This is a genomic window from Mesorhizobium sp. M0870, assembly GCF_040319775.1.
Taxonomy (GTDB): Bacteria; Pseudomonadota; Alphaproteobacteria; order Rhizobiales; family Rhizobiaceae; genus Mesorhizobium.
In genome coordinates, this window is sequence record NZ_JAMYOI010000009.1 from 1 (window position 1) to 112,261 (window position 112,261).

111 protein-coding genes and 1 tRNA gene (1 of these 112 cut by a window edge) are annotated in these 112,261 nt (G+C 63.6%); 57 read left to right on the plus strand and 55 right to left on the minus strand.

Annotated features, from left to right (window positions below; translation table 11 throughout):
• A partial coding sequence (locus NKH97_RS12890; RefSeq protein ID WP_352797126.1) for an arginase family protein occupies positions 1-756 on the minus strand: 756 nt, incomplete at its 3' end.
• A gap of 206 nt (positions 757-962) precedes the next feature.
• Here NKH97_RS12890 and gcvA point away from each other — a divergent pair.
• The 8 genes from gcvA to NKH97_RS12930 all read left to right on the plus strand — a co-directional run bounded on the left by gcvA (position 963) and on the right by NKH97_RS12930 (position 9,994).
• On the plus strand, positions 963-1,937 hold the full coding sequence (gene gcvA / locus NKH97_RS12895; RefSeq protein ID WP_352797129.1) for a transcriptional regulator GcvA: 975 nt from the start codon (positions 963-965) through the stop codon (positions 1,935-1,937).
• Between the two features lie 136 nt (positions 1,938-2,073).
• A complete protein-coding gene (pncB, locus tag NKH97_RS12900) occupies positions 2,074-3,378 on the plus strand; it encodes a nicotinate phosphoribosyltransferase (RefSeq protein ID WP_352797132.1) in 1,305 nt (434 codons plus the stop codon).
• 197 nt (positions 3,379-3,575) lie between these two features.
• Positions 3,576-5,024 (plus strand): hypothetical protein, encoded by a 1,449-nt coding sequence (locus NKH97_RS12905; RefSeq protein ID WP_352797135.1) that lies wholly within the window; start codon positions 3,576-3,578, stop codon positions 5,022-5,024.
• A gap of 153 nt (positions 5,025-5,177) precedes the next feature.
• Positions 5,178-6,482 (plus strand): ABC transporter substrate-binding protein, encoded by a 1,305-nt coding sequence (locus NKH97_RS12910; protein ID WP_352797137.1) that lies wholly within the window; start codon positions 5,178-5,180, stop codon positions 6,480-6,482.
• 215 nt (positions 6,483-6,697) lie between these two features.
• Positions 6,698-7,579 carry a branched-chain amino acid ABC transporter permease gene (locus NKH97_RS12915; protein WP_352720833.1) on the plus strand — a complete coding sequence of 294 codons (882 nt, stop codon included), beginning with the start codon at positions 6,698-6,700 and terminating at the stop codon, positions 7,577-7,579.
• Positions 7,576-8,538 (plus strand): branched-chain amino acid ABC transporter permease, encoded by a 963-nt coding sequence (locus tag NKH97_RS12920; protein WP_352797141.1) that lies wholly within the window; start codon positions 7,576-7,578, stop codon positions 8,536-8,538. Before NKH97_RS12915 ends, NKH97_RS12920 begins: the two co-directional genes overlap by 4 nt.
• The gene (locus NKH97_RS12925; RefSeq protein WP_352797144.1) at positions 8,535-9,263 is read left to right on the plus strand and encodes an ABC transporter ATP-binding protein; all 729 of its coding nucleotides are present in this window, start codon (positions 8,535-8,537) and stop codon (positions 9,261-9,263) included. The genes NKH97_RS12920 and NKH97_RS12925 overlap by 4 nt, the downstream gene beginning before the upstream one ends.
• Positions 9,260-9,994, plus strand: a complete 735-nt coding sequence (locus tag NKH97_RS12930) for an ABC transporter ATP-binding protein (RefSeq protein ID WP_352797147.1) — start codon at positions 9,260-9,262, stop codon at positions 9,992-9,994. Before NKH97_RS12925 ends, NKH97_RS12930 begins: the two co-directional genes overlap by 4 nt.
• Here NKH97_RS12930 and NKH97_RS12935 read toward each other — a convergent pair whose 3' ends face one another.
• Positions 9,995-11,428: a sodium:proton antiporter gene (locus NKH97_RS12935; RefSeq protein WP_352797149.1), complete on the minus strand. Its 1,434-nt coding sequence runs from the start codon at positions 11,426-11,428 to the stop codon at positions 9,995-9,997. It abuts the gene before it with no gap.
• A gap of 157 nt (positions 11,429-11,585) precedes the next feature.
• Entirely contained in the window at positions 11,586-12,200 is a 615-nt protein-coding gene (gene pncA, locus NKH97_RS12940) for a bifunctional nicotinamidase/pyrazinamidase (RefSeq protein WP_352775423.1), read from the minus strand.
• Positions 12,201-12,446: 246 nt separating this feature from the next.
• Between pncA and NKH97_RS12945 the strand changes: the two genes are divergently transcribed.
• Genes NKH97_RS12945 through NKH97_RS12970 form a run of 6 tightly spaced genes read left to right on the plus strand, consistent with a single transcriptional unit; the run spans position 12,447 to position 19,595 of the window.
• Positions 12,447-13,307, plus strand: coding sequence for an FAD binding domain-containing protein (locus tag NKH97_RS12945; protein WP_128304201.1), 861 nt, complete (start codon positions 12,447-12,449; stop codon positions 13,305-13,307).
• Entirely contained in the window at positions 13,304-16,138 is a 2,835-nt protein-coding gene (locus NKH97_RS12950; protein ID WP_352797152.1) for a molybdopterin-dependent oxidoreductase, read from the plus strand. The genes NKH97_RS12945 and NKH97_RS12950 overlap by 4 nt, the downstream gene beginning before the upstream one ends.
• Entirely contained in the window at positions 16,135-17,676 is a 1,542-nt protein-coding gene (locus tag NKH97_RS12955; RefSeq protein WP_352440582.1) for a 6-hydroxynicotinate reductase, read from the plus strand. Before NKH97_RS12950 ends, NKH97_RS12955 begins: the two co-directional genes overlap by 4 nt.
• Positions 17,676-18,560, plus strand: a complete 885-nt coding sequence (locus NKH97_RS12960; RefSeq protein ID WP_352797156.1) for a UPF0280 family protein — start codon at positions 17,676-17,678, stop codon at positions 18,558-18,560. The genes NKH97_RS12955 and NKH97_RS12960 overlap by 1 nt, the downstream gene beginning before the upstream one ends.
• Positions 18,553-19,137, plus strand: a complete 585-nt coding sequence (locus NKH97_RS12965; RefSeq protein ID WP_352775432.1) for an amino acid synthesis family protein — start codon at positions 18,553-18,555, stop codon at positions 19,135-19,137. The genes NKH97_RS12960 and NKH97_RS12965 overlap by 8 nt, the downstream gene beginning before the upstream one ends.
• A complete protein-coding gene (locus tag NKH97_RS12970; protein WP_352775435.1) occupies positions 19,134-19,595 on the plus strand; it encodes a MarR family winged helix-turn-helix transcriptional regulator in 462 nt (153 codons plus the stop codon). Before NKH97_RS12965 ends, NKH97_RS12970 begins: the two co-directional genes overlap by 4 nt.
• 40 nt (positions 19,596-19,635) lie before the next feature.
• Here NKH97_RS12970 and NKH97_RS12975 read toward each other — a convergent pair whose 3' ends face one another.
• From NKH97_RS12975 to NKH97_RS12985, 3 genes are read right to left on the minus strand one after another with little or no spacing between them, the layout of a single operon-like run.
• Positions 19,636-20,604: a substrate-binding domain-containing protein gene (locus NKH97_RS12975; RefSeq protein WP_352730413.1), complete on the minus strand. Its 969-nt coding sequence runs from the start codon at positions 20,602-20,604 to the stop codon at positions 19,636-19,638.
• Entirely contained in the window at positions 20,601-21,917 is a 1,317-nt protein-coding gene (locus NKH97_RS12980; protein WP_352797161.1) for an ABC transporter permease, read from the minus strand. The genes NKH97_RS12975 and NKH97_RS12980 overlap by 4 nt, the downstream gene beginning before the upstream one ends.
• Positions 21,914-23,497, minus strand: coding sequence for a sugar ABC transporter ATP-binding protein (locus NKH97_RS12985; RefSeq protein ID WP_352797164.1), 1,584 nt, complete (start codon positions 23,495-23,497; stop codon positions 21,914-21,916). The genes NKH97_RS12980 and NKH97_RS12985 overlap by 4 nt, the downstream gene beginning before the upstream one ends.
• Positions 23,498-23,719: 222 nt before the next feature.
• On the opposite strand from NKH97_RS12985, the gene NKH97_RS12990 reads away from it, so the two are divergent.
• Entirely contained in the window at positions 23,720-24,739 is a 1,020-nt protein-coding gene (locus tag NKH97_RS12990) for a LacI family DNA-binding transcriptional regulator (protein WP_352673003.1), read from the plus strand.
• A gap of 33 nt (positions 24,740-24,772) precedes the next feature.
• Here the strand turns inward: NKH97_RS12990 and NKH97_RS12995 are convergent, their stop codons facing one another.
• The 3 genes from NKH97_RS12995 to NKH97_RS13005 all read right to left on the minus strand — a co-directional run bounded on the left by NKH97_RS12995 (position 24,773) and on the right by NKH97_RS13005 (position 28,191).
• Positions 24,773-25,774: an LLM class flavin-dependent oxidoreductase gene (locus tag NKH97_RS12995; RefSeq protein WP_023810748.1), complete on the minus strand. Its 1,002-nt coding sequence runs from the start codon at positions 25,772-25,774 to the stop codon at positions 24,773-24,775.
• Positions 25,775-25,842: 68 nt separating this feature from the next.
• Positions 25,843-27,012, minus strand: a complete 1,170-nt coding sequence (locus NKH97_RS13000; RefSeq protein WP_023810749.1) for an AI-2E family transporter — start codon at positions 27,010-27,012, stop codon at positions 25,843-25,845.
• Positions 27,013-27,129: 117 nt separating this feature from the next.
• Positions 27,130-28,191, minus strand: coding sequence for an LLM class flavin-dependent oxidoreductase (locus NKH97_RS13005; protein WP_352797169.1), 1,062 nt, complete (start codon positions 28,189-28,191; stop codon positions 27,130-27,132).
• A gap of 301 nt (positions 28,192-28,492) precedes the next feature.
• On the opposite strand from NKH97_RS13005, the gene NKH97_RS13010 reads away from it, so the two are divergent.
• On the plus strand, positions 28,493-28,921 hold the full coding sequence (locus NKH97_RS13010) for a DUF6481 family protein (protein ID WP_023761392.1): 429 nt from the start codon (positions 28,493-28,495) through the stop codon (positions 28,919-28,921).
• 139 nt (positions 28,922-29,060) lie between these two features.
• Here the strand turns inward: NKH97_RS13010 and sugE are convergent, their stop codons facing one another.
• Together sugE and NKH97_RS13020 are read right to left on the minus strand one after the other, a co-directional pair.
• The gene (gene sugE / locus NKH97_RS13015) at positions 29,061-29,375 is read right to left on the minus strand and encodes a quaternary ammonium compound efflux SMR transporter SugE (protein ID WP_013528463.1); all 315 of its coding nucleotides are present in this window, start codon (positions 29,373-29,375) and stop codon (positions 29,061-29,063) included.
• 207 nt (positions 29,376-29,582) lie between these two features.
• Complete coding sequence (locus NKH97_RS13020) at positions 29,583-29,708, minus strand: hypothetical protein (RefSeq protein WP_013528464.1); 126 nt, start codon at positions 29,706-29,708, stop codon at positions 29,583-29,585.
• A gap of 211 nt (positions 29,709-29,919) precedes the next feature.
• On the opposite strand from NKH97_RS13020, the gene NKH97_RS13025 reads away from it, so the two are divergent.
• The 3 genes from NKH97_RS13025 (at position 29,920) to NKH97_RS13035 (ending at position 32,305) form a co-directional block, all read left to right on the plus strand.
• Positions 29,920-30,729, plus strand: coding sequence for a transglutaminase-like domain-containing protein (locus NKH97_RS13025; RefSeq protein WP_023810752.1), 810 nt, complete (start codon positions 29,920-29,922; stop codon positions 30,727-30,729).
• A 143-nt stretch (positions 30,730-30,872) separates the two neighbouring features.
• Complete coding sequence (locus NKH97_RS13030) at positions 30,873-31,838, plus strand: cation diffusion facilitator family transporter (protein WP_352793370.1); 966 nt, start codon at positions 30,873-30,875, stop codon at positions 31,836-31,838.
• A gap of 62 nt (positions 31,839-31,900) precedes the next feature.
• Positions 31,901-32,305, plus strand: a complete 405-nt coding sequence (locus NKH97_RS13035; protein ID WP_023810754.1) for a GFA family protein — start codon at positions 31,901-31,903, stop codon at positions 32,303-32,305.
• A 20-nt stretch (positions 32,306-32,325) separates the two neighbouring features.
• Here NKH97_RS13035 and NKH97_RS13040 read toward each other — a convergent pair whose 3' ends face one another.
• The gene (locus NKH97_RS13040; RefSeq protein ID WP_128304190.1) at positions 32,326-33,597 is read right to left on the minus strand and encodes a DNA recombination protein RmuC; all 1,272 of its coding nucleotides are present in this window, start codon (positions 33,595-33,597) and stop codon (positions 32,326-32,328) included.
• A gap of 103 nt (positions 33,598-33,700) precedes the next feature.
• Between NKH97_RS13040 and def the strand changes: the two genes are divergently transcribed.
• The 6 genes from def (at position 33,701) to truA (ending at position 37,422) form a co-directional block, all read left to right on the plus strand.
• Positions 33,701-34,231 carry a peptide deformylase gene (gene def, locus NKH97_RS13045; protein WP_023810756.1) on the plus strand — a complete coding sequence of 177 codons (531 nt, stop codon included), beginning with the start codon at positions 33,701-33,703 and terminating at the stop codon, positions 34,229-34,231.
• A gap of 116 nt (positions 34,232-34,347) precedes the next feature.
• Positions 34,348-34,608: a hypothetical protein gene (locus NKH97_RS13050; protein WP_023810757.1), complete on the plus strand. Its 261-nt coding sequence runs from the start codon at positions 34,348-34,350 to the stop codon at positions 34,606-34,608.
• 5 nt (positions 34,609-34,613) lie between these two features.
• Complete coding sequence (locus NKH97_RS13055) at positions 34,614-35,030, plus strand: type II toxin-antitoxin system VapC family toxin (RefSeq protein WP_023810758.1); 417 nt, start codon at positions 34,614-34,616, stop codon at positions 35,028-35,030.
• Between the two features lie 43 nt (positions 35,031-35,073).
• Positions 35,074-36,027, plus strand: coding sequence for a methionyl-tRNA formyltransferase (gene fmt, locus NKH97_RS13060; protein ID WP_023810759.1), 954 nt, complete (start codon positions 35,074-35,076; stop codon positions 36,025-36,027).
• On the plus strand, positions 36,024-36,530 hold the full coding sequence (locus NKH97_RS13065) for a GNAT family N-acetyltransferase (protein WP_023810760.1): 507 nt from the start codon (positions 36,024-36,026) through the stop codon (positions 36,528-36,530). The genes fmt and NKH97_RS13065 overlap by 4 nt, the downstream gene beginning before the upstream one ends.
• A 121-nt stretch (positions 36,531-36,651) precedes the next feature.
• The gene (gene truA, locus NKH97_RS13070) at positions 36,652-37,422 is read left to right on the plus strand and encodes a tRNA pseudouridine(38-40) synthase TruA (protein WP_023810761.1); all 771 of its coding nucleotides are present in this window, start codon (positions 36,652-36,654) and stop codon (positions 37,420-37,422) included.
• Here the strand turns inward: truA and NKH97_RS13075 are convergent.
• Positions 37,389-38,024 carry a transporter gene (locus NKH97_RS13075; RefSeq protein WP_352440611.1) on the minus strand — a complete coding sequence of 212 codons (636 nt, stop codon included), beginning with the start codon at positions 38,022-38,024 and terminating at the stop codon, positions 37,389-37,391. The genes truA and NKH97_RS13075 overlap by 34 nt on opposite strands.
• Before the next feature lie 5 nt (positions 38,025-38,029).
• On the minus strand, positions 38,030-39,223 hold the full coding sequence (dapE, locus tag NKH97_RS13080) for a succinyl-diaminopimelate desuccinylase (RefSeq protein WP_352797178.1): 1,194 nt from the start codon (positions 39,221-39,223) through the stop codon (positions 38,030-38,032).
• Between the two features lie 127 nt (positions 39,224-39,350).
• Here dapE and NKH97_RS13085 point away from each other — a divergent pair, with 127 nt between their 5' ends.
• The gene (locus NKH97_RS13085) at positions 39,351-40,391 is read left to right on the plus strand and encodes a 2-dehydropantoate 2-reductase (protein WP_352797180.1); all 1,041 of its coding nucleotides are present in this window, start codon (positions 39,351-39,353) and stop codon (positions 40,389-40,391) included.
• On the opposite strand, the gene NKH97_RS13090 is transcribed toward NKH97_RS13085, so the two are convergent.
• The 4 genes from NKH97_RS13090 to dapD form a co-directional block, all read right to left on the minus strand.
• Positions 40,294-41,067: a hypothetical protein gene (locus NKH97_RS13090; protein WP_023810765.1), complete on the minus strand. Its 774-nt coding sequence runs from the start codon at positions 41,065-41,067 to the stop codon at positions 40,294-40,296. The two genes, NKH97_RS13085 and NKH97_RS13090, sit on opposite strands and share 98 nt — an antisense overlap.
• Positions 41,068-41,080: 13 nt before the next feature.
• A complete protein-coding gene (locus NKH97_RS13095; RefSeq protein ID WP_023810766.1) occupies positions 41,081-41,458 on the minus strand; it encodes a DUF805 domain-containing protein in 378 nt (125 codons plus the stop codon).
• On the minus strand, positions 41,451-41,813 hold the full coding sequence (locus NKH97_RS13100) for a DUF805 domain-containing protein (RefSeq protein WP_128304182.1): 363 nt from the start codon (positions 41,811-41,813) through the stop codon (positions 41,451-41,453). The genes NKH97_RS13095 and NKH97_RS13100 overlap by 8 nt, the downstream gene beginning before the upstream one ends.
• A 72-nt stretch (positions 41,814-41,885) precedes the next feature.
• Positions 41,886-42,740 carry a 2,3,4,5-tetrahydropyridine-2,6-dicarboxylate N-succinyltransferase gene (dapD, locus tag NKH97_RS13105; protein WP_023810768.1) on the minus strand — a complete coding sequence of 285 codons (855 nt, stop codon included), beginning with the start codon at positions 42,738-42,740 and terminating at the stop codon, positions 41,886-41,888.
• Between the two features lie 226 nt (positions 42,741-42,966).
• Between dapD and NKH97_RS13110 the strand changes: the two genes are divergently transcribed.
• Positions 42,967-43,812 carry an LOG family protein gene (locus tag NKH97_RS13110; RefSeq protein ID WP_023810769.1) on the plus strand — a complete coding sequence of 282 codons (846 nt, stop codon included), beginning with the start codon at positions 42,967-42,969 and terminating at the stop codon, positions 43,810-43,812.
• An 81-nt stretch (positions 43,813-43,893) separates the two neighbouring features.
• Here NKH97_RS13110 and NKH97_RS13115 read toward each other — a convergent pair whose 3' ends face one another.
• Positions 43,894-44,619 carry a pyrimidine 5'-nucleotidase gene (locus NKH97_RS13115; protein WP_023810770.1) on the minus strand — a complete coding sequence of 242 codons (726 nt, stop codon included), beginning with the start codon at positions 44,617-44,619 and terminating at the stop codon, positions 43,894-43,896.
• A gap of 160 nt (positions 44,620-44,779) precedes the next feature.
• Here NKH97_RS13115 and NKH97_RS13120 point away from each other — a divergent pair, with 160 nt between their 5' ends.
• The 3 genes from NKH97_RS13120 to NKH97_RS13130 all read left to right on the plus strand — a co-directional run bounded on the left by NKH97_RS13120 (position 44,780) and on the right by NKH97_RS13130 (position 47,349).
• Entirely contained in the window at positions 44,780-45,541 is a 762-nt protein-coding gene (locus NKH97_RS13120) for a GGDEF domain-containing protein (RefSeq protein ID WP_023810771.1), read from the plus strand.
• 195 nt (positions 45,542-45,736) lie between these two features.
• Complete coding sequence (locus NKH97_RS13125) at positions 45,737-45,913, plus strand: hypothetical protein (RefSeq protein ID WP_023810772.1); 177 nt, start codon at positions 45,737-45,739, stop codon at positions 45,911-45,913.
• Positions 45,910-47,349: a GMC oxidoreductase gene (locus NKH97_RS13130; protein ID WP_352797187.1), complete on the plus strand. Its 1,440-nt coding sequence runs from the start codon at positions 45,910-45,912 to the stop codon at positions 47,347-47,349. The genes NKH97_RS13125 and NKH97_RS13130 overlap by 4 nt, the downstream gene beginning before the upstream one ends.
• Positions 47,350-47,371: 22 nt before the next feature.
• Here NKH97_RS13130 and phhA read toward each other — a convergent pair whose 3' ends face one another.
• Complete coding sequence (gene phhA / locus NKH97_RS13135; protein WP_128304180.1) at positions 47,372-48,208, minus strand: phenylalanine 4-monooxygenase; 837 nt, start codon at positions 48,206-48,208, stop codon at positions 47,372-47,374.
• A gap of 138 nt (positions 48,209-48,346) precedes the next feature.
• On the opposite strand from phhA, the gene NKH97_RS13140 reads away from it, so the two are divergent.
• Complete coding sequence (locus NKH97_RS13140) at positions 48,347-48,823, plus strand: Lrp/AsnC family transcriptional regulator (protein WP_128304179.1); 477 nt, start codon at positions 48,347-48,349, stop codon at positions 48,821-48,823.
• A 116-nt stretch (positions 48,824-48,939) separates the two neighbouring features.
• Entirely contained in the window at positions 48,940-50,508 is a 1,569-nt protein-coding gene (gene bchE / locus NKH97_RS13145; protein WP_352797192.1) for a magnesium-protoporphyrin IX monomethyl ester anaerobic oxidative cyclase, read from the plus strand.
• 8 nt (positions 50,509-50,516) lie between these two features.
• Here bchE and argB read toward each other — a convergent pair whose 3' ends face one another.
• Both argB and NKH97_RS13155 read right to left on the minus strand, forming a co-directional pair.
• A complete protein-coding gene (gene argB / locus NKH97_RS13150) occupies positions 50,517-51,410 on the minus strand; it encodes an acetylglutamate kinase (RefSeq protein ID WP_013528489.1) in 894 nt (297 codons plus the stop codon).
• A 159-nt stretch (positions 51,411-51,569) separates the two neighbouring features.
• Complete coding sequence (locus NKH97_RS13155) at positions 51,570-53,069, minus strand: amidase (protein WP_352673024.1); 1,500 nt, start codon at positions 53,067-53,069, stop codon at positions 51,570-51,572.
• A 151-nt stretch (positions 53,070-53,220) separates the two neighbouring features.
• Here NKH97_RS13155 and NKH97_RS13160 point away from each other — a divergent pair, with 151 nt between their 5' ends.
• The 4 genes from NKH97_RS13160 to msrB all read left to right on the plus strand — a co-directional run bounded on the left by NKH97_RS13160 (position 53,221) and on the right by msrB (position 55,980).
• Positions 53,221-53,760: a sigma-70 family RNA polymerase sigma factor gene (locus tag NKH97_RS13160; protein ID WP_352797196.1), complete on the plus strand. Its 540-nt coding sequence runs from the start codon at positions 53,221-53,223 to the stop codon at positions 53,758-53,760.
• Complete coding sequence (locus tag NKH97_RS13165; protein ID WP_352797199.1) at positions 53,757-54,485, plus strand: anti-sigma factor; 729 nt, start codon at positions 53,757-53,759, stop codon at positions 54,483-54,485. Before NKH97_RS13160 ends, NKH97_RS13165 begins: the two co-directional genes overlap by 4 nt.
• Positions 54,486-54,708: 223 nt before the next feature.
• Complete coding sequence (locus NKH97_RS13170) at positions 54,709-55,266, plus strand: fasciclin domain-containing protein (protein ID WP_352440603.1); 558 nt, start codon at positions 54,709-54,711, stop codon at positions 55,264-55,266.
• Positions 55,267-55,476: 210 nt separating this feature from the next.
• The gene (gene msrB, locus NKH97_RS13175; protein WP_352553164.1) at positions 55,477-55,980 is read left to right on the plus strand and encodes a peptide-methionine (R)-S-oxide reductase MsrB; all 504 of its coding nucleotides are present in this window, start codon (positions 55,477-55,479) and stop codon (positions 55,978-55,980) included.
• 113 nt (positions 55,981-56,093) lie between these two features.
• On the opposite strand, the gene NKH97_RS13180 is transcribed toward msrB, so the two are convergent.
• Positions 56,094-57,689, minus strand: coding sequence for a DHA2 family efflux MFS transporter permease subunit (locus NKH97_RS13180; RefSeq protein ID WP_023810781.1), 1,596 nt, complete (start codon positions 57,687-57,689; stop codon positions 56,094-56,096).
• A gap of 22 nt (positions 57,690-57,711) precedes the next feature.
• Positions 57,712-58,911: an HlyD family secretion protein gene (locus tag NKH97_RS13185; RefSeq protein ID WP_352797203.1), complete on the minus strand. Its 1,200-nt coding sequence runs from the start codon at positions 58,909-58,911 to the stop codon at positions 57,712-57,714.
• Between the two features lie 132 nt (positions 58,912-59,043).
• Here NKH97_RS13185 and NKH97_RS13190 point away from each other — a divergent pair, with 132 nt between their 5' ends.
• Complete coding sequence (locus NKH97_RS13190; RefSeq protein ID WP_352797205.1) at positions 59,044-59,778, plus strand: TetR/AcrR family transcriptional regulator; 735 nt, start codon at positions 59,044-59,046, stop codon at positions 59,776-59,778.
• 152 nt (positions 59,779-59,930) lie between these two features.
• Here NKH97_RS13190 and yihA read toward each other — a convergent pair whose 3' ends face one another.
• From yihA to NKH97_RS13205, 3 genes are all read right to left on the minus strand, one after another.
• Positions 59,931-60,590 carry a ribosome biogenesis GTP-binding protein YihA/YsxC gene (yihA, locus tag NKH97_RS13195; protein WP_024502094.1) on the minus strand — a complete coding sequence of 220 codons (660 nt, stop codon included), beginning with the start codon at positions 60,588-60,590 and terminating at the stop codon, positions 59,931-59,933.
• Positions 60,587-61,225 carry a CatB-related O-acetyltransferase gene (locus NKH97_RS13200; RefSeq protein WP_023810785.1) on the minus strand — a complete coding sequence of 213 codons (639 nt, stop codon included), beginning with the start codon at positions 61,223-61,225 and terminating at the stop codon, positions 60,587-60,589. The genes yihA and NKH97_RS13200 overlap by 4 nt, the downstream gene beginning before the upstream one ends.
• A gap of 124 nt (positions 61,226-61,349) precedes the next feature.
• Positions 61,350-61,664, minus strand: coding sequence for a hypothetical protein (locus NKH97_RS13205; protein ID WP_352797210.1), 315 nt, complete (start codon positions 61,662-61,664; stop codon positions 61,350-61,352).
• Positions 61,665-61,843: 179 nt separating this feature from the next.
• Between NKH97_RS13205 and NKH97_RS13210 the strand changes: the two genes are divergently transcribed.
• The 3 genes from NKH97_RS13210 to NKH97_RS13220 are packed head-to-tail and all read left to right on the plus strand — an operon-like array spanning position 61,844 to position 65,134.
• Entirely contained in the window at positions 61,844-62,308 is a 465-nt protein-coding gene (locus NKH97_RS13210) for a MarR family winged helix-turn-helix transcriptional regulator (RefSeq protein WP_352797213.1), read from the plus strand.
• On the plus strand, positions 62,301-63,593 hold the full coding sequence (locus NKH97_RS13215; RefSeq protein WP_352797214.1) for an HlyD family secretion protein: 1,293 nt from the start codon (positions 62,301-62,303) through the stop codon (positions 63,591-63,593). Before NKH97_RS13210 ends, NKH97_RS13215 begins: the two co-directional genes overlap by 8 nt.
• Entirely contained in the window at positions 63,590-65,134 is a 1,545-nt protein-coding gene (locus tag NKH97_RS13220) for a DHA2 family efflux MFS transporter permease subunit (protein WP_352797217.1), read from the plus strand. The genes NKH97_RS13215 and NKH97_RS13220 overlap by 4 nt, the downstream gene beginning before the upstream one ends.
• Before the next feature lie 183 nt (positions 65,135-65,317).
• Here the strand turns inward: NKH97_RS13220 and NKH97_RS13225 are convergent, their stop codons facing one another.
• From NKH97_RS13225 to rpmH, 4 genes are all read right to left on the minus strand, one after another.
• Positions 65,318-65,878: a fasciclin domain-containing protein gene (locus NKH97_RS13225; RefSeq protein ID WP_352440596.1), complete on the minus strand. Its 561-nt coding sequence runs from the start codon at positions 65,876-65,878 to the stop codon at positions 65,318-65,320.
• A gap of 179 nt (positions 65,879-66,057) precedes the next feature.
• Positions 66,058-67,869 carry a membrane protein insertase YidC gene (yidC, locus tag NKH97_RS13230; RefSeq protein WP_352440595.1) on the minus strand — a complete coding sequence of 604 codons (1,812 nt, stop codon included), beginning with the start codon at positions 67,867-67,869 and terminating at the stop codon, positions 66,058-66,060.
• A gap of 14 nt (positions 67,870-67,883) precedes the next feature.
• The gene (gene rnpA, locus NKH97_RS13235) at positions 67,884-68,237 is read right to left on the minus strand and encodes a ribonuclease P protein component (protein ID WP_013528505.1); all 354 of its coding nucleotides are present in this window, start codon (positions 68,235-68,237) and stop codon (positions 67,884-67,886) included.
• Positions 68,238-68,253: 16 nt separating this feature from the next.
• Positions 68,254-68,388 (minus strand): 50S ribosomal protein L34, encoded by a 135-nt coding sequence (gene rpmH / locus NKH97_RS13240; protein ID WP_008833937.1) that lies wholly within the window; start codon positions 68,386-68,388, stop codon positions 68,254-68,256.
• Between the two features lie 278 nt (positions 68,389-68,666).
• Between rpmH and NKH97_RS13245 the strand changes: the two genes are divergently transcribed.
• Positions 68,667-70,169, plus strand: coding sequence for an ATP-binding protein (locus tag NKH97_RS13245; RefSeq protein ID WP_352440594.1), 1,503 nt, complete (start codon positions 68,667-68,669; stop codon positions 70,167-70,169).
• A gap of 277 nt (positions 70,170-70,446) precedes the next feature.
• A tRNA-Arg gene (locus NKH97_RS13250) sits at positions 70,447-70,523 on the plus strand.
• Positions 70,524-70,670: 147 nt separating this feature from the next.
• Here the strand turns inward: NKH97_RS13250 and NKH97_RS13255 are convergent.
• Both NKH97_RS13255 and NKH97_RS13260 read right to left on the minus strand, forming a co-directional pair.
• Positions 70,671-71,351 carry a response regulator transcription factor gene (locus tag NKH97_RS13255; protein WP_352440593.1) on the minus strand — a complete coding sequence of 227 codons (681 nt, stop codon included), beginning with the start codon at positions 71,349-71,351 and terminating at the stop codon, positions 70,671-70,673.
• Complete coding sequence (locus tag NKH97_RS13260) at positions 71,329-72,933, minus strand: sensor histidine kinase (RefSeq protein WP_352797222.1); 1,605 nt, start codon at positions 72,931-72,933, stop codon at positions 71,329-71,331. The genes NKH97_RS13255 and NKH97_RS13260 overlap by 23 nt, the downstream gene beginning before the upstream one ends.
• A 113-nt stretch (positions 72,934-73,046) precedes the next feature.
• Here NKH97_RS13260 and NKH97_RS13265 point away from each other — a divergent pair, with 113 nt between their 5' ends.
• Both NKH97_RS13265 and NKH97_RS13270 read left to right on the plus strand, forming a co-directional pair.
• A complete protein-coding gene (locus NKH97_RS13265; RefSeq protein ID WP_352628986.1) occupies positions 73,047-74,573 on the plus strand; it encodes an SLC13 family permease in 1,527 nt (508 codons plus the stop codon).
• Between the two features lies 1 nt (position 74,574).
• Positions 74,575-75,765 carry a glycerate kinase family protein gene (locus tag NKH97_RS13270; protein WP_352440615.1) on the plus strand — a complete coding sequence of 397 codons (1,191 nt, stop codon included), beginning with the start codon at positions 74,575-74,577 and terminating at the stop codon, positions 75,763-75,765.
• A 171-nt stretch (positions 75,766-75,936) separates the two neighbouring features.
• Here the strand turns inward: NKH97_RS13270 and NKH97_RS13275 are convergent, their stop codons facing one another.
• Positions 75,937-76,758 (minus strand): alpha/beta fold hydrolase, encoded by an 822-nt coding sequence (locus NKH97_RS13275; protein WP_352774303.1) that lies wholly within the window; start codon positions 76,756-76,758, stop codon positions 75,937-75,939.
• 168 nt (positions 76,759-76,926) lie between these two features.
• Between NKH97_RS13275 and NKH97_RS13280 the strand changes: the two genes are divergently transcribed.
• Positions 76,927-77,691: an SDR family NAD(P)-dependent oxidoreductase gene (locus NKH97_RS13280; protein WP_352774305.1), complete on the plus strand. Its 765-nt coding sequence runs from the start codon at positions 76,927-76,929 to the stop codon at positions 77,689-77,691.
• Between the two features lie 62 nt (positions 77,692-77,753).
• Here NKH97_RS13280 and NKH97_RS13285 read toward each other — a convergent pair whose 3' ends face one another.
• A complete protein-coding gene (locus tag NKH97_RS13285; protein WP_352797227.1) occupies positions 77,754-78,455 on the minus strand; it encodes a GntR family transcriptional regulator in 702 nt (233 codons plus the stop codon).
• A gap of 239 nt (positions 78,456-78,694) precedes the next feature.
• Here NKH97_RS13285 and NKH97_RS13290 point away from each other — a divergent pair, with 239 nt between their 5' ends.
• The 10 genes from NKH97_RS13290 (at position 78,695) to NKH97_RS13335 (ending at position 88,818) form a co-directional block, all read left to right on the plus strand.
• A complete protein-coding gene (locus NKH97_RS13290) occupies positions 78,695-79,735 on the plus strand; it encodes an ABC transporter substrate-binding protein (protein ID WP_352797230.1) in 1,041 nt (346 codons plus the stop codon).
• Between the two features lie 78 nt (positions 79,736-79,813).
• The gene (locus NKH97_RS13295) at positions 79,814-80,896 is read left to right on the plus strand and encodes an ABC transporter ATP-binding protein (protein ID WP_352797390.1); all 1,083 of its coding nucleotides are present in this window, start codon (positions 79,814-79,816) and stop codon (positions 80,894-80,896) included.
• Positions 80,896-81,822, plus strand: a complete 927-nt coding sequence (locus tag NKH97_RS13300; protein ID WP_352440621.1) for an ABC transporter permease — start codon at positions 80,896-80,898, stop codon at positions 81,820-81,822. The genes NKH97_RS13295 and NKH97_RS13300 overlap by 1 nt, the downstream gene beginning before the upstream one ends.
• Positions 81,819-82,619 carry an ABC transporter permease gene (locus NKH97_RS13305; protein WP_352774309.1) on the plus strand — a complete coding sequence of 267 codons (801 nt, stop codon included), beginning with the start codon at positions 81,819-81,821 and terminating at the stop codon, positions 82,617-82,619. The genes NKH97_RS13300 and NKH97_RS13305 overlap by 4 nt, the downstream gene beginning before the upstream one ends.
• An 81-nt stretch (positions 82,620-82,700) precedes the next feature.
• Positions 82,701-84,287 carry a gamma-glutamyltransferase gene (gene ggt, locus NKH97_RS13310; protein WP_352440622.1) on the plus strand — a complete coding sequence of 529 codons (1,587 nt, stop codon included), beginning with the start codon at positions 82,701-82,703 and terminating at the stop codon, positions 84,285-84,287.
• Positions 84,288-84,377: 90 nt separating this feature from the next.
• Positions 84,378-85,904, plus strand: a complete 1,527-nt coding sequence (locus NKH97_RS13315; protein ID WP_352440623.1) for an acyl--CoA ligase — start codon at positions 84,378-84,380, stop codon at positions 85,902-85,904.
• A 2-nt stretch (positions 85,905-85,906) separates the two neighbouring features.
• Positions 85,907-86,887: a 2-dehydropantoate 2-reductase gene (locus NKH97_RS13320; protein WP_352797236.1), complete on the plus strand. Its 981-nt coding sequence runs from the start codon at positions 85,907-85,909 to the stop codon at positions 86,885-86,887.
• A gap of 94 nt (positions 86,888-86,981) precedes the next feature.
• Positions 86,982-87,365, plus strand: coding sequence for an SMU1112c/YaeR family gloxylase I-like metalloprotein (gene gloA2, locus NKH97_RS13325; RefSeq protein ID WP_352440625.1), 384 nt, complete (start codon positions 86,982-86,984; stop codon positions 87,363-87,365).
• A gap of 104 nt (positions 87,366-87,469) precedes the next feature.
• On the plus strand, positions 87,470-87,700 hold the full coding sequence (locus NKH97_RS13330; protein ID WP_023810809.1) for a hypothetical protein: 231 nt from the start codon (positions 87,470-87,472) through the stop codon (positions 87,698-87,700).
• A gap of 131 nt (positions 87,701-87,831) precedes the next feature.
• A complete protein-coding gene (locus tag NKH97_RS13335; protein WP_128304152.1) occupies positions 87,832-88,818 on the plus strand; it encodes a methyltransferase in 987 nt (328 codons plus the stop codon).
• Position 88,819: 1 nt separating this feature from the next.
• Here the strand turns inward: NKH97_RS13335 and NKH97_RS13340 are convergent, their stop codons facing one another.
• The 15 genes from NKH97_RS13340 to NKH97_RS13410 form a co-directional block, all read right to left on the minus strand.
• The gene (locus NKH97_RS13340; protein WP_352797241.1) at positions 88,820-89,878 is read right to left on the minus strand and encodes an aminopeptidase; all 1,059 of its coding nucleotides are present in this window, start codon (positions 89,876-89,878) and stop codon (positions 88,820-88,822) included.
• 174 nt (positions 89,879-90,052) lie between these two features.
• Positions 90,053-91,024, minus strand: a complete 972-nt coding sequence (locus NKH97_RS13345; RefSeq protein ID WP_023810812.1) for a branched-chain amino acid ABC transporter permease — start codon at positions 91,022-91,024, stop codon at positions 90,053-90,055.
• 1 nt (position 91,025) lies between these two features.
• Positions 91,026-91,913 carry a branched-chain amino acid ABC transporter permease gene (locus NKH97_RS13350; RefSeq protein ID WP_023810813.1) on the minus strand — a complete coding sequence of 296 codons (888 nt, stop codon included), beginning with the start codon at positions 91,911-91,913 and terminating at the stop codon, positions 91,026-91,028.
• Between the two features lie 7 nt (positions 91,914-91,920).
• Positions 91,921-92,631, minus strand: coding sequence for an ABC transporter ATP-binding protein (locus NKH97_RS13355; RefSeq protein ID WP_023810814.1), 711 nt, complete (start codon positions 92,629-92,631; stop codon positions 91,921-91,923).
• On the minus strand, positions 92,624-93,403 hold the full coding sequence (locus NKH97_RS13360) for an ABC transporter ATP-binding protein (protein WP_352797245.1): 780 nt from the start codon (positions 93,401-93,403) through the stop codon (positions 92,624-92,626). The genes NKH97_RS13355 and NKH97_RS13360 overlap by 8 nt, the downstream gene beginning before the upstream one ends.
• A gap of 12 nt (positions 93,404-93,415) precedes the next feature.
• Positions 93,416-94,624 carry an ABC transporter substrate-binding protein gene (locus tag NKH97_RS13365; protein ID WP_128304150.1) on the minus strand — a complete coding sequence of 403 codons (1,209 nt, stop codon included), beginning with the start codon at positions 94,622-94,624 and terminating at the stop codon, positions 93,416-93,418.
• A gap of 209 nt (positions 94,625-94,833) precedes the next feature.
• Positions 94,834-96,600 carry an ABC transporter ATP-binding protein gene (locus tag NKH97_RS13370; RefSeq protein WP_023810818.1) on the minus strand — a complete coding sequence of 589 codons (1,767 nt, stop codon included), beginning with the start codon at positions 96,598-96,600 and terminating at the stop codon, positions 94,834-94,836.
• 208 nt (positions 96,601-96,808) lie between these two features.
• Positions 96,809-97,753 carry an acetamidase/formamidase family protein gene (locus NKH97_RS13375; RefSeq protein ID WP_023810819.1) on the minus strand — a complete coding sequence of 315 codons (945 nt, stop codon included), beginning with the start codon at positions 97,751-97,753 and terminating at the stop codon, positions 96,809-96,811.
• The gene (locus NKH97_RS13380; protein ID WP_502895179.1) at positions 97,743-99,338 is read right to left on the minus strand and encodes an ABC transporter substrate-binding protein; all 1,596 of its coding nucleotides are present in this window, start codon (positions 99,336-99,338) and stop codon (positions 97,743-97,745) included. The genes NKH97_RS13375 and NKH97_RS13380 overlap by 11 nt, the downstream gene beginning before the upstream one ends.
• A gap of 82 nt (positions 99,339-99,420) precedes the next feature.
• Positions 99,421-100,341 (minus strand): ABC transporter permease, encoded by a 921-nt coding sequence (locus NKH97_RS13385; RefSeq protein WP_023810821.1) that lies wholly within the window; start codon positions 100,339-100,341, stop codon positions 99,421-99,423.
• Positions 100,338-101,204, minus strand: coding sequence for an ABC transporter permease (locus tag NKH97_RS13390; protein WP_196815320.1), 867 nt, complete (start codon positions 101,202-101,204; stop codon positions 100,338-100,340). The genes NKH97_RS13385 and NKH97_RS13390 overlap by 4 nt, the downstream gene beginning before the upstream one ends.
• Before the next feature lie 19 nt (positions 101,205-101,223).
• Positions 101,224-101,841: an ANTAR domain-containing response regulator gene (locus tag NKH97_RS13395; RefSeq protein ID WP_023810823.1), complete on the minus strand. Its 618-nt coding sequence runs from the start codon at positions 101,839-101,841 to the stop codon at positions 101,224-101,226.
• Positions 101,838-102,932 (minus strand): transporter substrate-binding protein, encoded by a 1,095-nt coding sequence (locus NKH97_RS13400; RefSeq protein WP_023810824.1) that lies wholly within the window; start codon positions 102,930-102,932, stop codon positions 101,838-101,840. The genes NKH97_RS13395 and NKH97_RS13400 overlap by 4 nt, the downstream gene beginning before the upstream one ends.
• 152 nt (positions 102,933-103,084) lie before the next feature.
• Positions 103,085-103,492: a hypothetical protein gene (locus NKH97_RS13405; RefSeq protein WP_245273201.1), complete on the minus strand. Its 408-nt coding sequence runs from the start codon at positions 103,490-103,492 to the stop codon at positions 103,085-103,087.
• A gap of 252 nt (positions 103,493-103,744) precedes the next feature.
• The gene (locus tag NKH97_RS13410) at positions 103,745-104,614 is read right to left on the minus strand and encodes a helix-turn-helix domain-containing protein (protein WP_352440627.1); all 870 of its coding nucleotides are present in this window, start codon (positions 104,612-104,614) and stop codon (positions 103,745-103,747) included.
• A 92-nt stretch (positions 104,615-104,706) separates the two neighbouring features.
• On the opposite strand from NKH97_RS13410, the gene NKH97_RS13415 reads away from it, so the two are divergent.
• Together NKH97_RS13415 and NKH97_RS13420 are read left to right on the plus strand one after the other, a co-directional pair.
• Positions 104,707-106,251: a 4-hydroxyphenylacetate 3-hydroxylase N-terminal domain-containing protein gene (locus NKH97_RS13415; protein ID WP_352440628.1), complete on the plus strand. Its 1,545-nt coding sequence runs from the start codon at positions 104,707-104,709 to the stop codon at positions 106,249-106,251.
• Between the two features lie 6 nt (positions 106,252-106,257).
• Positions 106,258-106,767 carry a flavin reductase gene (locus NKH97_RS13420; RefSeq protein ID WP_352440629.1) on the plus strand — a complete coding sequence of 170 codons (510 nt, stop codon included), beginning with the start codon at positions 106,258-106,260 and terminating at the stop codon, positions 106,765-106,767.
• 75 nt (positions 106,768-106,842) lie between these two features.
• Here the strand turns inward: NKH97_RS13420 and NKH97_RS13425 are convergent, their stop codons facing one another.
• The 5 genes from NKH97_RS13425 to NKH97_RS13445 all read right to left on the minus strand — a co-directional run.
• The gene (locus NKH97_RS13425) at positions 106,843-107,499 is read right to left on the minus strand and encodes a methionine ABC transporter permease (protein WP_023810829.1); all 657 of its coding nucleotides are present in this window, start codon (positions 107,497-107,499) and stop codon (positions 106,843-106,845) included.
• Positions 107,480-108,577 (minus strand): methionine ABC transporter ATP-binding protein, encoded by a 1,098-nt coding sequence (locus NKH97_RS13430; RefSeq protein WP_352673103.1) that lies wholly within the window; start codon positions 108,575-108,577, stop codon positions 107,480-107,482. Before NKH97_RS13430 ends, NKH97_RS13425 begins: the two co-directional genes overlap by 20 nt.
• 92 nt (positions 108,578-108,669) lie before the next feature.
• Positions 108,670-109,524 carry a MetQ/NlpA family lipoprotein gene (locus NKH97_RS13435; RefSeq protein ID WP_352553230.1) on the minus strand — a complete coding sequence of 285 codons (855 nt, stop codon included), beginning with the start codon at positions 109,522-109,524 and terminating at the stop codon, positions 108,670-108,672.
• Between the two features lie 251 nt (positions 109,525-109,775).
• Positions 109,776-111,263 (minus strand): aldehyde dehydrogenase, encoded by a 1,488-nt coding sequence (locus tag NKH97_RS13440; protein WP_352611509.1) that lies wholly within the window; start codon positions 111,261-111,263, stop codon positions 109,776-109,778.
• Positions 111,260-112,261, minus strand: partial view of a cytochrome P450 gene (locus NKH97_RS13445; RefSeq protein ID WP_352611510.1) — the 3' portion only. 192 nt of this gene lie beyond the right edge of the window; only the last 1,002 of its 1,194 coding nucleotides appear in the window; its start codon lies beyond the right edge, outside the window — the gene reads right to left on this strand; the stop codon is at positions 111,260-111,262. Before NKH97_RS13445 ends, NKH97_RS13440 begins: the two co-directional genes overlap by 4 nt.

The window sequence follows — 112,261 nt, forward strand, 5'->3', positions numbered from 1 at the left end:
CGGAATGCCGAGACCGGTCACCTCCTCGGCATGCACCACGGTCATGCCGGACTCGTAGGTGAACTCCCACAGATATTCGGCCGAGCCGCGGATGCCGATCTGGATCGTGCGCGTCGGGTCGAGCACGCCGTCAAGCACCGCGTTGCGGAACGGGCCGCCATGGTGGAACTTGGTCATGTCGAACAGGCCACTGGTGTCGCAGTGGGCGTCGATATGGATCAACCCGACCGGAGCTTTCTTGCCGACGGCCTTCAGGATCGGATGGCTGATCGAATGGTCGCCGCCGATCGAAAGCGGGATGACGCCGGCATCGACGATCTGGTTGGTGCGGCGCTCGATATCCTCATGGCTGATCTCCAGCCGGTAGCGGCTGCGGAACGGCGTGTCGCCGATATCGGCCACCCGAAGTTCATGCGTCGGCGCGCATTCCAGCACGTGATTGTAGGGACCGATGCGCTCGATGGCGCGCAGCGCCCTTGGCCCGAAGCGGGAGCCTGGCCGGTTGGTGACGCCGAGATCCATCGGCACGCCGATCATGGCCACCTGCAAATCGCCGAAATCCGGATTGTCGGCCGATATTTCGCGGTAGGGCGCGGCGAGGAAGGTCGGGATGCCGGAATAGGGCGCCAGCCGCGTGCCGCTCTTGGAAAAGATCTTGTCGGCGACCTTGCGGAATTTCGGGTCGAACATCTCGCCGCCATGGCTTTCACCATATTTGCGACGCAACGCGTCGAGCTTGCCGCGATCGTATCCCATGTCCGCTCCTCCTGGGCTGATACAGTGCCGACGCGGGTGACGCCTGCGAACCGACCGTCATCCGGCCGGGCCGCTGTCCCGCTGGCTGCCTGCAGATTTCACGTCTTGATGCTGTTCCAGGCCAGTGTCTGGCAGCGGCATTGAAAAATCAATTGATATTGTTAGGGTGCTTTCTGTGAGAAAATCTCACAATAAAGTTGATACCCATGACCAAACGCCTGCCACCGCTTAATCCGCTGCGCGCCTTCGAGGCAACGGCCCGGCATGGCTCGCTGACCAAGGCGGCCAATGAGCTGAATGTCACGCATGGCGCCGTCAGCCATCAGATCAAGGCGCTTGAGCAGTCGCTCAGTGTCAAGCTGTTCGAGCGGGCCGGCCAGCGGGTCAAACTGACACCGCATGGCGCGGAGCTTCTGCCGGCAGTTTCGACCGCCTTCGACGGCATCGCAGCCGCCACCCAGCGCATGACAAGGCCGGCGAGCAGCGGCACACTTTCGGTCTCCTGCGTGCCGGCGCTTCTGTTGTTGTGGATGACACCGCGGCTCGGCAGTTTCATGGCGCAATATCCCGACATAAGGCTGACGCTTATTCCTTCCAACGATCCCAAGGATTTGCGGGCGCCCACCATCGATGTCTGCGTGCATTATGGCGACGGCAGCTGGACCGATTGCTGGATGCGCAAATGGTCGGGCCTCGAACTGTTTCCCGTGGTCAGCCCGACACTGATCAACAACCGGCCGATCCGCAGCGTCAGGGATCTCGCCGACCATGTCTTCCTGCATGGCGACGACGGCCGCGAATGGCACACCTGGCTGGCGGCGGCCGATGCGCTGGACCTGGAGCGGGGTCGCCGCCATCACCTCGGCGATGCGCGCATGGCGACCGAGGCGGCGGTGCACGGCCATGGCGTGGCGCTGGGCGACTCCGTGACGGCAAGCGCGCTGCTGGCCAGGGGCATGCTGGTCGCGCCGTTCAGCCTGTCGGTGCCGGCGGTCGACGATTTCTATGTCGTCTGCCGCAACGAGATGCGGGCGACACCGATCGTGCAGGTGTTCATCGACTGGCTGTTCGCCGAGAAGGCCGGGGATGACGGGCGCGCCGACGCCCCGGTTGCCGGTCGCATCGCCAGCCGCCGCAAGCGTCCGGCGCTCAGGGTGATGGGCGGCAAATCCGCAAGCTGATGCCAGGCTGCGCGCCGCCGCATGCAGGCAGCTCTTTTTGTCGGGCCAGCCTGAAAGCGGGCAGCGTTCCGGCCGATTCGATGCTATGAGGCCTGTCGCGATTGTGGATGGCAGGCAGCGAAGGCGGTGTTGAAACATGGCTAAGACCGATATTGCGCGGCGCGTCTACAATCACACCTGGAAGCTCGATCCGATCGTGCGTAGTCTGCTCGACACGGATTTCTACAAGCTTTTGATGCTGCAGATGATCTGGGGCATGTATCCCAAGGTCGACACCACCTTCTCGCTGATCAACCGCTCGACCTCGGTGCGCCTTGCCGACGAGATCGACGAGGGCGAACTGCGCGAACAGCTCGACCATGCCCGCACCTTGCGCTTCTCCAAGAAGGAGATGATCTGGCTCGGCGGTAACAATTTCTACGGCCGCAAGCAGATCTTCGAACCGGAGTTCCTCGCCTGGCTGGAAGGGTTCCGGCTGCCCGAATATGAGCTGTCGAAGCGCGACGGGCAGTATGAGCTGACCTTCAGCGGGCCGTGGATGTACACCACGCTGTGGGAAATCCCGGCGCTCGCCATCATCAATGAACTCCGATCTCGCGCGGCGATGCGGGCGTTCGGGCCTTTCGCGCTCGACGTGCTCTATGCCCGCGCCAAGTCCAAGATGTGGGCCAAGACCGAGCGGCTGAAGGCGCTGCCCGGCATCCGCATCTCGGACTTCGGCACGCGCCGGCGCCATTCCTTCCTGTGGCAGCGCTGGTGCGTCGAGGCGCTGAAGGAAGGCATCGGCGAGGCGTTCACCGGCACTTCCAACGTGCTGCTGGCCATGGACAACGACCTCGAAGCGCTCGGCACCAATGCACATGAGCTGCCTATGGTGTTCGCCGCGCTTGCCGACTCGGAAAAAGAACTGAGACAGTCGCCCTACAAGGTGCTGCAGGACTGGCAGCGCTACTATGGCGGCAATCTGCTGATCGTGCTGCCCGACGCCTTCGGCACCGCCTCATTCCTGCGCGACGCGCCGGACTGGGTGGCCGACTGGACGGGCTTTCGCCCCGACAGCGCGCCGCCGATCGAAGGCGGCGAAAAAATCCTGTCCTGGTGGCGCGACAAGGGCAAGGATCCCAAGCAGAAGCTGTTGATCTTCTCGGACGGGCTCGAGGTCGAGACGATCGAGGAGACCTATCGCCACTTCAAGGGCAAGGTGCGTATGTCCTTCGGCTGGGGCACCAATCTGACCAATGATTTCGAAGGCTGCGCGCCGACGGAAACCAACAGCCTCGACGCCATATCGCTGGTTTGCAAGGTCACCGAGGCCAATGGCAGGCCAGCGGTCAAGCTTTCCGACAATCCGGCCAAGGCGACCGGCGATGTGAATGAGATCGAGCGGTATCTCAGGATCTTTGGCGAGAAGGACCGCGTGGAGCAATTGGTCAAGGTGTGAGGGGTGATGGGGCTCCTGGCATCGCCTGCAAAGATGGAATCTCGGATAGCTTGAGTTCCCGCACACCCCCCTCTGTCCTGCCGGACATCTCCCCCGCAAGGGGGGAGATTGGCCGCTTCGACCAGTCCGCCTTTTTCTCCGAAGTTGAAGATTGGCGAAAGCCTGAGCGACATCCGATCTCCCCCCTTGCGGGGGAGATGGCCGGCAGGGCAGAGGGGGGTGTGAAGGATCGTGGCGGCGAAGGTTATCGCCTCTTGATCACAAGCTTCATCTGCTTATTCGTATCCCTCCCCACCCCCGCCTCCGCGCACGCCTCCGACCGTGGCCACGTCCTGCTCCTGCCGACCGGCTACTATCTGGTCGGCGGCGCCTTCGGCGTGGCCATCAGCTTCCTCGTGCTGGCGCTGCTGCCTGCGGATTTGCTCGACCGTTTCTGGCGCCGGCGCCTGCCGTTGTTTGCCCTCAGAGACGCCACCCGCGCCGCCATCAGCCTGCTATCCTTCGCCGGCTTTGCAATTCTCATCGCCGCCGGCCTTTTCGGCAGCCGCGACCCGCTTTCCAACCCGCTGCCCCTGGTGATCTGGACCTTGCTCTGGGCTGGCCTCACGCTGTTGCAAGGCCTCTTCGGCGATCTCTGGTCATGGCTGAACCCCTGGTATGGACCATGGCGTCTCACCTCGCGCCTGTTCGGGACCGGGGATCACGGAGCATGGCGCCTGCCCCGATGGGTCGGCTGCTGGCCGGCTGCCATCCTGTTCTTCGCCTTCGCCTGGTTCGAACTCATCGATCCGGCGCCCGACGATCCGGCACGGCTGGCTTTTGCCGCCGGCCTCTACTGGCTGTTCTCTTTCCTCGCCATGCTGGCGTTCGGCTATCGCGGCTGGAGCCGCAGCGGTGAATTCCTGACGGTTTTCTTCTCGATGGTGGCGCGCTTCGCCGTGGTCGAACGCAACCAGGACGGCCGGCTTGCACTTTGCTGGCCCGGCGCCAAGCTGCTGGCCGCGGGGCCCTTGCCGGCCAGCGACATCGCCTTTCTGCTGCTGGCCCTGTCGTCGGTATCCTTCGACGGCCTGTCGAAAACCTTCTTCTGGCTCGGCCTGTTCGGCATCAACCCGCTCGAATTTCCCGGCCGCACCGCGCTGATCGGCAGCGGCACTTTCGGGCTGATCCTGACATTCGCGCTGCTGGCCGCGGTGTTCCTGCTTGCCGTCCGGCTCGGCCAGCGTCTTGCCGGCAGCGATCACACTCTCGGCCAGGCCGCAGGCCTGCTGGTGTGGTCGATCGTGCCGATCGCGCTCGCCTATCACGTTGCGCATTATCTGACGGCGCTGCTCGTCGACGGCCAATATGCGCTCGCGGCACTTTCCGATCCGTTCGCGATGGGCTGGAACCTGTTCGACACCGCCGACATGCAGATCGAGACCGGCATCGTTGCGGGGGCGGACTCTGCGTGGTGGCTGTGGAATATCCAGGCCGGCGCCATCATCCTGGGCCATGTGCTCGCCGTCCTCGTCGCTCACGGCTTCGCCTGGCGCCTGCACCCACAGCCCTCCCGCGCGGCACTCAGCCAGTTCCCGCTTACCTTGCTGATGATCGCCTACACCGTCTTCGGCCTCTGGTTGCTTGCCACGCCGACCACCGGATGAGAAAAGGACGGCCTCGATATCGTTGGGGAAGCTCGCTTGCCACATCAAGGCTTTGGTGATTTAGTTTGTACACATGCAATTTTTTGCGTCCTCTGAGCGAGGATGCCGAAGCCGCCTTATCGTTGGTCAAAACTGAAAAACAGGGGAACGAACATGGCTGACAAGAACGGATTTTTCGACCTCTCCAAGACTGCCCTGACCCGCCGCACGGCGCTGAAGGGGTTAGCCGCGGGCGCCGGCCTGGGCCTGGCCCCCGGCTTCGTCCGCTATTCCCAGGCGCAGAGCTCGGCGCCGATCAAGATCGGCTTCCAGTCGCACCGCACCGGCATCGGCGCTGCCTATGGCCGCTGGTACGAGAAGACCACGGCTGCCGCGGTCAAGGCGATCAATGCCGCCGGCGGCATCAACGGCCGCCAGGTCGAGGTGATCATCGAGGACGACGGCACCGATCCCGGCCGTGGCGCCGAGGTGGTCGGCAAGTTCGCCACCCAGCACAAGACCGACATCGTCTTCGGCACGCTGTTCTCGCATGTCGTGATCGGCTCGGCGCCCGCCGCCGGCGAAAACAAGATGCCCTATTTCGTCGTCAGCGAAGGCCATCACGTCGCCTCGACAAAGCTGAACCGCTATGTCTTCCAGCCCGGCATCACCGACGTGAAGAGCCAGATCCAGTCGATGGCGCCGTGGATCGCGGCCAATGCCGGCAAGAAGGTGACGCAGATCTTCCCCGATTTCGCCTTCGGCTACGACCATCGCGACTACCTGCCGCCGGCACTGAAGGCGCAAGGCGGCGAGGTCATCGCGCAGATCGCCATCCCGCCGACGGAATCGTCCTTCACCAAATACTTCCCGCAGATCCCGGCCGAGACCGAGGTGATCTACCACGTCATGGTCGGCCCGGCCGTGCTCACCTTCGTCAAGGAGCTCGGCGAGTTCTACGGCTCCAACCGGCCGCAACTGTTCGGCTTCATCGATTCGCTCGAGGCCACCGACATCAACAGCCCCGGCCTCGAATTCCTCGACGGCAGCCATTTCTGGGAAGGCTCGCCGCGCTATGCCCAGGCCGATGATTCCGAAGCGCAGAAGGCCTATCGCGCTGCTGTCGGCATCGACGACAATGGCGCCGCCGTCGGAGACCCCAAGGACGTCTCCACTGCCGCGCACATGTTCGGCTGCTGGGAGACGCTCTACGTCGTCAAGAAGGCGATGGAAGATGCCGGCTACAAGGGACCGGAAGACCGCGCCAAGCTGGTCGAGGCGACCGAAGCCCTGACCGAATTCGCCGAAGGTGCCGAGCATCCGCAGGGGCCGAAAACCTTCAACGGCAAGATCCACCAGTGCTTTGGCATCCAGAACATCTCCAAGGTCGAGGGCGGCAAGCTCAAGGTCGTGCACAAGACCAAGATCGAGGACGGGCTTTACGAGGCCGAGGGGGATTATACGACGCAGGCGCTGTGAGGCTTAGCTTCAGCAGCGTGAGCGCCAAGGCACCCCCCTCTGTCCTGCCGGACATCTCCCCCGCATGGGGGGAGATCGGCAGTTCGTGCGGCGGCGTCCATCTGCGAGCGTTGATGGTTGGCGAAACCAGTGAGGACATCCAATCTCCCCCCTTGCGGGGGAGATGTCCGGCAGGACAGAGGGGGGTGCCTCGCGCATCCGCCGGTGCGTAGCCGATGCACTTCGGTCCCCACCTTCTCCTCGCCGCCCTCGAAGGCCTCGTCACATCCGCGGTGCTGGCGCTGACCGCGCTCGGGCTGTCCCTGGTGTTCGGCGTCATGCGGGTGGTCAATGTCGCGCATGGCGAGTTCTTCATGCTGGGCGCGGTGCTCGCCTGGGCGATCACCACGGCCATCGGCGGTCACCCTGTGCTCGGCTTCCTGGCGGCGCTGGTGATTGCGCCGCTGATCGTCGGCGCCATTGCGTTGGTCGCCGAACGGCTGGTGCTGCGCCGGCTCAACTACAACCCGGAAGCCACCATCGTCGCCACCATCGGCATGCTCTACATCATCCAGCAATTGGCGCTGACTTTTTACGGCCCGGAGGCGCGGCCGGTGGAGCCGCCGTTCAGCTACCGCATCCTTTTGCCTTGGTTCGGTTACTCCGGCTACAAACTGTCTGTTATCGCCGCTTCCGCGCTGCTGCTCACCGCGACATGGCTGGTGCTGACGCGCACCAGGATCGGCCTCGTCATGCGCGCCACGCAGTATGACAGCGAGACGGCGCAAGCCTTCGGCATCCCTGTCGGCCGTGTCTATGGCTGCGTCTTCGCGCTCGGCGCCATGCTGGCGGCCATTGCCGCGGTGCTGATCGTGCCGATCAGCCAGGCGCATTATCTGATGGGACAGGATCCGCTGCTGCTCTCCTTTATCGTCGTCATCATCGGCGGCCTCGGCTCGCTGCGCGGCACGGTCGTCGCCGCCGTGCTGATCGGCCTCTCCGACGGCATCATCTCGATGTTCTTCTCGCCGACTTTGGCCAAGATCATCGCAACGCTGCTGGTCGCCATGGTGCTGGTGTTCCGCCCGCAAGGCCTGTTCGGGACGGCATCGCGATGAGCGAAGCTTCGCCGGCAAAAGCCTATGCCTTGCATCTCGGCGTCATCGCGCTGCTCTTCGTGCTGAGCTTCCTTTTGCCGGAGTATTATCACGGCCTGCTCGCCCGCATCATGGTGCTGGCGGTGTTCGCCATGGGCTACAACATGCTGTTCGGCTATGTCGGCCTGCTCAGCCTTGGCCATGCCATGTTCTTCTCCGCCGGTCTCTATGGCGCCGGCCTTGCCGTCATCCAGCTTGGCTGGGGCGTACCAGCGGCATTTGCCGCTGGGATTGCCTGCGGTGCGCTCCTGGCGCTGGTGATCGGCCTGCTGGCGCTGCGCACCACGGGTGTCGCCTTCATGATCGTCACCATGATGTTCGCCCAGGTTTTTTATCTCCTCATTCTTTATTTCGCGACGTGGACTGGCGGTGACCAGGGCATGGTCGTCCCGCAGCCGGCGCGGGTGCTTAGCTTCGGCACGACATCGCTCGAGCTCACCAATCCAACGGTGCGCTACTTGACAGCGCTCGGGCTGTTTTCGATCGTGCTTCTCGTCAAGTTGGCCATGGTCCGCTCCCGCTATGGCCGCGTGCTGGTCGCCATCCGCGAGAACGAGGAGCGGACGAAGATGCTGGGATACGACACTTTCTCCAACAAGCTCGCCGCCGTCGTCATCTCCGGCATCATCTGCGCGGCCTCGGGTGCCGCCTATGCACTGCTGTTCGGCTATGTCGGATCGAGCTTCGCCTCGGTGCAGTATTCGATCCTGCCGCTGCTGTGGGTGCTGCTGGGCGGTGCTGCAACAACGCTCGGGCCGCTGATCGGCACGCTGTTCATGTACTATGTCATTGATATCACCAGCGGCTACACCTCCGCCTATTTGCTGATCGTCGGCATTGCGCTCATCTTTTTGGTGCTGTTCTTCCCCAAAGGAATTCTGGGCAGCATCCGCCAGCGCTGGCTCGGGTGGCTGCCATGATGCCGCTTTTGACCACCAAGGGCCTGTCGCGCAATTTCGGTGGTCTGCGCGCCGTCGACAATGTCGATTTCGCGCTGATGCCGGGCGAGATCCGCGCCGTGATCGGCCCCAACGGAGCGGGGAAGACCACCTTCGTCAGCCTGGTCAGCGGCCGCATCCAGCCGTCTGCCGGCATGATCGTCTTCGACGGCGCCGACATCACCAATCTGCCAGCCTATGTCAGGGTGCGCAGGGGCATCGCCTACACCTTCCAGCTCACCAGCGTCTATGCCAACCTGTCCGTTTACGCCAACGTCGCGCTGCCCGCGCAACTGACGCTGCGGCATGGCAGCCATTCCAAGAGCGCGATACAGGCCGCTGTCATGTCAGCACTCGAACGCACCGGCCTGGCCGATCGTGCCCACATGCCGGCCGGCCAATTGTCCTACGGCCATCAGCGCCTGCTGGAAGTGGCGATGGGCCTGGCGCTGAAGCCGCGCCTGCTGATCCTCGACGAACCGACGCAAGGCCTGGCCGACTCTGAGATCGACAATTTCATCACGTTGGTGCGCGAGATCGCCAAAAACGCCACCGTGCTTCTGATCGAGCACAACATGCCCGTGGTCATGCAACTGGCCGACCGCATCACCGTCTTCAACGCCGGCAAGATCCTCGCCGAAGGCACGCCCGAAGCAATCCGCGGGAACGTGGCGGTGCAGGAAGCCTATCTGGGGACCGCCCCATGACCGAGACAAACAAGGCCGAGGCGACGTCTCAAGCACTCACCATCTCGGGGCTCGACTGCTTCTATGGCGAGGTCCAGGTGCTCTATGGCCTCGATCTGGTGCTGAACAAGGGCGAGGTGCTGTGCCTGTTCGGCCGCAACGGCGCCGGCAAGACGACGACGCTCAAAGCCATCATGGGGCTGGTTCCCTCGAGCGCCGGCTCGATCAGGCTCGACGGTCAGGAATTGACTCGGCTACCGGCACATGAAGTGCCCAAGGCCGGCGTCGCCTATGTGCCGCAGGGAAGGCGGCTGTTCGCCGAGATGACGGTGGCGGAAAACATCGAGATCGGCCTGATGGCGCGCGGCAAGGGCAAGGCGACGCGTGAAAATGTGCTCGACCTCTTTCCGCTGTTGCGCCAGCGGCTGAGGCAGCGCTCCGGTACGCTGTCCGGCGGCGAGCAGCAGATGCTGGCGATGGCGCGTGCACTCTGCCTCGAACCGCAGGTGCTGTTGCTCGACGAGCCTACCGAAGGGCTGATGCCGTCGATGATCGCCAAGATTCGCGAGACGGTGTCGAAGCTGCGCGATATGGGCGTTTCGACCATCCTGGTCGAACAGCGTGTCGATGCGGTGCTCTCTGTCGCCGACCATGTTGCCTTCATCGAAAACGGCCGCAACCGCGAGACGGTCGATGTCGAGGAATTGCGTGCCGACCCGTCGGCGGTGCGCCGTTATGTCGGCGTGGGCTGATCAGCCGAAGAACAGAAAACCCGTTACCAAAAATGTCGGGATCAGCACCAGGCCCGACCATGCCATATAGCCGAAAAAGCCCGGCATCTTGACGCCGCGATGCCTGGCGATGGCGTAGACCATGAAGTTCGGCGCATTGCCGATATAGGTGTTGGCGCCCATGAACACCGCGCCTGCGGAGATCGCCGCCAAAGTCGAGGCGAATTCCGTCATCAGGTGCCGGGGGTCGCCGCCGGCAAGCTCGAAAAACACCAGATAGGTCGGCGCATTGTCGAGGAAGGATGACAGCGCCCCGGTCAGCCAGAAATAGGCGAGGTCATTGGGCCCTCCCGAGGGCGAAGTGACGAGGGCGACCAGCGGCGCCAGCGCGCCCTCATGGCCGGCCCTCAGGATAGCGACGACCGGCACGATGCAGATGAAGATGCCGGCAAACAATTTGGCCACCTCTGATATCGGACCCCAGTTGAAGCCGTTGGCTTCGCGGTATTCCTTGCGCGAAATGGCAAGTGAAACGAGGGCAAGCGCCAGGATCATGACGTCGCGCACCAGGTTCTGCAGTTCCAGGCTGACCCCGCACACGGAGAAGCTGACGCCCGGCTTCCAGGTTGCCGACAGCAGGATGGCGCCGATCACGCCCGCCAGCAGCGGAAGGTTGGCCAGGCCGCGCAGACGCACCTTGGTATCCGGCGTCGGATCCTTGATCTTCGGCGCGCCGGCCTCGCGCCGGTGCAGGATGATGTCGATGCCCAGGAAGACGGCCAGCACGACGCCGCCGACGAACAGCGTTTCGCGCCAGAGGTTGGCGGTCGTCCAGAAGAAATCGACGCCTCTGAGGAAACCGACGAACAAAGGCGGGTCACCCAAAGGTGTCAGCGAGCCGCCGATGTTGGAGACGAGGAAGATGAAGAAGATGACAACATGGGCGTTGAACGGCCTGTTATCATTGGCGCGGATGATCGGCCGGATCAGGATCATCGAGGCACCGGTCGTGCCGATCACCGAGGCCAGCAGCGCGCCGACCAGCAGCAGGCCGGCATTCACCAGCGGCGTGCCGTGAATGTTGCCGGCAATGAGAATGCCGCCCGAAATGGTGAACAGCGCAAACAGCAGGATGATGAACGACATGTATTCGGTGAGCAACGCATGCAGCACCGCTTCGGTCGCTGTGGGGACACCGAAGGCAACCGCCAGCGGCAGGACCACCAGAGCGCCCCAAAGGGCCGCGATCTTGCCGTAGTGATGCTCCCAGACATGAGGAAACAGCAGCGGACCGGTGGCGATCGACAACAGCAGCCCGGCAAAGGGCAGCGTCCACCACAGCGACATCGAAGCGCCGGGCAGGCCGTGGTCTTCGGCGGCAAAAGCTGTTCCAGGAAACAGTATTGCGAAAACTGTTACAGCGCATGGGATCGCGTACGAGAAAGGCCCCCTCATCCGGCCGCTACGCGGCCACCTTCTCCCCGCTGGGGAGAAGAGACGAGCTTCGGCGCCGGCAGCCTTCTCTCCGCTCGGGGAGAGGTCGGATTGCCCCGAATTGCCCTTCGCAATTCGGCTGGCAATCCGGGTGAGGGGGTGCTTGCCCAACGGCCGTTCAATCCGACAAAGGGTCTTCGAGCGTCACGCCGGCGTCGCGCATGCGCTGCAGCATGGCATTGAGCGAACCGTTGAGATCGATGCCGCGGCAGGCATCGAGCCGCACTGTGGTTTTGAAGCCCTGGCTAACGGCGTCCAGCGCCGAAAAGCCGACGCAGAAATCGGTCGCCAGCCCGACCAGGGTCAGCGTGTCGATGCCGCGCTCCCGGAGGTAGCCGGCAAGGCCGGTCTGTGTCGTGCGATCGTTTTCGAAGAAGGCCGAGTAGCTGTCGATATCAGGCCGGAATCCCTTGCGGATGACGAGTTCGGCCTTGGTCCAGGCGAGGCCGGAATGGAAATCGGAGCCCAAGCTGCCCTGGATGCAGTGGTCCGGCCACAGCGTCTGCTGGCCGTACGGCATCTCGATCATGGTGAAGGGATGCGCGCCCGGATGGCTCGAAGCAAAGCTGGAGTGACCGGCGGGATGCCAGTCCTGCGTCAGCACGACATGGTCGGTTCGCCGGATCAGGTCGTTGACCAGCGGCACGATCTCATCGCCGCCAGCAATCGCCAGCGCGCCGCCCGGACAAAAATCGTTCTGCAGGTCGATGACGACAAGCGCTTCGTCGGCCATGGGCTTTCCTCTTCCGTATGCAGGCTCCAGTGGAAAATGCCGCTGACGCGACCGGACGCAGAAACTTGACCAGATGGCCGGCGGCGTCAACCTCTCGCGACATAACAAATGCGTGCCGGCCGGGTCGCTGCAAACTCCGGCTTTGACAAATCCTGCGGGCTTGATATCATTTGCATACGAATGAATTTCTCGGCTTGAACGCCGGAAATACCGGATTCGGAAAGTTCCTTTTCTGGAAGGCAAAGCGTGATCCGTTACGCGAAACCCACCTCGGTCGACGAAGCGCTCGCTTTGCTTGGCGAGGGCGCCTGGCGCATCCTTGCCGGCGGCACCGATTTCTATCCGGCACAGGGCAGCAAACCCTTCCGCGACAATGTTCTCGACATTAACGGCCTGGGTTCGCTGCGCGGCATTGCCGAGACGAGCGACCATTTCGTCATAGGCGCGCGCACGACCTGGACCGACATCGTCCGCCACCCCTTGCCGCCGGCCTTCGATGCCTTGAAACAGGCGGCGCGCGAGGTCGGCTCGGTGCAGATCCAGAACGTCGCCTCGGTCGCCGGCAATGTCTGCAACGCGTCGCCGGCCGCCGACGGTGTGCCTGCCCTGCTCGTCCTCGATGCCGAGGTCGAGCTGCGCTCGGTGGCAGCCACGCGGCACCTGCCGCTGCAGGACTTCATTCTCGGCAACCGCCGAACGGCTCTGCTGCCCGGTGAGATGGTCACGGCCATCCGCGTGCCGAGACCCGCTGCTACGGGCATGTCGGCTTTCGTCAAGCTCGGCGCGCGCCGTTATCTCGTCATTTCCATTGCCATGGTGGCGGCACGTCTGGTCGTCGAAAACGGCCTTGTCCGGCAAGCGGCGGTCGCCGCCGGCTCCTGCTCGGTGGTGGCCAGGCGGCTGGCCGGCGTCGAAGCCGCGTTGTGCGGGCTGCCGGCGGATGGCGGACTTGCCTTTGCGGTCCTGTCCGCGCCGATGAGCGAACTGTCGCCGATCGCCGATGTGCGCGGCAGCGCCGAATACCGGCTCGATGCGGTGCGCGAGATTGTTGCCCGCGCCGTGCTCGCGGCTGTGGGCCGGACGACTGGCGAAGAGGTGGCGGCATGAGCCAAATTCAGCCTGACGCGCGTGAAGCCTTGCCCGATCCGAGCAGTGCCCAGCCAGGCTTCGGCGCTGCGCGCGCCGATATCGTCTTCGAGGTCAACGGCGCCGCCGTCTCGGTCAATGTGCCGCCGCTGCGCCGGCTGTCTCTGGTGCTGCGCGACGAACTGGGGCTGACCGGCACCAAGGTCGGCTGCGATGCCGGCGATTGCGGCGCCTGTACGGTGCTGGTCGACGGCGATCCCGTCTGCGCCTGCCTGATGCCGGCGGCTTCCGCTGCCGGCGCATCGGTGACGACAGTCGAAGGGCTTTCCAACGGCCGGCTGTCGGCGTTGCAGGCCTCTTTCCTCGCCTACGGCGCCGCGCAGTGCGGGATCTGCACGCCCGCCCTGTTGGTTGCGGCGACGGCGTTGCTGGAGAAGAAGGCGAGCCCCACCGAGGTCGAGGTACAGGACGCGCTCGGCGGAATTCTGTGCCGCTGCACCGGCTACCGGAAGATCATTGCCGCGGTGATGGATGCCTCCGTGCAGGCAGTAAGCCTGGATTTCCGCTTGCCTCCATCCGGCCACGCGATCGGCTCCTCGCCGATCCGACTCGACGGCGTGCCGAAGGTCACCGGGGCTGAGAAATTCGGCGGCGATTCCTTCCCCGCCGATGCGCTGGCCGTGCTGGTGGTCCGCTCGCCGCATTATCACGCCGCTTTCGCCTTCGGCGACCTCGACGGCTGGGCGAAACAGCATCCTGGCATCGCCGGGGTCTTCACCGCCGCCGACATTCCGGGAAAAAACTGTTTCGGCGCTATCGGCCCATTCGCCGACCAGCCGGCGCTGGCCGAAGGTTTTACTCGTCTTCGCGGCGAGGCGGTGGCGCTGGTCGCCGGCGAGCGCGAGGCGATCCTCGATCTCGACCTGTCGGATTGTCCTATCCGCTGGAGCGAACTGCCGCATTTTCTGCAACCCGCCGAAGCGCAGGCCGAAGGTGCGGCGCTGATCCATGAAAGTCGGCCGGCGAACCTGCTCACCTCCGGCCTGGTCGAACGCGGCGACCCCGAGACGGCGCTTGCCGGCGCTGCGTTCACCGTGTCCGGCGCCATCGACACCTCCTATGTCGAGCACGCCTATATCGAACCGGAAGCCGGCTATGCCTATCTGGACGGCGACACGCTGGTCGTCGTCGCCTGCACCCAGGCGCCCTATATGGACCGCGACGAGACGGCGAAGGTGCTCGGCCTTGCCGTCGACAAGGTGCGCATCGTGCCGACCGCGACCGGCGGCGGTTTCGGTTCCAAACTCGACGTTTCGTTGCAGCCGCTGATCGGCCTGGTGGCGCTGAAGACGGGGCGGCCGGCGGCACTCGCCTACACCCGCAACGAATCGATGATGTCGACCACCAAGCGCCATCCGGCCGGGATGAAAGCGACCATCGGCGCCGATGCCGACGGCCTTGTCACCGGCATGATCTTCGAAGGTGACTTCAACACCGGCGCCTATGCAAGCTGGGGCCCTACCGTGGCCAACCGCGTGCCGGTGCACGCCTCCGGACCCTACGCGACGCCGAATTACCGCGCCGAAGGCCGCGCCATTCACACGCATGGGCCAATTTCCGGTGCCTTCCGCGGCTTCGGCGTGCCGCAGGCGACGATCATGCAGGAGACGCTCTATGACGAGCTGGCCGGCAAACTCGGCATGGACCGGCTCGACTTCCGCTTAAGGAACTGCCTTCGGAACGGTTCCGAAACGGTTACCGGGCAGCTTCTGGAGTCCGGCGTCGGCATTGCCGAATGCCTCGAATCGCTGCAGCCGCATTGGGTGCGCGCGACGGCTGATGCGGATGCATTCAACAGTGCCAACAGGGATAGAAAGCGCGGCGTTGGCGTCGCGTCCTGCTGGTATGGCTGCGGCAACACCTCGCTGCCCAACCCGTCGACAATCCGGGTCGGCATCGCGGCCGACGGCGCGGTCATCCTGCACCAGGGCGCCGTCGATATCGGCCAGGGTTCCAACACCGTCATCACCCAGATCTGCGCCGACGCTCTCGGCCTGCCGTTGGAGAAATTCCAACTGAAGAGCGCCGACACAGCCATCACTCCCGACGCCGGCAAGACCTCGGCCTCGCGCCAGACTTTCGTCACCGGCAAGGCAGCCGAAAAGGCCGGCCGCGCCTTGCGCGAAAAGATCCTGCGATTTGCCAATGTTTCCGAAAACGCAGCCCTGCAACTCGACGGCCCCGCGATCGTCATCCGCGAAGGCGAAGCCACGCGCCGCATCGATCTCGCGACATTGGATGTGGATACCGAAGGCTTCGTCTTCCGTGCTGAGGAGACCTACGATCCGCCGACACTGCCGCTCGATGCCAAAGGACAGGGCAAGCCCTATGCCGTTTACGGCTATGGCGCGCAGATCGCCGAACTGGAGGTCGACCTCAAGCTCGGCACGGTGAAGCTGCTGAAAATCACCGCCGCGCACGATGTCGGCAAGGCGATCAACCCGCTGCTGGCCGAGGGCCAGATCGAAGGCGGTATCGCGCAAGGCATCGGCATGGCGCTGATGGAAGAGTACATCCCCGGCCGCACCGAGAATCTGCACGACTATCTCATCCCGACCATTGGCGACGTGCCGCCGATCGAGACCATTCTCATTGAAGTTCCGGACCCGGAAGGACCCTTCGGTGCCAAGGGTTTGGGCGAGCATGTGCTGATCCCGACGGCACCGGCAATCCTCAATGCCATCCGCCACGCCACCGGCGTCCTGGTCACCAAGATACCGGCGACGCCGACGCGTATCCGCGCTGGCATCCGCGAAAAAGATGGCATCCGCGAAAAGGAGGCACGCCGATGAGCGAGCTTGCCGAACGCTTCGAAACCCATGATCCCGGCGAGAAGCTGGTGGCGGAGAAGATCCGCTGCGATGCCTGTCCGGTGATGTGCTACATCGCGGATGGGCGCACGGGCGCCTGCGACCGCTACGGCAATGTCGGCGGCAGGATCGTGCGGATGGACCCGCTGACGATCCTCGACCATGCGGCCGAGACCGGCGCGGCAATCGTGCCGTTCATTGCCGAAGGCGAGGCCTGGGACGGCGAACTGGTCAACACCGGCCGCCGCTTCGTCACGGCAATCGGCGCCGGCACCACCTATCCCGACTACAAGCCGGCCCCGTTCATCGTCAGCCAGGAAGTCGAAGGCGTCGATCTCGTGACCGTGGTCACCGAAGGCATTTTTTCGTATTGCGGCGTCAAGGTGAAGATCGACACCGACCGTCATATCGGACCCGAAACGGCTGTCGTGCGATCGCAAGGCGAAGCGATCGGCCATGTCACGACGGGAGAATATGGCTCGCAGATGCTGTCGCTGGGCGGTGTGCATCACCTGACCGGCGGCTCCAAGGCCGAGGGCCGCGCCACCTGCGACGCTCTGCTCAATCTGTGCAACCGCAAGCCGGTGGAACTGGCCATCGACGGCGGCGCCACCATAACAGTCGAAGCCGGCAAGGCGCCTGTCATCGACGGCAAGCAGGAACACCGCATGCGCGTCGGCTGCGGCTCGGCGACCATCGGCATGTTCGCCACGCAATGGCGCGGCCTGGTCGACGAGGTGGTGGTGGTCGACGACCACATCACCGGCGTCGTTTCCGAGCACCAGGCTGGCAAGGTTCTGGGCTGGCAGGATACGGGCATCAAGATCATTGGTCGCCGTTCGACGCCGGGCCGCTATTTCAAGGTCTCCGAACCCGGTCTCGGCTGGGGCGGCACCAGCATTTCCGACCCACTGTCGATCCTCGGCGAGTGGAACGCCAAGAAAGGCGCGCGGCCGGGTCTGTCGCTGCTGATGGTGTCGACCACCGGCGAGCAGTTCGCCTATTACGAGCTCGATGACGAGCTGAAACCGGTGCAAAAACCTTTCCCCGAACGGCTGCAAAAGTCGGTCGGCCTGATCGAGGACAATTGCGAGCCGGCTTTGTGCACGGTGCTGTTCATCGGCGGTGCCGGCGGTTCGCTGCGGGCCGGCGTCACCGAAAACCCGGTCAATCTCACCCGCTCGGTTCAGGGCCTGAAGACCTATGTGACGGTCGGCGGCGCGCCGGTCTATGTTTGGCCGGGCGGCGGCATCACGCTGATGGTCGATGTCACACGAGTGCCGGAAGGCGCCTTCGGCTATGTGCCGACGCCGGCGCTGGTGGCCCCGATCGAGTTCACGCTGCGCCGCGACGACTATGTCAGGCTCGGCGGCTACGAGGCCGAGATACGCAGCGTCGAGGACATTGTCGCAAAAGGCGGTGAGTACCTGAATCCGCGCCGCGGCACCGGCGCCGAAGCCAACAATCCATGGCCGCCACTCGCGCAGCTACGTCGTGCCGGCCCGAACGGGGCCGGGTGATGCAAGGTCCGCAAGCCCATTGGCTGCAGGACGGCAGGCGGCTGCATCTCAACCACGGGCCGATCGACCTGATCGTCGAGGTTTTTGGTGAGGCGGATGAATGCCGCCGAGCCTATGAACAAGCCGTAGCGCGGTTCCAGACGATCCTGATGGAGCTGGTCGAGGAACTCCCCGAATTGCGGCTGCCGGCGTTTTTCCTGGCGCCGCGCACATTCGCCGGCCCGACGGCGCGCCGCATGGAGGCAGCCGTCATGCCCCTGGCGGAATGCTTCATAACACCGATGGCCGCCGTCGCGGGATCGGTAGCCGACGAAATGCTCGCCGCATTGCTTGAGGGTCGCAAGCTCGATCGCGCCTATGTCAACAACGGTGGCGACTGCGCAATCCATATCGGCAGGGGACAGTCGATGGGATTGGCGGTCGCCGGCACCGGCAACGGCATGGCCGACCGGATCACGATCCGCGCGGAAGATGGCGTTCGTGGCGTTGCCACCAGCGGCTGGCGCGGCCGCTCCTTCTCGCTTGGCATTGCCGACGCCGTCACCGTGCTCGCGCGGACCGGCGCCGAGGCAGATGCGGCAGCGACCCTCATTGCCAACGCGGTGGACCTGCCCGGCAATCCCGCCATCAAGCGCATTCCCGCACATGAATTGTCGCCCGACAGCGATCTCGGCGCGCGCCTGGTGACACATGGTGTCAGCACGCTTGCCCTTGGCGAAGTGGCGCGGGCGCTGGACAATGGCCTTGCCGTCGCCGAAGATTTTCGCCGGCGCGGCCTGATTGCCGGATCGGCGCTGTTTCTTGGCGGTGAGGCCCGCATCAGTGGCTCGGTTGCGCTTGCCGCGCCCAACAAAAGTTCGAGGGAGGAAGTTGCCCATGCCTGAGTTTCCAATCCGCAAGATCGCGGTGCTGATCGAAGAGATCTTTCACGAGGGCGGGCCGGTGGCCCAGGTGCCGCGCCGCCGCGCCGCCGCCATGGCGCTCGTGAAAAATCCGTTCGCCGGGCGCTATGTCGAGGAGCTGCAGAGCGCCATGGACGATCTCAAGCCGCTCGGCTTGCTGCTCGCCGACCGGCTGATCGCGGCGCTCGGCGGCGACGTCAAGCAGATCGACGGCTACGGCAAAGGCGCCATTGTCGGCGCGGCGGGCGAGTTGGAGCACGGTGCGCTGTGGCATGTGCCCGGCGGCTACGCCATGCGCGAGCGGCTCGGCGACGCCAAGGCGATCGTGCCGTCGGCCAAGAAGGTCGGCGCTTTCGGTTCGAAGCTCGACGTGCCGCTCGGCCACATCAACGCAGCCTATGTGCGCAGCCATTTCGACGCCATGGAAGTCGGCATGTCCGATGGTCCGCGCCCCGACGAGATCCTGTTCTGCCTCGCCATGACCTGTGGCCCCCGCATCCACGATCGCATGGGTGGTCTCGCGGCCGATGACATCAAAGCCTGGGATGGCTTGCGGTGAGCGGCGAGGACAATCTGCTCAAGCTGGTCGAGGTCGAGACCCCGGACGACCAGGATTACCTCCTGCAGGAGCAGGTCGGCTTCATCCTGCGCAAGGCGCATCAGCGCCATGTCGCGATCTTTGCCGCGCATATCGGCGACCTGACGCCGCCGCAATTTGCAGCACTTGCCAAGCTGCGGGACGTCGGCGAGACCTCGCAGAACCAGCTCGGCACGCTGATCGCCATGGATGCGGCGACGGTCAAGGGCGTCATCGACCGGCTGAAGGCGCGCGGCCTGGTCGAGCTTTCCAGGCACGAGGTCGACAAAAGACGGCTTCTGGTCAATCTGACCGCGGCAGGCCGCCATGCGATCGAGCGCCTGATCCCGCTGGCGCGCGAGATCACCCAGGAGACGCTGGCGCCGCTCTCCGCCAAGGAGATCGCCACCTTCATGAAGCTGCTGGTGAAGCTGGCTTAGACCGCCGGGCGCCAAAAAGGCACCCGGCAGGAAGCTTGGCTCAGAGGCCGTTGTCCTTCAGCACCTGGGCGGCGTTTTCCTTGGTGATCTTCTCGGTCGGCAGAGTGATGGTCTTTTCGACCTTCTCGCCGTTGAGGAACTTGATCGCCTGGCGCAGGCCTTCGGCACCGGGAGTGACATAGGTGAAGGTGGCTGTCAGCTCGCCCTTGTTGACCATCTGCACGCCTTCGTTGGGCAGGCCGTCGATGCCGATGAACTTGATGTCCTTTTCGCGGCCGACATCCTTGGCGGCGAGATAGGCACCATAGGCCATCGGATCGTTGTGGCCGTAAACGAGATCGATCTTCTCGTTGCTCTTCAGCGCGTTGGCCATCAGATTATAGGCTTGGTCCTGCTTCCAGTCGCCCGACTGCTGGTCGAGCAGATATTTGATGCCCGGCTCCTTGTCGGTGAATTCGTGGAAGCCGTCGTGGCGGTCATGCGCCGGCTGGGTGCCCATGCCGCCCCAGATCTCGACGACGTTGCCTGAAGCCTTGCCCTTGCCGCCAAGCAGTTCGACGGCATATTCGCCGGCCGCGCGACCGATCAGCGCGTTGTCGCCGCCGACGAACTGCGTGTAGTCCTTGGTGTCGACATTGCGGTCGAGCACGAAGACCGGGATCTTGGCGTCGATCGCCTGCTGCACGACGCCGGTCAGGCCGGCAGATTCCTTCGGTGACACCAACAGCGCATCGACCTCCTGGCGGATCAGGTTCTCGACATCGGCGACCTGCTTTTCGGTCTTGTCCTCGCCGTCGGTGATGATCAGTTCGACCTCGGGATGCTTGGCGGCTTCGGCCAGGATGTCCTTGTTGAACTGCGCGCGCCAGGGCTCGATGGTCGTCACCTGCGAGAAGCCGATCTTCCACTTTTTGTCCTGGGCGAAGGCATTGCCGGTGGTCAGAAGCGCGGTGGTGGTCAGCAGCGCCGCGGTCAGGGCGGCAAGCTTCAGCATGTCACGTCGTTTCATTTTTTGTTTCCTCCGAGATTGAGAGACGGTGTCTCTTGCGACGGCCGCTTTGCCGCGGCCGTTTCCTTGTGCGCCGATTGCCCGCCGGGCAGGCGCAGATAGGCCAGGAGATCACCGGCATTGCGCTCCTGCACGAGCACGGTGCCGATGATGATCATCCCCTTCAGCACCAGCTGAAGGTTCGAATTGATGTTGTGGAGCTGCAGGATGTTGGAGAGCAGGCCGAAGATCAGCACGCCGCAGAAAGTGCCGACGAGGCTGCCGCGCCCGCCCATCAGACTGGTGCCGCCGATGACCACGGCGGCGATGGCATCGAGCTCCAGCCCGGCGCCGGCATCCGGCTTGCCTTGCCGGTACTGTGCGACATAGAGCACGGCGGCGATGCCGGCGAGCAGCCCGGAGACAGCATAGGTAGCGATCTTGACGCGGCCGGCGGCGATGCCGGAGAGGCGCGCCGCCTCCTCGTTGCCACCGATGGCGTAGACATAGCGGCCGAACGGCGTGAAGCGCAGCACCGCGCCATAGATCAGGATGGCGCCGAGGAAGAACAGGCCCGGCATCGGGATGATGCCGAACACCAGCGAGCGCAGGATCTCGAAATCGGCGGTCGCGTTGGAGCCGGTATAGACCGGCAGCACGGCATTGTTCTGGCCGGCGGTCAGCCGGGCGATGCCGAGCGCCGTCACCATCATCGCCAAGGTGACGATGAAGGGCTGCAGGCGCCCGGCAACGATGATGAAGCCGTTGAGCGCGCCGAACAGCAGGCCGACGCATGGCGCCACCAGCAGCACGCCGAACACGCCGAATTTCGGCTCGATCTGCGGCAGCAGAAACCACAGCGACAGGCAGCACAGGACCACGCCGACGACGGCGGGCGTGACCACCCCACGAATCCCGTCCAGCCTGATCTCGCGGAGGAGATCGGCGCCGGCGCGGGACTTTGCCAGGTTCTGGAAAATGAAGCGGGTGACGACGAAACCGAGGCAAAGCGCCACCAAAGCGACGGTCGGCACGCCCAGCACGACGCCTGGTGTCACGCCTGGAACCGTCAGCAGCATGGCGCAGACCACCGAGCAGATAGCCATCAGCGAGCCGACGGAGAGATCGATGCCGCCGGTGATGATCACAGCCGTCATGCCGGTGGCGATCAGGCCGGTGGTCGACACCTGGCGCAGCACATCGAGCAGATTGCCGTAGGAGAGGAAGATGTTGTTGCCCTTCGAGCTCATCGGCGAGCCGAGCACGCCGATCAGGAAGATGGCGATCAGGCCCCAATAGAGCTTGGTTCGGGACAGGAGTTTCAGGGCAGTCATGCGGCTGGTCTCGATATGGTCCGGCGCGGGGCGGCGAGGCGCATGATGGCCTCCTCACTGGCCGCGTCGCGGGAAAGAATGCCTGTCTGGCGGCCATCGGCCATCACCAGGATGCGGTCGGAGAGGTGCAGCAGCTCCGGCAGTTCGGAGCTGATGACGGCGATGGCGAGGCCGTCGCGCGCCAGCCTGAAGATCAGGTCGTAGATCTCGCGCTTGGCGCCGACATCGATGCCGCGCGTCGGCTCGTCGAGCAGCAGCACCCTTGGCCTGGTTGCCAGCCACTTGCCGATGACGACCTTCTGCTGGTTGCCGCCCGACAACGTACCGGCGGGCTGATCGATGTCCCGGCAGCGGATGCCGAGGGCCTCGACCGCCTGCCGCGCCAGCCCCTGCTCGCCGGCCAGCGAGCGGATGCCGAAGCGGGCCAGCGAGCCGACCAGCGGCAGCGCGACATTGTCCGCGATCGAAGCCTGCAGATGCAACCCTTGCGTCTTGCGATCCTCGGTCACCAGCGCGATGCCCAGCCGCCTTGCATCGCGCGGCGAACGGATATCCATGCGCTGGCCGTCGATACGGATTTCGCCGCCGGTGCGGCCATCGCTCGAACCGAAGATCGCTTCCAGGATCTCGGTGCGGCCCGAACCCAGCAGCCCGCCAATGCCAAGGATTTCTCCAGCGGCAAGATCGAAGCCGACGCCGTCGATCACCGTGCGCCAGCCATGCGCATCGGGCTTCGACAGCGACAGGTTTTCGACCGAAAGCACGGTCATGCCAGTGGTGTTGCGCTCTTCCTGGGAGGAAGCAAGCAGGTTGCGGCCGACCATCGCCGAAATGATCGCATCTTCGTCGAGCCTGGCCATCGGCTCGGTCAGCACATGGCGTCCGTCGCGAAACACGGTGACGCGGCCGGCCAGATGCATGACCTCGTCGATGCGGTGCGAGATGTAGACGATGGCGACACCGCTGTCGACAAGCTGGCGGATGATGCGGAACAGCCGCTGGCATTCGGCCGGCGACAGCGCCGAGGTCGGCTCGTCCATGATCAGGATGCGTGCCGACATAGACAGTGCCTTGGCGATCTCGACCAGTTGCTGCTCGCCGACACGCAGGGCGCCGACGCGGGCTTGCGGATCGAGTTCGATGCCGAGCCGCTGCAACAATGTGCCCGCCGCGCGGCTGCTCGCCTTGCGGTCGACGATCAGGCCCGCGATCAGCTTCTCGCGGCCGAGGAAGATGTTGTCGGCGACGCTGAGTTCGGGCACCAGGTTGAGCTCCTGATGAATGATGGCGATGCCGGCATCCTCGGCGTCGCGCACGCCGCCGAAGCTGACCGGGCGGCCATCGACGCTGACCGTGCCGTCATAGCCGGTATAGACGCCGGAGAGGATCTTCATCAGCGTCGACTTGCCGGCGCCGTTCTCGCCCATCAAGGCATGAACCTCGCCGCGACGCAGCTCAAAGCCGACATCGACAAGCGCGGCGATGCCGCCGAAGCTCTTGGAAATGCGCTCGGCACTCAGAACGGTGTCCGACCGATCAGCCGCACCGTGCTCCGGGGACAGGGAATTGCTCTCTTGCATGACAATGGCGGCCTCCCTTCCGTCGTCGTCAATTTCCCGCAAACGCTAATCTAAACGTTTCGATCAAGTCAAGCCGATATAAGGTGCCGGACGTTTGATGCAATTTCGATTCTTGCTTAAAAGGACAGGATTCCGTACGTGTTGGCCAGCAAGGGGTGGCGAAACGTTTCGAAAATGACAGCGTCAGGGCAAAAAAGACACCGCAAATCCACCGCGCCCACCATGCTTCATGTGGCTGAAGCGGCGCGTGTTTCTGTCGCCACCGTTTCGGCGCTGATCAATGGCACGGCGACGGTCAGCCCGGAGCTTAGCCAGCGCATCGAGCAGGCGATCCGCGATATCGGCTACAAGCGCAACGCGATCGCCCGCAGCCTGAAGATGGGCACGACCCGCACCATCGGACTGACCGTGCCGCACATCACCAACCCGTTCTTCACCGATGTCGTCTCGGTCATCCAGCAGGCCTTCGACCGGGCCGGCTATGCCGTCATGCTGTGCTGCACGGACGAGGATTTGAACACCCAGGACGACCAGATCAGGCTGCTGCTCGACCGCATGGTCGACGGGCTGATCGTGGCGCGCGTCGGCGACGGCGCGATCCTCAAGCGGATCGTCGACGACGCCAACGTGCCGGTCGTGCTGCTCGATCGTATCTGCAAAGGCGTCGACACCGATGCCGTGGTGCTGGACAACCAGCGCGCGGTGTTCGACGCCATCACCTATCTGATCAATCTCGGCCACCGGCGCATCGGTTACATCACCGGCACCTCGGACATCTCGCCGATGCATGACCGCATGGCAGGATATCGCGAGGCGCTTCACGCCGCCGGCCTGCCGATCGCCGAAGAACTGATCCGCTTCGGCAATTTCCATGAGATCGACGGCTATACCGAAACCATGCAGATGCTTTCCTCGCATGATCGGCCAAGTGCTATCTTCTCGGCCAACAACCCGATGGTGATCGGCACCATGAAGGCGATCCGCGACATCGGCCTGTCCTGCCCGGAAGACATTTCGGTCGCCTGCTTCGACGACTTTCCATGGTCCGACGTGTTCCAGCCGCAGTTGACCACGGTGGCCCAGCCGGTGCAGGCGATCGGAGAACAGGCGGCCAATCTGCTTCTCGACCGTCTCGCCGGCAACAGGGACGCGCCGCCGCGCAAGCTTTTGCTCAAGGGTAGGCTGATGATCCGCAATTCATGCCGCCCGCTCGGGGCGATGGCGCAGAGCGTAAGCGCGTAGTCTTTCGCCAGCGTATATTCGTACCAGGAGTTGTCAGGCCGCCTGCGACAGGGATTTGTGCGCCTCGGCCAGGATCTCGAACGATCGCACCCGCGCCGCATGATCAAAAATCTGCGCGGTGACCATCAGTTCGTCGGCGCCGGTGCGGCGCACGAAGGCATCGATGCCTTGCCGCACCGTTTCCGGGGAGCCTACGACGGCGCAGGACAATGCCTGGCCGAGCATTGTCTTTGCCATGGGATCGAGATCGCGGTCATAGTTCTCGACAGGTGGCGGCAGCCGGCCGGCCCGACCGGTGCGCAGATTGACGAAAGCCTGTTGCAGCGAGGTGAACAACAAACGGGCCTCCGCATCGGTGGGCGCGGCGAAGACATTGAGGCCAAGCATGACATGCGGCTTGTCGAGCTGCTCGGACGGCTGGAAGCGCGAGCGGTAGACATCCAGCGCGTGATCCAGCTCCGCCGGCGCGAAATGCGAAGCGAAGGCGTAGGGCAGGCCGAGCATGGCGGCGAGCTGCGCGCCGTAGAGGCTGGAGCCAAGAATCCAGACCGGCACGTCCTGGCCTTCGCCGGGCACGGCGCGGATACGCTGGCCTTCCTCAGCCGGCTGGAAATAGCCCATCAGCTCGACGACATCCTGAGGGAAATTGTCGACCCCGGCCTCGAGATTGCGGCGCAAGGCACGGGCGGTGCCCATGTCGGTGCCGGGCGCCCGGCCGATGCCGAGATCGATGCGGCCCGGATGCAAGGCGGCCAGCGTGCCGAACTGCTCGGCAATCACAAGCGGCGAATGGTTGGGCAGCATGATACCGCCGGCGCCGACGCGAATGGTCTTGGTGCCGCCGGCGACATGGGCAATGACGACGGCTGTGGCCGCGCTGGCGATACCCGGCATGTTGTGATGCTCGGCCAGCCAGAAACGCTTGTAGCCCAGGCGCTCGGCATGGCGGGCAAGATCGAGCGAGTTGGCCAGCGACTGCGAGGCATCGCTGCCTTCGACGATCGGCGACAGGTCGAGAACGGAAAGAGCGGTCATGGGTGGGATCCTGTGTCAGGACCGCATGTAGGAAGCATCCGGCGGCGCCGCAAATTCAAAAATATTGATCAGCCTTTGACAGCTTCGGGGTCGGCGATGTCGTCCTCCTCGACGACAACCGCGTGCTGCGCGGAGAGAAAATTGCCGACATGGCTAAGCCCGTCGAAATGATCGCAGAATACCTTGATGACGACCAGCAGCGGCACCGCCATCAGGGCGCCGACGAAGCCCCACAGCCATGACCAGAAGGCGATGGCGATCAAGATCGCCACGGCGTTGATCTCCAGGCGCCGGCCGACCACCATCGGCGTCACGAACTGGCCTTCGACGATGTCGCACAAGATCACGAAGGCCGGCGCCAGAAGCGCGTAGAAGATGGTATCGAAGCTGATCAACGCCATGACCGTGACAAGCGCAATGGTGATCAGCGCTCCGACATAGGGCAAGAAGTTGAGCAACGCCGCGGCGGCTCCCCAGACCAGCGGATTGGGCATGCCAAGCGCCCACAGACCGAGAGCGATGACTGTGCCAAGGCCGGCATTGATGATGGTGACGGTGAGCAGATAGTGCGAGATTTCGCGCTCGACGTCATAGACGACGCGCAGCGCCCGTTTCTTTTCGCTGAGGCGGGCGAAGGACTGGATGATCTTTTCATAAAACATCGTGCCGGAGGCGAGCAGGAACAGCGACAGCACGAAGATGATGGTCAGGCCTGTTCCCGCCGACAGGATGTTGCTGGCGGCCGCCGACAGGATGCCGGACTGCGCCACCGCCACCCTCTGAATGCCCGGCTCCTGCGAAGTCTGGGTCAGCTGTTCGATCTGATGCGAAATCTGCATGATCTTCTCGAGCGGGCGGCGCAATTGTGCCAGCCGTTCGGCAAGTTGCTGGCCTATCGAAGAGGTGTTGTTGATGAGGTCGATGATCGGTCCGCTGAGCAGGTAGCCTACGCTGGCAAAGATGCAGATCGACACCAGCACCAGAAGGGTCGCCGAAATCACTTCGGAGATGCCGTGCCTGCGCAGGAGCCTAACGATCGGCGTCAGCGTCAGCGCCAGCAGGAAAGCCAGAATGACCGGCATGAAGAAAGCGCGAGCGAAGTAGAGCGCATAGATGGCCATGAACAGGAAAATGCCGACGAGCAGCGAACGCATCAGATGCGTGTCGGCGCGGGCCGCAACGCGCGAATCCGATTCGTCGGCGACGGCGTGAGCCAAGGCAGCGGGTTCGGTTTTCATGCTCACCCTCGAGCCGGCGCCCTCGGCGATCGGCTATTGCCTGCATGAACGCAGAGTTATGGGCGCAGGTTCCATGAGCCGGCTTCCGGAATGAGGCCGCTCGCACCGGACTCCGGGTCAGGCGACCGGCGCTGCCGGTGCCGGCTCAGCCTTGGCTGTTTCCTTGCGTACGATTGGCGCCACCCTGGTGCCGTAGAGTTCGATCGCCTTCATGATCTTGGCATGCGGCATGGTGCCGATCGCCATCTGCAGCAGGAAGCGGTCGTTTTTGAAGATCTTGTGCTGGGCGACGATCTTCTCAGCCACTTGCTCGGGGCCGCCGACGAACAAGGCCCCGTTCGGGCCGCGCGACTGGTCGAAATGCGCTTGGGATGTCGGACCCCAGCCGCGCTCGCGGCCGATGCGGTTCATCACCTCCGCCTGCGGGCGGTAAAAATCGTCGGCCGCCTGCTCGGTCGTCTCTGCGATGAAGCCGTGCACGTTGATGCTGGTGGCGAGGCCCGCCAGATCACTACCGGCGCGCTTGGCGGCTTCGCGGTAGAGATCGAACAGCGGCGCGAAACGCGCCGGCTCGCCGCCAATGATGGCGAGCGCCAGCGGCAGGCCGAGCGCGCCAGCGCGGGCGGCAGACTGCGGCGTGCCGCCAATGGCGATCCAGACCGGCAGCCTGTCCTGGAAGGGCCGGGGATAAACGCCGCGATCGTTGATCGGCGCGCGCAGATTGCCCGACCAGGTGACCTTCACGCTGTCGCGGATGGCAAGCAGCAGATCGAGCTTTTCGGCGAACAGCTCGTCATAATCCTCGAGGTTGTAACCGAACAGCGGGAAGGATTCGATGAACGAGCCGCGCCCGGCCATGATCTCGGCGCGGCCGCCCGACAGAAGATCGAGCGTGGCGAATTGCTGGAAAACGCGCACCGGGTCGTCGGAGGACAGAACGGTGACCGCGCTGGTCAGCTTGATGCGCTTCGAACGCTCGGCCGCCGCGGCCAAGGCCACGACCGGTGCGGAGGCGGCATAGTCGGGCCGGTGATGCTCGCCGAGGCCGAAGACGTCGAGGCCGACCTGGTCGGCCAGTTCGACCTCCTCGATCAGGTTGCGCAGCCGCTCATGCGGGCCGATTGCGCCGGGGCCCGGCTGCGGGCTGACGTCGGCGAAGGTGTAGAGACCGAGTTCCATCTAATGTCATCCTGATGTTGGAATTTGCCGCTAGACGTAGCCATCCGCCAACCTCGCTGCCAGAGGGGCGACGGTGAACAGTGCATGTCGTTTTCGACTCTATCTCTTCGTCGCAATTCCCAAGGGAAAGCGCTGCGCGCTTTTCCCGGGAAAACCGCTTCACACTTCTCCTGGAATTGCTCCAAAGGCGTCTCCCGGCTGCAACAGCCGACAATTTCATGGCTGCCATGCCGTTTTGGCGCTTGAACTCTCGGTTTTCGCGCGTATGTAAGCGTCGCGAATTGACTTCAGGGAAGTGGACTTGGCTATCTACAGGGAAAAAGACGTTTTCGAGCGGCGCAACGCCGCAAACGAGGCAAAGAAGGCGCTCCTCGAGCGCTTCAAGGCAAAGCCGGCGGCGGATGATCCCGCAGTGCTGGCGCGGCAGGCTGAACGCAAGGCTATCCTTGCGGCTCGCGAAATCCGCGAGGCCGAAAAGGCCCGGCTGAAGCAGGAGAAGCTGGCACGCGAAGCGGTCGAGAAGGCCGAGCGCGAGGCAGCAGCCGAAGCGGCACGTATCGCCGCCGAGGAAGCTGCACAGGCTGAGGCCAAGATTCGGGAATCCGAAGAGAACGAGCGCATCGCCCGTTTTCTGGCCGATGAAGCCGAGCGCAAGGCCAAGCGTGACGCGCGTTATGCGGCACGCAAGCAGCGCACCGGCAGGACGCCGCCGGGCTTCTCGGCCCGCTAGCCTCCAGGCTACGAAGCAATCGGCTTCGAGAACCAGGGTCGCCTCGCAGCGGCCCTGATTGTGTTTGTCCCATGCATGTCGCCCATAAGTGGTCCCGGTTTTGGGAGGACGACATGCATAAAACAAGAAGCGCTATCGGTCAGGCGGCGAACTTCAATCCCATGATGCCGCAGACAATGAGCGCAATGCAGGCCAGCCTGATCGCGGTGGCTGGTTCGCCGAGCAGCCAGATGCCGAGCAGTGCCGTACCGACGGTGCCGATGCCGGTCCACACCGCATAGGCGGTGCCGACGGGCAGCGCCTTCAGCGCCAGGCCGAGCAGAGTGAGGCTGACGACCATCGAGGCAACGGTCAGCACGGTCGGCACCAGCTTCGAGAAGCCATCGGTGTATTTGAGGCCGATTGCCCAGCCGATCTCGAACAGGCCGGCGAAAAAGAGAAGAATCCACGACATCGACAACGCTCCATCAGAGCATCGGGCCGAAAAGCGATTTTCGGCGTCCGACGATCAGTCAAACAATGGCGGGTCGTCCCGTCCGGATTTTGGGGAAGCGCGAGGTCGTCCCCGCCACGCCAAGATAGGAATTTCGAGCGCTCGATCAACAACGACCGGCAACAGCGCTGCCGGTCGCAATCCCATTTCGAAGCAAATCGGCCGGACTTACTTGTCCTTGAGCTTCATCGCCTTCACCGGCGGCGCCTTCAGGGCCGGAGCCGGGGCGGGCTTCTTGGCGTCCTTCTTCGGCTTGCGGGCTTCCTTGCCTGCCTTCATCGCACCTTTAGCCATGATTCGTTCCTCCTGATGTGGGAAGCGAAGTGAAACAAGAGAACCGCCGGACTGCAAGGGGTTAGCGACTGCTGCCGCCGTCAGCGGCTCGCTTTCAACCGGTTTCTAATTTGCTCGTAAACCATGGCGGTCCATGCCATGGTTGTCTTCGCACTGCAGCATCAACCCGTGCCTCCGCCCGGTGATCGTCAGGCAGGCCGTCAGGACGACAATGCGAATTCACATCGGCTGCGAGATGAGCTTCGACTTTCCGCAGGAAACGCCGCTCATCGCAATGCTGAATGTCCACTATTCGCGTGCCTCCGATCTCGAGCGGCCGGATTTCCTGATCTCCAACCCGCCGGTGCCGATCGAAAGCTATCGCGACAGTTTCGGCAACTGGTGCAACCGGTTCGTCGCGCCACCCGGGCGTTTCACCTTCGGCACCGACGCGGTGATCCGCGATCCCGGCACTTTCGAGATGGGCGACCTGATGGCCTGGCAGCACGAGGTGCGCGATCTGCCGGCGGACACGCTGCTGTTTCTGCTGCCCAGCCGTTTTTGCGAAAGCGACCTTCTGGCTGATGAAGCGTGGCGGCTGTTCGGCAACACGCCGCTGGGCATTCCGCGCGTGCAGGCGGTCTGCGACTTCGTCCACAATCACATCGTCTTCAACTACGGCAATGCTCGGCCGACACGCACCGCCGCGGAAGCCTATCGCGAACAGAGCGGCGTGTGCCGCGACTATGCGCATCTCGCGGTCACCTTCTGCCGGGCACTCAACATCCCGACGCGCTATTGCACCGGCTACATCAGCGACATCGGTATGCCGAAACCATGGGCGAGCATGGATTTCTGCGCCTGGATGGAAGTCTATCTCGGCGGCCGCTGGCATGTCTTCGACCCGCGCAACAATGCACCGCGCATCGGCCGCATCCTGATCGCCTCCGGCCGCGACGCCGCCGACGTTCCGTTGACCCATATATTCGGGCCGGGAACGCTTGCCGGCTTCAAGGTGTGGACCAGCGAGATCATCGAGTAGTCGTTCTGCCTACCAGTCTCTAACGACAGACCTCTTTAACGACCGCCGTTTTTGAACGAGCCAGCGGTTCACACGTTGTGGTGGCTGTGGAGCTTCTTCCATCTGACCATTAGACTGGGTGTGCATCGAATGGGGACAGCACCATGGCCGGGCACGGCGGCTCAAAAAAGGTGATCTACGCGGCGCTCGCCGGCAATTTCGCCATCGCGCTGACCAAGTTCGCCGCCGCCGCCTTTACCGGCAGTTCGGCGATGCTGTCGGAGGGCGTGCATTCGCTGGTCGATACCGGCAATGGCGGCCTGCTGCTCTACGGCATGCACCGTGCCGCCCGCCCGGCCGACCGGACGCATCCCCTCGGTCACGGCCGGGAACTCTACTTCTGGAGCTTCATCGTCGCGCTCCTCGTCTTCGCGCTGGGCGCCGGCGTGTCGTTCTACGAAGGCGTGATCCATATGATGGCGCCGGAGCCGGTCGCCAACGCCGAGGTGACCTACATCGTGCTCGGCCTTTCCTTCCTGTTCGAAGGCAGTTCGTGGTGGGTGGCGCTGAAAGAGTTCCGCCAGCAGAAGGGCAAGCAGGGCTGGCTGCGGGCGGTGCAGTCGAGCAAGGACCCGAGCGTCTACACCGTGCTGTTCGAGGACAGCGCAGCACTTCTCGGCCTGATCGTCGCGTTCGCCGGCATCCTGGCGGCGGAAGTTCTGGGGATGCCGGAACTCGACGGCGCCGCCTCCATCGGCATTGGGCTGATCCTGGGCGCGACGGCAATCTTCCTGGCCCGCGAAAGCAAGGGCCTGCTGATCGGCGAGCCGGCCTCTCTCGAGGTGCAGATGAAGGTGCTGGCGATCGCCCAGCAGGATCCGGCGGTGCAGCGGGCGAACGGCGTCCTGACCGTCCATATGGGGCCGGCAGAGATCGTCGCCGGCCTGAGCATCGAGTTCGAGGACCATTTGACGGCGCCCGAGATCGAAGCTTGCGTCGAGCGCCTGGAGGCGCAGCTGAAGAAGGAGATGCCGGAGATCACACGGCTGTTCGTCAAGCCGCAGACGTCAGGCACCTGGGAGCAGCGGCGCAGGCTGATCGAGAACGCATCCGATCCGGCTCTGGACTAGCGCTGCGCCATTGCCTCACGGTCTTCCCCCGCTAGGATTAAAGGGACTTTGGAGGAGCGAAGATGAAAATCGACGGCGGCTGCCATTGTGGCGCCATCACCTACGAGGCGGAGGTCGACCCGGAGAACACCGGAATCTGCCACTGCACCGATTGCCAACAACTGACCGGAACGGCTTTTCGCGTGACCGTGGGCGCGCCGGAAGGCCACTACCGGATCACCAAGGGTGCGCCAAAGGTCTATATCAAGACAGGATCGAGCGGCGACAAGCGCGCGCAGGGCTTTTGCGGCGAGTGCGGCTCGCATCTCTACGCGACATCGGTTGGCGACGGGCCGAAGGTTTATGGCATCCGGGTCGGCACGGCGCGGCAACGTGAACAGCTGGTCCCGAGACGGCAAAGCTGGCACCGCTCGGCGCTGCCCTGGTTGCCGGAATTCCCGGGTATGACGACCAAGGAAGAGCAGTAGGGCGGATCCGGCGCTGCTGCTCAGTCGTCGCCTTCGACGACCCTCAGCCTGAGCTGCCCGGTTTTCGAATCGGCAACGCGCGCGCCAGTATCGACTTTCGCGGCGGGAGCCCGTGACGCTGCGTCCGCGGCGGCATCGCCGTCGGGCTGCGCGCCGAACTCCAGCGCTTCGATCTTCTGGCCGCGCTTGGTGACCTTCGACGTCGAAACCAGGATGTCGTCGATGTCCTTGGCCGACTGGCCGAAATGGACCTGCAGCTTGCGCACCCGCTCATCGACACGCGCGACATCCTCCATCAGCCGAATGACCTCGCCCTGGATCAGATGCGCCTGTTCGCGCATGCGGGCATCCTTGAGGATCGCCTGGATGACCTGGATCGACAGCATCAGCAGCGACGGCGAGACGATGACGATTCGGGCACGGTGCGCCTTATGGACGATCGCCTCGAAATTCTCGTGGATCTCGGCGAACACCGATTCCGACGGCACGAACATGAAGGCCGTGTCCTGCGTCTCGCCCTGGATCAGGTATTTTTCCGAGATATCGCGGACATGGATCTCGATGTCGCGGCGGAAGGCCTGCGAGGCGGCCTTCTGCAGGTCGGCGCCGTCGGCGGCGCGGATGGCATTCCAGGCCTCGAGCGGAAACTTGGCGTCGATGGCCAGCGACGGCGCGCCGTTCGGCATCTTCACCAGGCAGTCGGGACGGCTGCCGTTCGACAGCGTCGCCTGGAATTCATAGGCGCCATGCGGCAGGCCGTCGGCAACGATCGCCTCCATGCGCGACTGGCCGAAAGCACCGCGCGTCTGCTTGTTGGAGAGGATCGCCTGCAGCTGCACGACCTGGCCGGCGAGCGATTGGATGTTGCCCTGCGCGACATCGATGATAGCCAGCCGCTCCTGCAACTTGGCCAGGCTCTCATGCGTGGATTTCGTCTGCTCGGTCATGGTCTGGCCGAGCCGGCCGGTCATGGCGTCCAGGCGCTGGCCGATCGATTGCGTCAGCTCCGCCTGCCGTGCGCCGAACACTTCCGCAATGGCGCCCATGCGACCCTGCATTTCGGCCTGGCTTTGCAGAATTCCGGCCATCCGCGCCTCGGCATCGCGGGCATGATCGGCGGCTTCCGCAGCCGCCACGGCGCGCGCCTTCGCCGACCGCCACAGCGCAACGACCAGCGCCACGAACAGGGCCAGAAACAGCAAAGCGCCGAAGGCCAGCGCATGGCCGAGCGTGATGGTTGTGGCGCCAAGCCGGGCGACAGGCTCCGAAAGGATGGTGCTCAAATCATTCATGTGGACAGCATAGACGATTCGCCGCGATAGCACAGATCAAAACGTGAACGAGCCTCATGCCAACCGGTTGACGCTTTTCGCTGGAGGTCTTACGTGGAACGCCATGCCGATCAAGCCGCTCATCATCCTTCCCGACCCCATCCTGCGCCAGGTTTCCCAACCGGTGGAGCGTGTCGACGCGCCCCTGCGCAAATTAGCCGACGACATGCTGGCGACCATGTATGACGCACCGGGCATCGGTCTGGCGGCAATCCAGATCGGCGAGCCGCTGCGCTTGCTGGTGATCGATCTCGCCAAGGAAGACGAGACGCCGGCGCCGCATGTCTTCATCAATCCGGAAATCCTGGAGAGCGCCGATGCGCGCTCCGTCTACGAGGAAGGCTGCCTGTCGATCCCGGATTATTACGCCGAGGTCGAACGCCCGGCCGCCGTACGGGTCAAGTATCTCGACCGCGACGGCAAGCTGCAGGAGATGGAGGCCGAGGGCCTGATGGCCACCTGCCTGCAGCATGAGATCGACCACCTCAATGGCGTCCTGTTCATCGACCACATCTCGAAGCTGAAGCGCGACATGGTGGTGAAGAAATTCAAGAAGCTCGCCAAGGACAAAGCGCCGGGCAAGCTGGTGGGATAGGGCATGCTCTGTCGGAGCACGGCCCCTCCGATCAGCCTCGGCGGTTCAGCTTCACGAACCTTCGATTGAAAATACCGACTTGCTGTGATATCAGTGATATCACGTAGGAGGTGTCTATGGGTGACATGCTGATCCGTGGGATCAATCCGGAATTGAAACGGCGTCTCGAGGAAAGTGCGCGGCTGAACAGGCGCAGCCTTTCGGAGGAAGCGGTCGTCTTGATACAGAAGGGTTTTGCAACACAATTTGCTGGCGCCGAAAAAGTCGGCGATCGCCTCTATTCGCTCGTCGGCGATGATCGTTTCACAAGCGACGAGATTCAGGAAATAGCGAGGTCGCGAAGTGAGGCCGATCGTGGGCCGCCTGATTTCCGTTGACCGAAATGATTATACTGGACACCAACGTCATATCGGACGTGCTATCGCGGCAACGGAGCAAAAACGTTCTCAACTGGTTGAATGGCCAAGAGCCTGCGACCCTTTTCCTCTCCACCATTGTTTTTGCAGAGCTCTATTTCGGAGCCTACCTCGTTCAGGAGGCCATCCGGCGGGATGGTCTTCTCCAAAGCATTTCGAGGATCCGGGGCGAATTTTCGGGTCGGATCCTGGTTTTTGGGGATCTGCCCGCAGAACACTATGGCCGCATTGCCGCGGCAAGACGACTCGCTGGCAGACCTGTCGAAACCAAGGACGCGATGATAGCTGCGATCTGCCAGGTGCACGACGCCACGCTTGCCACCCGCAACGTTCGAGACTTCGACGGACTTGACCTGAAGCTGGTAAACCCGTTTGAAGCCTGAGCTGACTTCCCGGCGCAGGTAGAGAGAAGGTCTCGGAAGAAAAATGCCCCTTCGCGTCATCTTCATGGGCACGCCGGAGTTTTCGGTGCCGACTTTGCGCGCGATCGCCGAGGCTGGCCATGAGATATCAGTCGTCTATACCCAGCCGCCGCGCGCTGCCGGACGGCGCGGGCTGGAGCTGACACCGTCGCCGGTGCAGCGCGAGGCGGAGCGACTGGGCATCGAGGTGCGAGCGCCGGTTTCGCTCAAAGGCGAGGCCGAGCAGACCGCCTTCCGTGCCTTGCGGGCCGACGTCGCTGTGGTCGTCGCCTATGGCTTGCTGCTGCCGAAGGCGGTTTTGGAGGCGACCCGGCTCGGCTGCATCAACGGCCATGCCTCGCTTCTGCCGCGCTGGCGCGGTGCCGCGCCTATCCAGCGCGCCATCATGGCCGGCGACCTGGAAAGCGGCATGATGGTGATGCGCATGGAAGAGGGGCTGGACACCGGCCCGGTCGGGCTGATTGAAAAATGCGCCATCGAACCCGATATGACAGCCGGCGATTTGCATGATCGGTTGATGAGCGTCGGTGCTGCCTTGATGGTGGAAGCGCTGGCGCGGTTGGAAGGGAACACCCTGACATTCACCACACAAGCTGTGGAGGGGGTGACCTACGCCAAGAAAATCGATAAATCCGAGACTCGCGTGGACTGGACTCGCTCAGCAAGTGAGGTCCACAATCATATTCGCGGCCTGTCGCCCTTTCCCGGCGCCTGGTCGGAGATAGGAATTGGCGGCCGCCGGGAGCGGCTGAAACTGCTTCGCTCGACGCTGTCGCAAGGCCTGTCGCTTTGGGAAGAGTTGGGCGAGTCGGGAGGAATTCTCGATGACCGGCTGACGGTCGCCTGCGGGGCAGGCGCGATCAGGCTGGTCGAAGTTCAACGGGCGGGCGGAAAGCCCGCTGCCGCGTCGGAATTCCTGCGCGGGGCCAAGATCGAAAAAGGACTGAAATTCTCATGAGCATGATGTCGATACGCGCGGCAACGCCGCGGGATCGCGAGGCCATCCGCCTCGTCGAGGAACACGCTTTCGGCCAGCAGGCGGAGGCCGGTCTGGTCGACGCGCTGGTGACTGGCGGCAACGCTGTTGCCGAACTGGTGGCGGAAGAGGACGGCCAGGTGGTCGGCCACATCCTGTTTTCGCGGCTGTTCGTCCAGAATGGCGGCAAGACCTTCGCCGCCGTGGCGCTCGCGCCGCTGGCGGTGGAGCCCTCGTTCCATGGCAGCGGCATCGGCGGCGCGCTGATCCGCGAGGCGCATATCCGCCTCAGGGATGCCGGCGAAACGCTGGCCGTGGTGCTCGGCGACCCCACCTATTACGGGCGTTTCGGATATAGCCACACGCGTGCCGAGAACTTCGAGAGCGAATACCAGGGCGAAGCGCTGCAGGCGCTGGCTTGGGGCGACGCGCCTGACGCCGGCAGGCTGGTATACGCCTCCGCCTTCACCGCTCTCGCCGCCTAGAACAGTCCACCGTTTCATGGAAACGGCGAACTGCTCTACCTCTTTGTTTGAACGCAATTCCGAACGGAAAACCGTTTCACACTTTTCCTGGAATTGCCCGAGGCGAGAGCTCTAGTCGCAAATGCCGCGTTTTCGCCTCGACATCGAATATGATGGCAGCCTGTTTGCCGGCTGGCAGCACCAGGCGGATCAGCCTTCGGTGCAACAGGCGATCGAGCGGGCGATCGAAAAATTCTGCGGCGAAGCGATCAGGCTGCGCGCCGCCGGCCGCACCGATGCCGGCGTGCATGCGACAGCGCAGGTGGCGCATGTCGATCTCGTCAAGGCGTGGCCGGGCGACAAGGTGCGCGATGCCGTCAACGCCCATCTGCAGGCGGCCGGGGCGCGCATCGCCATCTTGAAAGCGACGGTCGTTTCCGACAGCTTCGACGCCCGCTTCTCGGCCATCGGCCGCCACTATCTCTACCGCATCCTAAACCGCCGTGCCCCGGCCGCGCTCGACAAGGGCAAGGTGTGGTGGGTGCCGAAGCGGCTCGACGCCGGCGCCATGCACGAAGCGGCGAAAGTCCTGCTCGGACGGCATGACTTCACCACCTTCCGCTCGACCCAGTGCCAGGCCAACAGCCCGATCAGGACGCTGGAACGGCTCGATGTGAGCCGACAGGGCGACATAGTCGAGGTCAGGGCTTCGGCGCGCTCGTTCCTGCACAACCAGGTGCGTTCGATGGTCGGCTCACTGAAGCGCGTCGGCGACGGCGGCTGGAGCGCGGCCGACCTGAAAACGGCGCTCGAGGCGCACGACCGCGCCGCCTGCGGCCAGGTGGCGCCGCCCGACGGGCTGTTTCTCACCGGTGTCGATTATCCAGTCGAGACGAGCCCGGACAGGCTCTGAACTCCGACATCGTCCGGCACGGTGATGCCGAGCAGCGTCTGCAGGCCGAACAGCACCAGCAGCGAGGCGATGAACATGCCGACGAAAACGGCGGTGCCGACCGATGCGCCCCTGCCGATCGTGGCGTTGGTCATGCGCCAGGTCAGCACCATCGACAGGGCAAACAGGAACAGCGACACAAGGCTCGCAGCCTGGCTTGCGGACGACAGGAAAAGCCGGATCAGCGCCGAGGGCAGCATCAGCCAGGCGGTGATGGCCGAAGCCCAGTTGCTGGCGACGACGTAGTGGACGAAGCGGCCGCCGATGCCGGCGCGCGGCGCGATCAAAGCGAGCGCAACCAGCGGCAGCACCCAGGAGCCGATGTCGACCGTCGCCAGGCGCACCAGCATGCTGAAGCGCCCCGCGAAGGCGTCGGGATCGCCGATTTCGTTGGCGATGCCGACCCAGCCGACGATCAGCGCCGGTGCTGCAACGACAATGGCGAAGAAGGAATTCCAGAAGCCGTCGGCCGATAGGTCGAGCAGGCGCAGGCCGTCGACCTTGCCGAGCATCAATCGCCAGGCGCCCGTCAGCGAAGCTTGGGTTTCGTCCGCCGAAAGCATGCCGTTCAGCCCTGTCCGAACCAGTCTTCTATGAAGCGCTGGTAAATTTGCGTCAGCGTTTCGAGATCGGCAATGGCGACGCGCTCGTCGACCATGTGCATTGTCTTGCCGACCAGCCCGAACTCGACCACCGGACAATAGTCCTTGATGAAACGCGCGTCGGACGTTCCACCGGAGGTGGACAGCGTCGGCTCCTTGCCGACCGCCGACTTGATCGAGCCGCGCAGCGTTTCGATAAGCCTGTCGTCGCGCGTCAGAAAGACATGGCTAGGCCGGTCGCGCCAGACGAGCTCGTAGTCGACCGGCGTCTTCTTGCCCTGCCGGTACTTCTTGCGCCTGGCCGCCTGGTCGAGCCGGTTGTGGATCTCGGCCTGCAGGGTCTCGTCCGTCCAGGTGTCGTTGAAGCGGATGTTGAAGGTCGCGGTCGCTTTGGCCGCAATGACATTGGTGGCGGGGTTGCCTACATCGATGGAGGTGATCTCCAGATTGGTCGGCTGGAAATCCCTGGTTCCCTTGTCGAAAACCGGATGCAGCAAGGCGTCGACCAGGCTCATCAGCCCGCGCACCGGATTGTCGGCAAGCAGGGGATAGGCGACATGGCCCTGGCGGCCATTGACGGTGACGGCGCCGGACATCGAGCCGCGGCGGCCGATCTTGATCATGTCGCCGAGAGCGTCCGGATTGGTCGGCTCGCCGACGACAGAGGCATCCCATTTCTCGCCCCGCGAAGCCGCCCATTCGAGCAGCTTCACCGTGCCGTTGATCGCGGGGCCTTCCTCGTCGCCGGTGATCAGCAGCGAGACCGACCCTTTCGGACCGCCATTGGCCTCGACATGGCGCGCCACGGCGGCGATGAAACAGGCAATGCCGCCCTTCATGTCGACGGCGCCGCGGCCATACATCTCGCCATTGGCGATCTCGGCGGCGAAAGGCGGATGCGTCCAGGCGGCTTCGTCGCCGACAGGCACCACGTCGGTGTGGCCGGCGAACATCAGATGAGGGCCGTTGCCGGAACGCCTTGCATAGAGGTTTTCGATATCGGGCGTGCCGTCTTCGGAAAACACCGGCCGATCGACCAGGAAACCGAGCGGTTTGAGCATCGTCTCCAGCGCGGTCAGCGAACCGCCCTCAGCGGGCGTCACCGAAGCGCAACGGATAAGGGCGGCGAGGTTTTCGGCGGGATCGGTCGGCAGCGTCATGGCAAAAGCGATAGTCGAAAGCGCAGGGCCTGTCACGGCCAGACATAGGGGCCAGCCTCATGGCTGGCGATACCGCCGATATTATGGTTTTCATGTCGTATAGTTGCGACCCGGCGCGGGCGACAGGATGGCAGACAAGGACAAACGGATCGTCATGGCCGGTGCCGGCAGCATCGGCTGCTATGCCGGCGGCTGCCTGGCGCTGGCCAGCCGAGAGGTCATTCTGCTGGCGCGGCCCCGCATCGAGGCAGCGTTGCGGCAGGACGGATTGCGGGTCAGCGACCTCCAGGGCCGCGATCGCTCGATCAAGCCCGAGGCGCTTGTCGTCACCGCCGATCCGGCCGTCGCCCTGCCGCCGGCGGACGTGATCCTGGTCACGGTCAAGAGCGGCGCCACCCAGGATATGGCGGACCTCATCAAGGCCCATGCCCGCCCCGATGCCGTGGTGATCAGCCTGCAGAACGGTGTCGGCAATGCCGACAGGCTGCGCGCTGAACTTGCCGGACGTACGGTGCTGGCCGGCATGGTGCCGTTCAATGTGGTGCAGTCGCCGGACAGCGAACTGCCGCTGCGCGTTCACCGCGCCAGCGACGGCACGGTAATGGTCGAGGATGGCGCCGCCGGCCTGGCCGACTTGCTTGGCGTCGAAGGATTTGCCGTCGAAACCCATCGCGACATGAAGGCTGTGCTGTGGGGCAAGCTGCTGATGAATTTGAACAACGCGCTGGTGGCGCTTTCCGGCCTGCCGCTGACGGCCGAACTGGCCGATCGGCGCTGGCGGCTGATCCTGGCCAGCCAGATCGACGAGGCGCTCACGGCGATGAAAGCGACCGGCATCGAGCCGGCGCGGATCGCCGGCCTGCGGCCGGCGCTGCTGCCGAAGGTGCTCAGGCTGCCTGACTGGCTGTTCAAGCTTCTGGCGCGGCGCATGCTGGCGATCGACGCGCAGGCGCGCTCGTCGATGTGGGACGATCTTCAGCGCGGCCGGCCGACGGAGATCGACGACTTGCAAGGCGCCATCTTGCAGCTGGCGGGGAAGGTCGGCACGCCCGTGCCGACGGTTCAGCGGATCACCGCCTTGGTGCGCGCGGCGGAAGCGGAGCGGCTTGGCTCGCCGGGCCTGCCGCCGGAGCAGGTTGTTGCACCGGCCGGCCGTCGATCAACGTGATCTTCTGCCAGATTTTCCGCGACAGGTTTGACGCCAGGTTCTCGATGTCGTTGACGCCGTCGATGACCACGTCGTCATTGACCGACTGTGCGAACAATGCGGCGATCTTGCCCGTGATCGACAGCATTTCGGAGCAATAATCGAGGTAACGGGCCAGGTCGGCGGCATTGGTGATGCGGGCGGGCGAATGCGACGTCGGCTTGAAATCGGCCGACAGCGCCGCCGGATCCTTGGTCAGCTGATGCATGTCGATGACGTGGATCAGCGAGCGCAGGCCATGCAGCTGGCGAAAGACCTGCTTGCGCTTGATGCGCTCCTCGGAGCGGATCAAGGCGAGAAATCCGACAATGGCGAGGATGAACATGTTGAGCGAAGCTTCGATGCCTTGCACCGACTGGACGGCATCACCGGGTTTGGAAATGCGGTCGAATGGCAGGACGGTGCCGACGAAGATGAACATCAATGCGCCGGCAACGACAGCGGCGACGATGAGGCCGCGCAGCCACCAGATCGGCGCTTCCAGGGCCTTGGCGCCCTGTGCCAGATCGCGCGACAGCGAGACCAGTTCGGCGGCAACGCCGCGCAGGCCGGCCTTGGGGAAACGCTCCGCAACACGCGTCTCCAGCCGTTCCGCGGTCTCGATGATCAGCTTCGGATCAAGCGTGCGGTAGCGCATGTCCGATCGGCCCTCAGGATTGTTCCGGCTCGTTGGTGCGCCGGCCATAGCGGTTGGGTCCAGGCTGCCCCGGAAACAGGCACAACACAAGGAAGGCGACGATCGACACTACCGGCACGAACAGGATCAGCGCGGCAATGCCCGGCTTGTCCAAATCGTGCAGCCGCTTCACCGCCAGGGCGATGTTCGACCACAGCGAGGCGATGAAGGCGACGAAGAAGATGAACGACCACATGTTGCTCTCGGCCGAACCTTCCGGCACCAGCGTGAAGCGGTAGAGCGGGAAGGCCTGGATGATGGCGACGAGCAACCCGCCAAGAAAATAGGCCGCGCGACTGACGCGGCCCGAGGTTTTGAAGAAAAGCCAGGTGAGATCTGATCTGTCAGGCAAGCGGGTCCGGTCCATATTGATTGGCGCCCCTGGCGCCTTCGAGAATGCCGCATTCCACCAGAAACCAGATCGGGCCGATGAGCGGCACCAGCATGATCAGGCTCCACCAGCCCGACTTGCCGCGATCATGCCAGCGCTTGGCGTAGACTGCGAGTGCGAAATAGATCGAGGCCAGAGCGATGAGAATGCCGATGATGCCGATCTGGGCGCCACTGGCGGTGGTGATGCGTGTACCGAGAATCGCATCGAGAATAAAGGCAACGATGCCAATGACGATGAAAACGCCAATCGCGGCCCAGAACTTGCCACGGTTTATGCGACCATCAAAACTTGTGAGCAGATCCTTCCAGTCCATGTCACCCCTCCATGTTGAACCAGCGCGACCGATTGTCGCGCCGGCGGAAGGTGCGCTCGCTTTGCGCAAAGATCAATCGCGCAGCAATTCGTTGATCGAGGTCTTGGAGCGGGTCTTGGCGTCGACACGCTTGACGATGACGGCGCAGTAGAGGCTCGGACCTGGCTCGCCGTTAGGAAAGGACTTGCCCGGCATCGTTCCGGCGACGACGACGGAATTCGGCGGCACTTCGCCATAGAAGATCTCGCCGGTGGCGCGGTCGACGATCTTGGTCGACTGGCCGATGAAGACGCCCATGCCGAGCACCGAGCCTTCGCGCACGATGCAACCTTCGACCACTTCCGAACGCGCGCCGATGAAGCAATTGTCCTCGATGATGGTCGGACCGGCCTGCATCGGCTCCAGCACGCCGCCGATGCCGACGCCGCCGGAAAGATGCACGTTCTTGCCGATCTGGGCACAGGAGCCTACCCCGACCCAGGTGTCGATCATGGTGCCGGTATCGACATAGGCGCCGACATTGACGAAGGACGGCATCAGCACGGCGCCCGGCGCGATATAGGCCGAGCGACGCACGATCGACCCCGGCACGGCACGAAAGCCCGACTTTTCGAAATCGACAGCGCCCCAGCCATCGAACTTCGACGGCACCTTGTCCCACCACATCGCTTCGCCGGGACCACCCTTGATGATCTCCATCGGATTGAGCCGGAAGGACAACAGCACGGCCTTCTTCAGCCACTGGTTGACATGCCACTTGCCGTCGGCCTGCCGCTCGGCGACGCGGACGGCGCCGCGGTCGAGCAGGTCGAGCGCCGACTGGATGGCATCGCGCGTTTCGCCGCGCGTCGCAGTCGAAATCGCGTCGCGTTCCTCGAAGGCCTTCTCGATGGTCTTTTCGAGGCTCGCCAGATCGGGCTTCGACATGAATTCGCTCCATTACCAAGCTGTTAAGGGGCTGCGCCTTAACCTGTTTTGAAAGTCGCGCGGACCCCATGCATGCTTCGCATGCTTGCGTCTTTGCATGTAGCAGGTTCTTGTCACAAAACCGCGGGACACTTTTGCGGAACCTGCTTATGTGAAGCCTTGGTGAGGGTCAATCGCGGCTGCGTCATGGGGCGGCGCAAGTTAAGAATTTGGACGGGTAGAGCATATGACACCTATGGAAAAGGCGGGCTGGACGCCACTGCCGCATTCGGACGAGGATCTGGAGCGGTCGAAGAGTGTGCCGGACACGCCGCAGACGCGTGCCGAAACCTACCGGCTCGCCTGGAACGATCCCGACTTCATGACGCGGCGCGAGTTGCGCGCGGTCCGGCTGCAACTCGAACTCCTGAAACCGGAGATGATCCTGGCCGAACGCGGCATCCGTTCGACGGTGATCCTGTTCGGCGGCGCGCGCCTGCCGGAACCCGGCGGCGAGGCCTGGGCGGCCAAGAACGAGACGCAGAAGAAGAACCTCGAGGAAAACAGCAAATACTACGAGGAAGCGCGCAAATTCGCCCGCCTCTGCTCGCAGCAGTCGGCTACCTCCTATTACCGCGAATATGTCGTGGTGACCGGTGGCGGACCCGGCGTGATGGAAGCGGGAAACCGCGGCGCCGACGATGTCGGCGCGCCGTCGATCGGCCTCAACATCGTCCTGCCGCACGAGCAGGCGCCGAACATCTATGTGACGCCGGAGCTCTGCTTCAACTTCCATTATTTCGCTATCCGCAAGATGCATTTCGTCATGCGCGCCAAGGCGGTCGCGGTGTTTCCGGGCGGCTTCGGCACGATGGACGAATTCTTCGAGACGCTGACCCTGATCCAGACAGGGCGCATGGAGCGCGTGCCGGTGATCCTGTTCGGCAAATCCTTCTGGAAGCGGGCGATCAATCTCGATTTTCTCGCCGAGCAGGGCACGATCAGCCCCGGCGATCAGGACATCATCGACTTCGTCGACACCGCCGACGAAGCCTGGGGGATCATCAGCCGGTTCTACAAGCTGGGGGAGTAGGGCAGTGGGGAATTGAAGAGCTGGTGAATTGAAGAACTGGGGAACTTGATCCGTGGAGACCGTCCTTCATTCTTCAATTCTTCAATTCTTCAATTCCCCTCTTCCTTCCCCCTCCACAATCGCCGTCAGAAACCCCGCCAGATCGTCGGTTACGAAATCGACATCATCCTCGTTGGCCGGGTCGCGCTCCCAGATCTCGGCAAAGGTCGGCTCGAAATTGCGCGGCACGATAAGCACCGTGGTCATGCCGAGCGACTTCGGCACCGACAGGTTACGGGCAAGGTCTTCGAACATCACCGCATTGTGGCCGGTGACGGCGTGCAGTTCGGCGAACTTCTCGTAGGTCTGGCGCGCCGGCTTGGGATTGAGCCCGGCGGCGACGATGTCGAAGATGTCGTCGAAATGGTCGAGGATGCCGAGTTGGCGCGCGGTGCGCTCGGCGTGCCTGCGGTCGCCATTGGTGAAGATGAACTTGCGGCCCGGAAGCTGGCGGATGGCGGTGCCGAGAACGGGATCGGGCACCAGCCATGAATAGTCGATGTCGTGGACCTTCTCGAGGAAATCGTCGGGGTCGATGCCATGACGTGTCATCAGGCCGTTCAGCGTCGTGCCATATTCGCGGTAGAGTTCCTTCTGCAACTTGCGCGCATCGTCGCGCGGCAATGCCAGCAGTTCGCCGACATAGGCGGTCATCTTGACGTCGATCTGCGAGAACAGATTCGAATGATGCGGATAGAGCGTGTTGTCGAGATCGAAGACCCAGTCGGTGACATGGGCGAAGCGGGCGGGGTCAGGGAGCGTGGTCATAGGCTCCTTATGGCATGAAACGCGCATTCCGAAAGCGACTTTATCCACAACTTCTGCTCGTTGAGGTTGCGTAAATCGCCTCACGATTCAAATTTTAGGCATCTGGGAAAGGTGGCCTTCAGGGCTTGCTGGCAGAGAGGCAGTCTTGTGGGAGCAAGCGATGAACAGCATAATTCTGAGATCCGCCGCCGTTGCTTTCGCCTCAGTCGCGGCCTCTCTCCTGCTGACCCTGATCATCGTTCCGGCCATGGGATTTCCGGTCAATCGTACGATCTGGCTGACCTCCACCCTCTGTCCGCTGGTGCTGGCGTGGGCCGCCAGCGCAAGCACTTTCTGGCAAAGCGACAGGCTGAAAAACGCGCATCGCGATCTCGCCCGCGCTCATGCCCAGCTCGCCGCCGCGCATCGCCGACTGGCGGAAAAGGCGAGCCGCGACGACATGACCGGCATGCTCAACCGGGAAAGTTTCTTTGCCGCGCTTGACGGTTCGCGCCGCAAGTCCGATCGCGGCGCGCTGCTGATCATCGACGCCGACCACTTCAAGACCATCAATGACAATTTTGGCCACCTGACCGGCGATGACGCGCTGCTTTTGATCGCCAGCGCGATCCAGCGCGGCGTGCGCAGCGGCGATGTGCTCGGCCGCATCGGCGGCGAGGAGTTCGGCGCCTTTCTGATCGGCGCCACCGAGCAGGAGGCCAAGCGCGTCGCCGAGCGCATTCGCCGCGAAGTCGAGCTGATCCGCTTCCGGCCCGTCGACGAGCGGACCATCCCGCTCACGGTCAGCATCGGCGGCACCATCTGCGGCGAGGAAGCCAGTGTGTCGGAGCTGATGCGCGCCGCCGACCGGCGCCTCTACCAGGCCAAGCACCAGGGCCGCAATCTGACGATCATCGATACCGGCATTTCCGAGGCGGCGTGATCCGATCTGCCGCAACCCGCCCGTTAAGCAAACTCTAACCCTGTTTGCACTCGGTTGTACCGCTTAGCCGGGTTTTCACTGCTTCACGGCCAGACTTGGCACGATACTGGCTTCCACGGTGATGCATGTGTCGTTCCGGGAATTGCCGTTCTGGGAACGCCCATGCAGTGCCGAAGCCCAGACGAGAAACCAGCCATGAGTTTCATCATCAAAAGAATGTCACGCCGCGCGCTCGTGCAGGCGTTGATCGCATTGCCTGCCCTGTCTTTGTTCCGCAAGCTGCCTGATGCCGATGCCGCCGATCCAGAGCCCGACCCGAACGAGATCGTCGAGGTCAATGGCTGGATCCTGAAGCGGAGCGACTTGGCATGATCTTTGACAGCTACGAGGCGTATCGCGCCGCGAACTTCACTCCAAAAGTCTGCATCCTCGGCTCCGGCCCGGCCGGCACGACGATTGCGCGCAAGCTTGGTGCGGCCGGCATTCCGGTGGTGGTGATGGAGGCCGGTCCGCGCGAATTCAGCGACGAGTCGCAGGACTTCTACCGGGGCAGCACGGTCGGGGATTTCTATTTCGATCTCGACATAACCCGGCTGCGGTTCATGGGGGGCAGTTCCAACCACTGGGCAGGCTGGTGCCGCGTCCTCGACAAGCAGGATTTCGAGCCGAAGGCCTGGGTACCCGATACGGGCTGGCCGATCCGCCGCACCGACATCGAACCCTATCTGCCGGAAGTGCGCGACATTCTCGACCTTCCGGCCCTCCGGCCCGATATGCCGATCTCGAACGACATTCGCTGGGTGCAGCTGATCAAGAGCCCGGCCGTGCGCTTCGCCGAGAAATTCGGCGATGAACTCGACAAGGCCACGAACATCGCGGTGGTGCTCAACACTTGTGCCACCGAACTTGCCGGCGACGGCAGACGCGTGACTGGCGCCAGACTGTGGTCGAACGGGCAGGATGCCGGCTCCTTCAGCGCCGACTATTTCATCGTCTGCACCGGTGGGCTGGAGAATTCGCGGCTGCTTCTGTGGTCCAACCAGCGCTCGAACGGCGGCGTCGTGCCGAATGCGACGGCGCTTGGCCGCTACTGGATGGAGCATCCGACCTTCGAGGGCGGCAATGCCATCCTGACCGACTACAACGCGTTCGAGGTCGATGCCGTCAACGAGGCCTTCTTCTCGCCGACACTTGCCGCCATGGAGCGGCTGCAGATCATGAATTTTGGCATCCGGCTGATCGAGACGCCGTATCCCGGCGTCAAGAGCCTTATCGCCGACCTCGCCTGCACGGCGCCCGACATGGCCGAGTGGATGTCCTCCAAGCTCAGCCAGAGGCTGCGTTGCGCCGCCCAGCTCTACGTCGCCTGGGAACAGGCGCCGCTGGCATCCAACCAGATCGAGTTGTCGAAGACCGATGTCGACCACGCCGGCGTGCCGCGCATCGAGCTACACTGGAAGAAATCGGAAATGGAGCGCCGCACACTGCTCGAAGGGGTCAGATTGTTCGGCAAGACACTGATCGAGAAGAATCTCGGCCGCGTGCGCATTGCCGATTGGATCAGCAACGGCCAGGACTATCCCACCAACGACGAGACGGCGGGCCATCATCACATGGGCGGCACGCGCATGGGCACCGACGTCACCAAAAGTGTTGTCGACGCCAACTGCAAGGTGCACGGCATGGACAATCTCTATGTCGGCGGCTCCTCGGTGTTCTGCACGTCAGGTCAATGCAACCCGACGACGACAATCACCGCGCTGGCCTGCCGGCTCGGCGACCATCTGAGCAAGGTGGTCACCGCCTGACGGCTGCAGGGCAACGTGCTGCCTAGAGCATCGCCGGGTCAAGCGCCGGCTGGTCCTTGCGCCGGGCGACGATCGCCTCGAAATCGGCGGTCTGGAAGGCATCGCGCAAGGCGTCGAAGGACGGCAGCACGAAATAGGCGCGCTGGAACTTGTCGATCTCGTAGCCGGTGCGCATCACCGTTTCCAGGTCGAAGGGCACGTGGTGGGCGTCCTTGCCTTCGACCGCGAACTGCAGCTCGGTAAACGACGACATCAGGCCGGCGCCAAAGGCCTTTAGCGGCTGGCCGGCCTCCTGCATCAGGCCATATTCGGCCGTGTACCAGTAGAGCCGGGAAATCATCTCGTCGCCACCCAGCGCGATGATGTCGCCGGCCTTCTCGCCATACATCTGCATGAAATCGGCGAACACCGGTTGCGACAGCGCCGGCACGTGGCCGAAGAAATCATGGAACATGTCGGGCTCGACAATGTAGTCGAGCTCCTGCCTGGTCCGCAGCCAGTTGGTGACCGGGAAGCGGCGATCGGCGAGATGATCGAAAAACGGGGCCGCGGGAATGAGCCCCGGCACCGCGACGATCTGCCAACCGGTCAGTTTGCGCAGCTTGGCGCTGACCTCGTCGAAATCGGGAATACGGTCGAGCAGGCCGAGTTTTTCGACGCCGTCGAGATAGGAATGGTGGGCGAGCTTGCGCGTCAACTTGGTTTGGCGGTCGCACAGCGTGCGCCACACCGCCTGCTCTTCTTCGCTGTAATCGTAACCCTGCGACACGGTGAAATCGGCACGGCAGACCGAATAGTCACCGCGCAATCCTTGCGCCGCGCAGTCGCGGGCGTATTCGGCAACGCTCATCGTCGTCATGGTTTTCTCCTCGCAAATCATGAATGGCAGACGTGCCGAAAGGCTACCCGGATTTGCCGAGGGAAATCGGTTTTGATGATGGCTCGAACGGAATATTCGAGATAATATCCACTCACAAAACCCTCTCTCGGAGTGAAAATGCCTCAGTTCGACGATTTCGAGATCAAGATGCTCGATGTCCTGCAGCGCGACGGGCGCAAGCCGGTTTCCGAACTGGCGCAAGAGATCGGCCTGTCGACGACGCCGTGCGCGCGGCGTTTCGAGGCGCTGCAGGATGCCGGCATCATCAAGGGTTTTGCCGCGGTGATCAGCCGCCGCGCGGTCGGGCTGATGGTCGAGGTGTTCATCCAGGTGCGCCTGGTGAGCCACAGCGACGGCTCGCCCGAAAGCTTCATCGCCGCCGTGCAGCGCATGGACGAGGTGTCGTCGTGCTGGACGATGACTGGCGACCATGATTTCCTGCTGCATGTCATGGTGCCGTCGGTCGACGAGCTCAACGCTTTCGTCATGCACCGGCTGATGCGGCTCGACGGCGTGCGCGACGTCCACACGCAGTTGGTGCTGCAGAACATCAAGGGGCCGGGCCATGTGCCGCTCGGGCATCTCCGGAAGTGAGAATGCCTCCTTTCCTCACCCCTTAAGCAAAAGCTGCACGCAAACTGCTGAAACGGGCCAAGCGCGTGTCCACATCGCCGGCCAGCTTGCGCGGACCAAATGCCCAGAGGTCCGCAATGAAAATCGTCCTGATCAATCCACCGCACACCGCCATCGGCAGCCGCGTGCCCGACGACCACCTGCCGCCGCTCGGCCTGCTGGCGCTCGGCGGCCCGCTGATCGATGCCGGCCATGAAGTGCGGCTCGTCGATGCCGAATTCGGGCCGATGCCGCTCGACAGGGTCGTTTGCGATGCACTCGACGATCACCCCGACTTCGTCCTGATCGGCCATTCCGGCTCGACCTCGGCGCATCCGACCGCCTTGCTGATCGCTGAGCAGATCAAGCAGCGGGAGCCGGCGACCATCATCATCTATGGCGGCGTTTTCCCCACCTATCATTGGCGCGACATCCTGTCCGCAACGGATACATTCGACTTCATCGTGCGCGGCGAGGGCGAAGCGACCGTCGTGGCGCTGGTCGAGGCGCTGGAAATGCGCCAGCCACCGGCGAGCGTGGCCGGCATCGCCTATCGCGACGATCTCAGCCGTCCCGTCGCCACGCAACCGGCCATGACCATTGCCGACCTCGACGCCTACCGCGTCGGCTGGGAGCTGATTGAGCACTCGCGGTACAGTTACTGGGGCGGCAAGCGGGCCGTGGTCATGCAGTTTTCGCGCGGCTGTCCGCATCTGTGCAACTATTGCGGCCAGCGCGGCTTCTGGACCCGATGGCGGCATCGCGACCCAGTGAAGTTCGCCAGGGAGATCGCCTGGCTGCACCGCGAGCACGGCGTCGAGCTGATCAATCTCGCCGACGAGAATCCGACGGTCTCGAACAAGGCCTGGCGGGCCTTCCTCGACGCCCTGATCGCCGAGAACGTGCCGGTGCTGATCGTCGGTTCGACCCGCGCCGACGACATCGTGCGCGATGCCGACATCCTGCATCTCTACCGCAAGGCCGGTGTCATCCGCTGGCTGCTCGGCATGGAAAACACCGACGAGCAGACGCTGCAATTGATCCGCAAGGGCGGCAGCATCTCATCCGACCGCGAGGCGATAAGGCTGCTGCGCCTCAACGGCATCCTGTCTATGGCGACCTGGGTGGCCGGCTTCGAGGACGAAGGGTTTCGCGACCTGTGGCGCGGCTTCCGGCAGCTCATCGCCTACGACCCGGACCAGATCCAGGCACTGTATGTGACGCCGCATCGCTGGACGCCGTTCTTCCGCATCGCGCGGGATCGCAAGGTGATCCAGCAGGACGCGCGCCTGTGGGACTACAAGCACCAGGTGCTGCAGATGACGCGGCTGAAACCGTGGATGCTGTTCTTCAGCGTCAAGCTGATCGAGCTGGCGGTGCAGTCGCGGCCGAAGGCGCTGGCGCGCATCCTGTTCCACAAGGATCCCGAGCAGCGCCATTCGATGCGCTGGTACACGCAAATGGGCCGCCGCGTCTGGTTCCGCGAGGTCTGGGGCTTTCTGGTCCGCGACATCAGGGTGAAAGACGGCCCGACGCTGGCCGAATTCTGGGGCGCGCCGCAGGACGCCGAGGAGGAATCGATGTCCGTTCGACGCCCGGCCAGAAAGCCGGCCATTCCCCTCATCGGCAATATTGAAGATTCCGAGGCGAAAAAGTTAGCCGGCTGACGAGCCCCTCAGGGCACGATCAACGTGCCGGCGCCGTGTTCGGTGAACAGTTCCAGCAGCACCGCATGCGGCGTCTTGCCGTTGAGGATGACGACGCCTTCGACACCGCGTTCGATCGCTTCGATGCAGGTCTCGACCTTGGGGATCATGCCGCCCGAGACCGTGCCGTCCTTGATCAGCGCCTTGGCCTCGGCCACGGTCAGTTCGTCGATCAGCTTCTTGTTCTTGTCGAGCACACCCGGCACGTCGGTGAGGAACAGCAGGCGCGTCGCCTGGCAGGCGCCGGCAATGGCGCCGGCGAAGGTGTCGGCATTGATGTTGTAGGTGTGGCCGTCGCGTCCTGGCGCCACCGGCGCCAGCACCGGGATCATCTCGGAGCGTGCCAGAAGATCGAGCAAGGTGCGGTCGACCTCGACCGGCTCGCCGACGAAGCCAAGATCGAGCACGCGCTCGATGTTGGAGTCCGGGTCGATCATGGTCTTGCGGGCCTTTTCGGCGAACACCATGTTGCCGTCCTTGCCGCACAGGCCGATCGCCCATTCGCCCTCGGCGTTGATCAGTGCGACGATCTCCTTGTTGATCGAACCGGCCAGCACCATTTCGACGATCTCGACCGTCTTCTGGTCGGTGACGCGCAGGCCGCCCTCGAACTTCGATTCAATGCCCATCTTGGCCAGCATGGCGCCGATCTGCGGGCCGCCGCCATGGACGACGATCGGGTTGACGCCGGACTGCTTGAGCAGCGCGATGTCGCGCGCGAAGGCCTTGCCAAGCTCGATGTCGCCCATGGCATGGCCGCCATATTTCACCACGACCGTCTTGTGCTCGTAGCGCTGCATGTAGGGCAGCGCCCGCGACAACAGGGCTGCCTGCATTTCGGCGGTGGCGGTTATTTCCGTCATCGGCTTGGTTCCCGGCTTTTTATTTTAAGCATGTCGTTGTCGCAAAACCGCTGGACCCTTTTGGGCGACATGCATCAGGTAAGGACGGCGGCGTCTTAGCGGGAATTGGCGTCGCCCGCAAATGGCTTTGCAGTCATATTCGAGCGCTTCACGACCTCGTCATTGTGGCGGCACCATCAGCGGCGCCCTGCGGTCCAGCCAACCCGAGATCTTCTCCATCTGCGCGGCGAGCGACAAAAGCGTCTCCTCGCCGCCCGGACGGCCGGCCGCCTGGACGCCGAGCGGCAGGCCGGCGTCAGTCACATGGACCGGCAGCGCGATCGACGGCTGGCCGCTGACATTCTGGATCGCCGGCCAAGGGGTGAACCAGAGGCTCTTGTCCATCAGCTGCCCGAAGAACGGCTTCAGCTTCAGCAAAGGCGTCAGATGAAGCTTGTCGAGCAGGTTCTCGATGAGTTCGTCGGCGCCTTTCGGATCCATGGCGCCGCAGGCGAGCGGCGGGTGGGCAATGACCGGCATCAGCACGGCGTCGTACTGCACGGTCTCCGAAATCAGGCGTCGCGAGGCGGCATGCAGCCGCTGCAGGTCGGCATAGGTCTCGCCGGCCGACACCAGTTCGCCGAAGCGGGCGAGCACGCGCGTCGCCCGCTCGATGTCGCCGGTAACGGAGCGCCCGACACGCAGCGCTTCGGCGCGCATCGTGCCGGCAACGGCGGAGGCAACCGTCCTGCAGAAATCGGCGAAGAAATCGCGGCCGATAAAGGGCAGGTCGATCTCTTCGACCGTGTGGCCGCCCTCGCGGGCAAGCGCCACCGCCTTGTCGAGCGCCTTGAGCGTCTCGTCCGAGATCGGCAGGCCAAGCGGCGATTTGCGGTACACGGCCAGGCTGAGCTTGCCGGGATCGCGCGCGGCGGCAGCCGCGAACGTGCCTTTCGGCGGCGGCGCGGCATAGGGCGACAGAGGATCGGGGCCGTGGGTGAGGTCGAGCAGCAGCGCGCAATCGCGCACCGAACGGGTGAGCGCATGATCGACGACCATGCCGTACCAGCTTTCGCTCACCAGCGGCGTCAGCGGTGTGCGGCCGCGCGACGTTTTCAGGCCGACAAGCCCGGTGCAGGCGGCAGGCACGCGAATCGAGCCGCCGCCATCGGAGGCATGCGCCACCGGCACGACGCCGGCTGCGACCAAGGCTGCCGAACCGCCCGAAGAGCCGCCGCTGGTATGGCCGGTGTTCCACGGATTGCGGGTGATGCCAAAGGCCCTGGATTCGGTCATCAATCGAAGCCCGTGCTCCGGCGATGCCGAGGTGACGATCGGGATAAGCCCGGCAGCGAGATAGCGGTCGGTCAGCACCGAATTGACATCGGCCAGCCATGCCGGAATGCGGCTGCCGCCATGCGTCGGCACGCCCTTGATGGCGATGCCTAGATCCTTGATGGCGAAGGGAACACCGGCCAGCGGCAGCGAGCGGTCGATGGTCTTGGCGCGGGCCCGGGCGGCATCGTAGAGCGGTTCGGCCGTGGCATTGATGTCGGGACGGGTGGCCTCAGCGCGGGCAATCGCGGTGTCGGTCAGCTCGACGGCCGAAACGTCGCCCTTGCGGACCAGATTGGCGAGGCCCGTGGCATCTTCTTCCCAAAGGATCCGTTCGACCGACATGCGCGCTCCCCATCACTGAGGGCAAGCTAGCCAGTGGCGATTCCATTGGCAATCGGTGGACGGATCCGGGCTGGCGACACACAAAAGCTTAGGCGTGCACAAGATTATTTCCGCCGTTGCAAATACATCGTAATCGCCTAACTTGCCTGCAATGACGCCGCAGGACATCACCAAGCTGATCGTTCGGACTTCGATGGAGGATCGGGCCGCGTTCGATCTGCTTTACCGGCAGACCAGCGCGAAACTTTTTGGCGTCTGCCTTCGTGTCTTGAACGACCGGGGAGACGCGGAAGAAGCGCTGCAGGAAGTCTTCGTCAAGATATGGACGAAGGCGGATCGTTTTGCGGTCTCCGATCTAAGCCCGATCTCCTGGCTGGTGGCAATCGCGCGCAACCATGCGATCGATCGCATACGAGCGCGGCGCAAGCCTGCCGCCGACATCGATGCCGCGCTCGACGTGGCCGATCCGGCGCCGGGGCCGGAAGCGATGGCGGTGGCGGGAGACGAATCCGAACGTATCCACCATTGTCTCGATGAGTTGGAGAAGGACCGGGCAGCCGCCGTACGGGGGGCCTATCTCAAGGGCGAGAGCTATGCCGAACTGGCGGAGCGCCATGGCGTGCCGCTGAACACGATGCGGACATGGCTGCGCCGCAGCCTGTTGAAACTCAGAGAATGTCTGGAAAGATGACGCTGGCAGAAGACACAGGACCGGAACGTGAAGGCGACGACCTGCTCGCCGCCGAATACGTTCTCGGCGTGCTCGATGCCGACGAACGCCAGATCGTCTCCCGCCGCATCGATGCGGATACGGTTTTCGCTCGTCTTGTCGAGAGTTGGGAGGTCAGTCTCTCACCGCTTGCCGCCGCCTATCGGGAAGTCGAGCCGTCGGTTTCGGTGAAGACCGCTGTCGACCGCCGCCTGTTCGCCAACGCTGCCGCCGTGACCACGCCCGCCGAATCGCGCGGCGGCCTGTGGTCCAGCCTGGCCTTCTGGCGCGGCCTTGCCGCGGCCGCGGCTGCGGCACTGGCGATTTACATCGCCGTGCCAGTCCTCAACCCCCCGGTCGAGCAGCCGCAGGCGCGCCTCGTCGCTTCGCTGGCCGCCGAAGGCAGCGACGTCAGATATCTCGCCGTCTATGATGCCGCGCATCACGAAATCGGCCTGTCGCATGTCTCCGGTGAGCGTGCTTCCGGCAAGGACTTCGAGCTGTGGATGATCGAGGGCAAGAACCCGCCGGTGTCGATGGGCGTCATTCCGGCCGGTGCTACGGCACATATTGTCGTCTCGCCGGCGGCCCAGCAGAAGCTTGCCCAAGGCGCGGTGCTTGCCGTCAGCCTCGAGCCGTCAGGCGGTTCGCCGACCGGACAGCCGACCGGACCGGTAGTCGCCGCCGGCGACCTGAAGAGCATCTGACCGGCTCCGCGCGCTTGAAAAATCACAAAAGACTATCATAAGTCTATCCCTCACTGAACATGCCCATAGACAGCATGTCGGCCGCGACCGATTACTTGGGAAATCCGCCGGGCGCGTTAGATAAAATAAAAAATCACGATATTTCTGAAACTCGGGCGATTTTGTCCCGTATCTCCTCGCGTCCCCAAAAATGGGAAGAGAAAAACCCGAGGAGTTCGACATCATGCGTAGATACGTCACCCTTTTGCTCGCCGGTACGATCGCCGTTTCGGCCCTTGCCACCGCCGCCTATGCCGAAAACCCGATGGTTGGCGGCGCCGCGATGTTTGCCGACAAGAACATCGTCGAGAACGCCGTGAACTCGAAGGACCACACCACGCTGGTCGCCGCCGTGAAGGCCGCCGGCCTTGTCGAGACGCTACAGGGCGCCGGTCCGTTCACTGTGTTCGCTCCGACCAACGAGGCCTTCGCAGCCCTTCCGGCCGGGACGGTCGAGACGCTGCTCAAGCCTGAAAACAAGGACAAGCTCACCAAGATCCTCACCTGCCATGTCATCGGTGCCAAGGCGATGGGGGCGGACGTGGCCTCGATGGCCAAGGCTGACGGCGGCACCCACAAGGTCAAGACGGCCGGCGGCTGCGAGCTGTCGCTCAAGGCTGACGGCGGCAAGGTCACCGTCACAGACGAGAACGGCAATGTCGCCAATGTGACGATCGCCGATGTCGAACAGTCCAATGGCGTCATCCACGTCATCGACAAGGTTCTTTTGCCGAAGATGTAACAAGGGGCTTGCTGCCGGCGAACTGGCAGCAAGGGCCCTCCGTCGATTGCACGATCCCGCTCTGTGATCCGCAATTGACCCGCGCACTCCGCGCCTCCCACATTCGGATGTGGGCGGGCGCGGAGTGTTCGTTCGAGGGGCTTCCGTCACCGGCTTTTGATTTCCGCGCGACGGTATAGTTTGGCAAAAGGACATCAGGAGGAACTGGTCATGAACCGTCGCGACTTTCTTTTGAGCGGTGCCGCCGCCATCGGCGTCGTCGGGATCGCGGCAACGATGCTGCGCATGGGCGATCCGCAGGCAGCACAGGCCGCCGAAAAATTCGAAGTCACCAAGACCGACGCCGAGTGGAAAGCCATCCTGTCGCCTGCCGCCTTCAACGTGCTGCGCAAGGAAGGCACGGAGTATCCCGGCACCAGCCCGCTGCTCAACGAACACCGCAAGGGCATCTTCGCCTGTGCCGGCTGCGACCTGCCGCTCTATTCGTCGGAGACGAAATTCGATTCCGGCACCGGCTGGCCGAGCTTCTGGCAAGAGATCCCCAAGGCTATCGGCACGACCGTGGACCGCTCGCTCGGCATGACGCGCACCGAGGCGCATTGCCGCCGCTGCGGCGGCCATCTCGGCCACGTCTTCGACGACGGTCCGGCGCCGACCGGCCTGCGCCACTGCATCAACGGCGTCGCGCTGACCTTCAAGCCCGCCACAGCCTGACAAATTCCAACTGGATATGAAAAACTCCGGGCTTGCGGGCCCGGAGTTTTTTGCGCGGTCAGAGCTTTTTCAGGCGTGGACTGGAGGAGCTTCCCGAAACAGCTGCCCACGTATCAGTGGCCGCCGCCGCCACCTCCGCCCGCCGCGGCCGGCTTGCGGATCAGCATGGTGAACATGCCAAGCGTCGCAAACAGCACCGTCAGCATGAAGAACACATCCATGAAGGACAGCAGCGCCGCCTGCTGCTGGACCATGCCAGACAGCTTGGAGATCGCGGCACTTGTCGCGTCGAGGCCGGGGGTTTGCTCGAAATTGAGCGTCATGTTCTGCAGCTTGGTCTGCGCGGCTTCACTGCCCCATTGCACATGTTCGGAGAGCCTTGCGTAGTGGAAGGCATTGCGGTCGATCAGCACGGTATTGATCAGGGCGAGGCCAACCGCACCGCCAAGGTTGCGGGTGAGGTTGAACAGGCCTGAAGCGTTCTTCAGCCGCTCGGGCGGCAAGGTGCCGAGCGCGATGTTGTTGATCGGCACCATGCACAGCATCATCGAACAGCCGCGCAGGATTTGCGGGATGAGCAGCTCATAGAAATCCCAGTCGGCGGTCAGATGCGTCATCCACCAGGTGCCGGTGGCGAAGCCGAAGAAGCCGATCATCATCATCAGCCGCGGGTCCATCTTATTCGACAGGATGCCCGAGATCGGCGCGGTGAAGAACATGGCCAGGCCGCTGACGAACAGCGCCTCGCCGATCATCATCGAATCGTAGCCACGGATGCGCCCGAGATACACCGGGTAGAGATAGGTCAGGCCGTAAAGGCCGATGCCTATGACGAAGGAGAACAGCGAGCCGAAGGCGAAGTTGATGTTGGTGAAGGCCTTCAGGTCGACGATCGGCTCCTCGGCGGTGAACGCCCGCCAGAAGAACAGCACCGCGCCGATGGTCATGACAATGGCGCAGATGAAGACGCCCTGATCCTGCATCCAGTCATTGTTGGGACCCTCCTCGAGCACATATTCCATGCAGCCCAGGAGAGCCGCCATGCCGGCGAGGCCCCACCAGTCGAACTTGCTGAACAGCTTGAGGTTGGGTTTGTCGAAGTCGATCAGCGTCCAGGCCGCCGCTGTGACCAGGATGCCGGGCACGACATTGACCAGGAACAGCCAGTGCCAGGACATGGCATGGCTGATGTAGCCGCCGACAGTCGGGCCGATGGTCGGCGCCAACGTCGCCACCAGGCCGATCATCGGCGAGACGAAGGCGCGGCGCGAGGGCGGGAAGATGGTGAAGGCAGCGGCGAAGACGCTCGGGATCATGCCGCCGCCGATGAATCCCTGGACGGCGCGGTAGACGATCATCTGGTCGATGTTGGTGGCGGTCGCCGCCAGCGCACTGGCCGCGGTGAAACCCGCCGCCGAGATCGTGAACAGCACGCGCGTCGACAGCATCCGGCTGAGGAAGCCTGACAGCGGGATCATCACCACTTCGGCGATCAGATAGGCGGTCTGCACCCACGGGATTTCGTCGGAGCTGGCGCTCAGGCCGGCCTGGATTTCCGACAGCGAGGCGGAGACAATCTGGATGTCGAGGATGGCCATGAACATGCCGAACACCATCGCCAGGAAGGCGATGACGCGCCGCGTCGAAATGGTGTCAGGCACAGCCGGCCTCGCCGGCGGCGCTCCTGCTGTCAGGGTTGCGGTTGCCATGGCATTGCTCCCCGGCGGCCGCTCAGTTCGACGCTGCCGCTGATGCCGAACCAGATGGGGCGGTACGGCTGTCGACGGCGACGACGACGCTCAGGCCGGCGCGCAGCTTGCCGCTCTTCAGCGCATCGGCGGGCACATCGATGCGGACCGGAACGCGCTGCACGACCTTGGTGAAGTTGCCGGTGGCGTTTTCGGGCGGCAGCAGCGAGAACACGGCACCCGAAGCCGGCGCCAGCGACGAGACGGTCCCCTCGAAGTCCTGGCCGTCGGTCGCATCGACCGAGATCTTGACCTTCTCGCCGGGCACCAGCCGGGCAAGCTGCGTCTCCTTGAAGTTGGCGACGATGTAGAGCTTGTCCATCGGCACGATGACGGCGAGCTTCTGGCCGGGGCTGACAAGGTCGCCCTGTTCGACCGAGCGGTTGCCGACGATGCCGTCATAAGGCGCCTTGAGCACGGTGAAGGAAAGATCGCGCAGCGCCTTGTCATGGCTGAGCTGCAGGGACGCCAGCGTGCTCGCCGATTCCGCGCGTTGCGCCTGCAGCACGCCGATATTGGCCTGCGCGGCGGCGATCTGTGCGTCGGCGCCGACAAGGGCGGCATCGGCTTGCTGGACCGCCGTCTGGGCGTCGTCCAGCTGCGCCTGCGTGCCGACATGGGTCTTGAGCAGTTGCGAGGCGCGCGCCGCGACCTTGGCCGCATTGTCGGCGGCGGCCTGATCGGCGACCTTCTGCGCCTGGGCCTGCTGCAGCGAGGCGCGGGCTGCTTCGGTCTGGGCGTCGATGCGGTCGAGCGTTTTGCTCAAGGTGGCGATCTGCGCCTCGGCCTGGGCGACGGCAATCTTATAGTCGCCGTCATCGACGACGAGCAGCGGATCGCCGGCCTTGACCAACTGGTTCTCGCTGACCTTGACCTGATCGACATAGCCGGAAATCTTGGGCGAGATGAACGCCATGTCCGCCTGGACATAGGCGTCTTCCGTCGAGATCATGAAGCGGCCCGTTGTCCAGTAATCGTAACCGTACCAGGCGCCGGCGCCGAGCAAGGCAACGCCGATGATCGGCAGCAGAAATGAACGAACCGAGCGCTTCTTCTTGACCGGAGCCTCTGCCGGCGGCGACGAGACGGGCTGGACAGGCATATCCGGCGCTTCCGTAGCCGGCGCAACCTTGGCGTTGGGGAAGGGACGGACTTCGGCTGTGGTCGGCGCGTTCGAGGACATGACATCTCTCTAAAGTTATAATATGATACTGAACCGTTCGGTTCGATCCGGCCGTTGACATAGCGCGTAAAGAGGACCATATCAAGGGCAATCGAACCGCTTGGTTCGAATTATTTTCGAGGTGTGACTTTCATGGCCGAGATCCCGCCCAATGTCGAAAACGAGTCGTGCGACGACCTGTTGGAAAGCTTGCGCCGTGGCCGCCCGGCCGCGGGGCAGGATCCGGTCAAGCGCAGCCAGATCATCGACGGCGCCCGTCGTGTCTTCATCGACAAGGGCTTCGAAGCCGCCTCGATGAACGACATCACCCGCGAGGCCGGTGTCTCCAAGGGTACGATCTACGTCTACTTCGCCAACAAGGAGGAGTTGTTCGAAGCGCTGATCGAGGAAGAGCGCGGCACCATCTTCAAGAACATGTATGACGTGCTGGACAATGCCGACAACCTGCGCGAGACGCTGGTGAAGTTCGGCAAGGTGCTGGCCCTCAAGATCACGTCGGCCAAGGTCATCCAGGCACAGCGCACGGTGATCGGGGCATCCGACCGGATACCCGACATGGGCGCGCGTTTTTACGAGCGCGGTCCCAAGCGTGGCCACGACAAGGTCGCGGCCTTTCTCAATGCCGCCATCGAGCGCGACCTGCTGCGCATCGACGATGTCGATCTCGCCGCCTATCAGTTCACCGAACTGTGCCTGGCCGGTCTGTTCCGCCAGTGCATCTTCGCCTACCGTACCAAAGCCCCGACCCAGGACGAGATCGATCACATCGTCAGGTCAGGCGTCAGCATGTTCCTCAGGGCATACGGCACCGAAAGGCTTGTGGCGGAAGAAGGCCATCAGACGATTGCTATCGAGGCCAAGCCTTAACCCAGTTCTAAGGTGTGTTGAGATTCAGGTCAGGCCGAGCCGAAAACGGTGGCTTTCGAGAACCGGAGCGGAGCGGACATTCGGGTCCGTGAGCACCGGAAGCGCAGAAAGCCGTCGTTTGCAGGCCGGCATCACCTGAATATCGACATAGCTTAGCCGCCATTGGCGGCAAGCACGATGGCCGCCTGCAATTCCTGAAGGCCCTCGGCTTTTTCCGAAGACGTCGCCAGCACGAACGGAAACGCCGCCGGCCGCTTCTTGATCTTTGCCAGCGTCTCCTCGATCAGCCGCGGCACGCCGGCAGTCTTGATCTTGTCGGTCTTGGTCAGGACGATCTGGTAGGACACCGCCGCCTTGTCGAGCAGCGACAGCACTTCATCGTCCTTGGCCTTGATGCCGTGACGGGCGTCGATCAGCACATAGACGCGCTTCAGCGTGACGCGGCCCTTGAGATAGTCGAAGACCAGCTTGGTCCACTCGTCGACCTTTTCCTTCGGCGCGGTGGCATAGCCATAGCCGGGCATGTCGACCAGCGCCAAGGGCGGCAGGTCGGCGCCCTCACCCGAAAATCCATCCGGCACGAAATAGTTGAGTTCCTGCGTGCGCCCCGGCGTGTTGGAAGTGCGCGCCAGCCCCTTCTGGTTGACCAGCGCGTTGATCAGCGACGACTTGCCGACATTCGAGCGGCCGGCAAAGGCGATTTCCGGCGGCCCTTCCGGCGGCAAGAATTTCATGGCCGGCACGCCGCGGATGAAGATCCATCCTCGCGTGAACAGTTCGGTGCCGATTATGCTGCTGTTCAGAGCGTTCAAGCTGCTGCCTCCAGAAGAGAAATATTGGCACCCCGGATAGCATCGAGGTTGCGGCTGACCTTGTCCACCGGCCAGTCCCACCACGCCACCGCCAGCAGCCGCCTGATTGTCCGGTCGTCGAAACGCATCTTTACCACCTTGGCCGCGTTGCCGGCGACGATCGCATAGGGCGGCACGTCGTGCGTCACCACCGATTTCGCGGCAACGATGGCGCCGTGGCCGATTTCCACCCCGGGCAAGATCACCGCTTCCATGCCGATCCAGACGTCGCTGCCGACGATGGTGTCGCCGCGCACTTCCCTGGACCAGGTCGCCGGGTCAAAACCCTTTTCCCAGCCATGGCCGAAAATATTGAACGGATAGGTCGAAAAGCCGGACATAGCGTGGTTGGCGCCGTTCATGATGAAGCGCGCGCCCTCGGCGATGGCGCAGAACCTGCCGATGATCAGCTTGTCGCCAATGAACGGATAATGGTGCAGGACGCATTTTTCGGCGAATTTGTCCGGACCGTCGGGGTCGTCATAATAGGTGAAGTCGCCGACCTCGATGTTCGGCGCGTTCACCAGCCCCTTGAGGAAGCCGACGCGGGTATGCATCGGGATCGGGTGCTTGATGTCTGGGTTGGGTCCGTCCATGTCGAAATCCGTCAGAGAAATGGCCGCCAGGCGCATCCGAAACTCGAATGCGCCCGTTCAAAATAGCGTGATCCGCCCTATAGCACCAATAGGGCGACGAGTGAGCTTTCCTTGACGGTCTTGCTCATTTGCTGCCGCGGCAGATCACGATCGGATCGGACAGCGCGCTGTCGAAACCGCTGCCCTGATAGACGGTGACGTTCGCCGCGCCGGGCGGCAGCATGAAGCTGCCTTCGACGATTTTCTGGTCTCCGGCCGGCATGTGGAGAGCCCAGCTATAGGTGCAAAACTGAGGCGGCGCCTGGGGTTCGACGTGGCTGCAGTTCAATTGCGCGCCACCCAGCATGGCGGCGCCGCCGCAGCTGACGGCGTCCTTTGCGAACGCAATGCCCGGCCATCCCGCGATGGCCGATACGGTCAATATCTTCAGCCACTCCATCGTCTCATCCCTGCGCGGCAACAGCCTGCTACCGGAGCCTTTTTGTGGCGTCGCAGCCCATGCGTCATTTTTTCCAGGCGGGCTTAGTCCGTCTTGCGCACCGCGTCCAGCGGGATTATGTGCATGATGATAATAAGCATGCTCACTAAAAGTTGCGCCGAAAAACTCCAGTACCTCCCATGCCATCGTCACCCAACATCAGCTTCGTGCTGCACGATGTCGCGCGCCTGCTTCGAAAGCGGTTCGAGCAGAGGTCGCGGGCATCGGGGCTGACCCGCGCCCAGTGGCAGGTGCTGGCCTATCTCTGCCTGCATGAAGGCATCCACCAGAGCAAACTGGCCGATCTTATCGAGATCACGCCGATCACGCTCGCCCGGCTGCTCGACAGGATGGAGGCACGCAGCTTCATCGAGCGCCGGCCCAATCCCGCCGACCGCCTGGCATGGCTGCTTTACCTGAAGCCGCAAGCCCATCCGCTTATCGAAATCATGCGCAGCAATGGGCAGAAGACGCGTGACGAGGCCTTCGTCGGCCTTTCCGCGGATGCGCAACTGCATCCGCTGCAAACCCTATCCCTCATCAAATCCAATCTGCTCGCGGCTTGCGCCCAGCCTGCCGCCGACCGGGAGAAAACACATGGCTGAATCAACCTCACCAAAGAAGCCTGTCGAAGAAGATGGATCCGCCGCCGACCGGGCGCGCGATCAGGTCATCCGACTGGACAGCGAACGCGAGCAAAGGCGAGCCGGCACCCTCATCGACAATGACGAGCTCGAAGCACCGGTCGCCCTGGAGCCGGCGGCGCTCGAGGCTCCGTCCAAGGAGCCACGCCAGGCCGGGGTTGCGGTGGCGCCTCCGGCGACGGTCAAGCCCAGGCGCAGCCTGACGCGGCCGATCCTGTTTGCCCTGCTTCCGGTCGCCCTGGTCGTCGGCGGCTACTACTACGTCATCGGCGGCCAGGTCATGACAACGGACAATGCCTACATCCAGGCGCAATCGCTCGGCGTGTCCACCGATGTCTCCGGCACCGTGCTCGAGATCGACGTGCACGAGAACGAGGCGGTGAAGAAGGACCAGGTGCTTTTCCGGTTGCGGCCGGCCTCTTTCGAAACCGCCCTTGCCGCGGCCGAGGCGCAGCTCGGGACTGTGCGCAACCAGGTGCTGACCTTGCAGGCGAGCTACCAGCAATCGCAGGCGCTGATCGAGCAGGCGCAGGCCGACATCCCCTACTACGAGGCCGCTTTCCAACGCCAGCAGGATCTGCTCAAGACCTCCACCTCCTCCAAGGCGACCTTCGACAGCGCCCAACACGACCTCGTCGCCGCCCGCCAGAAAGTGTCCGTTGCCCAAGCGCAGGCACAGGCGACGCTTGCCCAGCTTGGCGGCGACGCCAGCCAGCCGGTGGAGAAGAATCCGTTCTACCTTCAGGCGCAATCGGCGGTCGACGACGCCCAGCGCAACCTTGCCGATTCCATCGTCAAGGCGCCGTTCGACGGCATCGTCACCAATGTCGACGCGCTTCAGGTCGGCAAGTACCTGCCGGCTTCGCAGCCGGCCTTCAGCCTGATTTCGGCGACCGATCTGTGGATCGCGGCGGAGCCGAAGGAAACCGAACTGACCTATGTGCGGCCGGGACAGACGGCGACGATCAGCGTCGACAGCTACCCGGGTGCCGTCTGGCACGGTACGGTCGCCTCGATCAGCCCGGCGTCGTCGTCGAGCTTCTCCTTGCTTCCGGCGCAGAACACCACCGGCAACTGGGTCAAGGTCGTACAACGCATTCCGATGCGCGTGACGTTGGACGATCTCCAGGGCAAGCCGCCGTTGCGTGGCGGGATGAGCGTCGTGGTCGGCATCGATACCGGCCATGCGCGCGGCCTGCCGGACTTCGTGACGGACCTCCTCGGCCGGTTCGGACAAAAGTCATGACCGGCGCGTCCGCGACAGGTGGCGTGGTCGCCAATCGCGGCGCCATCACCGCCTGCGTGATCCTCGCCGTCATCATGCAGGCGCTGGACACGACCATCGCCAATGTGGCGCTGCCCTATATCCAGGGCAGCGTTTCGGCGAGCGCCGACCAGATAAACTGGGTGCTGACGTCCTACATCGTCGCGGCGGCCGTCATGACGCCGCCTTCGGGCTATCTTGCCAATCGTTTCGGCCGCAAGCGCATCCTTTTGATATCCATCACCGGCTTCGTCGTCGCATCGGTGCTGTGCGGGTTCGCGCAGTCGCTGCCCCAGATCGTCGGCTTCCGCCTGCTGCAAGGCCTGTTCGGCGCGGCCCTGGTGCCGCTGGCGCAGAGCATCCTGCTCGACATCTACAGCGTCGAGGAGCGCGGCTCGGCGATGGCGCTGTTCGGCGTTTCGGTGATGGTCGGGCCGGTGCTCGGACCGGTCATCGGCGGCTGGCTGACCGAGAATGTCAGCTGGCGCTGGGTGTTCTACATCAACGTCCCGATCGGCGCGCTGGCTTTCGCCGGCGTGTCGATGTTCGTCCAGGAAACCAAGACGGACCTCAAGGCCAGGCTGGACTGGCTGGGCTTCGGCATGCTCAGCATAACCATCGCCGCGCTGCAGATGTTCCTCGATCGCGGCGAGCAGCTCAACTGGTTCTCGTCGTCCGAGATCATCGTCGAGGCGCTGATCTGCGCGTCGGCCTTCTACATCTTCCTCGTCCACACCTTCACCGCCAAAAACACCTTCGTGAACCCGCGGCTGTTCCTCGACAGGAATTTCGCAGTCGGCATGATCTTCATCTTCATCATCGGCATCACCTATCTGGCCTCGCTGGCCCTGATGACGCCTTATCTGCAGACGCTGATGGGCTATCCGGTGGTGACGGCCGGCATCGTCATGGGGCCGCGTGGGCTTGGGACCATGGCTTGCATGTTCCTGGTCGGCAGGCTGATCGGCAAGGTGGACACGCGCTGGCTGCTGCTGACCGGCCTGCTGGTCACCGCCTGGGCGATGTACGACATGACCGGCTGGACCCCTGATGTGTCGCAATGGACGATCATCAGCACCGGCTTCATCCAGGGCGCTGGCCTGGGCTTCCTTTTCGTGCCGCTGACCACCATCACCTTCGCCACGCTGGCGCCGGAGCGGCGCGCGGAAGGCACAGGCCTTTACAATCTGTCGCGGAACATCGGCTCCAGCGTCGGCATATCGGTGGTCACCGCGCTGTTGACGGAGAACGTGCAGATCAACCACGCCAGCATCGCCACCTATGTGACGCCCTACAACCAGGCGTTCGGCAATCCGGCGATCTTCCAGGCGATGGACCCCTACAGCGCCGCCGGGCGTGCCGCTGCGCTCGACGGCGTGGTGACGCTGCAGGCGACCATCATCAGCTACATGAACGACTTCAAGCTGATGATGATCCTGTCGCTTGCCGCCATTCCGCTGGTTCTGTTGCTGCGCAAGCCGGCGACTCCGGCCAAGATCGACCACAGCGCCGTGATGGAGTGACGGTCGAAGCTCATCCGGCAGGACAAGCAACAGCCGAAAAGAAACCGGGGTCCTGTGAGGGACTACAGGACCCCGGCCGATGCCGATACGACTTCCCAAGAAACATGGCACCTCGTCATGAGGTGGGACGGCAGGCCGAGAAAGCCCCAACGGACCTGCCTTGATCCCCTTTGCCGAAAGCCGTTACTTCGGCAACAGCACCTTGTTGACGACATGGATGACGCCGTTCGACTGGTTGACGTCGGCGATCGTCACTCGCGCCTCGCCGCCTGACTCATCCATGATGTAGAGCTTGCCCTTCTTGACTTCGGCGGTCAGCGTGTCACCGGAGACGGTTTTCATCTCGTACTTGCCGCCCATCGCCTTGGCCTTCTTCATCATTTCGGCGCCCGAAATCTTGCCGGCCACGACATGCGCGGTCAGCACCTTGGTGAGCTTGTCCTTGTTCTCCGGCTTCAGCAGCGTGTCGACGGTGCCCTTGGGCAATTTCGCAAACGCTGCATTGGTCGGGGCAAAGACTGTGAACGGGCCAGCGCCCTGCAGCGTGTCGACCAGGCCGGCGGCCTTGACCGCGGCGACCAGCGTCGTGTGATCCTTCGAATTGACGGCGTTCTCGACGATGTTCTTGGTGGTGTACATCGGCGCGCCGCCGACATTCGGGTTTTTGGCATAGGCGGGCGCGGCAATCGCCACGCCGGCGATGAGCGCGGAAAAGGCGATGGTCCTGAATGACGGCAAGCGCATGTGGTCTTCCTCCGGGTGAGGGCTGATCGGAATTGATAGCCTTTGGAAACGCACAGGCAGTCACGCCCCCGGCGAGGCGCAAGTTTCGCCGATCACGGGAACGTGATCCCGGAGTTGCTTAAACGGAAAAAGCCCCGCGCGAGGCGGGGCTTTGAAGGCTGGAGAAAGCGCTGCGCCTTCTATTCGGCCGGTGATGGTTTCTTTCGAAACAGTGCGACCAGATTGTCCCACAGCTCGATCTTGGCGCCCTGGCGCTTCATGATGATGCCCTGCTGGAGGATCGACAGCGTGTTGTTCCAGGCCCAGTAGATGACCAGGCCGGCCGGGAAACCCGCCATCATGAAGGTGAAGATGACAGGCATCCAGGTGAAGATCGCCGCCTGCGTCGGGTCCGGCGGCGTCGGGTTCATGCGCATCTGCAGGAACATGGTGACGCCCATGATCAGCGGCCAGACGCCGATCATCAGCATGTGCGGCAGGGTGACCGGGATCAGGCCGAACAGGTTGAACAGCGACGTCGGGTCGGGTGCGGCCAGATCCTGGATCCAGCCGAAGAACGGCGCGTGCCGCATCTCGATGGTGATGTAGAGCACCTTGTAGAGCGAGAAGAAGACCGGGATCTGCAGCGCCACCGGCCAGCAGCCGGCAAGCGGGTTGATCTTCTCGGTCTTGTACAGCTCCATCATCGCCTGCTGCTGCTTCATCTTATCGTCCGCGTATTTCTCGCGGATCTCGAGCATTTTCGGCTGCACCTTCTTCATGTTCGCCATCGACGCGTAGGACTTGTTGGCGAGCGGATAGAAGATGGCCTTGACGATGACGGTGGTGGCGAGGATGGCCAGGCCGAAATTGCCGAAGAATTTGTAGAGCGTGTCGATCAGCCAGAACATCGGCTTGGTGATGAAGTGGAACCAGCCCCAGTCGATCAGGAGATCGAACCGCTTGATATGACGGTCTTCCGCATAGGCGTTGATCTTGCCGACTTCCTTGGCGCCGGCGAAGATTTCGCTCTCCACCGTCGCCGACTGGCCGGCATCGACGGTGATCGGGTCGGTGAGGAAGTCGGACTGGTAGCGATGGCGGCCGTCCTCGAAATAGGCGTAGCGCGGCTGGAACGGCTGCTTCTCCGTCGGCACCAGCGTCACCGCCCAGTATTTGTCGGTGATGCCGAGCCACCCGTCGGTCGACTTGCCCGGCGTGAACTGCTTGTCCTTCTCGATGGACGCGTATTTGTGCTCCTGCAGGCCTTCGGTGCCGGTGAAGCCGATCAGGCCCTCATGCAGCACATAGGTGCTGGCAACCAGCGGCTTGTCGAAGCGGGTGACGCGGCCGTAATTGGACAGCGAGACAGCGGCCGTGCCCGCATTCTGCACCGTGTCGGACACCGTGAACATGTAGTTGGTGTCGACGGAAAAGGTGCGCTTGAAGGTCAGGCCCTTGTCGTTCGAATAGGTCAGCGTGACCGGGGTCGTCGGCGTCAGCGTCGCATTGCCGTCGACGGCCCACACAGTCTCGGGACCAGGCACCGCGCCGGTCTTGTCGTTGCCGACGAAGCCGATCTCGGCATAGTAGCCATTGGGCAGTGCCGCCGGGTTGAGCAGGCTGATCTCGGGCGAGTTCTTGTCGACCGTCTCAGTGTAGTGCTTGAGCTTGAGGTCGTCGAGACGGGCGCCGGTCAGGTTGATTGAACCCTCGAGGCTCGGCGTGTCGATCCTGGCGCGGGTGGTCGTGGCGAGTGCCTGTTCGCGGCCGGCCGGCGTCACGGCGTCTGTTCCCGGTGCGTTGGGAATGGCGCCAGGGGCGACGGGCGTTCCGGTGTCGGTACCGGGATTTGTGCCGGCGGCCTTCTTCTGCTCCTCGACGCGCTGCTGTTCGACGCGGGCTGCCTCGCGCTGCGCTTCGCTGCGCGGCAACACGTAAAAATATTGCCATACCGCCAGGATCAGCACCGACAGCGCGATGGTGATGAAGAAGTTCCGGTTGTTTTCCATCGAAAGCCCTTGGCCTATCGTGTTCCGCGCAGTCGGCGGGAGAGTTCGGCCTTCAACTGGCCGAACGGAGTGGTAAGCACGTCTTCGCGCCCGACGATGACATAGTCATTGCCAGGCGCCATGTCACTTGCAGCATGCGTGCGGACGGCTTCTCGCAGCCGCCGCCGGACACGGTTGCGGACAACCGCATTGCCGACCTTCTTGGTGACGGTGTAGCCGACGCGCGGCGACAGGCCGTCGCCGCGGTCGAGAACCTCAACGAGAAAAAGCCGCCCGCGTCGCTTTTCACCACGACGGACGGCCAGGAATTCCGCGCGCTTCAGAAGCCGCTTGGGATTTGGTCCCACTGGCTTGCCGGATGCGGGCAACGATCTCGTCTTCCGTTCAGGCGCTGAGCCGCTTGCGACCGCGGTTGCGGCGAGCTGCGACGACGCCGCGACCACCCTTGGTGGCCATGCGGGCACGGAAGCCGTGCCGACGTTTGCGGACGAGTTTAGACGGTTGGTAGGTACGCTTCATTTGTTTTAATACCGCGGGGTGCGGCCCTTCTTGATTCTGTCACTGTGTAACAGGAGCTTTGCCGGGCCGGCTTTGGCGCGATCGAAACCGCGCCGGGACGAATGGCCCGAGCGTGTGCGGGCTTATAGAAAGAAGGCTTTTGGAAGTCAATCCGGAGTCGTCGGGCGCAATCCGGCTCCGTTCAGGCCGGTTTATGTTTGCGACCAAGGATGAAATTGGCAAGAAAGCCGTAATCGCCTAATCTGCGTTGATCAAGTGATCGTGAAGACATTAGCCGCATGAGCGAAACCATACAGGCACAGGAAGGGATCGGCACGGCGGGGTCCACCGAGGCGCCAGCCACCGTGCGCACGGTTCCGCTGTCGCGCGGCCTGTCGACCAAGCTGCTGCTGCTGACCATCGTCTTCGTGCTGTTGGCCGAAGTGCTGATCTTCCTGCCCTGGATCGCCAGCTACCGGCTGAACTGGCTGAAGGAGCGGCTGAGCACGGCGGCGGCGGTGTCGATCGTGCTGGTGCAAGGCGAATCCACCTCGCTGTCGCGCACGGCCCAGAACGACGTGCTGATGGCGATCGGCGCCAAGGCGATCGCGGTGCGCGACGGCGGCGTCTCGCGGCTGCTGGTGGTGGCCGAAATGCCGCCGAAGGTCGACGAACACATCGATATCGCTTCGATCGGCATGATCAAGGGCATGACCGGCGCGCTCGACACGCTGTTTTTCGGCGGCGACCGGATGCTGCGCGTCTTCGGCCCGGTCGGCGAGTCCGACAAGGAGTTCGAGCTGATCATGCCGGACAACAGCCTGCGCAATGCGATGCTGCGCTATTCGCGCAACGTCGCCTTCGTCTCGCTGCTGATCTCGCTGTTCACCGCCATGCTGGTCTACGCCGCCATCGACCTGATCATGATCGGGCCGATCCGGACCATGACGCGCTCGATGCTGTCCTTCTCCGAAGCGCCCGACGATCCCGGACGGATCATCCATCCGGCTGCCCGCGCCGACGAGATCGGCGTTGCCGAGCGCGAGCTGTCGCAGATGCAGGAGCGGCTGCAAAAAATGCTCTCCGAGCAGAAGCATCTTGCCGACCTCGGCCTCGCGGTCTCCAAGATCAACCATGACATGCGCAACATCCTGGCCTCGGCGCAGCTGATGTCGGACCGCCTGCGCCAGGTCAAGGATCCGACCGTGCAGGCCTTCGCGCCGAAACTGCTGCGCGCACTCGACCGCGCCGTGTCTTATTCCGAAGGCGTGCTTCACTACGGCCGCACGCAGGAGCCGCCGCCCGCGCGGCGCCGGCTCCGGCTCCGGCAGCTGGTCGAGGACGTGCAAGGCTTGCTCGACATCGAGCAAGGCATCGAGTTCGTCAATTCGGTCGAGCCGACCTTCGAGGTCGATGCCGATTCCGACCAGTTGTTCAGGGTGCTGACCAATCTGTGCCGGAATTCCGTGCAGGCGATGGCGGCCGACAGCGAAAACGCCCTGGTGCGCCGCCTGGCGGTGTCGGCCGTGCGCCTGGGCAGCGTCAGCCGCATTGCCGTCAGCGACACCGGCCCCGGCCTGCCGCCGAAGGCGCGGGAAAACCTGTTCGCGGCGTTCCGCGGCTCGGCCCGCAGCGGCGGCACCGGCCTTGGCCTGGCGATCGCGCATGAATTGATCCGCGCCCATGGCGGCACGGTGGAGCTGGTCGAGAGCATCGGCGGACGCACCACATTCGCGGTCACCATTCCCGACCAGCCGGTCCGGCTCGACCAGGCCCGCAACGGCCTGCGCCGCCCGGCATGATGTTTCGGGCGCGTTTTGCTCCGATGCTCGTGCCTCCGGGTCCGGCGCTCCTTTTCTCAGGGATCGGCGCTCTTCCCTTCAAGGATTGAGTTCGGGCTCAACTCCGGAGCCATTTCAAGCGCCGGGATCCGGGCCGTCATCGCCAACAAAGGCACTTGTGACAAAACTTTTGCCGGATCGACTTGCTTTTCGGAAATTCAGTCGCTAGGGAACACGTCTCGTCGCGACCGGTCGTTTACGATCGGATTGCGGGGTCATGGAAAGCATGGCCTGTTGCGCGCCCGTAGCTCAGCTGGATAGAGCACCAGACTACGAATCTGGGGGTCAGGAGTTCGAATCTCTTCGGGCGCGCCATTCCATCCAATTGAAATCTTTGGCATTTTGCCTCAGCCGGCTGCGGCACTGGCTTAATTCCGAAATTCAGCCGATTTGGATGAACGATTCCTTTGAAACATGTCGCAGCCAGCAGACAAGTTGGTCGCCAGGAATTTGGCTCCGCTTCTATGCCTTCCGCTCAACCAGCATGTAGCCGACCCCGCGGACAGTCTGAATGCCGGCTGACGCACTTGGTCCCAGCTTGGCCCGGAGATAGCGAATGTACACCTCCACGATCTTAGTCCCGGGTTCGGAGCTGTATGACCAGACATTGTTGAGGATGCGCTGGCGGCTAACCACTTTTCCCGCATTAAGCATCAGGAAGTGCAGAAGGTCGAATTCACGTCGGGTGAGGCGGATTTCCCGGTCGCCATCCGTTAGACGGCGAGCGCTCGTGTCGAGGTTGAGGCCGCCGATTCGAAGCGACTGCTCCTCCCCTGTTCCCGGACGGCGTCGGCGCAGGGCATCAATCCTGGCCACCAGTTCATCAAAGGCAAACGGTTTGGTCAGGTAATCGTCGGCACCCCCCTTGAGCCCATCCACGCGATCCTGGATTGTCTCTTTGGCCGTCAGCATCAGGATGAGAACCGGCCACTGCTCTGATCGAACGATCCGGCACAGTTCAAGACCATCCAGGTAGGGGAGCAGGCGGTCCAGGATCACCAGATCGAACGGATCCGTGCGAATGGCGGCCAATCCCTCTCGACCGTCCTCCGCGACACTCACGTGAAAGCCTTCTGCCTCCAGCCCTCGGCGGAGGAAATCGGAAACACGCCGGTCGTCTTCAACGATCAGGATTCGAATCATCGGTGTGTTGTACCAGCGGGAGTTTAATTCTGAGGAGGGTTCCCGAAGGCTCAATCCGTTCAAGGCCGATCGTGCCGTCATGCCTGTCTATGATCTTCTTGGCGATCGCAAGGCCAACACCGAGCCCATCGGCAACAGATCTCTCGCCAGCATGTCCGCGATAATAGCGGTCAAACACGAACGGAAGATCACTGGCACCGATGCCTGAACCGCTATCGCGGACGACAATCTCAAGCGCGCCGTCGCGCCCGGTCATCTCAACCGAGATCGTCTGGTGTGGTTTTGAATACTTTATGGCGTTGTCGAAGCCGATCAGCAGCGCCTGCTTGAGGCGCTGGGCGTCCCCTCGAATGAGGCTATGGTCTGCGTTAAGTGAGAGATCAACGGATATTTGCTTGGGGGTAGCGAGTACGGACGCTTCCTGAACGGCCGCCTTCACAACCTCGCCGACATCGATGATTTGCGACGAGAAGCTCATATCTTCCGCTTCAGAGCGGGCGACGGCGAGAAGGTCCTCCAGGTTGCGAGCCATATCCTCGGCGTAGTTGCGGATTCGGTTCAAGGCCTCCCCGTAAGGTCGAACACGCGGTTGGTCGCGAAGGGCAACATCCGCCTCTCCACGGAGAATCGTCAGCGGCGTGCGTAGCTCATGGCTTGCCTCCGCAAAAAATTGGATTCGCCGGCTGTTGAGAGCCCTGAGTTGTTTATTCGCTTCACGAAGCTCGCGCGTGCGCAGCTGAACTTCAGCCTCCAGCCGACCCTGGACCGAAATCAGAGCGGCACGTTCGATCTCAAGTGCCTCGGCCATGCTGTTGAAACTTCGCGACAAGGAAGCGAACTCGTCGCGCCCGGCTGCGGGGATGCGATGGTGAAGCTTACCCGCGGCGATGGCTTTGGCACTTTCATTCAGCTCACGCACAGGTGCGGCGATCGACCGCCGCAGAACGAGGCCGAAGCCCAGGCTGCCCAGCATGAGCAAGGTGGAGGAGCCGCCGGTCATGAGCAGCAGATGCCATTGCGCACCACGAACCCGTTCGAGTTCCGCTCCAACTTCGCTGCGCTCCTCGTGCAAGGCAGCCTCGATCATTCCTTCGAAATCGCTCTCCAGTCGATGCTCTACATCATTTCGGAAGCTTTCCACGATGCCTGCCGGCTCGCCTCTTGATCGCTGGCTGAACAGCCGTTGGGCAGCTCGATCGATAGCTTCAAACAGCGCCTTGATGCGGCCGACGAACTCGAGTTCGCCCTCCTCCTGGCTTCTGTCGCTCCAAAAGCCGAGCGCACCAAGTTCCTCGCGCGTTGCGCCTTCCAACTTATGGAATCCAAAATACAATTCTCTTCGTGCCGCCTCGAAATCCGGCATCTGCTCAGGCCCGAGCAGCAGGACCTCGGCCACTTGCTCGGTGTAGTTGTTGGCCTGGCCATTGAGTTCCGCAAGAGCCTCAAACCGTCCGTGGACGCTGTCTACGCGGCGGACGAATTCTTCCGTCAGGTGCAGTGTGGCGAGTGCCAATCCGGAAATCAGCCCGACGAGGGCGAGGATGAGAATTTGAAAAAGGAGGATGCGACCTCGAACAGTCATGCGGGTGATCCCTGCTGGCGATCGACTAGCGTCTCTCACCAAATTCTAACCGGAGCTCTCCCGCCCGTCTAACCAGAAGCCCCTAAATTCGAACGCTGGGACGTGCGACGACCGTGCGCCTGTCCGATCGCCGGAGCGGCGACAAGCTCGAAGAGGTTCGGTTGGTACAAGTAGAGTTCCAGGCTGAGATCGGCTCCCTTGTCGGGAAAAAGATGACGGCGGTCTGGCCGGTGTGGCGCGCCGCGCTGATCGGAATCGGTGCATGTCTCGTCGTTGTCAGTATCGAATTCGGCCTCCCCGCTCTCCCATCGGACGCTCGGCGAGCGCTCGAGATCCTGCTTGTCGCGATCATAGGCTGGACCTTGACGCCGTTCGACGACACCTTCGTTGCTATCGTCGCCGGACTGGCAATGGCGCTGCTCGTCAATCGTGATCCCGGGGCGCTGTTTCACGCGCTTGGGGATGAGTTGATCTGGCTGTTGCTCGCCTCTTTCATCCTTGCGGCCGCCGTCAAGGCAAGTGGGATCGCGGATCGCATCCTCGGCCTCGTGACAGGGCGCATGCGGTCGGTTCGCGCGGTCGCGTATGCTTTGGCGGCGGTCATGGTCGCCACAGCCTTCATTATTCCGTCAACGTCGGGTCGGGCAGCCTTAATGATCCCGGCTTATCAAGCGGTTGCGGGGCGCTGTGGAAATGCTCGGTTGCGAAGGGCATTCGCGCTGTTGTTTCCCACTGCTATTCTCCTCTCGGCCTTTGCGTCGCCCGTGGGGGCCGGTGCCCATCTCCTGGCGATCGAAATGGTCGACCGCCTCTCAGGGGTGAAGGTGAGCTACCTGGAATGGATCGCCCTCGGTCTGCCGTTTGCGGCCGTGAGCACCTTTGTTTCAGTTGAGTGTCTTCTCCGGCTTTTCCTGTCACCCGCAGAACGGCGGGCAGCGCTTTTGCTGCCGACGGTAAGCAATGATGGGGTCGGGTTGGCACGGCAGCCGATACTCTGGATCGCCGCGGGCGTTGTCATCGCGTGGCTGACCGAATCTTTGCACGGGCTCAATGCCACCGTCATCGCACTCAGCGGCGCTCTCGCCGCATCGCTTCCGGGGCTCGGCGCGGTGAGGTTTGACGATGCCATTAGGAGTACCGAGTGGAAGCTGCTCCTGTTCCTTGCGGCGACCATCTGCCTGGCAGACGGCCTGGTGGCGTCGGGTCTTCATCAATGGTTGATCGAGACGACGGTGAACCCACTGCGGGTCGTCGGCTTGGGGCCGCTGGCCCTCCTCTCGTTGCTCGCTTTGCTGGGCCTTTTCAGCCATCTCCTTATTCACAGTCGCACGGCGCGCGTATCGGTGCTGCTGCCTCCGGTTCTGATGATTGCGTCGACAGCGCGGCTCGACCCCCTCCTTGCGATGCTTGTGCTCGTCTCAGCGACCGGCTTTTGCCAAACGCTCATGATCTGCGCGAAGCCGGTCGCGCTTTTCGGGGGACTCGACGACGAAGGCTACGGCCCGAGGGACTTGGCCCTCCTGAGCGCCGTCCTGCTGCCGGTGCAATTCCTTTTGATCGTCGTGTTCGCGGTGGGCGCGTGGCCAATGATCCAAGGTCTGCTCATCACGCTCGGTCTGCAAGTTTCCGGAGGGTCATAGCATGTCGAAAAAGAAAGAGCCGAAGAAGAGAAAACGGCTTCGAGTGCTGGTCGCACCGTCTGGTTTTAAGGAGAGCCTCGGCGTTCGTGATGTTATCGATGCATTGGCGCGCGGCGTCCGCAATGCGGTTCCGACAGCAAAAGTGTTTAGCCTTCCGATGGTGGATGGAGGCGAGGATTTTACGCGTACGCTTGTTGAGCTGTCCCATGGTGAGTTGCATTCCGTCACCGTCACGGGGCCAGTCGGGCAACCTGTGGAGGCGACCGTCGGTTTTCTCGGCCGAGGAAAGAAGCGGACGGCTGTTCTGGAGATTGCGGCGGCTGCCGGGCTGCGGCTCGTTCCCACGGACATGCGCGACCCGACCCGTACTACAAGTTATGGGGTGGGGGAGTTGATTCATGTGGCACTCGATCTTGGCGCCGAAAGGATTCTGATCGGCTGCGGTGACTCGGGCGTCAACGATGCGGGAATGGGGATGGCCCAAGCTCTAGGCGTGCGCTTGCTCGATGGGGACGGCCACTCTATTTCGGGGAGCGGCTCGGCGCTTTCGTCACTCGCTCGCGTCGATCTTTCCGATCGTGACCGCCGCCTTTCGAATGTTCGTATCGACGTCGCCGTGAACCCCTACAATATGCTGCTCGGCGAGAGAGGCGTCGCTCGGGTATTTGGTCCGCAAAAGGGTGCAACGCCTGACCAGGTGGCGTTGCTCGATCAGGGCATGGAAAATCTCGCTCATATCGTCCGCCGCGACCTCGGCATCGACGTAGCGCCGCTTGTCGGCGGAGGAGCTTCCGGTGGACTTGGCGCCGGGCTTCACGCCTTTGTTGGAGCGCGGCTGCAGCCACGCTTTGATCTTATCCGGCGGTATATTGATCTTGATCGCCGACTGGCAGATGCCGACATGGTCATGACGGCCGAGGGCGGTCTGGACGGACAGACTGGCTTTGGCAAGGTGCCGGCGGAGATTGCACGGCGCGCGAAACGTTACAATCTGCCTGTGATTGCCTTGGCCGGCACGGTCGGACTGGGCGCCGAGGCGACCCACGAAATTGGCATCGATGCGTTCTTTAGCATTCTTCGCCGGCCATGTTCCCTCGAAGACGCGATCCGTGACGCCGACATGCTGCTGGCGAACGCGGCCGAACAGGCGATGCGGCTGATGTGGGCCGCGCGCGCTTTTAAGTTCAGATAATGGGTCTTGTCTCGCCCAAGGCCGCGAGGCGTGCGGCTTCGGCCCGAAATTTCCTGGGCCATGTGAAGGCTCACATCAACAGCGGTTTACGTCGTCGCATTGCTTCCGCGACTTGCCCGGACCTACGCAAGTATACGGCTCAGGGCGAGCCCGCATCGACGAACTCCCGTATCAGCTCTGCAGCCCTGGACCCCTGCGTCTCCAGAAGGGATGGCCCGCGTCGAAGATGTGAGCCTCCATCCGAGGAAGGTCGATGAGCCAGGACTGAACCTCCGCAATGTCGAAAAAGACATCGTGGCGACCCCAAAGAAGCATGGCTCGAGGTTGATGCTTCGCCAGATAGTCAGCCACCTCCCCAAACCGGTCGACATATCGGCCGTAGTCGGCCAGCAGCGCCTTCTGCAGATCAAGCCGTCCCGGTAGACACATGACCCGCCAGTCCTCAATCCAACGCTCTGCATCGATCCGCGCCGCGATCTCGGGTGGCAGGCCGGCGACGTACTGGTCGCGGGTTCCCTCAAGGGTCAAATGGGCGGTGGCGGCCTCCTCGTTGCCGGCATTCGGCGCAGCCCAGAAGTCCAATGTGGCTGCCCACTGCGGACCAAAGCCGGAGCGGTGGGCATTGGCATTCTGAATGATGAGGCCTTCGACAAGTTCCGGAGCGCGCATGGCGAGCTGAAAAGCCACCGGAGCGCCGAAATCATGCAAATAGAGTAACCTGCGGCCCACGTTGAGACTCGCAAGCAGCTCTTCAATCGCGTTGGCCAGCATGTCGAACGATGGCTCGGATGGGAGATCGGATGCGCCGAAGCCCGGAAGGTCAGGCGCAACGACATAGACGGTGCCGGAGAGCCTGGCGGTCACGTCGCTGAACATCCGAGAGGAATTGGGGAAGCCGTGCAACAGGACTAGCGCGGGCTTGGAAACATCGCCGGCCGTCCGGACGGCCACCTCGCCGCCAGAGGACAAGGATATTTTCTGGATCTCCGGCACGTCCTTTCCTCCACGCCCACGCGATCGCCAAGCTGCACGCTTCGTTCGGTTCGACTTTCGGATTTTCAGAGAACTCAAAGCGGCGTGGAATGTTGCAAAGCCAAATCCTCGCGGGCTGTTGCCCAAAGCGCGTGGTAAGACCGGGAGCGGAAACCAGCGGAGCCTGATTTGACCATCTCCTCTACCAACACCAAGCGCGCACTTATCACCGGGGCCGGTGCGGCCGACGGGATCGGCTTTGCCATTGCCCGGCAGCTCGGCCGTGCCGGCCATGCGGTCTTCCTCACGGGAGCCAGTACGCGCGTGCTCGATCGCGCCGCCGAGCTTTGCCGCGAAGGCATCGATGCCAAAGCCGTGGTCGCCGATCTCACCATCGCTGCCGATGTCGCGCGGCTGCGGGCCGATGTCGGGGCGGTCGGTATCCTGGTCAACAATGCCGGCATGGGCTCGCTGGCATCGCCATCGGTCGACAAGGCGTTTCTCACCATGACCGAGGCCGACTGGGACCAGGGGATCGACGTCAGCCTGAAGACCGCATTCCTCGTCACGAAGGCCTTTCTGCCGGCGATGGTCGAAGCGGGCTACGGGCGCATCGTCAATGTGGCGTCCGTCACCGGACCGCTGGTATCCTTCGAAGGCACATCAGCCTATTCCGCCGCCAAGGCCGGCATGGTCGGCCTGACGCGCACGCTGGCGCTGGAAGTGGCGAAAAGCGGCGTAACAGTCAATGCCGTGGCGCCCGGCTGGATCGAAACGGGTTCGTCGAGCGAGATGGAGCGGCAAGCCGCCCTGCACACGCCGCCGGCGCGGGCCGGGCGGCCGGATGAGGTGGCCGCAGCGGTGGTGTTCCTGGCCTCGGAAGGTGCCAGCTATGTCAATGGCGCCCTGCTGGTGGTCGACGGCGGCAACCGCCTTCAGGAGCGCAAGGGCTAAGCTCAAAGGCGCTTGTCGTCAGGGTCGGTCGGCGGGCAGGCCTCGCCCAAGTTCCTCACCCCTCAAGACGCCTTGGCCAGGAACGTCCGATAGTCCGACTTGGCCTGCAGCAGGCGCAGCACATTGTCGCGCGACCCGCGCACATGGGCGCGCGCCAGCGTGCCGGCTTTGGCGGCGTCGCCAGCGCAGATGGCATCGACGATTTCGGCATGCTCGTCGCGGGCGATCTTCCATTCGTCCAGCCACAAAAGTTCGGTCCAGACATAGTGCTGGCACTTGTCGAGGATGCCGCACAGCATGCCGTGCAGCATCACATTGCCGCTGATTTCGGCGATGACGCGGTGCAGGTCAATGCCGACCTCAAGCTCCTGGAATTTTTCCCTGTTGGTGCGCTCCGGAATGGCGGCCAGCCGCTCGCATTCGGCCAGCATGGCGCGCAGCCGTGCCTTGTCCTGGTCCGTCGCCGCCGCTGCCGCCAGTTCCGTCGCGTGGCCGTCGAGCAGCTCGCGGATCTCGAAGGCCTCGCGGAACATGTTGATGTCGAACTCGGTGACGACATAGCCCTGGCGCGGCCGGCCGGTGACCAGCCCGTCGCGCTCGAGACGGTTGAAGGCCTCGCGCACCGGGGTGCGGCTGACAGTCAGCTTCGCCGCGATGTCGTTTTCGGTGACGCGCGAGCCCGGCGGAATCTGGCCGGTCACGATCATCGCCTTGAGCGCGGAGTAGACCGAGTCACGCAACGTATTTTTGGTTTTCTTGGCCAAGCTTCCCTTCCCACTTCTCCGGCCTTTCAGCCGGAACACGCATAGCTGTAGCCGCAGTCGGCATAATTTGCCACGCCCCCGGCGACGCCGTTCCTCGCCACCTTGTCCGGCTCGAAACCCGTGAATTCGATCGAGCCGGCGGTGTTGACAACATCGATCGCTAGGCTACACTCAAAATTGTATACAAAATAGCATGCCAAATCAAAAACAATGGGAACACCGGTTGGAGAGCCGAAAAAATGAACAGGACCAGAAGCGTTAGTATCGTTGCGATGGCGGGCCTCATGGCTTCGCTCGCGGCCCCCGCCATGGCGGGCGACACCATCACCGTCGCCTCATGGGGCGGCACCTACCAGGAGGCGCAGACCAAGGCGTTTTTCAAGCCTACCGCCGACGCGCTCGGCATCACCATCAAGGAAGACACCACCAACGGCCTCGACGACGTCCGGCTGCAGGTGACCGGCAATGCGGTGAAGTGGGACATCACCGAACTTGGCGCCGACGAATGTGCGCGCGGCTCGAAGGAAGGGCTGTTCGAGAAGCTCGACTACGGCATCATCGACAAGAGCGGCATCAACCCGAAGCTGGTCCACGACGACTGGGTCGGCATTTCCTACACATCCGTCGTGCTGATCTACCGGACCGACGTGTTCGGCGACAAAGGCCCGAAGACCTGGGCCGACTTCTGGAACGCGGAAAAGTTTCCGGGACGGCGCGCGCTGAGCGGCAGCCAGGCGACCGAAACGCTGAGCGTCGCGGCACTGGCCGAAGGCATTCCGATCGACAAGGTCTATCCGGTCAATATCGACGGCGCGTTGAAATCCGTCGACAAGATCCGTGGCCATATCGACGCCTGGTGGACCTCCGGCGCGCAGGCCATGCAGCTGGTGAAGGACGGTGAAGTCGACATGGCGAGCATCTGGAACGGCCGTGCCGGCACCTTGAAGAAGGAAGGCGCGCCGGTCAGCTTCTCCTTCGACCAGGGCGTGCTGACCGCCGACTGCATGGTCATTCCCAAGGGCGCCAAGAACAAGGAAGCCGCGATGAAGGCGCTGGCGATGTTCGTCAGCCCGCAATTGCAGGCCAATCTGCCGCTCTATGTCGACAATGGCCCGGTCAACGAGAAGGCTTTCGAGACCGGCAAGATCCCGCAGGACAGGATCAAGGACATCAATTCGGCGCCTGAAAACGTCAAGAAGCAGGTGCTGCAGGACGCCGAATTCTGGCGCGACAATCTGGTCGAAGCGACAGAAAAGTTCAACAATCTGGTCCAGCAGTAGGCTGCGGTCGCTACCCAAACCACGGCAGGGCGGCGTCTCGCCCTGCTTCTGCGGCCTCAGCTTTAGGAGACGATGATCTTGTCCATTGCGCCATCCGCGCTGCCGATCAGCATGCGCCGGATCGAGAAACGATTTGGCAGCGTGCCGGTGCTGCGCGACCTCAACCTCGATGTCGAGGCCGGCGAATTCCTGACGCTGCTCGGGCCTTCCGGCTCCGGAAAGACGACGCTGCTGATGATCCTGGCCGGCTTTGTGCGGGCCAATGCCGGCTCGATCAGGGTCGGCGACGACGAGATCATCACCACGCCGCCGCACAGGCGCAACATCGGCATGGTGTTTCAGAACTACGCGCTGTTTCCGCATATGAACGTCTTTCACAACATCGCCTTTCCGCTGAAGCAGCGCGGCGTCGCTGCCGCCGAGACGGCCGAGCGCGTCGAGAAGGCGCTCGATCTGGTGAAATTGCAGGGCCTGGGCGAGCGGCGTGTCGACCAGCTCTCCGGCGGCCAGCGCCAGCGCGTGGCACTGGCGCGCGCCATCGTCTTCGAACCGCGCATCGTGCTGATGGACGAACCCCTGTCGGCGCTCGACAAGGGCCTGCGCGAGCACATGCAGATCGAGCTGCGTGCCCTGCATCGCCGGCTCGGCATGACGACCGTCTATGTCACGCACGACCAGCGCGAGGCCATCACCATGTCCGACCGCATCGCGGTGATGAATGCCGGCCGCATCGAACAGCTCGACAAACCCGAAACGCTCTACACCTCACCGAAGACGCAATTCGTAGCCGGCTTCATCGGCGAATCGAATTTCATTCCGGTCGAGTGCCGCAACGGCTCCGTCTGGTATGAGGACCGGAGAATCCACACCGCGGCACCCGTGCCGGCGGCAGGCCAGCACCTGATGGTGGTGCGGCCGGAAAAGCTGCGGCTCTTGGCAAACGCCAAACCGACAAGCGGCATCAACGTGCTCGAGGCGAAAGTCAGCGACATCATCTATCAGGGCGACAGCTTCGTCTGCTATGCGGTGCTGCGCGACGGCCGGCAGCTGACTTTGCGCGACTATTGCCGCAGCGATGTGCTGGCGAAAATGCCCGCACCCGGCCAGCCAGTCTCATTCGGTCTCGATGCGCAGGACACGATCCTGGTGGCGGCAGACTGATGAGCGCGCAGACCGCCCTCATGCAGGAGAAAGCCGGCCGCTCGGGCCCGGATCTGAACACGCAGGCGCTGCATATGGACGCTCGGCGCGAGTCGTTGCGGTTGCTGGCGCTGCTGTCGCCGAGCCTGTTGCTGGTCTTCGCCATCATCATCGTGCCCATCGGCTGGCTGTTCTGGCTGTCGCTGTTCGACGAAGCCGGCGCCTTCAGTCCCGCCAATTATGCGCGCTTCTTCGAACAGGCCTCCTACATCAAGACCTTTATCACCACCTTCAAGGTCGCCTTCATCGTCACCGGCGCCTGCGTGCTGCTCGGCTATCCCTTAGCCTACATGCTGTCGCAACTGCCGCGCCGGGCGGCGTCGATCTGCCTGATCTTCGTCATCCTGCCGTTCTGGACATCGGTTCTGGTGCGCACCTATGCCTGGCTGGTGATCCTGCAGCGCAAGGGCCTGATCAACAGCTGGCTGATCGATCTCGGTGTCATCAGCCAGCCGCTATCGCTCGCCAACAATTTTTCCGGCGTCGTCATCGGCATGACGCATATCCTGCTGCCGTTCCTGGTGCTGCCGCTCTACGCCTCGATGAAGACCATCGACATCGACTGCCTGCGCGCCGGCATGAATCTCGGCGCCGGCCCGGCCGCCACCTTCCGGCAGATCTTCTTTCCGCTGTCGCTGCCCGGCCTCGCCTCGGGCGTGGTCATCGTCTTCGTGCTGTGCCTGGGCTTCTTCGTCACGCCTGCGCTCATGGGCGGCGGCAAGGTCATCATGTGGGCGATGCGCATGGAACAGACCACCAGCCTCTATTCCAACTGGGGTGCGGGTGCAGCACTGGGCGTGGTGCTGCTGGTGGTCACGCTGGCGCTTCTCGGCCTGTTCCAGTGGCTGCTCGGCGCGCGCGCCACAGGTGTGTGGAGTTCGCGATGAGCGAGGATGTCGGCCTGCCGATCTCGCATCGGCAACGGCTGTGGCTCTATTGCCTCGGCGGCCTCGTGCTTCTGTTCCTGATCGCGCCGTCGATCATCATCGTCATCATGTCGTTTTCGGATTCGACGCTGCTGCAATTCCCGCCGCAGCAATGGTCGCTGCGCTGGTACCAGACCTATTTCGGCTCACTGGAATGGCGCGACGCTACGATCGTCTCGGTCAAGGTGGCTGTTATGACAGTGCTCGTCGCGACACCGCTCGGCACCGCTGCAGCCTATGCCATCAACAGGGGCACGCTGCGCCTCAACGGCACCATCAACGCGCTGCTGACGGCGTCGCTGATCGTTCCGGTGATCCTGATCGGCATCGGCACCTTCTTCCTCTATGCGCGCATCGGGCTCAACAACACGCTGACCGGGCTGGTCATCGCGCATACGGTGCAGGCCTTGCCGCTGGTGGTGCTGACGGTGCTGTCGGGCTTGCGCTCCTACGACATGAACCAGGAGCGCGTGGCGCGCAGCCTTGGCGCCGGCCGCGTCGCCGCCTTCTGGCAGGTGACGATGCCGCAGATCCGCTTCTCGATCGTCTCGGGCGCGCTGTTTGCCTTCATCACCTCCTTCGACGAAGTGGTGGTTTCGCTGTTCATATCGGGCGGCGAGACCACGACATTGACACGCCGCATGTTCAACGCGCTGCGCGACCAGATCGACCCGACGATCGCTGCCATCTCGACCTGCCTGATCGTTCTCTCGGTCGTGCTGTTGTCGGTTGCGCAGATCTTCGGCCGGCGGCATTGATTTCACCAGACCAATTCGCAGAAGTGACCAACTTGCAGACGTGACCAACTTGCAGACGTGACCAGGGGATATCCAGACAGAATGCGTGATTTCCAGTTTCCCGGCCGCTCGCCGGTTCGTGCCACCGAGGCGGTTGCCGCGACCTCGCATCCGCTTGCAACCCTTGCGGCCATCGACATGCTGCGCTCCGGCGGCAATGCCATGGATGCCGCCGTCTGCGCCGCCGCCGTGCAGGGCGTCGTCGAGCCGCAATCGACGGGCATCGGCGGCGATTGCTTCGTGCTCTATAGCCCGGCGGGACAGGGCAATGTGCTGGCCTTCAATGGTTCGGGTCGGGCGCCAGCCAAAGCGACGGTCGACTGGTACCGCGAAAAAGGCTTCGATCGCATCCCGCTGCAGGGTCCGCATGCGGTCACCGTGCCGGGCGCTGTCGACGCCTGGGGCCGCCTGCTCGAAGACCATGGCCGCAAGGGCCTTGCCGAGGTGCTGGCGCCGGCCATCCACTATGCCGAGAACGGCTATGTCGTGCACGACCGCGTCGCCTTCGACTGGGCCGAACCGGAAACCGACCTGTCGGCCGACGAGCATGCCGCGCGCATCTTCCTGCCCGGCGGCAAGGCGCCGAAGGCGGGTGACATCCACAGGCAGCCGGAACTAGCGGCGACGTTGCGCATCATCGCCAAACACGGCCGAGCCGGTTTCTATGAAGGCGCTGTCGCCGACGATATGGTTAGTCGGCTTAACGAATTGGGCGGACTTCATTCGGCCGAGGATTTCGCCTCGACCCGAGGCGATTATGTGACGCCGGTCAGCACCTCTTATGGCGGCCACGAGATCCACCAGATGCCGCCCAACAATCAGGGGCTGACGGCGCTTTTGATGCTGAATTTGCTGTCGGGCTTCAAGCTTGGCGGACTTGACCCCAATGGCGCCGAGCGCCTGCATCTGGAGATCGAGGCCGGGCGCCTGGCCTATCGCGACCGCGACCGCTATCTCGGCGACCAGGATCATGTCCCGGTGCCGGTCAAACAGCTCCTGTCCGGCGCCTATGCCGACCGGCTGCGCGCCGAGATCGACCGCGACCGCGCCATGACGCATCTGCCGCGCGTGGAGCTGCCCGGCAGCGACACGGTCTACATCTCCATCGTCGACCGCGACCGCAACGCGGTTTCCTTCATCAACTCGACCTATTATTCGTTCGGCAGCGGCGTCGTCGGCCCGAAGACCGGTGTCGTGCTGCAGAACCGCGGTTCGAGCTTCCGCCTCGACCCGGCACATCCGAACGCGATCGCGCCCGGCAAGCGGCCGATGCACACGATCATGCCGGGCATGGCGACGAAGAACGGCCGCGTCGTGATGCCGTTCGGCGTCATGGGCGGCGGCTACCAGCCGTTCGGCCATGTCCATCTGCTGACCAACATGATCGACTTCGGCATGGACCCGCAGCAGGCGCTGGATGCGCCCAGGGTGTTTTACAATGACGACACCGTGGAGGCCGAGCGTGGCGTTCCCAGCGAGGCGATCGAGGGCCTGCGCCGGCGCGGCCACCGCATCGCCGAACCGCATCACCCGCTGGGCGGCGGGCAGGTGGTGCTGATCGACTGGGAGAAGGGGACGCTGACCGGCGCTTCCGATCCGCGCAAGGATGGTTTGGCGCTTGGCTACTGACGCAATCCGTTGTCCAATGGCGTATCCATATCGAGGCAAGCCCGTCAGCGGGGCTGCCGCCAATAGCCGTTCGAAATCCAGCCGGTGATCATGACCCAAACTGAAACCCACGCAGATCTCTCCCGCCGTCTCGCAGCGGGGGCGGACGATGCACCTGCCATCCTGGCGCCCGACAGGGCGACGCTCAGCCATGGCGGATTGCGCAGCCTGATCGCCGACACGGCAAAACAGCTGCATGCGCGCGGCATCGGCCGGGGCGACAGGGTGGCGATCGTGCTGCCGAACGGGCCCGAGATGGCCACCGCCTTTATCGCCGTGGCGGCCGCCGCCTCGACGGCACCGCTCAATCCAGCCTACCGGGCCGACGAGCTCGATTTCTACCTCACCGACATCGGCGCCAAGGCGATCCTTGTCGCCGAGGGCGAGACCGGCCCTGCGGTGACGGTGGCCGAACGCCTCGGCATCGGCGTGCTGCGGCTTGTCGTGCAGCCCGCCACACCCGCCGGCAGTTTTGCGATCGAGGGCGCGGCGATCGGGCCCCCGGCATCACCCGACATGGCGCAAGACGGCGACATCGCGCTTTTGCTGCACACCTCCGGCACGACGTCGCGGCCAAAACTGGTGCCGCTCAGCCATGCCAACATCGCAGCCTCGGCTGCCCATATCGGCGGCACGCTTGGCCTGACGGCCGATGACCGCTGCCTCAACATCATGCCGCTGTTCCACATTCACGGCCTGATCGCGGCCGTGCTGTCGTCACTGGCTGCCGGTGGCAGCATCTATTGCACGCCGGGCTTCAACGCGCTGCGCTTCTTCCAGTGGCTGGGCGAGGCACGACCGAGTTGGTACACGGCGGTGCCGACCATGCATCAGGCGATCCTGCCTCGCGCGGCACGCAATGCCGAGGTGCTGGCGGCAACGCGCCTGCGCTTCATCCGTTCGTCCTCGGCGTCGCTGCCGGCGCAAGTGATGGCTGAACTGGAAGCGACCTTCGGCTGTCCGGTGATCGAATCCTACGGAATGACCGAGGCCGCGCACCAGATGGCGTCGAACCGGCTGCCGCCGGGCCAGCGCAAGCCGGGCAGCGTCGGGGCCTCCGCCGGTCCGGACGTGGCTGTCATGGCGCCCGACGGGCGACTGCTCAAGGCCGGCGAGACCGGCGAGATCGTCATTCGCGGGCCCAATGTGACTGTTGGCTACGAGAAGAACCCGGATGCCAACGCCACCGCCTTCGCGCATGGCTGGTTCCACACCGGCGACCAGGGCGTGCTGGACGAAGACGGCTATCTCAGGGTCACCGGACGGCTCAAGGAGATCATCAACCGCGGCGGCGAAAAAATCTCGCCGCTCGAGGTCGACGATGTGCTGATGGACCATCCGGCGGTGGCGCAGGTCGTCACCTTCGCCATGCCGCATGACAAGCTTGGCGAGGAGGTGGCCGCGGCGGTTGTGCTGCGCGAAGGCATCAGTGCCACCGAGGGCGACATTCGCACCTATGCCGCGACGCGGCTTGCCGACTTCAAGGTGCCGCGCAAGATCCTGATCCTGGACGAGATCCCCAAGGGCGCGACCGGCAAATTGCAGCGCATCGGCCTCGCTGCCAAACTGGGGCTTTGACGATGAAGATCACCATCTTCGGCGCCGGTGCGATCGGCGGCTATCTCGCTGCCAAGCTTACCATGACTGGGCGGACCGATCTTTCGATCGTCGCGCGCGGGGCGCATCTGGAAGCGATCAAGGCAAATGGCCTGCGCCTGATCGAGGACGGCCAGGAGACGTCCGTCCCCATCCGGGCCGCCGCGAAAGCCGAGGAACTTGGCGTCCAGGATTATGTGGTTCTGGCGCTAAAAGCCCATTCCCTCACCTCGGCCCTTGACCAGATCGCACCGCTACTCGGGCAAGACACCGCCGTCGTCACCATGCAGAACGGCGTGCCGTGGTGGTACTTCCACGGCGTTGGCGGGCCGCGCGAAGGCACCAGGCTGAACGCGGTCGATCCCGGCGGCAAGATCTGGCAGCGGATCGGACCGGACCACGTCATCGGCTCGGTCGTCTATCCGGCCGTCGAGGTCGATGCGCCGGGCCTCATCCGCCATGTCGAGGGCAGACGCTTCTCGCTCGGCGAACCCTCCGGCGAGCGCAGCGAACGGGTTACGCTTCTGGCCGAGGAAATGGTCAAGGCCGGCCTGCAGGTGCCGGTGCGCGACGACATCCGCGGCGAGATATGGGTAAAGCTGTGGGGCAATCTGTCCTTCAACCCGATCTCGGCGCTGACCGGCAGCACGCTTGCCGCAATTGTCGCCGACGAAGGCACCCGCACGCTCGCTCGCACCATGATGCTGGAAGCGCAGGCGATCGGCGAAAGCCTCGGCGTGCGCTTTCCCATAGCGGTCGACCGGCGCATCAAGGGCGCCGGCGATGTCGGCGAACACAAGACCTCGATGCTGCAGGACCTGGAGCGCGGCCGGCCGATGGAGATCGACGCGCTGGTGAGCGCGGTGCAGGAACTTGGCCGGCTAACGGACAAGCCGACCCCGACCATCGATGCCGTGCTGGCGCTGGTGCGGCGGCTGGCGGTGGAACGCGGGTGTTATGGGTGAGGTGGGAAGGACAAGGCAAATCGGAGCCGTGGCGCGCGACGATCCAGGCCTTGAAGCACCTTGGCCTCATATCCCCTTGACTGGAGTTAGCAGCATGCTGAACGCCATTCACCACGTCGCGCTCATCTGCACCGACTATGACCGGTCGCGACGGTTCTACGTCGAACTCCTCGGCCTCGATCTGATCCGGGAGGTCTATCGGGAGGAGCGGCAGTCATGGAAGGCGGATCTGCGGATCGGGTCGGCCCAACTGGAATTGTTCTCCTTCCCTGCACCGGCGATGCGGCCATCCCACCCAGAGGCTACAGGCCTGAGACATCTGGCATTTGCTGTGGCTAATCTTGAGCCCGTAATTATCCGCCTGGAAGCCGCAGGCGTTGCCTTTGAGCCAATCCGGATCGACCCATACACAGACCAACGGTTTACTTTTTTCAGAGATCCGGATGGATTGCCGCTGGAACTTTACGAAGCCTCATAAGGAACGGTTCGCTTTCGCGGCGGGCGCTGTGTACTGACGGTCTCGGTATCGGCGGACCGCGAATCTGTGCTAAGCGCCGCCCAACCAACCAAAGGACGACACCAATGAGCGAACTGACCGTGGCCGAGGCGACCGAGAGCATCTATGCCTCGCTCCGGGCGGACAATGCCGACATCGACGCACATATCGCGACGCTTAAGGCGGCGCTGACGCGGGAGGGGATAAAACAGGCGGTGTTCGATCCGACCAAACTGGCGCAGAACAACCGCTCGGGCCGCAAGTTGATGCAGGCTTATTTTCGGCAGCGCGGCGTGAGCGTGAAGTTCTCAGACTAGAGCCGCGCGCGCTCCCAACCGCACCACTGGGAGTTCTCGGCCGGTCCGTCGCCATCCGGACGTCGGGACTGTAAGTTCTAGTCCATGGGAGTTGTTTCAAGGCCGATCCTGGATCGCGGAGGGGATGTGACATGGTGGATTCTGACCGGATCGACAAGCTGATCGCAGCGGTGCCCCCCGCCTTGGCGCTTCGCGCCGGATTGGACCTTGGCATCTTCACCCGGCTCGGTGAAAGCGCGCTGACTGCTGACAGCCTCGGGGCCACGCTCAAAGTCGAACCCGATCGTCTGTCGCGGCTCCTCTACGCGCTCGCCAGCATCGGCCTCCTTGAAGTCAAGGATGGTGAATTTCGCAACGGAGCCGAAGCGTCGGCCTTCCTCGATGCGTCCAAGCCAAGCTATCGCGGCGGCGATCATGCGCTCCTGCGCGAGCTCTGGGGAGCCGACCTACTAACCGCCGAGTCGCTGCGGCAGAACCGGCCGGCTGCGCTGCACGACTTTTCCGAAGCGGGACCTGAGGCCGCGGCGGCCTTCAGCCGCATGCTCGCACCGGGTGGGGTGATTTTCGGCCGACATCTGGCCCAGGAGATGGACCTCTCGGCGGTCGGTTCGGTGATCGACATCGGCGGGGGTGCCGGGACCATACTGGTCGGGCTTCGCGAGCGGTGGCCGCACATTGCGGCGACGCTGATGGAACTGCCGACGGTCTCAGCGGTCGCGCCAGCCATCCTGTCGGAATACGGTGCCGACGACGTGGTTGTCGAAGAGGGGGACATAACCGTCGCGCCATCGGTCGGTCGGCACGATCTGGCGATCCTGAAGGCCGTCGTCCAGGTGCTTCCGCCGGACCAGGCGCGCAGTTCGATCCTGAACGCGGCGCGTTGCCTTACACATGGCGGCGAGATCGCAATTGCCGGGTGGGGTGTCGTCGATGACGACCGCCTCGGCCCGCCAGAGGGTGTCTTTCTCAATCTCACCTTCCTGAACCTCTATCGCCACGGCGAATCGTACACTGAGGGTCAGTATCGCGCGTGGATGACCGAGGCCGGATTCCGGGATATCTCCAGGTCGCGCCTGACGGACGGCTGCACGTTGTTTCGTGGACGCCTCACGGGCTGACTCAATAACAGCGATCTGCCGCGGCAAGTGCTTCGACGCGGTGAGCTTCGTCCAGTGCGCCAATCCGCCGGACCGATGCATAGAACCTGACATAGTCGCCCGAGCACAAGTCGAACAGGCGCAGAAACGCGGTCACCCGATCGCTATAAACGGACGTCGCGGCGAGCTTCGCGTTGTTGATCGGGGAGGCGAACCAGGCATCGTATCCCCGGTATCGGCCCCAGCGTCTGTCGCGCATGTGCCGGTAGCGCATCCGCAGCCGTTCAATAGCGGCCGTCTTTGCGGCCAGTTTTTGCTCCGAGGTGCCGGCGTTGGAATAGACTTGCGCCAACTCGTCCCGGGTCCGCGACACCAGCGCAAGAAATTCAGCCTTGCGTCTCCGGGCGGCTTCGTAACGGCGCAATGCGGCGGTATCGCCAGTCATGCGCAACCATTTTCTCACGCCGGTTGTTTCGACGGCGACAGCGAACGCCTCGTTGAATGCGGAATCGTCGTGCACGTAGACGCGCTGGTGGGCGAGTTCATGGAAAATCAGCGCTGCAAGATAGGTTTTATCCTCGCCGAACATCGTGCTTAGCAGCGGGTCACTTGACCAGCCGAGCGTGGAATATGCAGTGATGCCCGTCACATAGACGTCCATGCCCTGTTCTTGAAGTTCGACAGCGGTTTCAGTCGCGGACTTCCTGGAGAAATACCCCCGGTAGGGAACACAGCCGAAAACAGGAAAACACCATGTTCGCGGCGTCAGCGAAAATGCCGGCGCGGCGAAGACAGCCCATGTCACCGAGTCCCGACCAATGTCGACATAGCTGCGGTAGCTGTTGTTGTCGGGCAGCGCCAGTTCATCCGTTGCGAACTGTCGTATAGCGCTCGCCGATGCCATTCGGGCGCGCAACGCCTTCGGCGTCGAAGGATCCTCGATCAGTTTTCCGACATCCTGGCGTGCGGTCATGATCTGCAGATGACCTTGCACGGACTGCGCGTAGTAGGAAATGCTGGTGCAGCCGGTCACGCCGGACACCACGGTCATAACCGCAACCAATCGAAAGAATGCACGCATCACGATTTGTCCACAGCAGTGCTCACCCGTTCCGATGGGGTCGCGATTGCCCCAGGTCGCAAGCAGTCGCCTCGATTGATCGAGGTCTATAGTTTTCTGAAGAATCCGGACAGGTGCTCATTGTGGTGACGCATGTCACCACGCGCAAACCGCGTCCCACCAACCTGCAGCTGATCAGTCCTTTCCCGCCCGCCCGAAAATCCGCGCGTAAAATTCGCCGACGATGCCGCGCCGGAAGATCAGCACGCACACCATGAAGATCAGGCCGGTGGCGATGGTCACCGGAAAGCCGGAAGTGGCAAGCGTGTTTTCCAGGCCGATGACAAGGCTGGCGCCGATGATCGGCCCGACCATCGTACCGATGCCGCCGAGAAGCGTCATCAGGATCACCTCGCCCGACATCTGCCAGGTGACGTCGGTGAGCGTGGCGAACTGGAAGACGATCGCCTTGAGCGAGCCGGCCAGCCCGGCCAGCGCCGCCGACATGACGAAGGCGCCGAGCTTGTAGTTGGCGACGGAATAGCCCAGCGAAATGGCGCGATTCTCGTTTTCCCGGATCGAGCGCAGGATCATGCCGAATGGCGAATTGACGATGCGCCAGATGGCGAAGACGCCGATCAGGAACACCGCCAGCACGAAATAATACATGTTCAGCGAGACGTTCAGGTCGAGGACGCCTAGCAGCATGCCGCGCGGTATGCCCTGAATGCCGTCCTCGCCTTGCGTGAACGGCGCTTGCACGCAGAAGAAGAAGAACATCTGCGACAGTGCCAGCGTGATCATGGCGAAATAGATGCCTTGCCGGCGAATGGCGAAGAAGCCCATGACGAGGCCGAGCAAGGCCGCACCCGCCATGCCGAGCAGAATGCCGGCTTCCGGCGGCCAGCCCCAGACCTTGACGGCATGCGCGGTGAAGTAGGCGGCGCCGCCAAAGAAGGTTGCGTGGCCGAATGACAGCAGCCCGGTGTAACCAAGCAGAAGATTGAACCCGCAGGCAAACAGCGCGAAGCACAGCATCTTCATCAGGAAGATCGGATAGACCAGGAAAGGCGCCACCAGCAGCGCCAGGATGCCGAGCCCGACCAGCGTCCATTCAAGCCGTGCCGAGGTTTTGGCCGATGTCTCGCGAAGCGTCAGTTCCGACATGTCAGGCGTCCCTTCCGAACAGGCCGGCCGGCCGGACCAGAAGCACAATCGCCATGATGACGAAGACCACGAGGTTGGAGGCCTCGGGGTAGAAGACCTTGGTCAGGCCTTCGGCAAGGCCAAGCATGTAGCCGGTGACGATGGCGCCAAGGATCGATCCCATGCCGCCGACCACGACGACGGCGAAGACGACGATGATGAGATCCGACCCCATAAGCGGGCTCACCTGATAGATCGGCGCTGCCAGAATCCCGGCAAGCCCGGCCAGCGCGGAGCCGAGGCCGTAGGTCAGGGTCAGCAGCAAGGGCACGTTGACGCCGAAAGCCTGGACGAGGCGGGGATTCTCCGTCGCGGCGCGCAGGTAGGAACCGAGCCTGGTCTTCTCGATCAGCGCCCAGGTTCCGAAGCAGACGATCAGCGAGGCGACGACGACCCAGCCGCGATAGTTGGGCAGGAACATGAAGCCGAGATTGGTGCCTCCCGAAAGCAGCGGCGGCACGGCGTAGGGGTTTCCCGAGACGCCGTAATAGTAGCGGAAGATGCCTTCGAGCACGAGCGCGAGGCCGAAGGTGAAGAGCAGGCCGTAGAGCGGATCGAGATCGTACAGTCTCGACAGCGCAAGGCGCTCGACCACGATGCCGAAGGCACCGACGATCAGCGGCGCAAGGATCAAGGCGGGCCAGTAGCCGATGCCGAGATAGGTGAGAAGCAGATAACCGACGAAGGCGCCGAGCATATATTGGGCGCCATGGGCGAAATTGATGACCCGCAGCAGGCCGAATATGACAGCCAGGCCCAGGCTCAGCATGGCGTAGAACGAGCCGTTGATCAGGCCGACCAGCAACTGGCCGAGGAAAGCCTGAACGGGGATGCCGAAGATCATCGTCATGGCGCCATCATACACCCAGGACTTCGTGGAGCTGCGTCATGCGGTCCGGCAGCTCGCCGACCGGAAACCCCGCCACCACCTTGCCGTGCTCCATCAGATAGAAACGATCGGCGACACGGCTGGCGAAGCGGAAGTTCTGCTCCACCAGTAGGATCGTCATGCCGCGCTTTTTCAACGTCGCCAGCAACGCGCCAATGCGCTGCACGATGACGGGGGCCAAACCCTCCGTCGGCTCGTCGAGAAGCAGCATTTTCACACCGGTTCTCAACATGCGCGCGATCGCCAGCATCTGCTGTTCGCCGCCCGACAGCCTCGTGCCTGGACTGTTGCGCCGCTCCTTCAGATTGGGGAACAGGTCGAAAATCTCCTCGACGCTCATGCCGCCCTGCGCGACGACCGGCGGCAGAACCAGGTTCTCGTCGACGGTCAGCGTCGCGAAGATGCCGCGCTCCTCCGGCACGAAGCCGATGCCTTGATGCGCGGTCCGGTGCAGCGGCAGCCGCATCAGATCCTGGCCGTCGAAAGCGATCCGGCCGGTTCGCTTGCGGATCAGCCCCATGATGGCGCGCAGCGTCGTCGTCTTGCCGACGCCGTTGCGGCCGAGCAGCGTGACCGTCTCGCCGGCAAACACCTCCAGATCGACGCCGTGCAACGCATGGCCCTCGCCATACCAGGCGTTGAGGCCGCTGACTGCAAGCAGAGGTGCGGCACTAGTCATCGGCGGTGCCCATATAGGCGATCTTGACGCGCTCGTCGCGGCTGACGGTGGCGTAGTCGCCGGCGGCCAGCACCTCGCCGCGCTGCATGACCGTTATCCAGTCGCAAAGGTCGGCCACGACGGTCAGATTGTGCTCGACCATCAGCACGGCGCGATCCCTGGCCACCGAACGGATGAGGCTGGAAACCGTGGCCACGTCCTCATGCCCCATGCCGGCCATCGGCTCGTCCAGCAGCAGCACTTTCGGATCGAGCGCCAGGGTCGTAGCGATCTCGAGCACGCGTTTCCTGCCATAGGAAAGGTCGCCGGCGAGCCTGTTCCTGGCGTCGTCGAGACCGACCGAGCGCAGCAATTCCTCGGCGCGCGGCGTCAGCCGGTCGAGCGCCGCCAGCGAGCGCCAGAACTGAACGCTGAGCCCGCCCGGCCGCTGCAGCGCGACGCGCACATTGTCGAGCACGCTGAGGTGCGGAAAAATCGCCGATATCTGGAACGAGCGCACCAGGCCCATCCGCGCGACCCTGGCCGGCGAGGTGCGGGTGATGTCGTGGCCGAGCAGCTCGATCCTGCCGCTGGTCGGCGCCAGGAACTTGGTGAGCAGGTTGAAGACGGTCGTCTTGCCGGCGCCGTTGGGTCCGATCAGGGCAGGGATGTTGCCATGGCGGACATCGAGATCGACGTTTTTGACGGCGATGAAGCCGGCAAAGTCGCGCCGCAACCCGCGGGCGGAAAGCACCACAGGCGGCTCGTTCGCGCTCAGGTCAGTCGGCGCCATCGGCCGCGCCGATCACTGGCCGGCCGTCGGACAGCCGCTTTCCTTTTCGCTAAGGAAGGCCTCGTTGCCAGGAATGGTGGCGAGATATTTGTAGTAGTCCCACTCCTGGGTGCTCTCGGCTGGCGACTTGACCTGATAGAGGTACATGTCATGGACCATGTTGCCGTCCGCCTGCACTTTGCCGTTGGTTATCGCGGCGTCGTCCACGGGCATCGAATGCAGTTGCTTGGCGACCGCTTCGGTCTCGTCCGTGCCGGCCTTGTCGATCGCTTTCAGGTACTGCGTCACCGCCGAATAGGTCGAGGCCTGGATCATGTTCGGCATGCGGTTGGTGCGCTTGAAAAAGCGCTGCCCGAATTCGCGGCTCTTGTCGTCGCGATCCCAATAATAGCCTTCGGTCAGCACAACGCCCTGCGCCGCTTGAAGGCCAAGCCCATGCACCTCGGCCAGCGTGAACAGGAGTGCGGCAAGACGCTGACCGCCCTGCACGATGCCGAATTCGGCCGCTTGCTTGATCGAGTTGGAGGTATCGAGGCCGGCATTGGCCAGGCCGATGACCTTGGCGCCCGACGATTGCGCCTGCAGCAGGAAGGACGAATAATCGGTCGATCCCAGGGGATAACGCACCTCGCCCAGCACCTTGCCGCCATGGCTCTCGACGAACTTGGTGGTCTGATCCTTCAGCGAATAGCCGAATGCATAGTCGACGGTGACGAAGAACCAGCTGTCGCCGCCCTGCTGCACGAGAGAGCCGCCGGTTCCCACCGCCTGCGAATGTGTGTCATAGGCCCAGTGAAAGCCGTAAGGCGAGCATTGTTTGCCGGTCAGCTCCGTGGTCGCCGCGCCGGTGACGATGTCGATCTTCTTCTTTTCCTTGGAAATCCCCTGGACGGCGAGCGCCACCGAAGAGGTCGTCAGTTCCATGATGGCATCGACCTGCTCGGTGTCGTACCACTGCCGCGCGATGTTGGAGGCGATATCCGGTTTGTTCTGGTGGTCGGCGCTGATGATTTCTATCGGCGCTCCCTGCACCTTGCCGCCGAAATCCTCGACCGCCATCTTGGCCGCCTCGACCGACCACTTGCCGCCGAAATCGGCATAGACGCCCGACTGGTCGTTGAGGATGCCGATCTTGACCTTGCCGTCGGAAATGTCGGCGGCCGAGGCGGGGATCGCGGATGCGGCGAGAAGTGCCGCGGAAACGAAAAGGCTTACCTTCATGGTTGACTTCCTCCCATAGCGATGAATCCGACCGACCCTCCTACGATCGATCATCGCAATGGTATTGAACATGAGGAAGATAGGGACAGAGGGCAAGAGGCCGTCCCGGATTTCGTGTTCGAAGCGATGCGCTTTGGGGACAGAATGCCGGCGTTGAGCCCGAGATAGAAACACAAACACGTGAACCGCGACCCGCGGCGGTACTTGCCTCAGCCCTCGGCGGCGACGAGGTGGCCGTTGCCGACATCCCTCAGCGCCAGTTTCAACGGCGCCTCGCCGATCCTGCGGGTGGCGCTCGGGATCTCCTGGTCGAGGCGGGCGAAGCGGCTTCGCCGCTTAGCCGGATCGGGCACGGGCACGGCTTCGATCAGCCGCCTGGTGTAGGGATGACGCGGGTTGGAAAAGACCTGGTCGCGCGTGCCCATCTCGACGATCTGGCCGAGATACATGACGGCGACGCGGTCGGAGATGTTCTCGACCACAGCCATGTCATGCGAGATGAAGAGATAGGCGACGCCGAATTCGCGCTGCAATTCCTTCAACAGATCGAGCACGCGCGCCTGCACCGAGACGTCGAGCGCCGAGACGCTTTCGTCGGCGATGATCAGCTTCGGCCGCAGCGCAAGGGCACGCGCAATACAGACGCGCTGGCGCTGGCCGCCGGAGAATTCATGCGGATAGAGTTCCATCTGATCGGCCGACAGGCCGACGCGCTCGAACAGCGCGGCCACACGGTCGCTGCGCTCTTGCTTCGAGGCGATGCCATGGATCAGCAGCGGCTCGGCGACGAGTTCGCCGACGCGCATGCGCGGGTCGAGCGAGGCGTAGGGATCCTGAAAAATCATCTGCACGTCGCGGCGCACCGCCTTACGCTCGTCGCGGCCAAGGCCAGACAAATTGCGGCCGCCGATGACGACGCCTCCGCTGTAGGGCACCAGTCCGGCCAGCGCCTTGGCGGTGGTCGACTTGCCGCAACCGGATTCGCCGACCAGCGCCAGCGTCTCGTTGGCCGCGATCGAAAAGCTAACGCCTTCGACGGCGTGAACGCGCCGGTTGACCCGACCGAAGAAACCGCCATGCAGGTCGAAGCGGACATGCAGGTCCTTGACCTCGGCGACATTGGCCGATGCCGTCGTCGCCTCGGCCTCCCTGGATGTCTGTCGGCCGACGCCGCTGCCGATGCGCGGTACGGCGGCAAGCAGTTCGCGCGTGTAGTCGGCTTGTGGCCTGGAAAAAATGTCGGCGGTTTTCCCCTCTTCGACCATGCGGCCATGCCGCATGATGATGACGCGGTCGGCCATCTCTGCGACCACGCCCATGTCGTGGGTGATCAGGATGACGCTGGTGCCGTGCTGGCGCTGCAGGTCGCGCAGCAGCTCCAGCACCTCGCCTTGCACGGTGACGTCAAGTGCCGTCGTCGGCTCGTCGGCGATCAGCACGTCCGGCTCGAGCGCCAGCGCCATGGCGATCATCACCCGCTGGCGCATGCCGCCGGACAGTTCGTGCGGAAACTGCTTCAGCCGGCTTTCGGCTTCCGAAATGCGCACCGCTTTCAGAGCCTCGATGGCGCGCTGGCGGACTTCGCCCTGCGACAGGCTGGTGTGTGCCTCGATGGATTCGGTGAGCTGCCGGCCGATCGACAGCACCGGGTTGAGCGAGGTCATCGGCTCCTGGAAGATCATGGCGATGCGGTCGCCGCGGATGCGCCGCATCCGGCGCTCGTCCAGAGTCGTCAGATCTGTATCGCCCAGATGGACTTTGCCGGATGAAATCCGGGCGGCAGGCTGCGGCAGAAGCTGCATGATCGCCAGTGCGGTCATCGATTTGCCGGAGCCGGATTCACCGGCAATGCAGAGCGTCTCGCCACGCGCCAAAGTCAGCGACAGGTCGGAGACGACCTCGCGCTCGCCGTCCTCACCGCGCACGCTGACGCAGAGGTTGGCGATGTCGAGTATGGGTTTGCTGGCGGCGATCATTGCGCGTGTGACCCGGAGGGGGATTTACTCCGGCACACCCCCCTCTGTCCTGCCGGACATCTCCCCCGCAAGGGGGGAGATTGGCGGCTTTGCCGCGGCGTCCATTCGTCACCGTTGAAAAGTGGCGAAGCCCGTCGTGACATCCGATCTCCCCCCTTGCGGGGGAGATGTCCGGCAGGACAGAGGGGGGTGCAGCGCCGGCCCAACCTCATTCAAACACGCAGCGCGGGAAGTAGAACGACACCACCCAGTTCGGCATGTCGACGATCTCGCTGATGCGGAGATCGCCGCAGACCGAGGCCAGCATGTAGGCCTCGACGGGGTCTATTCTGTAGCGGGTGGAAAGCAGGTCGACCATCTGGGCAACCGCCTCCTTTGCACCCGTCATCAGGTCCGGCCCAACTCCCGTCGTCACCTCATAGCCCTTGGCGTCGAGATGGCGCGTCACCGGGCCTGGCGTGGTGAAGCGCGGCGTCTTCAGCCTGGCGTCCTTGACCAGATCGAGCTTGAGCACGACGTTCATCGGGCTTTCGATCGCCGTGCCGCAGACCTCGCCATCACCTTGCGCGGCATGGGTGTCGCCGACCGAAAACAGCGCGCCCGCCACTTCCACCGGCAGGTACAGCGTGGTGCCGGCGGCGAGATCGCGGATGTCGAGATTGCCGCCGACGCGTCTTGGCGGGACCACCGAGTGGTGACCCTTTTCCGCCAGGGCGTTGCCGATGGTGCCGGCGAAGGGTTTCAGCGGCACCCTCGCATTTTTGCCGAACAGCGCCGGCTCGAGCGAGGCAGCGTCGTACTTCCAGATGTTCAGCGCCGGCTCCTTGAAGTCGTCGGCGAGCAGCCCGAAGCCCGGAATGTTGGCCGTCCAGCCGAAGCCGGACGGTTTGAACATCTCGATCGTCACCTTCAGTGCGTCACCCGGCTCGGCGCCCTCGACGAAGATCGGCCCGGTCACCGGATTGACGGTGGCGAAGTCGAGCTTGGCGACGTCGGCGACCGTGCTGTCGGCCTGCAACTGGCCACCGGAGGAATCGAGGCACTGGAACTCGATGGTCGAGCCGGGCGCCACCCGCTCGGCCGGGGCAAACGAATTGTCCCAGCCGAAATGATGTTGGCGCCCGTGGATGGTGTAGTCGCAGTTATTGCACATCTTTTACGTACACATTGTCGTAGTTGATCGGGATATGGACCGGGTCGACATAGAGGTTGTCGGCGCCGCCCATGCGCGCCGATTTCATGGTGAAGCGCTGCTCGTTGAAGACCGGCGCCCAAGGCGCGTCCTCCATCACCTTGTCGTAGATGGCGCTCCACATCTTGTCGCGTTCGCCAGCCTTGGCGGGATCGACCACCGAGTCGGCCTCGGCCGCCTTGGCGTCGAGATCCTTGTTGCAATACCACGACCAGTTCCAGCCGCCCGGCACCGCACCGGCGCAGCCGAGGATCGGGCCGTAGAAGTTCGACGGATCGGGGAAATCGGCGATCCAGGCCATGCCGCCGGACCAGATCATCGGTGCGCCGGCCTTGTCGCCGCCGGCGGCAATGACGTTTGCCTGGGCGAGCGACTGGATGCTGGCCTTGATGCCGATGGCCGCCAGGTCCTGCTGGATCGCCTGGGCGATGCGCGGGTTGGGATCGGTGTTCATGGCGAACAATTGCGTCTCGAAACCATCGGGATGGCCGGCCTCGGCAAGCAGGGCCTTGGCCTTGGCGACGTCATAGGGATAGCCCTTGTATTCCTTGTCGTAGCCCGGCATCGACGGCGGCAGCGGCTGATTGGCCGGCACGGCGCGGCCGTTGATGATCTGGATCACGCGCGCCTTGTTGATCGCCATGTTGACCGCCTGGCGCACCTTCACATTATCGAACGGCGCCATGGTGGTGTTCATGGTGACATAGCCGGTGTGCAGCTGGCCGCCTTCGACGACGCGCGCCTTCTGCTCGGGATCAGCCATCACCTCCTGGAATTTTGCCGGCGGAATGCCGTCGCCGGGCACGTCGATCTCGCCCTTCTGCAGGCGCAGCAGCGCAACGATCGGCTCCTGGCCGATCTCGAAGGTGATCTTGTCCAGATGCGGCAGGCCCTTGTGCCAATAGTCCGCATTGCGCTCGAAGACGATGCGCTGGCCGAGTGTCCACTCGGCGAGCTTGAAGGCGCCGGTGCCGACCGGATGCTTGCCGAAATCGGCGCCGTATTTCTCGACCTCTTCCTTCGGCACGACATGCGAGAAGTTGATGGCCATGACATGCAGGAAGGTTGCGTCGGGGCGGGTCAGTTCGAACTTGACCGTGTAGGGGTCGACGACGGTGACGCCGGAGAGGCTCTCGGCCTTGCCGGCGGCGACATCGTCATAGCCCTTGATCGAGCCGAAAAAGCCGGCGCCGGGGCTCTGGGTCTTTGGATTGGTGACGCGGTCGAGCGAATATTTCACGTCGTCGGCGGTCATTTCGCGGCCATTGTGAAATTTCACGCCATGGCGCAGCTTGAAGGTGAAGGTCTTGCCGTCGGGCGAGATCTCGTAGCTTTCGGCGAGGTCGGGTTTCAAATTGGTGGTGCCCGGCTCGTAGTCCATCAGCCCGTCGAACAGGCTCTTGATCATCGACCAGTTCTGCCAGTCATAACCGATCGCCGGATCGAGCGTGGCGACATCGTCCTTGTAGGTGATGGTGATGGCGCCGCCCTGCTTGGCGTTCGGGTCGACGGCGTCTTCGGCGCGAACACTTGTCATGCCGAGCATCAGCGCCAGCGCCGATACCGCTACCGTGGATGCGAGAAACTTTTTCATTTTTATGTTCCCTTTCTCTATCTGGTTTTCATTTTCATCTGAGCTTGATGCGGGGGTCGATGAAGGGCGCGATGACGTCGGCCAGCAGATTACCGAGCACGATGGCGAAGGCCGAGATCAGGGTGACGCCCATGATGATCGGGATGTCCACGCGCTGGATGGCCTGCCACGCCAGCTGGCCAATGCCAGGCCAGCCGAACACGCTTTCGACGACGACAATGCCACCCATGAAGATGCCGATGTCGATGCCGATCATGGCGATGACCGGCAGGATGGCGTTGGGCAGTGCATGGCGGAACAGGATGGCTCGCCGCGCCAGGCCCTTGGCGCGGGCGGTGCGGACATAATCCTGGCGCAGAACATCGATCATCGACGAGCGCATCATGCGGGCGTACCAGCCGGCGCCGAGTATGCCCATGGTCAGCGACGGCAGCACGAGATGACGCCAGGTGCCATAGCCGCCGATCGGGAACCAGCTGAGCCGCACGGCAAAGACGTAGAGCAGCAGCAGGCCGACGACGAATTGCGGCGCCGAAACGCCGACGAAGGAGGCGACCATCAGCGTCTGGTCGGTGGCGGTACCGCGCTTGACGGCAGCGATCAGGCCCATGCTCAGGCCGAGCAGCAGCTCGCACAGGATGGCGCCGACCATCAGCAACAAGCTGGCCGGCAGCCGTGAGACGATCAGCTCGGTGACTTCGGAGCGCTGGATGTAGGAGCGGCCGAGATCGCCGCTGATGAGCTTCGTGAGATAGCGCCAGTACTGGACGATGAAGGGCTGGTCGAGGCCGAGCTGCTGGCGGATGTTCTCGACCGTCTGCGGCGTGGCGCTGCGACCGGCGATCTGGCGCACCGGATCGGCGGGCAGGAGATAGAGCAGCGCGAAAGTGATCAGCGAGACGCCGAGCAGGATCAGCAGCGACTGGATCAGGCGGCGGCCGAGATAGGCGATCATGCCCGGCCCCTCTGCGTCGGATCGAGGATGTCGCGCAGTGCGTCGCCGATCAGGTTGAAGGCCAGCGCCAGCGCCAGGATCGCGGCACCGGGGAAGAACACCAGCCAGGGTGCGGCCTGGAAATAGGTCTGGTTCTCGAAGATGATGTTGCCCCACGACGCCGTCGGCGGCTGCACGCCGATGCCGAGGAAGGAGAGTGTCGCCTCGAGCAGCACCGTGGTCGAGATGCCGAGCGTGCCCCAGACGATGATGGTCGGCAGCAGATGCGGCAGGATATGGCGAAACAGGATGCGCGGTGCACTCGCCCCTATGGTGCGTTCGGCGTCGATGAATTCGCGCTCGGCCAGCGAAGAGGTTTCGGTGTAGATGACGCGGGCGGTCTGCACCCAGTTGACCAGCGCGATGACCATGGCGACGATCCACAGGCTGGGCTCGAACACCGCCGCCAGGCAAATGGCGAGCAGCAGTGCCGGAAACGCCATCATCAAATCCGTGAAGCGCATCAGCGCGCTGCCGATCCAGCCACGGAAATAGCCGGCGACAACACCGACCAGCGTGCCGATGAACAGCGCCACGCCATTGGCGACGATGCCGATGATCAGCGAGGTGCGGGCGCCGTAGAGGATGCGGGTCAACAGGTCACGGCCGAGCAGGTCGGTGCCCAGCCAGAATTTTGCATCCGGCGGCAAGGGCGAGCCCTCGATGGTCAGGCCGTCGAACATCTGCTCGTTGGGATCATAGCCAGTCAGCCATGGCGCCAGCACGGCGCCGGCAACGACAATGGCGACGATCATCAGCCCAAGCAGTGCGAGACGGCGCCTGACCAGCCGGCGCCAGACGCCGGCGCGTGGTTTGACCGGCATGCGCCCTGGCGCGGTGAGATCAGGCGCGATGGGACTGGTCATCGCCGCCTTCTTCCCCTGTTGCTTCTTCACTTGTCATTGCCACGATCCGCCGCGCGGCATCCTCGACGCTGATCTGCCAGCTCATAGCCAGCGAGCGAAGCTGCGCATAGGCGCGGCCGTCATCGGTGCCTTTCGCCAGTGCGGTGACCGCGCGCACGATGGTCTGGCGCTCGGCGACGCGCTGGCGAAGCGAGGCAATCTCACTGGCCAGGTGTTTTCGCGCCTCGAAACTCTGGCGCGCGATCAGCAGCGCGCTGTAGACGCCGGCATTGCCGACCGGCTTCAGGAGCTGGGCATCGGCCTTGTGCGACAGCGCCCATTCGATGCGGCCCGGCGCCTCGGAGCCGATCAGCGCCACCAGCGGCATCGGCGCCTCGCCCGGCTTCCAGGGGAACTGCTCGTCGAAACCGAGATCGGCGTCGAAGAACACGAAATCGGCCGCCAGCGCCTCGGGCGGCAGTTCCGGCCAGCAGTCCAGCGTGATCAGGCCGATGGCCGACAATTGCCTGGTGATCGCCTGCACCGTCGGATGCGGGCGATGCAGGATAAACGCCTTGGCGCCGCCGAGATTGGGGATGCGTGGGGCTCTCGTCACGACACCACCCTCAGGCGTGGGCGGCCGAATGTTTTTGCCGGGTCGTAGCGCGACAGATAGGGATCCGGCGCGACTTCGTCTTCGCGGCTGACGACCTCGAAGAAGCCGTCCGCGATCCGCCCGATGATCACCGGCAATGTGGCGTGCTGCGAGTGCGCGTCGATGGCGATCGGCCCGAGCCGGGTGGAGAAGCGGCGTTCTGCGAAGGCTCTGGAAAATTCCGCCGGACCGGCTTCGGGATTGCTGGAGAGCACGTCGGCCATCACCTGCACGGAGGCATAGGCGGAGGCCTCGAAAGACGAGGCGAAGGCGGCCGGCCGCGGCGCGAAGTACGGCCCGACCGATAGATGTCCCTTGCCGGATTCACCGATCGCCGGCAGCTCACCTTCGGTGAGGTTGCAGGAGATGACGGGACAAGTCTCGGGACTGAAGGCGGCATCCTCGTGACCTAGGTCGCGATAGGCCGCGAGGAAGGCGTAGGACGAGGTGCCGATCAGGTTGTTGAGGATGAAGTTCGGCCGCGTGGCGCGGATTTCCGCGATCAGACGCGACACGTCGGTCTCGCCGATGCGCAGATAGCGTTCGCCCAGAACCTTGCCGCCGGCATCGGCGATCAGGTCGCGGGCGACGCGGTTCATCTCCCAGCCCCAGATATAGTTCGAGCCAAGCAGGAAACCGTTGGCGCCGAAACGCGGCACGACATGCGCCATCAACGGCACCAGATGCTGGTTGGGGCAGGCGTGCATGTAGACGACGTGCTCGTTGGCCTCGAAGCCCTCATAGGGGCAGGCGTACCACAGCATGCCGCCCGCCTTCTCGAGCACCGGAATGGTTTCCTTGCGGCTCCACGAGGTGACGCACCCGACGACATGGCGCGCGCTGCTGGTCCTGAAAATATCCTCGCACAGCGTTGCGTAGCGGTCGGCATTGCTTTGCGGATCGCGCTCGACCGGCACCAGTTCGATACCTGAGCTGCGATCGGCGTTGATGTCGGCGATGGCGCGCATGGCGCCGATGCGGCACGCATCGGAGACGAGCTGATAGCTCCCCGAGCGGGAATATAGGATGCCGATCTCGATACGCCGTTTCAAACAGATCCCCAAAATGACAATGCCTCGCAGCCAGCGCCGGGAGGGCGAGGCATACGAGGCATTCTTGCCGCCCGGCGATCAGAGCCGGTATTTTGCGCTAGCGTATTCTGTCCGGCGGGTCAGTCAAGCCCTCAACGATATTTGCGTGACCGTCATCGCCGTTTCGCTGCCACTGGCCTCTGACCGTGTTGACGCGCATAGGTCACGCAGGCGTCCACCGTGCTGACACAAAGCGCGTCGCGCCTGTTCGGCATATTGTTGTCGCCGGCGTAGGCAACTTCGGCGACGCGACCGTCGACCATGCGAATTTGCGTATCGCAATAACCGCCGGGAGCGACATTGACGGAGCCACCGACCGCCGGGATCGCGCCCAATGCCATGGTTGGGACGACGATGCTGAGATTGCCGCGCTGAACGACGCGCTTATAGGACCAGATCTGGCCCGATCGGCCGGCGTCCGCGGTGGCGGTCGGAAACCCCGCGCACATGCGGACGTCGGCTTCGCTGAGGCCGACCATCTCCTTGCGAGCCGCCGCCGCGGTGGGGTCAACCTTGGCCACGCGCGACGTATCGTCGGGAACGACGCAGGAAGACTGGATGCCAACGAAGAGAATAGGAAGGGCAAGCTTTTGAATGCAGGAAAATATCATGCCGACCGTCAGATTGGTCCGATGTCAGATTTGCGTGGCACCCGCCGCTCCTTTCTACCTAGGCAGGCAGGCGAAGGGATCAACCCGTTCAGCTTCACGAAAAAGTGGCTGTGGCTGCAACATCGAGGATTGCGCGTCACGGGGTCTGCATTTCACGCAGGATCAATGGCCCTGCAAGTGCTTCCGGCGCCAGGCGGCGGGCGCTTCGCCGACTCGCGCGCGAAAGAACCGTGAAAAATACGCCGGGTCGTCGAAGCCGATCTCGTAGGCGATGTCCTCCACCGTGCGTACGGTGAACAGCAGCAGGCGCTTGGCCTCCAGCAGCCGCCTTTCGCTGACGACCCGCTTGACGCCGGCGCCCAGAACCGCATGGGCAGCCTTGTCGAGAAGATGCGGCGTGGTGGCCAGCGCCTCGACGTAGCGATCGACCGGCCAGTTGTCGCGGAAATGCGTGTCGGCGAGCCGACGCAGGCCCCGCGCCAGCGAAGCATCGGAAGAGGCGGCGGAGGCGGTCACGCCGGGGCTGAGGCGCGCAATTTGGGAGAGTGCGACGGCGATCAGCGCCGGCAGGACCCTGTCATTGCCGGCTTGCGCCTCGGCATATTCGGCGGCGATCATCTCCAGCACCGCCGCCAGTCTCGCCCACGCTGCGTGTCGTGGCAGACCGTCGGCAAAGACCGGCCTGTCCAGCGGCAGCAGGCTGTGAGCGGCGATGGCCGCGAGCGCGCCGTCGGCGACCGAGACGACGATGGCATCGGTGCCGGGTCCGATCGAGAAGCCATGCACGACAGCGCTCGGCACGAAGCTGACGGCAGGCGCCGAAAAGTCCCAGGACCGGTCTTCGATACGGTAGGTGCCGGAGCCGCTGGTCCAGTAGGTGATCTGGCCCATCTGCGGATGCTTGTGCGCCGCAACCTGACCAAGATGGATATTGCTGCGCGCAAGCACCGTCTCGACATGCAGGAAACCGACATCGAGCGGCCGCACAGGCTCGCCATAGACGAAGAAGTCGGGGATGGAATTCTGGCTCATGGCGCCTGAAAAAGTCCAATCGGTTTTGCCGTTCCGTCCATAACCAATGCATGCCCAAGGCGCTAGTGTTGCGACTCAAGAGGAGGACCATCATGCGATCAGAAGACTTCCGCGTCGACAAGGCACGGCCGTTCACCGGGGCCGAGTATCTGGAGAGCCTGCGCGACGGCCGCGAGGTCTATATCAATGGCGAACGCATTGCCGATGTCACCACGCACCCGTCGATGCGCAATTCGGCGCGGTCGCTGGCGCGCCTCTACGATGCGCTGCATGATCCCCTGCGACGGGACACGCTGACTTCGCCGACCGACACCGGCTCGGGCGGCTACACCCACAAATATTTCCGCGTCGCCAAATCCTCTGGCGAACTCGCCGCCCAGCAGACGGCGATCGCCGAGTGGTCACGCATGTCCTATGGCTGGATGGGGCGCACGCCCGACTACAAGGCGGCGCTGATGAATACGCTCGGCGCCAACGCAGACTGGTACGGGCCGTTCAGGGACAATGCCCTGTCCTGGCACAGGCGTGCCCAGGAAGCCGTGCTGTTCATGAACCATGCCATCGTCAACCCGCCGATTGACCGCCACAAGCCGGCCGAACAGGTGAAGGACGTCTTCGTCCACATCACCAAGGAGACGGATGCCGGCATCTACGTCTCCGGCGCCAAGGTGGTGGCGACGTCCTCGGCGCTGACGCACTATAACTTCCTGGCGCAGGGATCGGCGACGGTCACCGAGGATCCGTCGCTGTCGGTGATGTTCATCGTGCCGATGAATGCGCCGGGGATAAAGATGTTCTGCCGCGTCTCCTACGAGCAGACGGCCAACACGGTGGCGGCGCCGTTCGACTATCCGCTGTCGTCACGCTTCGACGAGAACGACGCGATCCTGGTGCTCGACAATGTCTTCATCCCCTGGGAGGACGTGCTGGTGCTGCGCGATGCGCAGAAGATCCTGTCCTTCCACCCGGCGTCCGGCTTCATGCATGGCTACTGCTTCCAGGGCTGCACGCGTTTCGCCGTCAAGCTCGATTTCCTCGCCGGCCTGCTGGCCAAGGCGCTGCGCGCCACGGGCGGCGATGCTTTCCGCGGCAACCAGGCGGCACTGGGCGAGGTCATTGCACTGCGGCACATGTTCTGGAGCTTTTCCAACGCCATGGCCTACAACCCGATCCCGTGGGCGAATGGTGCGGTGCTGCCCAATCTGGAAGCCGCGCTCGCCTACCGCACCTTCATGTCGGAAGCCTATCCGCGCGTCATCGACACCGTGCGCCGGGTGATCGCGTCCGGGCTGATCTACCTGCCGTCGTCGGTGCGCGACTTCAACAACCCCGAGATCGACAAGTATCTGGCGCAATATGTGCGCGGCTCCAACGACATGGGCCACATCGAGCGCATCAAGATCATGAAGCTTTTGTGGGACGCGACCGGCACCGAGTTCGGCGGCCGTCACGCGCTCTACGAGCTCAACTATGCCGGCGCGCCGGAAGAGGTGCGGCTGCAGGTGCTGAAAGGAGCTGAACGCGGCGGGCGGCTGAAGGCGATGGAAGAGCTCGTCGACACCTGCATGGCCGACTATGACGAGAATGGCTGGACGGGCGATACCTGGTTCAATCCGCTTGTCTCAACGGCCGAGTGAAACCAGATGGCCACGCAGATTTCGAAAACCGATTTCCGCGACGCCATGGCGAGGGTCTGCGCGCCGGTCAACATCGTCACCACCGATGGCCCGGCAGGGCGCGGCGGCTTCACCGCCACCGCCATGTGCAGCGTCTCCGACGAGCCGCCGACGCTGCTGGTGTGCATGAACGGGCGCTCGACGCAGGCCGCCATGTTCCTGTCCAACCAGCGCTTCTGCGTCAACGTGCTGACGCATGACCAAATGCATCTGGCGGGAAAGTTCGCCGGCGCGACCAGGGACATGGAAGCGCGCTACTCCGCCGCACGCTGGCAGACGCTGACCTCCGGTACGCCGGCGCTGTCGGATGCGATCGTCAATTTCGATTGCGAGATCGAGACTGTGCATATCGTCGGCACGCACAATGTCATGATCGGCCGCGTCATCGATGTCCGGCACGGCAGCGGCGGTTCGGCCCTGCTCTATGTCGACCGCAACTACACGCAGCCGACGCGGCTTGGCAGCTTTGGCGGGTGAAGCCGGGTGTCAGACGGTTTGGTGGCGGGGATGCCTCCGCCTATCCCGTACGCGGCCGTGCCACCAGCCAGTCTTTCACCCCCGCCGATCCAGCCTCGCCACCAGCCGGTCCCCCGCCCACTGGATGCCGCAGACCAGGATGATCAGCACGATGACCACGGCGATCATGATGGACGTCTCAAATCGTTGATAGCCGTAGCGGATGGCGAGGTCGCCGAGGCCGCCGGCACCGATGGCGCCGGCCATGGCCGAGGCACCGATCAGCGTCACCAGCGTCACCGTGAAGCCGGCGACAATGCCGGGCAGGGCTTCCGGCACCAGCACCTCGCGGATGATCGTCCAGCGGTTGCCGCCCATGGCGCGCGCCGCCTCGATCAGCCCGCGATCGACTTCGCGCAGCGACACTTCGGCGATGCGCGCATAGTAGGGCGTGGCGGCGATCGACAGCGGCACGATGGCCGCCCATGTGCCGATCGAGGTGCCGACGATCAGCCGCGTCACCGGGATGAGCGCGACCAGAAGAATGATGAAGGGCACCGAACGGAAGCCGTTGATGACGGCGCCAAGCGACCGGTTCACCCACAGGCTTTCGGCAATCCCGCCGCGTTCGGTGGCGATCAAGGCCAGGCCGAGCGGCAGGCCGAAGACCAGCGAGATGAGGCCGGAGGCGGCCGTCATCAGCACCGTCTCCCAGATCGAACGCAGCAGAAGTTCAAACAGGATCGGCGACATGGCCAAGCACCTCCACCCGCGCCTGGCGGGCCTTCAGGAATGTGATGATGTCAGCGAGATGATTTGCATCGCTGCCGGGAACCGAAAGGAACAGCGTGCCGACCGGCTGCTGCTGGATATGGTCGATGCCGCCATGGACGAGGCGGAAGGTGCCTGGAACAGCCGTGGCAAGGTCGGACAGCAATGGCCCGCTTGCCGCTTCGCCGGCCACATCCACGCGCAGGATCGTCTCCGCGCCGGCCGCCGGCAGCAGCCGGGCCGCCAGTTCGGCTGGCAGCTGCGGCCGGATGGCGCCGAGCAGGCTCCTGGTGATGTCCGAGCGCGGGTCGGCGAATACCGACCAGACCGGGCCTTGCTCGACGATGCGCCCGGCATCGATCACCGTCACGCGGTCGGCGATCGAGCGGATCACCTCCATCTCATGGGTGATCAGCAGGATGGTCAGGCCGAGCTGCCGGTTGATATCCCTGAGCAGCGCAAGGATCGAGCGCGTCGTCTCCGGATCGAGCGCCGAAGTGGCTTCATCCGACAAAAGCAGCGCCGGCCGTGCTGCCAGCGCCCTGGCGATGCCGACGCGCTGCTTCTGGCCACCCGACAGCGACGCCGGATAGGCTTTTGCTTTCTCCGACAGGCCGACGAGATCGAGCAGTTCGGCGGCGCGCTTCAGCCTCTCGGCTTTCGGGCGCCCCTCGATCTTGAGCGGTAGCGCCACATTGTCCTCGACGGTCTTGGCCGACAGCAGGTTGAAATGCTGGAAGATCATGCCGATGCGTCGCCGCAACGGCTGCAGGTCGCGCTCGCCTAGCCGGCTGATCTCGCGGCCCTCGATGAACACCTCGCCGGAGTCAGGCCGTTCCAACCCGTTCAGGCAGCGGATCAACGTCGATTTGCCGGCGCCGCTGCGACCGATGATACCGAGGATCTCGCCCTTGCGCACGGTCAGCGAGATGCCGTCGAGCGCCGCTGTCACACCGAAGCGGCGCTTCAGGTCGACGAGGCGCACGACGTCCTGAGACGCGTCGGGCCGGGCATGCGTCGGATCGGCGGTTTCTCCGGATGCCGTGATATGCTGGTTCATGAATGTTCCTGTTCTCCGAAAACGCAATCGCGGCCCGCGCCTGAGCGCGGACCGCTATTGCTCTCGAACCGGGTTTCCGGTCGACGATCGGGTCAATAGGCGCTGAGGCCGGTGCCCTTGTAGACCTTGTCGAACTCGGCCTTCACCGCCTCGTTCTGATAGGAGGCGACCAGCGTCTTCACCCAGGCCTCGTTCTCGTTGCCGGCCTTCACCGCGATGAAATTGCGGTAGGGATTGTCGGCGATGGGCTCCTGCGCGATGCGGTTTTCCGGCGTCAGGCCGCTTTTCAGCGCCCAGTCGGTGTTGACCACGGCCGCGTCGAGATCCTCGACCGAGCGGCCGACGATGCCGGCGTCGAGTTCCTTGATCACCACCTTCTTCGCATTCTCGGCGATGTCGGCGGTGGTGGCCAGAATGCCGGTGCCGTCTTTCAGCTTGATCACGCCCTCGTTCTGCAGCACGCGCAGCGCCCGGCCTTCGTTGGATGGGTCGTTCGGCACGCCGACGACCGCGCCCTCGGGCAGGTCGGCGACTGCTTTGTACTTCTTCGAATAGAGGCCGATCGGCCAGACGCCGGTATAGCCGACACGCACGATGTGATAGCCTTGAGTCTTGATCTGGTTGTCGAGATAGGGCTGGTGCTGGAAGGCGTTGGCGTCGATTTCGCCGCGCTCCAGCGCCTCGTTGGGCTGGGTGTAGTCGTTGAACACCACGGTCTCGATGGCGAGGCCCTTTTCGGCCGCCTGGGCAACGACGACGCGCCAGACATCCTCGTCCTCGCCGCTGATGATGCCGACCTTGATCGCCTTCTTGTCCTCGGCGAACGATGCATGCGGTGCCATCAGGCTGCCGACCGCGACGGCCGATGCGAACAGCAGAGCCAGGCCGCTGCGCCGGTTGATGGTTGACCCTGAGGAAGATGGCAAAGTGTTTTTGAAGTCGGACATGATTGATCTCTGCAGTTGTGAAGTCATGCGGCCAAGCGGACTGCCTAGCCTTGATCACATCGTCAGGAATTCTATTGATTTAATCAAAGAACGCGTTTCGCCGTTCTCGCCAAAGCCAGGAATATTCTCTCAAAAATTCCAACGAAGAGAGAACAAGACGGCGCTCGGCCGACCGCCGCCGGATCTAAGGCGATCCTGGGCATCTCCGTGGGAAGGTCAGATTCGGAGGCAGGCCAGCGCCACGGTTGGTCTCAAAGCGCGATCCACGCGGTCTTGAGTTCCAGATATTTCTCCAGCGCGTGCAGCGACTTGTCGCGGCCGAAGCCCGACTGCTTGACGCCGCCGAGCGGCACGGTGATGTCGGCGCCGCCATAGGTGTTGACGTGGACGACGCCGGCATTGATGGCGCGCACCATGCGATGCGCGGTGGAGAGGTTGGCGGTCCACACCGCGGAGGCAAGCCCGTAGACGGTCGAATTGGCAAGCCGGACCGCCTCCTCCTCGGTTTCGAAGCGCATGACGCCGAGTACGGGCCCGAACACCTCCTCACGCGCAAGCTGCATGTCTTGCGTGACGTTCTCGAAGATCGTCGGCGCCATGTAGCTGCCGCCGGTCTCGGTCAGGATCCGTTCGCCGCCGGTGACGAGACGGGCACCTTCTTCCGTGGCCCTGGCGACGAAACCGAGGTTCTTGTCCAGCTGTTCGGCGCTCGACACCGCGCCGATGTCGCTGGAGAGATCGAGCGGGTCGCCGACTTTCAGCCGGGTCGTTGCCAAGAGAAGCTCGTCCATGAAACGGTCATAGACCGACGCCTGGACGAGCAGGCGCGAGCCGGCGACGCAGACCTGGCCGGAATTGCGAAAAATGCCGTTGGCCGAGACGCCCGCCGCCTGTTTTAGGTCGGGAGCATCGGCAAAGACGATGTTGGGCGACTTGCCGCCGAGTTCGAGGAAGACGCGTTTCAGGTTGGAGCGAGCGGAATATTCGAGCAGCCGCCGGCCGACCGGGCCGGAACCGGTGAAGGCGATGGCGTCGACATCCATATGCAGGCCGAGCGCCTCGCCGGTAACCGAACCACGGCCGGTGACGACATTGAGCACACCGGCGGGAAGTCCGGCCTCGCTTGCCAGTTCGGCCAGCCGCAGCAGCGTGAGCGAAGCGATTTCCGGGGGCTTGACCACCACGCAATTGCCGGCGGCAAGCGCCGGCGCAATCTTCCAGGCGCCGATCATCAGCGGAAAATTCCACGGCACGATGACGCCGACGACGCCGAGCGGCTCCTTGTGGATCAGTCCCAGAACATTGTCGGCCGTCGGCGCGATCTCGCCATAGACCTTGTCGATGGCCTCGGCGTAGTAGCGGATGGTGCCTGCCGCCGAGAGCGGTTCGGCCTTGTAGGCCATGCCGATCTCGGTGCCATTGTCGCGCACGCCGAGCACGGCGAGCTCGTCGGCATGCTTTTCGACCAGCTCGGCGAATTTCGTCAGCACCTTCTTGCGAAAGGCCGGCGCTGATCGCGACCACGAGCCCTTCTCGAACGCCTTGCGCGCCGACTTGACCGCGCGGTCGATGTCGGCGGCATTGCCATCGGCGATACTGGCAAACGGGCGGCCATCAACCGGCGACGTCACCGGCAGGGTTTCGCCGCTTGTAGCCTCGGTCTGTGCGCCATCGATGAACAGGCCCCGCGCGCCGATCTCCGTCTTGCGCAGCGTGTCGATGGCAACCTGACTGATCATGGATGACGGACTCCAAGGGACACATGCAATGTGGTGGGCGCGCGGAATTCCCAGCCGCGAAACACCGGTTCCCTGCCCTGCACAAGGCTGAGATCGGGGAAGCGTTGGAGCAACAGCCTTACCGCAAGGCACATCTGCTCGCGTGCGAAGAACCGGCCCGAGCAGAAATGATGGCCGAAGCCGAAAGCGGCATGGTTGCCTTCGTCGCGGTTGATGTCGAAGCGGTCGGGATCGGCAAAGCGGCTCTCGTCGCGGCTTGCCGAAGAGACGAGGGCGGCTACCGCGGCGCCGGCGGGGATCGTCACGCCGCCAAGCTCGACCGCCCGCGTCGTCTGCCGCGTCTGCGTGCCGATCGGCGCCACCCAGCGCAAACCTTCATCGACAGCCTTCGGCACAAAGGTCTCGGGATCGGCGAGCACCTGCCGCAATTGTTCGGGGTGGGCCAGCAGGCCGGCGACGATCGAGCCGGCGCCATGTCCGGGCTCCTGCATGCCGCCAAGCAGGATGACCTTGATGCTCGGCATCAGGAAGTCGATTGGCCGCGTCGTGCCCTCCGGCATGCCGTCATGCAGCATATGCGACAGCGCGGAATCATCCGGTGCGTGGACAAGCCTTTCCAGCGTCGGCAGGATGGCGTCGCCGACCTCGGCGCTGATCGCGTCGGCGATCTCCTGCCGCTTCGGGTCGTTCTCGAAATTGATGGCGCCCTGGGCAAGGCCATAGAACCAGCGGCGCAGCGTCGGCATGTCGATGTCGGCAAGGCCGAGCGAGCGCGCCAGGCTGAGCGTCGACACCGGCTCGAAATAGTCGGCCATCAGCTCGGCGGAACCCTGGTTGGCGATCCGATCGAGAAAAGGTTCGGCGATCGACCGCACGAGGTCGCTGGCATAGGCGGCGACTGTGCGCGGCCGGTATTTCGGGTCGACGCCTTGGCGCAGTTGCTTGTGCGTCTCGCCATCGGTGGTCAGGATGGTGGGCTTGCCGAAGGAGCGCTCGAC

Excerpts from the sequence above, each read along its gene's own strand:
- NKH97_RS12955 (WP_352440582.1), top strand. The coding sequence starts at position 16,135 with ATGAGCGAGCTTGCCGAACGCTTCGAAACCCATGATCCCGGCGAGAAG.
- msrB (WP_352553164.1), top strand. The coding sequence starts at position 55,477 with ATGAACCGTCGCGACTTTCTTTTGAGCGGTGCCGCCGCCATCGGCGTC.
- NKH97_RS12980 (WP_352797161.1), bottom strand. The coding sequence starts at position 21,917 with ATGACTGCCCTGAAACTCCTGTCCCGAACCAAGCTCTATTGGGGCCTG.
- NKH97_RS13085 (WP_352797180.1), top strand. The coding sequence starts at position 39,351 with ATGGCAGACAAGGACAAACGGATCGTCATGGCCGGTGCCGGCAGCATC.
- NKH97_RS13100 (WP_128304182.1), bottom strand. The coding sequence starts at position 41,813 with ATGGACTGGAAGGATCTGCTCACAAGTTTTGATGGTCGCATAAACCGT.
- NKH97_RS13090 (WP_023810765.1), bottom strand. The coding sequence starts at position 41,067 with ATGCGCTACCGCACGCTTGATCCGAAGCTGATCATCGAGACCGCGGAA.
- NKH97_RS13335 (WP_128304152.1), top strand. The coding sequence starts at position 87,832 with ATGGTGGATTCTGACCGGATCGACAAGCTGATCGCAGCGGTGCCCCCC.
- NKH97_RS13220 (WP_352797217.1), top strand. The coding sequence starts at position 63,590 with ATGACCGGCGCGTCCGCGACAGGTGGCGTGGTCGCCAATCGCGGCGCC.
- NKH97_RS13440 (WP_352611509.1), bottom strand. The coding sequence starts at position 111,263 with ATGATCAGTCAGGTTGCCATCGACACGCTGCGCAAGACGGAGATCGGC.
- NKH97_RS13130 (WP_352797187.1), top strand. The coding sequence starts at position 45,910 with ATGATCTTTGACAGCTACGAGGCGTATCGCGCCGCGAACTTCACTCCA.
- NKH97_RS13050 (WP_023810757.1), top strand. The coding sequence starts at position 34,348 with ATGGGTGACATGCTGATCCGTGGGATCAATCCGGAATTGAAACGGCGT.
- NKH97_RS13110 (WP_023810769.1), top strand. The coding sequence starts at position 42,967 with ATGACACCTATGGAAAAGGCGGGCTGGACGCCACTGCCGCATTCGGAC.
- NKH97_RS13350 (WP_023810813.1), bottom strand. The coding sequence starts at position 91,913 with ATGACGATGATCTTCGGCATCCCCGTTCAGGCTTTCCTCGGCCAGTTG.
- phhA (WP_128304180.1), bottom strand. The coding sequence starts at position 48,208 with ATGACGACGATGAGCGTTGCCGAATACGCCCGCGACTGCGCGGCGCAA.
- ggt (WP_352440622.1), top strand. The coding sequence starts at position 82,701 with ATGCGTGATTTCCAGTTTCCCGGCCGCTCGCCGGTTCGTGCCACCGAG.
- NKH97_RS13260 (WP_352797222.1), bottom strand. The coding sequence starts at position 72,933 with ATGACTGTTCGAGGTCGCATCCTCCTTTTTCAAATTCTCATCCTCGCC.
- NKH97_RS13330 (WP_023810809.1), top strand. The coding sequence starts at position 87,470 with ATGAGCGAACTGACCGTGGCCGAGGCGACCGAGAGCATCTATGCCTCG.
- NKH97_RS13345 (WP_023810812.1), bottom strand. The coding sequence starts at position 91,024 with ATGTCGGAACTGACGCTTCGCGAGACATCGGCCAAAACCTCGGCACGG.
- NKH97_RS13255 (WP_352440593.1), bottom strand. The coding sequence starts at position 71,351 with ATGATTCGAATCCTGATCGTTGAAGACGACCGGCGTGTTTCCGATTTC.
- bchE (WP_352797192.1), top strand. The coding sequence starts at position 48,940 with ATGAAAATCGTCCTGATCAATCCACCGCACACCGCCATCGGCAGCCGC.
- fmt (WP_023810759.1), top strand. The coding sequence starts at position 35,074 with ATGCCCCTTCGCGTCATCTTCATGGGCACGCCGGAGTTTTCGGTGCCG.
- NKH97_RS13190 (WP_352797205.1), top strand. The coding sequence starts at position 59,044 with ATGGCCGAGATCCCGCCCAATGTCGAAAACGAGTCGTGCGACGACCTG.
- NKH97_RS13205 (WP_352797210.1), bottom strand. The coding sequence starts at position 61,664 with ATGGAGTGGCTGAAGATATTGACCGTATCGGCCATCGCGGGATGGCCG.
- argB (WP_013528489.1), bottom strand. The coding sequence starts at position 51,410 with ATGACGGAAATAACCGCCACCGCCGAAATGCAGGCAGCCCTGTTGTCG.
- NKH97_RS13125 (WP_023810772.1), top strand. The coding sequence starts at position 45,737 with ATGAGTTTCATCATCAAAAGAATGTCACGCCGCGCGCTCGTGCAGGCG.
- NKH97_RS13160 (WP_352797196.1), top strand. The coding sequence starts at position 53,221 with ATGACGCCGCAGGACATCACCAAGCTGATCGTTCGGACTTCGATGGAG.
- NKH97_RS13165 (WP_352797199.1), top strand. The coding sequence starts at position 53,757 with ATGACGCTGGCAGAAGACACAGGACCGGAACGTGAAGGCGACGACCTG.
- NKH97_RS13340 (WP_352797241.1), bottom strand. The coding sequence starts at position 89,878 with ATGCGTGCATTCTTTCGATTGGTTGCGGTTATGACCGTGGTGTCCGGC.
- NKH97_RS13025 (WP_023810752.1), top strand. The coding sequence starts at position 29,920 with ATGCGAATTCACATCGGCTGCGAGATGAGCTTCGACTTTCCGCAGGAA.
- NKH97_RS13385 (WP_023810821.1), bottom strand. The coding sequence starts at position 100,341 with ATGATCGCCTATCTCGGCCGCCGCCTGATCCAGTCGCTGCTGATCCTG.
- NKH97_RS13380 (WP_502895179.1), bottom strand. The coding sequence starts at position 99,338 with ATGCTCGGCATGACAAGTGTTCGCGCCGAAGACGCCGTCGACCCGAAC.
- def (WP_023810756.1), top strand. The coding sequence starts at position 33,701 with ATGCCGATCAAGCCGCTCATCATCCTTCCCGACCCCATCCTGCGCCAG.
- NKH97_RS12935 (WP_352797149.1), bottom strand. The coding sequence starts at position 11,428 with ATGAGGGGGCCTTTCTCGTACGCGATCCCATGCGCTGTAACAGTTTTC.
- NKH97_RS13065 (WP_023810760.1), top strand. The coding sequence starts at position 36,024 with ATGAGCATGATGTCGATACGCGCGGCAACGCCGCGGGATCGCGAGGCC.
- NKH97_RS12975 (WP_352730413.1), bottom strand. The coding sequence starts at position 20,604 with ATGAAACGACGTGACATGCTGAAGCTTGCCGCCCTGACCGCGGCGCTG.
- NKH97_RS13200 (WP_023810785.1), bottom strand. The coding sequence starts at position 61,225 with ATGGACGGACCCAACCCAGACATCAAGCACCCGATCCCGATGCATACC.
- NKH97_RS13425 (WP_023810829.1), bottom strand. The coding sequence starts at position 107,499 with ATGTCGCCGATCCTGTTTGAACTTCTGCTGCGTTCGATCTGGGAGACG.
- NKH97_RS13140 (WP_128304179.1), top strand. The coding sequence starts at position 48,347 with ATGCCTCAGTTCGACGATTTCGAGATCAAGATGCTCGATGTCCTGCAG.
- sugE (WP_013528463.1), bottom strand. The coding sequence starts at position 29,375 with ATGTCGTGGATTCTTCTCTTTTTCGCCGGCCTGTTCGAGATCGGCTGG.
- NKH97_RS13410 (WP_352440627.1), bottom strand. The coding sequence starts at position 104,614 with ATGAGCCAGAATTCCATCCCCGACTTCTTCGTCTATGGCGAGCCTGTG.
- NKH97_RS12990 (WP_352673003.1), top strand. The coding sequence starts at position 23,720 with ATGCTTCATGTGGCTGAAGCGGCGCGTGTTTCTGTCGCCACCGTTTCG.
- NKH97_RS13245 (WP_352440594.1), top strand. The coding sequence starts at position 68,667 with ATGAGCGAAACCATACAGGCACAGGAAGGGATCGGCACGGCGGGGTCC.
- NKH97_RS13390 (WP_196815320.1), bottom strand. The coding sequence starts at position 101,204 with ATGCCGGTCAAACCACGCGCCGGCGTCTGGCGCCGGCTGGTCAGGCGC.
- dapD (WP_023810768.1), bottom strand. The coding sequence starts at position 42,740 with ATGTCGAAGCCCGATCTGGCGAGCCTCGAAAAGACCATCGAGAAGGCC.
- NKH97_RS13180 (WP_023810781.1), bottom strand. The coding sequence starts at position 57,689 with ATGGCAACCGCAACCCTGACAGCAGGAGCGCCGCCGGCGAGGCCGGCT.
- NKH97_RS12910 (WP_352797137.1), top strand. The coding sequence starts at position 5,178 with ATGGCTGACAAGAACGGATTTTTCGACCTCTCCAAGACTGCCCTGACC.
- NKH97_RS13360 (WP_352797245.1), bottom strand. The coding sequence starts at position 93,403 with ATGGCGCCGACTGACCTGAGCGCGAACGAGCCGCCTGTGGTGCTTTCC.
- NKH97_RS13115 (WP_023810770.1), bottom strand. The coding sequence starts at position 44,619 with ATGACCACGCTCCCTGACCCCGCCCGCTTCGCCCATGTCACCGACTGG.
- NKH97_RS13035 (WP_023810754.1), top strand. The coding sequence starts at position 31,901 with ATGAAAATCGACGGCGGCTGCCATTGTGGCGCCATCACCTACGAGGCG.
- NKH97_RS13120 (WP_023810771.1), top strand. The coding sequence starts at position 44,780 with ATGAACAGCATAATTCTGAGATCCGCCGCCGTTGCTTTCGCCTCAGTC.
- NKH97_RS13290 (WP_352797230.1), top strand. The coding sequence starts at position 78,695 with ATGAACAGGACCAGAAGCGTTAGTATCGTTGCGATGGCGGGCCTCATG.
- NKH97_RS13005 (WP_352797169.1), bottom strand. The coding sequence starts at position 28,191 with ATGGAACTCGGTCTCTACACCTTCGCCGACGTCAGCCCGCAGCCGGGC.
- NKH97_RS13420 (WP_352440629.1), top strand. The coding sequence starts at position 106,258 with ATGGCCACGCAGATTTCGAAAACCGATTTCCGCGACGCCATGGCGAGG.
- NKH97_RS13000 (WP_023810749.1), bottom strand. The coding sequence starts at position 27,012 with ATGAAAACCGAACCCGCTGCCTTGGCTCACGCCGTCGCCGACGAATCG.
- NKH97_RS13270 (WP_352440615.1), top strand. The coding sequence starts at position 74,575 with ATGTCGAAAAAGAAAGAGCCGAAGAAGAGAAAACGGCTTCGAGTGCTG.
- NKH97_RS13375 (WP_023810819.1), bottom strand. The coding sequence starts at position 97,753 with ATGTGCAATAACTGCGACTACACCATCCACGGGCGCCAACATCATTTC.
- NKH97_RS12920 (WP_352797141.1), top strand. The coding sequence starts at position 7,576 with ATGAGCGAAGCTTCGCCGGCAAAAGCCTATGCCTTGCATCTCGGCGTC.
- NKH97_RS12925 (WP_352797144.1), top strand. The coding sequence starts at position 8,535 with ATGATGCCGCTTTTGACCACCAAGGGCCTGTCGCGCAATTTCGGTGGT.
- NKH97_RS13300 (WP_352440621.1), top strand. The coding sequence starts at position 80,896 with ATGAGCGCGCAGACCGCCCTCATGCAGGAGAAAGCCGGCCGCTCGGGC.
- truA (WP_023810761.1), top strand. The coding sequence starts at position 36,652 with ATGCCGCGTTTTCGCCTCGACATCGAATATGATGGCAGCCTGTTTGCC.
- NKH97_RS13415 (WP_352440628.1), top strand. The coding sequence starts at position 104,707 with ATGCGATCAGAAGACTTCCGCGTCGACAAGGCACGGCCGTTCACCGGG.
- NKH97_RS13020 (WP_013528464.1), bottom strand. The coding sequence starts at position 29,708 with ATGGCTAAAGGTGCGATGAAGGCAGGCAAGGAAGCCCGCAAGCCGAAG.
- NKH97_RS13030 (WP_352793370.1), top strand. The coding sequence starts at position 30,873 with ATGGCCGGGCACGGCGGCTCAAAAAAGGTGATCTACGCGGCGCTCGCC.
- NKH97_RS13430 (WP_352673103.1), bottom strand. The coding sequence starts at position 108,577 with ATGAACCAGCATATCACGGCATCCGGAGAAACCGCCGATCCGACGCAT.
- NKH97_RS12905 (WP_352797135.1), top strand. The coding sequence starts at position 3,576 with ATGGCCGGCAGGGCAGAGGGGGGTGTGAAGGATCGTGGCGGCGAAGGT.
- NKH97_RS13040 (WP_128304190.1), bottom strand. The coding sequence starts at position 33,597 with ATGAATGATTTGAGCACCATCCTTTCGGAGCCTGTCGCCCGGCTTGGC.
- NKH97_RS12965 (WP_352775432.1), top strand. The coding sequence starts at position 18,553 with ATGCCTGAGTTTCCAATCCGCAAGATCGCGGTGCTGATCGAAGAGATC.
- NKH97_RS13355 (WP_023810814.1), bottom strand. The coding sequence starts at position 92,631 with ATGACTAGTGCCGCACCTCTGCTTGCAGTCAGCGGCCTCAACGCCTGG.
- NKH97_RS12995 (WP_023810748.1), bottom strand. The coding sequence starts at position 25,774 with ATGACCGCTCTTTCCGTTCTCGACCTGTCGCCGATCGTCGAAGGCAGC.
- NKH97_RS13170 (WP_352440603.1), top strand. The coding sequence starts at position 54,709 with ATGCGTAGATACGTCACCCTTTTGCTCGCCGGTACGATCGCCGTTTCG.
- NKH97_RS13305 (WP_352774309.1), top strand. The coding sequence starts at position 81,819 with ATGAGCGAGGATGTCGGCCTGCCGATCTCGCATCGGCAACGGCTGTGG.
- NKH97_RS13365 (WP_128304150.1), bottom strand. The coding sequence starts at position 94,624 with ATGAAGGTAAGCCTTTTCGTTTCCGCGGCACTTCTCGCCGCATCCGCG.
- NKH97_RS13185 (WP_352797203.1), bottom strand. The coding sequence starts at position 58,911 with ATGTCCTCGAACGCGCCGACCACAGCCGAAGTCCGTCCCTTCCCCAAC.
- NKH97_RS12985 (WP_352797164.1), bottom strand. The coding sequence starts at position 23,497 with ATGCAAGAGAGCAATTCCCTGTCCCCGGAGCACGGTGCGGCTGATCGG.
- gcvA (WP_352797129.1), top strand. The coding sequence starts at position 963 with ATGACCAAACGCCTGCCACCGCTTAATCCGCTGCGCGCCTTCGAGGCA.
- rpmH (WP_008833937.1), bottom strand. The coding sequence starts at position 68,388 with ATGAAGCGTACCTACCAACCGTCTAAACTCGTCCGCAAACGTCGGCAC.
- NKH97_RS13315 (WP_352440623.1), top strand. The coding sequence starts at position 84,378 with ATGACCCAAACTGAAACCCACGCAGATCTCTCCCGCCGTCTCGCAGCG.
- NKH97_RS13075 (WP_352440611.1), bottom strand. The coding sequence starts at position 38,024 with ATGCTTTCGGCGGACGAAACCCAAGCTTCGCTGACGGGCGCCTGGCGA.
- NKH97_RS13210 (WP_352797213.1), top strand. The coding sequence starts at position 61,844 with ATGCCATCGTCACCCAACATCAGCTTCGTGCTGCACGATGTCGCGCGC.
- NKH97_RS13225 (WP_352440596.1), bottom strand. The coding sequence starts at position 65,878 with ATGCGCTTGCCGTCATTCAGGACCATCGCCTTTTCCGCGCTCATCGCC.
- NKH97_RS12950 (WP_352797152.1), top strand. The coding sequence starts at position 13,304 with ATGAGCCAAATTCAGCCTGACGCGCGTGAAGCCTTGCCCGATCCGAGC.
- yidC (WP_352440595.1), bottom strand. The coding sequence starts at position 67,869 with ATGGAAAACAACCGGAACTTCTTCATCACCATCGCGCTGTCGGTGCTG.
- NKH97_RS13155 (WP_352673024.1), bottom strand. The coding sequence starts at position 53,069 with ATGTCGGTCGAACGGATCCTTTGGGAAGAAGATGCCACGGGCCTCGCC.
- NKH97_RS13370 (WP_023810818.1), bottom strand. The coding sequence starts at position 96,600 with ATGATCGCCGCCAGCAAACCCATACTCGACATCGCCAACCTCTGCGTC.
- pncA (WP_352775423.1), bottom strand. The coding sequence starts at position 12,200 with ATGGCCGACGAAGCGCTTGTCGTCATCGACCTGCAGAACGATTTTTGT.
- NKH97_RS13215 (WP_352797214.1), top strand. The coding sequence starts at position 62,301 with ATGGCTGAATCAACCTCACCAAAGAAGCCTGTCGAAGAAGATGGATCC.
- NKH97_RS13435 (WP_352553230.1), bottom strand. The coding sequence starts at position 109,524 with ATGTCCGACTTCAAAAACACTTTGCCATCTTCCTCAGGGTCAACCATC.
- NKH97_RS12960 (WP_352797156.1), top strand. The coding sequence starts at position 17,676 with ATGCAAGGTCCGCAAGCCCATTGGCTGCAGGACGGCAGGCGGCTGCAT.
- NKH97_RS12930 (WP_352797147.1), top strand. The coding sequence starts at position 9,260 with ATGACCGAGACAAACAAGGCCGAGGCGACGTCTCAAGCACTCACCATC.
- NKH97_RS12915 (WP_352720833.1), top strand. The coding sequence starts at position 6,698 with ATGCACTTCGGTCCCCACCTTCTCCTCGCCGCCCTCGAAGGCCTCGTC.
- gloA2 (WP_352440625.1), top strand. The coding sequence starts at position 86,982 with ATGCTGAACGCCATTCACCACGTCGCGCTCATCTGCACCGACTATGAC.
- NKH97_RS13055 (WP_023810758.1), top strand. The coding sequence starts at position 34,614 with ATGATTATACTGGACACCAACGTCATATCGGACGTGCTATCGCGGCAA.
- dapE (WP_352797178.1), bottom strand. The coding sequence starts at position 39,223 with ATGACGCTGCCGACCGATCCCGCCGAAAACCTCGCCGCCCTTATCCGT.
- NKH97_RS13320 (WP_352797236.1), top strand. The coding sequence starts at position 85,907 with ATGAAGATCACCATCTTCGGCGCCGGTGCGATCGGCGGCTATCTCGCT.
- pncB (WP_352797132.1), top strand. The coding sequence starts at position 2,074 with ATGGCTAAGACCGATATTGCGCGGCGCGTCTACAATCACACCTGGAAG.